107 protein-coding genes, 4 tRNA genes and 2 pseudogenes (2 of these 113 running past the window's edge) are annotated in these 111,238 nt (G+C 62.0%); 61 read left to right on the forward strand and 52 right to left on the reverse strand.

The genetic code is table 11. The annotated features are described in order from the left end of the window. On the forward strand, positions 1-646 hold the end of the coding sequence (gene recN / locus KUD11_RS09490) for a DNA repair protein RecN (protein WP_109384915.1). The gene continues 1,004 nt to the left of window position 1, outside the view; only the last 646 of its 1,650 coding nucleotides appear in the window; its start codon lies beyond the left edge, outside the window; it ends in the stop codon at positions 644-646. 194 nt (positions 647-840) lie between these two features. Here recN and KUD11_RS09495 read toward each other — a convergent pair whose 3' ends face one another. From KUD11_RS09495 to KUD11_RS15310, 3 genes and pseudogenes are all read right to left on the reverse strand, one after another. Further along, complete coding sequence (locus KUD11_RS09495; protein ID WP_109384914.1) at positions 841-2,484, reverse strand: CTP synthase; 1,644 nt, start codon at positions 2,482-2,484, stop codon at positions 841-843. A gap of 182 nt (positions 2,485-2,666) precedes the next feature. Continuing rightward, the gene (secG, locus tag KUD11_RS09500; RefSeq protein ID WP_109384913.1) at positions 2,667-3,023 is read right to left on the reverse strand and encodes a preprotein translocase subunit SecG; all 357 of its coding nucleotides are present in this window, start codon (positions 3,021-3,023) and stop codon (positions 2,667-2,669) included. A 100-nt stretch (positions 3,024-3,123) separates the two neighbouring features. Beyond that, a pseudogene (locus tag KUD11_RS15310) lies at positions 3,124-3,485 on the reverse strand (DUF6524 family protein). Between the two features lie 186 nt (positions 3,486-3,671). On the opposite strand from KUD11_RS15310, the gene KUD11_RS09510 reads away from it, so the two are divergent. After that, the gene (locus tag KUD11_RS09510) at positions 3,672-4,967 is read left to right on the forward strand and encodes an adenylosuccinate synthase (RefSeq protein ID WP_109384912.1); all 1,296 of its coding nucleotides are present in this window, start codon (positions 3,672-3,674) and stop codon (positions 4,965-4,967) included. Positions 4,968-4,988: 21 nt separating this feature from the next. Continuing rightward, on the forward strand, positions 4,989-5,237 hold the full coding sequence (locus tag KUD11_RS09515; RefSeq protein ID WP_109384911.1) for a DUF2842 domain-containing protein: 249 nt from the start codon (positions 4,989-4,991) through the stop codon (positions 5,235-5,237). Positions 5,238-5,333: 96 nt separating this feature from the next. On the opposite strand, the gene KUD11_RS09520 is transcribed toward KUD11_RS09515, so the two are convergent. Continuing rightward, positions 5,334-6,065, reverse strand: coding sequence for a FadR/GntR family transcriptional regulator (locus KUD11_RS09520; protein ID WP_109384910.1), 732 nt, complete (start codon positions 6,063-6,065; stop codon positions 5,334-5,336). A gap of 152 nt (positions 6,066-6,217) precedes the next feature. Between KUD11_RS09520 and KUD11_RS09525 the strand changes: the two genes are divergently transcribed. From KUD11_RS09525 to KUD11_RS09600, 16 genes are all read left to right on the forward strand, one after another. Beyond that, entirely contained in the window at positions 6,218-6,937 is a 720-nt protein-coding gene (locus tag KUD11_RS09525) for a DUF2182 domain-containing protein (RefSeq protein WP_109384909.1), read from the forward strand. A 3-nt stretch (positions 6,938-6,940) separates the two neighbouring features. After that, entirely contained in the window at positions 6,941-7,648 is a 708-nt protein-coding gene (locus KUD11_RS09530) for a DUF1326 domain-containing protein (RefSeq protein WP_109384908.1), read from the forward strand. 66 nt (positions 7,649-7,714) lie between these two features. Continuing rightward, positions 7,715-8,821 (forward strand): dimethylsulfoniopropionate demethylase, encoded by a 1,107-nt coding sequence (locus KUD11_RS09535; protein ID WP_109384907.1) that lies wholly within the window; start codon positions 7,715-7,717, stop codon positions 8,819-8,821. A gap of 53 nt (positions 8,822-8,874) precedes the next feature. Beyond that, positions 8,875-9,861, forward strand: coding sequence for an acryloyl-CoA reductase (gene acuI, locus KUD11_RS09540; RefSeq protein ID WP_109384906.1), 987 nt, complete (start codon positions 8,875-8,877; stop codon positions 9,859-9,861). A gap of 673 nt (positions 9,862-10,534) precedes the next feature. Continuing rightward, entirely contained in the window at positions 10,535-11,038 is a 504-nt protein-coding gene (gene mraZ, locus KUD11_RS09545; protein ID WP_109384905.1) for a division/cell wall cluster transcriptional repressor MraZ, read from the forward strand. Positions 11,039-11,041: 3 nt separating this feature from the next. Further along, complete coding sequence (gene rsmH, locus KUD11_RS09550; RefSeq protein WP_109384904.1) at positions 11,042-12,022, forward strand: 16S rRNA (cytosine(1402)-N(4))-methyltransferase RsmH; 981 nt, start codon at positions 11,042-11,044, stop codon at positions 12,020-12,022. Next, a complete protein-coding gene (gene ftsL / locus KUD11_RS09555; RefSeq protein ID WP_109384903.1) occupies positions 12,022-12,375 on the forward strand; it encodes a cell division protein FtsL in 354 nt (117 codons plus the stop codon). The genes rsmH and ftsL overlap by 1 nt, the downstream gene beginning before the upstream one ends. After that, positions 12,372-14,159: a peptidoglycan D,D-transpeptidase FtsI family protein gene (locus tag KUD11_RS09560; RefSeq protein ID WP_109384902.1), complete on the forward strand. Its 1,788-nt coding sequence runs from the start codon at positions 12,372-12,374 to the stop codon at positions 14,157-14,159. Before ftsL ends, KUD11_RS09560 begins: the two co-directional genes overlap by 4 nt. Before the next feature lie 21 nt (positions 14,160-14,180). Beyond that, positions 14,181-15,662 (forward strand): UDP-N-acetylmuramoyl-L-alanyl-D-glutamate--2,6-diaminopimelate ligase, encoded by a 1,482-nt coding sequence (locus tag KUD11_RS09565; protein WP_109384901.1) that lies wholly within the window; start codon positions 14,181-14,183, stop codon positions 15,660-15,662. Further along, positions 15,659-17,101, forward strand: a complete 1,443-nt coding sequence (locus KUD11_RS09570; protein ID WP_109384900.1) for a UDP-N-acetylmuramoyl-tripeptide--D-alanyl-D-alanine ligase — start codon at positions 15,659-15,661, stop codon at positions 17,099-17,101. The genes KUD11_RS09565 and KUD11_RS09570 overlap by 4 nt, the downstream gene beginning before the upstream one ends. After that, positions 17,102-18,223 (forward strand): phospho-N-acetylmuramoyl-pentapeptide-transferase, encoded by a 1,122-nt coding sequence (mraY, locus tag KUD11_RS09575; RefSeq protein ID WP_109384899.1) that lies wholly within the window; start codon positions 17,102-17,104, stop codon positions 18,221-18,223. A gap of 46 nt (positions 18,224-18,269) precedes the next feature. Next, positions 18,270-19,679: a UDP-N-acetylmuramoyl-L-alanine--D-glutamate ligase gene (murD, locus tag KUD11_RS09580; protein ID WP_109387993.1), complete on the forward strand. Its 1,410-nt coding sequence runs from the start codon at positions 18,270-18,272 to the stop codon at positions 19,677-19,679. Between the two features lie 41 nt (positions 19,680-19,720). Continuing rightward, entirely contained in the window at positions 19,721-20,854 is a 1,134-nt protein-coding gene (ribB, locus tag KUD11_RS09585) for a 3,4-dihydroxy-2-butanone-4-phosphate synthase (RefSeq protein ID WP_109384898.1), read from the forward strand. A 4-nt stretch (positions 20,855-20,858) separates the two neighbouring features. Continuing rightward, positions 20,859-21,401, forward strand: a complete 543-nt coding sequence (locus KUD11_RS09590; RefSeq protein ID WP_109384897.1) for a 6,7-dimethyl-8-ribityllumazine synthase — start codon at positions 20,859-20,861, stop codon at positions 21,399-21,401. After that, positions 21,398-21,883, forward strand: a complete 486-nt coding sequence (gene nusB, locus KUD11_RS09595; protein ID WP_109384896.1) for a transcription antitermination factor NusB — start codon at positions 21,398-21,400, stop codon at positions 21,881-21,883. The genes KUD11_RS09590 and nusB overlap by 4 nt, the downstream gene beginning before the upstream one ends. Positions 21,884-21,956: 73 nt before the next feature. Then, positions 21,957-22,292: a hypothetical protein gene (locus tag KUD11_RS09600; protein WP_109384895.1), complete on the forward strand. Its 336-nt coding sequence runs from the start codon at positions 21,957-21,959 to the stop codon at positions 22,290-22,292. Here the strand turns inward: KUD11_RS09600 and KUD11_RS09605 are convergent, their stop codons facing one another. Then, entirely contained in the window at positions 22,293-23,009 is a 717-nt protein-coding gene (locus KUD11_RS09605) for a DUF1194 domain-containing protein (protein WP_109384894.1), read from the reverse strand. A 369-nt stretch (positions 23,010-23,378) separates the two neighbouring features. Here KUD11_RS09605 and KUD11_RS09610 point away from each other — a divergent pair, with 369 nt between their 5' ends. After that, positions 23,379-23,843, forward strand: coding sequence for an MmcB family DNA repair protein (locus KUD11_RS09610; protein ID WP_109384893.1), 465 nt, complete (start codon positions 23,379-23,381; stop codon positions 23,841-23,843). Here KUD11_RS09610 and KUD11_RS09615 read toward each other — a convergent pair. Then, positions 23,840-24,019 (reverse strand): DUF6324 family protein, encoded by a 180-nt coding sequence (locus KUD11_RS09615; protein WP_109384892.1) that lies wholly within the window; start codon positions 24,017-24,019, stop codon positions 23,840-23,842. The two genes, KUD11_RS09610 and KUD11_RS09615, sit on opposite strands and share 4 nt — an antisense overlap. Positions 24,020-24,146: 127 nt before the next feature. Here KUD11_RS09615 and KUD11_RS09620 point away from each other — a divergent pair. After that, positions 24,147-24,223 (forward strand) — tRNA-His (locus KUD11_RS09620). A 30-nt stretch (positions 24,224-24,253) separates the two neighbouring features. Here the strand turns inward: KUD11_RS09620 and KUD11_RS09625 are convergent. Beyond that, positions 24,254-24,577 carry a DUF6476 family protein gene (locus tag KUD11_RS09625; RefSeq protein ID WP_109384891.1) on the reverse strand — a complete coding sequence of 108 codons (324 nt, stop codon included), beginning with the start codon at positions 24,575-24,577 and terminating at the stop codon, positions 24,254-24,256. On the opposite strand from KUD11_RS09625, the gene KUD11_RS09630 reads away from it, so the two are divergent. The 4 genes from KUD11_RS09630 (at position 24,576) to KUD11_RS09645 (ending at position 28,162) form a co-directional block, all read left to right on the forward strand. Then, positions 24,576-25,604 (forward strand): RluA family pseudouridine synthase, encoded by a 1,029-nt coding sequence (locus KUD11_RS09630; RefSeq protein WP_109384890.1) that lies wholly within the window; start codon positions 24,576-24,578, stop codon positions 25,602-25,604. The genes KUD11_RS09625 and KUD11_RS09630 overlap by 2 nt on opposite strands. 182 nt (positions 25,605-25,786) lie before the next feature. Next, entirely contained in the window at positions 25,787-26,683 is an 897-nt protein-coding gene (gene rpoH / locus KUD11_RS09635) for an RNA polymerase sigma factor RpoH (RefSeq protein ID WP_109384889.1), read from the forward strand. A gap of 117 nt (positions 26,684-26,800) precedes the next feature. After that, on the forward strand, positions 26,801-27,862 hold the full coding sequence (locus tag KUD11_RS09640; RefSeq protein WP_224380192.1) for an alpha/beta hydrolase: 1,062 nt from the start codon (positions 26,801-26,803) through the stop codon (positions 27,860-27,862). 30 nt (positions 27,863-27,892) lie between these two features. Beyond that, a complete protein-coding gene (locus tag KUD11_RS09645) occupies positions 27,893-28,162 on the forward strand; it encodes a DksA/TraR family C4-type zinc finger protein (protein WP_109384887.1) in 270 nt (89 codons plus the stop codon). Between the two features lie 172 nt (positions 28,163-28,334). On the opposite strand, the gene KUD11_RS09650 is transcribed toward KUD11_RS09645, so the two are convergent. From KUD11_RS09650 to KUD11_RS09660, 3 genes are all read right to left on the reverse strand, one after another. Then, entirely contained in the window at positions 28,335-30,155 is a 1,821-nt protein-coding gene (locus KUD11_RS09650; protein WP_109384886.1) for a M3 family oligoendopeptidase, read from the reverse strand. A 93-nt stretch (positions 30,156-30,248) separates the two neighbouring features. After that, positions 30,249-31,841: an ATP-dependent DNA ligase gene (locus tag KUD11_RS09655; protein WP_109384885.1), complete on the reverse strand. Its 1,593-nt coding sequence runs from the start codon at positions 31,839-31,841 to the stop codon at positions 30,249-30,251. Beyond that, positions 31,838-32,848: a ligase-associated DNA damage response exonuclease gene (locus KUD11_RS09660; protein ID WP_109384884.1), complete on the reverse strand. Its 1,011-nt coding sequence runs from the start codon at positions 32,846-32,848 to the stop codon at positions 31,838-31,840. The genes KUD11_RS09655 and KUD11_RS09660 overlap by 4 nt, the downstream gene beginning before the upstream one ends. A gap of 76 nt (positions 32,849-32,924) precedes the next feature. Here KUD11_RS09660 and KUD11_RS09665 point away from each other — a divergent pair, with 76 nt between their 5' ends. Continuing rightward, complete coding sequence (locus tag KUD11_RS09665) at positions 32,925-33,755, forward strand: fumarylacetoacetate hydrolase family protein (RefSeq protein WP_109384883.1); 831 nt, start codon at positions 32,925-32,927, stop codon at positions 33,753-33,755. On the opposite strand, the gene KUD11_RS09670 is transcribed toward KUD11_RS09665, so the two are convergent. Both KUD11_RS09670 and KUD11_RS09675 read right to left on the reverse strand, forming a co-directional pair. After that, complete coding sequence (locus KUD11_RS09670) at positions 33,709-34,695, reverse strand: alpha/beta hydrolase (protein WP_318010146.1); 987 nt, start codon at positions 34,693-34,695, stop codon at positions 33,709-33,711. The two genes, KUD11_RS09665 and KUD11_RS09670, sit on opposite strands and share 47 nt — an antisense overlap. After that, positions 34,695-34,985, reverse strand: a complete 291-nt coding sequence (locus KUD11_RS09675; RefSeq protein WP_109384882.1) for an SCP2 sterol-binding domain-containing protein — start codon at positions 34,983-34,985, stop codon at positions 34,695-34,697. The genes KUD11_RS09670 and KUD11_RS09675 overlap by 1 nt, the downstream gene beginning before the upstream one ends. A gap of 71 nt (positions 34,986-35,056) precedes the next feature. Between KUD11_RS09675 and KUD11_RS09680 the strand changes: the two genes are divergently transcribed. The 5 genes from KUD11_RS09680 to KUD11_RS09700 all read left to right on the forward strand — a co-directional run bounded on the left by KUD11_RS09680 (position 35,057) and on the right by KUD11_RS09700 (position 40,192). Beyond that, positions 35,057-35,617: a tetratricopeptide repeat protein gene (locus tag KUD11_RS09680; protein WP_224380193.1), complete on the forward strand. Its 561-nt coding sequence runs from the start codon at positions 35,057-35,059 to the stop codon at positions 35,615-35,617. Positions 35,618-35,657: 40 nt separating this feature from the next. Next, entirely contained in the window at positions 35,658-38,579 is a 2,922-nt protein-coding gene (locus KUD11_RS09685) for a helicase-related protein (RefSeq protein ID WP_109384881.1), read from the forward strand. Next, positions 38,576-39,007 carry an RNA-binding S4 domain-containing protein gene (locus tag KUD11_RS09690; protein ID WP_109384880.1) on the forward strand — a complete coding sequence of 144 codons (432 nt, stop codon included), beginning with the start codon at positions 38,576-38,578 and terminating at the stop codon, positions 39,005-39,007. The genes KUD11_RS09685 and KUD11_RS09690 overlap by 4 nt, the downstream gene beginning before the upstream one ends. Before the next feature lie 51 nt (positions 39,008-39,058). Beyond that, positions 39,059-39,397, forward strand: a complete 339-nt coding sequence (gene fdxA / locus KUD11_RS09695; protein WP_109384879.1) for a ferredoxin FdxA — start codon at positions 39,059-39,061, stop codon at positions 39,395-39,397. Positions 39,398-39,676: 279 nt separating this feature from the next. Then, entirely contained in the window at positions 39,677-40,192 is a 516-nt protein-coding gene (locus KUD11_RS09700) for a CarD family transcriptional regulator (RefSeq protein ID WP_109384877.1), read from the forward strand. Positions 40,193-40,245: 53 nt separating this feature from the next. Here the strand turns inward: KUD11_RS09700 and KUD11_RS09705 are convergent, their stop codons facing one another. Beyond that, the gene (locus KUD11_RS09705; RefSeq protein WP_109384876.1) at positions 40,246-40,998 is read right to left on the reverse strand and encodes an adenosylcobinamide-GDP ribazoletransferase; all 753 of its coding nucleotides are present in this window, start codon (positions 40,996-40,998) and stop codon (positions 40,246-40,248) included. Positions 40,999-41,076: 78 nt separating this feature from the next. Between KUD11_RS09705 and cobT the strand changes: the two genes are divergently transcribed. Continuing rightward, positions 41,077-42,087 carry a nicotinate-nucleotide--dimethylbenzimidazole phosphoribosyltransferase gene (gene cobT, locus KUD11_RS09710; protein WP_109384875.1) on the forward strand — a complete coding sequence of 337 codons (1,011 nt, stop codon included), beginning with the start codon at positions 41,077-41,079 and terminating at the stop codon, positions 42,085-42,087. 6 nt (positions 42,088-42,093) lie between these two features. Here the strand turns inward: cobT and KUD11_RS09715 are convergent, their stop codons facing one another. The 10 genes from KUD11_RS09715 to KUD11_RS09760 all read right to left on the reverse strand — a co-directional run bounded on the left by KUD11_RS09715 (position 42,094) and on the right by KUD11_RS09760 (position 54,377). Next, a complete protein-coding gene (locus tag KUD11_RS09715; protein ID WP_109384874.1) occupies positions 42,094-43,992 on the reverse strand; it encodes a cation:proton antiporter domain-containing protein in 1,899 nt (632 codons plus the stop codon). Between the two features lie 265 nt (positions 43,993-44,257). Next, positions 44,258-46,993: a hypothetical protein gene (locus KUD11_RS09720; RefSeq protein WP_109384873.1), complete on the reverse strand. Its 2,736-nt coding sequence runs from the start codon at positions 46,991-46,993 to the stop codon at positions 44,258-44,260. Positions 46,994-47,194: 201 nt separating this feature from the next. Beyond that, entirely contained in the window at positions 47,195-48,472 is a 1,278-nt protein-coding gene (locus tag KUD11_RS09725; RefSeq protein WP_109384872.1) for an O-acetylhomoserine aminocarboxypropyltransferase/cysteine synthase family protein, read from the reverse strand. Between the two features lie 75 nt (positions 48,473-48,547). Next, positions 48,548-48,913, reverse strand: coding sequence for a hypothetical protein (locus tag KUD11_RS09730; RefSeq protein WP_181375272.1), 366 nt, complete (start codon positions 48,911-48,913; stop codon positions 48,548-48,550). Then, positions 48,910-49,938, reverse strand: coding sequence for a hypothetical protein (locus tag KUD11_RS09735; protein ID WP_397545210.1), 1,029 nt, complete (start codon positions 49,936-49,938; stop codon positions 48,910-48,912). The genes KUD11_RS09730 and KUD11_RS09735 overlap by 4 nt, the downstream gene beginning before the upstream one ends. A 186-nt stretch (positions 49,939-50,124) precedes the next feature. After that, positions 50,125-51,093, reverse strand: coding sequence for a 5-oxoprolinase subunit C family protein (locus KUD11_RS09740; RefSeq protein ID WP_109384870.1), 969 nt, complete (start codon positions 51,091-51,093; stop codon positions 50,125-50,127). Beyond that, positions 51,083-51,958, reverse strand: a complete 876-nt coding sequence (locus tag KUD11_RS09745) for a 5-oxoprolinase subunit B family protein (protein ID WP_109384869.1) — start codon at positions 51,956-51,958, stop codon at positions 51,083-51,085. Before KUD11_RS09745 ends, KUD11_RS09740 begins: the two co-directional genes overlap by 11 nt. Next, positions 51,955-53,337, reverse strand: coding sequence for an acetyl-CoA carboxylase biotin carboxylase subunit (locus tag KUD11_RS09750; protein WP_109384868.1), 1,383 nt, complete (start codon positions 53,335-53,337; stop codon positions 51,955-51,957). Before KUD11_RS09750 ends, KUD11_RS09745 begins: the two co-directional genes overlap by 4 nt. Positions 53,338-53,341: 4 nt before the next feature. Continuing rightward, entirely contained in the window at positions 53,342-53,575 is a 234-nt protein-coding gene (locus KUD11_RS09755; RefSeq protein ID WP_109384867.1) for an acetyl-CoA carboxylase, read from the reverse strand. Between the two features lie 25 nt (positions 53,576-53,600). Next, a complete protein-coding gene (locus KUD11_RS09760; protein ID WP_109384866.1) occupies positions 53,601-54,377 on the reverse strand; it encodes a 5-oxoprolinase subunit PxpA in 777 nt (258 codons plus the stop codon). A 187-nt stretch (positions 54,378-54,564) separates the two neighbouring features. Here KUD11_RS09760 and KUD11_RS09765 point away from each other — a divergent pair, with 187 nt between their 5' ends. From KUD11_RS09765 to KUD11_RS09775, 3 genes are all read left to right on the forward strand, one after another. Next, the gene (locus KUD11_RS09765; RefSeq protein WP_224380195.1) at positions 54,565-55,479 is read left to right on the forward strand and encodes a LysR family transcriptional regulator; all 915 of its coding nucleotides are present in this window, start codon (positions 54,565-54,567) and stop codon (positions 55,477-55,479) included. A 90-nt stretch (positions 55,480-55,569) separates the two neighbouring features. Further along, positions 55,570-55,899 carry a DUF883 family protein gene (locus KUD11_RS09770; RefSeq protein ID WP_109384865.1) on the forward strand — a complete coding sequence of 110 codons (330 nt, stop codon included), beginning with the start codon at positions 55,570-55,572 and terminating at the stop codon, positions 55,897-55,899. A 1-nt stretch (position 55,900) separates the two neighbouring features. Beyond that, positions 55,901-56,248: a phage holin family protein gene (locus KUD11_RS09775; RefSeq protein WP_109384864.1), complete on the forward strand. Its 348-nt coding sequence runs from the start codon at positions 55,901-55,903 to the stop codon at positions 56,246-56,248. A 4-nt stretch (positions 56,249-56,252) separates the two neighbouring features. Here the strand turns inward: KUD11_RS09775 and KUD11_RS09780 are convergent, their stop codons facing one another. From KUD11_RS09780 to KUD11_RS09810, 7 genes are all read right to left on the reverse strand, one after another. Then, positions 56,253-57,134, reverse strand: coding sequence for a proline iminopeptidase-family hydrolase (locus tag KUD11_RS09780; RefSeq protein ID WP_109384863.1), 882 nt, complete (start codon positions 57,132-57,134; stop codon positions 56,253-56,255). Beyond that, the gene (locus tag KUD11_RS09785) at positions 57,131-58,204 is read right to left on the reverse strand and encodes a quaternary amine ABC transporter ATP-binding protein (RefSeq protein ID WP_109384862.1); all 1,074 of its coding nucleotides are present in this window, start codon (positions 58,202-58,204) and stop codon (positions 57,131-57,133) included. The genes KUD11_RS09780 and KUD11_RS09785 overlap by 4 nt, the downstream gene beginning before the upstream one ends. After that, positions 58,201-60,195 carry an ABC transporter permease gene (locus KUD11_RS09790; protein ID WP_109384861.1) on the reverse strand — a complete coding sequence of 665 codons (1,995 nt, stop codon included), beginning with the start codon at positions 60,193-60,195 and terminating at the stop codon, positions 58,201-58,203. Before KUD11_RS09790 ends, KUD11_RS09785 begins: the two co-directional genes overlap by 4 nt. A 113-nt stretch (positions 60,196-60,308) precedes the next feature. Further along, positions 60,309-61,265, reverse strand: coding sequence for an ABC transporter substrate-binding protein (locus tag KUD11_RS09795; RefSeq protein WP_109384860.1), 957 nt, complete (start codon positions 61,263-61,265; stop codon positions 60,309-60,311). Between the two features lie 67 nt (positions 61,266-61,332). Further along, entirely contained in the window at positions 61,333-62,142 is an 810-nt protein-coding gene (locus KUD11_RS09800; protein WP_109384859.1) for an SDR family NAD(P)-dependent oxidoreductase, read from the reverse strand. Between the two features lie 210 nt (positions 62,143-62,352). Beyond that, positions 62,353-63,378 carry a histone deacetylase family protein gene (locus KUD11_RS09805; RefSeq protein WP_109384858.1) on the reverse strand — a complete coding sequence of 342 codons (1,026 nt, stop codon included), beginning with the start codon at positions 63,376-63,378 and terminating at the stop codon, positions 62,353-62,355. A 21-nt stretch (positions 63,379-63,399) separates the two neighbouring features. Beyond that, the gene (locus tag KUD11_RS09810) at positions 63,400-64,206 is read right to left on the reverse strand and encodes an enoyl-CoA hydratase/isomerase family protein (RefSeq protein WP_109384857.1); all 807 of its coding nucleotides are present in this window, start codon (positions 64,204-64,206) and stop codon (positions 63,400-63,402) included. Positions 64,207-64,365: 159 nt separating this feature from the next. On the opposite strand from KUD11_RS09810, the gene KUD11_RS09815 reads away from it, so the two are divergent. Next, complete coding sequence (locus tag KUD11_RS09815) at positions 64,366-66,426, forward strand: acetate--CoA ligase family protein (RefSeq protein WP_109384856.1); 2,061 nt, start codon at positions 64,366-64,368, stop codon at positions 66,424-66,426. Positions 66,427-66,443: 17 nt separating this feature from the next. Here KUD11_RS09815 and KUD11_RS09820 read toward each other — a convergent pair whose 3' ends face one another. The 3 genes from KUD11_RS09820 to KUD11_RS09830 are packed head-to-tail and all read right to left on the reverse strand — an operon-like array spanning position 66,444 to position 68,658. Further along, positions 66,444-67,247: a substrate-binding domain-containing protein gene (locus KUD11_RS09820; protein ID WP_109384855.1), complete on the reverse strand. Its 804-nt coding sequence runs from the start codon at positions 67,245-67,247 to the stop codon at positions 66,444-66,446. Then, a complete protein-coding gene (locus KUD11_RS09825; protein ID WP_109384854.1) occupies positions 67,244-67,960 on the reverse strand; it encodes an ATP-binding cassette domain-containing protein in 717 nt (238 codons plus the stop codon). The genes KUD11_RS09820 and KUD11_RS09825 overlap by 4 nt, the downstream gene beginning before the upstream one ends. Then, on the reverse strand, positions 67,954-68,658 hold the full coding sequence (locus KUD11_RS09830; protein WP_109384853.1) for an ABC transporter permease: 705 nt from the start codon (positions 68,656-68,658) through the stop codon (positions 67,954-67,956). The genes KUD11_RS09825 and KUD11_RS09830 overlap by 7 nt, the downstream gene beginning before the upstream one ends. Positions 68,659-69,025: 367 nt before the next feature. On the opposite strand from KUD11_RS09830, the gene KUD11_RS09835 reads away from it, so the two are divergent. Continuing rightward, the gene (locus KUD11_RS09835; protein ID WP_109384852.1) at positions 69,026-70,585 is read left to right on the forward strand and encodes a proton-conducting transporter transmembrane domain-containing protein; all 1,560 of its coding nucleotides are present in this window, start codon (positions 69,026-69,028) and stop codon (positions 70,583-70,585) included. Positions 70,586-70,606: 21 nt separating this feature from the next. Further along, positions 70,607-73,006, forward strand: a complete 2,400-nt coding sequence (locus KUD11_RS09840; protein WP_109384851.1) for a YbcC family protein — start codon at positions 70,607-70,609, stop codon at positions 73,004-73,006. Between the two features lie 69 nt (positions 73,007-73,075). Here KUD11_RS09840 and KUD11_RS09845 read toward each other — a convergent pair whose 3' ends face one another. Beyond that, positions 73,076-73,858, reverse strand: a complete 783-nt coding sequence (locus tag KUD11_RS09845; RefSeq protein WP_109384850.1) for a maleate cis-trans isomerase family protein — start codon at positions 73,856-73,858, stop codon at positions 73,076-73,078. Positions 73,859-74,016: 158 nt separating this feature from the next. After that, positions 74,017-74,100, reverse strand: a tRNA-Tyr gene (locus tag KUD11_RS09850). A 166-nt stretch (positions 74,101-74,266) separates the two neighbouring features. Between KUD11_RS09850 and rlmB the strand changes: the two genes are divergently transcribed. The 3 genes from rlmB to KUD11_RS09865 all read left to right on the forward strand — a co-directional run bounded on the left by rlmB (position 74,267) and on the right by KUD11_RS09865 (position 76,098). Then, on the forward strand, positions 74,267-75,061 hold the full coding sequence (gene rlmB, locus KUD11_RS09855) for a 23S rRNA (guanosine(2251)-2'-O)-methyltransferase RlmB (protein ID WP_109384849.1): 795 nt from the start codon (positions 74,267-74,269) through the stop codon (positions 75,059-75,061). A gap of 9 nt (positions 75,062-75,070) precedes the next feature. Next, on the forward strand, positions 75,071-75,382 hold the full coding sequence (locus KUD11_RS09860; protein WP_109384848.1) for a hypothetical protein: 312 nt from the start codon (positions 75,071-75,073) through the stop codon (positions 75,380-75,382). 242 nt (positions 75,383-75,624) lie between these two features. After that, a complete protein-coding gene (locus tag KUD11_RS09865; protein WP_109384847.1) occupies positions 75,625-76,098 on the forward strand; it encodes a CoA-binding protein in 474 nt (157 codons plus the stop codon). Here KUD11_RS09865 and KUD11_RS09870 read toward each other — a convergent pair. Genes KUD11_RS09870 through hisF form a run of 3 tightly spaced genes read right to left on the reverse strand, consistent with a single transcriptional unit; the run spans position 76,095 to position 77,457 of the window. Beyond that, entirely contained in the window at positions 76,095-76,385 is a 291-nt protein-coding gene (locus KUD11_RS09870; protein WP_109384846.1) for a Dabb family protein, read from the reverse strand. The genes KUD11_RS09865 and KUD11_RS09870 overlap by 4 nt on opposite strands. Then, entirely contained in the window at positions 76,382-76,696 is a 315-nt protein-coding gene (locus tag KUD11_RS09875) for a phosphoribosyl-ATP diphosphatase (RefSeq protein WP_109384845.1), read from the reverse strand. Before KUD11_RS09875 ends, KUD11_RS09870 begins: the two co-directional genes overlap by 4 nt. Next, positions 76,693-77,457, reverse strand: coding sequence for an imidazole glycerol phosphate synthase subunit HisF (gene hisF / locus KUD11_RS09880; RefSeq protein WP_109384844.1), 765 nt, complete (start codon positions 77,455-77,457; stop codon positions 76,693-76,695). The genes KUD11_RS09875 and hisF overlap by 4 nt, the downstream gene beginning before the upstream one ends. A 99-nt stretch (positions 77,458-77,556) precedes the next feature. Between hisF and KUD11_RS09885 the strand changes: the two genes are divergently transcribed. After that, entirely contained in the window at positions 77,557-78,012 is a 456-nt protein-coding gene (locus KUD11_RS09885) for a DUF302 domain-containing protein (RefSeq protein WP_109387984.1), read from the forward strand. A gap of 46 nt (positions 78,013-78,058) precedes the next feature. Here KUD11_RS09885 and hisA read toward each other — a convergent pair whose 3' ends face one another. Next, complete coding sequence (gene hisA, locus KUD11_RS09890; RefSeq protein ID WP_109384843.1) at positions 78,059-78,778, reverse strand: 1-(5-phosphoribosyl)-5-[(5-phosphoribosylamino)methylideneamino]imidazole-4-carboxamide isomerase; 720 nt, start codon at positions 78,776-78,778, stop codon at positions 78,059-78,061. Between the two features lie 137 nt (positions 78,779-78,915). Between hisA and KUD11_RS09895 the strand changes: the two genes are divergently transcribed. Continuing rightward, the gene (locus KUD11_RS09895; protein WP_109384842.1) at positions 78,916-79,308 is read left to right on the forward strand and encodes a DUF2147 domain-containing protein; all 393 of its coding nucleotides are present in this window, start codon (positions 78,916-78,918) and stop codon (positions 79,306-79,308) included. Positions 79,309-79,518: 210 nt separating this feature from the next. After that, positions 79,519-79,857 carry a DUF2147 domain-containing protein gene (locus tag KUD11_RS09900; RefSeq protein WP_109384841.1) on the forward strand — a complete coding sequence of 113 codons (339 nt, stop codon included), beginning with the start codon at positions 79,519-79,521 and terminating at the stop codon, positions 79,855-79,857. A gap of 4 nt (positions 79,858-79,861) precedes the next feature. Here KUD11_RS09900 and KUD11_RS09905 read toward each other — a convergent pair. From KUD11_RS09905 to KUD11_RS09935, 7 genes and pseudogenes are all read right to left on the reverse strand, one after another. Continuing rightward, positions 79,862-80,784 (reverse strand): annotated as a pseudogene (locus KUD11_RS09905) (glutaminase). Between the two features lie 9 nt (positions 80,785-80,793). Continuing rightward, positions 80,794-81,429 carry an imidazole glycerol phosphate synthase subunit HisH gene (gene hisH, locus KUD11_RS09910; protein WP_109384840.1) on the reverse strand — a complete coding sequence of 212 codons (636 nt, stop codon included), beginning with the start codon at positions 81,427-81,429 and terminating at the stop codon, positions 80,794-80,796. A 3-nt stretch (positions 81,430-81,432) separates the two neighbouring features. Then, positions 81,433-82,020, reverse strand: a complete 588-nt coding sequence (gene hisB / locus KUD11_RS09915; RefSeq protein ID WP_109384839.1) for an imidazoleglycerol-phosphate dehydratase HisB — start codon at positions 82,018-82,020, stop codon at positions 81,433-81,435. A 113-nt stretch (positions 82,021-82,133) separates the two neighbouring features. Then, positions 82,134-82,208, reverse strand: a tRNA-Gly gene (locus tag KUD11_RS09920). A gap of 217 nt (positions 82,209-82,425) precedes the next feature. Then, positions 82,426-83,241, reverse strand: coding sequence for a metallophosphoesterase (locus KUD11_RS09925; protein ID WP_224380196.1), 816 nt, complete (start codon positions 83,239-83,241; stop codon positions 82,426-82,428). Position 83,242: 1 nt separating this feature from the next. After that, complete coding sequence (locus tag KUD11_RS09930; protein ID WP_109384838.1) at positions 83,243-86,689, reverse strand: pyruvate carboxylase; 3,447 nt, start codon at positions 86,687-86,689, stop codon at positions 83,243-83,245. A gap of 145 nt (positions 86,690-86,834) precedes the next feature. After that, on the reverse strand, positions 86,835-87,968 hold the full coding sequence (locus KUD11_RS09935) for an alpha-hydroxy acid oxidase (RefSeq protein WP_181375343.1): 1,134 nt from the start codon (positions 87,966-87,968) through the stop codon (positions 86,835-86,837). Between the two features lie 201 nt (positions 87,969-88,169). Between KUD11_RS09935 and KUD11_RS09940 the strand changes: the two genes are divergently transcribed. The 3 genes from KUD11_RS09940 to KUD11_RS09950 all read left to right on the forward strand — a co-directional run bounded on the left by KUD11_RS09940 (position 88,170) and on the right by KUD11_RS09950 (position 91,614). Beyond that, the gene (locus KUD11_RS09940) at positions 88,170-89,102 is read left to right on the forward strand and encodes a pirin family protein (protein WP_109387980.1); all 933 of its coding nucleotides are present in this window, start codon (positions 88,170-88,172) and stop codon (positions 89,100-89,102) included. A 98-nt stretch (positions 89,103-89,200) separates the two neighbouring features. Further along, positions 89,201-90,106, forward strand: a complete 906-nt coding sequence (locus KUD11_RS09945; RefSeq protein WP_109384836.1) for a DMT family transporter — start codon at positions 89,201-89,203, stop codon at positions 90,104-90,106. Positions 90,107-90,255: 149 nt separating this feature from the next. Further along, complete coding sequence (locus tag KUD11_RS09950; protein WP_109384835.1) at positions 90,256-91,614, forward strand: hypothetical protein; 1,359 nt, start codon at positions 90,256-90,258, stop codon at positions 91,612-91,614. Positions 91,615-91,703: 89 nt separating this feature from the next. Here the strand turns inward: KUD11_RS09950 and KUD11_RS09955 are convergent, their stop codons facing one another. Next, entirely contained in the window at positions 91,704-93,257 is a 1,554-nt protein-coding gene (locus KUD11_RS09955; protein ID WP_109384834.1) for an ABC transporter substrate-binding protein, read from the reverse strand. A 289-nt stretch (positions 93,258-93,546) separates the two neighbouring features. Between KUD11_RS09955 and betC the strand changes: the two genes are divergently transcribed. Together betC and KUD11_RS09965 are read left to right on the forward strand one after the other, a co-directional pair. After that, positions 93,547-95,055 (forward strand): choline-sulfatase, encoded by a 1,509-nt coding sequence (betC, locus tag KUD11_RS09960; protein ID WP_109384833.1) that lies wholly within the window; start codon positions 93,547-93,549, stop codon positions 95,053-95,055. 99 nt (positions 95,056-95,154) lie between these two features. Further along, a complete protein-coding gene (locus KUD11_RS09965) occupies positions 95,155-95,394 on the forward strand; it encodes a YdcH family protein (RefSeq protein WP_109384832.1) in 240 nt (79 codons plus the stop codon). Here the strand turns inward: KUD11_RS09965 and KUD11_RS09970 are convergent. From KUD11_RS09970 to KUD11_RS09980, 3 genes are all read right to left on the reverse strand, one after another. Beyond that, positions 95,384-96,217 (reverse strand): alpha/beta hydrolase, encoded by an 834-nt coding sequence (locus tag KUD11_RS09970; RefSeq protein ID WP_109384831.1) that lies wholly within the window; start codon positions 96,215-96,217, stop codon positions 95,384-95,386. The genes KUD11_RS09965 and KUD11_RS09970 overlap by 11 nt on opposite strands. Next, positions 96,204-97,601: a helix-turn-helix domain-containing protein gene (locus KUD11_RS09975; RefSeq protein ID WP_109384830.1), complete on the reverse strand. Its 1,398-nt coding sequence runs from the start codon at positions 97,599-97,601 to the stop codon at positions 96,204-96,206. Before KUD11_RS09975 ends, KUD11_RS09970 begins: the two co-directional genes overlap by 14 nt. 82 nt (positions 97,602-97,683) lie before the next feature. Continuing rightward, positions 97,684-98,895 (reverse strand): multidrug effflux MFS transporter, encoded by a 1,212-nt coding sequence (locus tag KUD11_RS09980; protein WP_109384829.1) that lies wholly within the window; start codon positions 98,893-98,895, stop codon positions 97,684-97,686. A 167-nt stretch (positions 98,896-99,062) separates the two neighbouring features. Here KUD11_RS09980 and KUD11_RS09985 point away from each other — a divergent pair, with 167 nt between their 5' ends. The 8 genes from KUD11_RS09985 to KUD11_RS10020 all read left to right on the forward strand — a co-directional run bounded on the left by KUD11_RS09985 (position 99,063) and on the right by KUD11_RS10020 (position 105,550). Next, positions 99,063-100,595: an acyl-CoA carboxylase subunit beta gene (locus tag KUD11_RS09985; RefSeq protein WP_109384828.1), complete on the forward strand. Its 1,533-nt coding sequence runs from the start codon at positions 99,063-99,065 to the stop codon at positions 100,593-100,595. A gap of 128 nt (positions 100,596-100,723) precedes the next feature. Continuing rightward, the gene (locus KUD11_RS09990) at positions 100,724-101,053 is read left to right on the forward strand and encodes a hypothetical protein (protein ID WP_109384827.1); all 330 of its coding nucleotides are present in this window, start codon (positions 100,724-100,726) and stop codon (positions 101,051-101,053) included. Next, on the forward strand, positions 101,050-101,454 hold the full coding sequence (locus tag KUD11_RS09995; RefSeq protein ID WP_109384826.1) for a DUF6497 family protein: 405 nt from the start codon (positions 101,050-101,052) through the stop codon (positions 101,452-101,454). The genes KUD11_RS09990 and KUD11_RS09995 overlap by 4 nt, the downstream gene beginning before the upstream one ends. A gap of 214 nt (positions 101,455-101,668) precedes the next feature. Continuing rightward, on the forward strand, positions 101,669-101,821 hold the full coding sequence (locus KUD11_RS10000; protein ID WP_181375271.1) for a hypothetical protein: 153 nt from the start codon (positions 101,669-101,671) through the stop codon (positions 101,819-101,821). Positions 101,822-101,929: 108 nt separating this feature from the next. After that, positions 101,930-102,283 (forward strand): hypothetical protein, encoded by a 354-nt coding sequence (locus KUD11_RS10005; protein WP_109384825.1) that lies wholly within the window; start codon positions 101,930-101,932, stop codon positions 102,281-102,283. 406 nt (positions 102,284-102,689) lie between these two features. Continuing rightward, positions 102,690-102,896 carry a hypothetical protein gene (locus KUD11_RS10010; protein WP_109384824.1) on the forward strand — a complete coding sequence of 69 codons (207 nt, stop codon included), beginning with the start codon at positions 102,690-102,692 and terminating at the stop codon, positions 102,894-102,896. A gap of 142 nt (positions 102,897-103,038) precedes the next feature. Continuing rightward, on the forward strand, positions 103,039-105,039 hold the full coding sequence (locus KUD11_RS10015) for an acetyl-CoA carboxylase biotin carboxylase subunit (protein WP_109384823.1): 2,001 nt from the start codon (positions 103,039-103,041) through the stop codon (positions 105,037-105,039). Between the two features lie 4 nt (positions 105,040-105,043). After that, positions 105,044-105,550 carry a hypothetical protein gene (locus KUD11_RS10020; RefSeq protein ID WP_109384822.1) on the forward strand — a complete coding sequence of 169 codons (507 nt, stop codon included), beginning with the start codon at positions 105,044-105,046 and terminating at the stop codon, positions 105,548-105,550. A 4-nt stretch (positions 105,551-105,554) separates the two neighbouring features. Here the strand turns inward: KUD11_RS10020 and KUD11_RS10025 are convergent, their stop codons facing one another. Further along, positions 105,555-106,001 (reverse strand): DUF4174 domain-containing protein, encoded by a 447-nt coding sequence (locus tag KUD11_RS10025; protein WP_109384821.1) that lies wholly within the window; start codon positions 105,999-106,001, stop codon positions 105,555-105,557. A 176-nt stretch (positions 106,002-106,177) separates the two neighbouring features. On the opposite strand from KUD11_RS10025, the gene KUD11_RS10030 reads away from it, so the two are divergent. Together KUD11_RS10030 and scpA are read left to right on the forward strand one after the other, a co-directional pair. Next, positions 106,178-107,119, forward strand: coding sequence for a hypothetical protein (locus KUD11_RS10030; protein ID WP_109387978.1), 942 nt, complete (start codon positions 106,178-106,180; stop codon positions 107,117-107,119). Next, positions 107,091-109,220: a methylmalonyl-CoA mutase gene (gene scpA, locus KUD11_RS10035; protein WP_109384820.1), complete on the forward strand. Its 2,130-nt coding sequence runs from the start codon at positions 107,091-107,093 to the stop codon at positions 109,218-109,220. The genes KUD11_RS10030 and scpA overlap by 29 nt, the downstream gene beginning before the upstream one ends. A 163-nt stretch (positions 109,221-109,383) precedes the next feature. Here the strand turns inward: scpA and KUD11_RS10040 are convergent. Continuing rightward, positions 109,384-109,460, reverse strand: a tRNA-Met gene (locus tag KUD11_RS10040). Positions 109,461-109,686: 226 nt separating this feature from the next. On the opposite strand from KUD11_RS10040, the gene KUD11_RS10045 reads away from it, so the two are divergent. Further along, entirely contained in the window at positions 109,687-110,370 is a 684-nt protein-coding gene (locus KUD11_RS10045) for a molecular chaperone DjiA (RefSeq protein WP_109384819.1), read from the forward strand. Next, positions 110,367-111,238: the 5' portion of an endonuclease/exonuclease/phosphatase family protein gene (locus tag KUD11_RS10050; protein ID WP_109384818.1), read on the forward strand. 139 nt of this gene lie beyond the right edge of the window; the window shows 872 of its 1,011 coding nt (coding positions 1-872); it begins with the start codon at positions 110,367-110,369; its stop codon lies beyond the right edge, outside the window. Before KUD11_RS10045 ends, KUD11_RS10050 begins: the two co-directional genes overlap by 4 nt.

Raw genomic sequence — 111,238 nt, forward strand, 5'->3', positions numbered from 1 at the left:
TCAGGGCGATGCGGATCTGGCAGATCTGCACGCAGAAGTGACCCGTGCGGAGCTGGCTTTTGACACCAGTGCCGCTGCGCTGACCGCCGCCCGCGCAAAAGCGGCCAAGGCGCTGGACATTGCCGTGATGGCCGAGTTGGCCCCTCTGAAAATGGAGCGCGCCGTATTCGAGACGCAGATCACGCCAGTGGCGCCGGGACCATCGGGGGCGGATGAGGTGGCGTTTCGGGTGGCGACCAATCCCGGTGCGCCCTCCGGCCCGCTGGCCAAGATCGCCTCGGGCGGGGAGCTGAGCCGGTTTCTTCTGGCACTAAAAGTGTGTCTGACGGGGGCGCAAAGCGGGCTCACGCTGATTTTTGACGAGATAGATCGCGGCGTGGGCGGTGCGACGGCTGATGCGGTGGGCCGCCGCCTTGCGAGCCTCGCGGCTGGCGGTCAGGTGCTTGTGGTGACGCATAGCCCACAGGTCGCGGCCCTCGCGGCGCATCATTGGCAGGTCGCGAAACACGTGGCGGATGGTCAGACCCTGTCGACGGTGACGCCGCTTGGGGCGCAGGCGCGTGTGGACGAGATTGCGCGGATGCTCTCGGGGGACACGATTACGCCAGAGGCGCGCGCAGCGGCTGAGGCTTTGATGAAAGGCTGAGGGCGGCTTTTGGAGCTGACCTTGGATGCCTCCGGCGGGGATATTTAGGGCAAGAAGATGATGGGCTGTGGGCTGTTTATGGCGCCCGTGCGGGTCGTTGGCCTCGTTCAAGTCGGGTCGACTTAAATCTGAGGCGCTCGCTTAAGGCGAGACGCGCGAAACACTCATACGTCGTGTGCGTTTCGCGAGAGGCTTTAGACAAGGCGGGAGGTTTCGGTTGCAGCGCGCACGAAATCGGCGAAAAGCGGGTGGGGCGCGAAGGGTTTGGATTTAAGCTCGGGGTGGAATTGTACACCGATGAACCACGGATGATCCGCCCATTCCACGATCTCTGGGAGGCTGCCATCGGGGGACATGCCTGAAAAGCGCAAGCCGCAGGCCTGAAGCTTGTCCATGTATTTCACGTCCACCTCATAGCGGTGGCGGTGGCGCTCCTCAATGGAGGTGCTGCCATAGATCTCGGCCACTTTGGAGCCTTTGGCGAGCGTGGCATCATAGGCGCCAAGGCGCATCGTGCCGCCTTTGGCGTCGGTCTGTTTGCGCGTGACGGTGGCGTTGCCCTGCACCCATTCCTTGAGGTGGTAGACCACAGGCTCGAACCGTTTTTTGCCGGCCTCATGGTCGAACTCTTCGGAGCCCGCGGAGCTTATCCCGGCCACGTTACGGGCGGCCTCGATCACGGCCATTTGCATACCCAGACAGATGCCGAGGTAGGGAATCTTGCGCTCACGGGCGAACTCAGCAGCCTTGATCTTGCCTTCGGTGCCGCGCTCGCCAAAGCCGCCGGGCACGAGGATTGCGTGGTAGCCCTCAAGATATGGGGCGGGGTCTTTGGTGTCGAACACCTCGGCATCGACCCATTCCACGTTGACCTTCACCCGGTTGGCCATGCCGCCATGGGTCAGGGCCTCCTTGATGGATTTATAGGCGTCTTCGAGCTGCACGTATTTGCCCACGATGGCGATGTTGACCTCGCCGTCGGTGTTGTAGATCCGGTCGGCCACGTCCTGCCAGATTGTGAGGTCGGGCTTGGGGGCGGGGGAGATTTGGAACGCGTCGAGCACAGCTTGGTCGAGCCCTTCGCGGTGATAGGCGAGTGGTGCCTCGTAGATCGATTTGAGATCATAGGCCGCGACGACTGCTTCTTTACGCACGTTGCAAAACAGCGCGATCTTCTCGCGTTCTTTTTCGGGGATTGGATGCTCTGACCGGCAGACAAGGATGTCGGGCGCGATGCCGATGCTTTGCAACTCTTTGACACTGTGTTGGGTTGGTTTTGTCTTGAGCTCGCCGGAGGCGGCCAGATAGGGCAGGAGCGTCAGGTGCATGAAGATACATTGCCCGCGCGGTTTGTCATGGCTGAACTGCCGGATCGCCTCGAAGAAGGGCAGGCCCTCGATATCGCCTACGGTGCCGCCAATCTCGCAGAGCATGAAATCGACCTCATCATCGCCGATATCGATGAATTCCTTAATCTTGTTGGTGACATGCGGGACGACCTGAATGGTCTTGCCAAGGTAATCCCCGCGCCGCTCCTTCTCCAGTACGTCCGAGTATATCCGGCCGGAGCTGACCGAATCCGTATTGCGCGCCGGCACGCCCGTGAACCGCTCGTAATGGCCCAGATCAAGGTCCGTCTCTGCGCCATCATCGGTGACGAAGACCTCGCCATGCTCAAACGGGCTCATCGTTCCGGGATCGACGTTGAGATAGGGGTCAAGCTTGCGCAGACGCACTGAAAAACCCCGCGCCTGCAAAAGAGCACCAAGCGCTGCTGAGGCCAGGCCTTTGCCGAGGGAGGAGACTACGCCGCCTGTAATGAAAATGTAACGTGCCATAAGGTGGCGTCTCCCCCCGTGAATATCATATTTCGCGCAAAACCCACGCGTGAGGAGGCGCGCATGTTGCGCGTATCCACGGGAGTTAAGTGTATCAGGATTCGCGGGCCTTATGCAACGGGGCCCGCAAGATGATGTTGCCGCCTTTGTATGATCCGCAAGCAGTGGTGGTTATTCTGTCTTCATTCTGCTGTTGGCAGGAGCGGCGCGTCATCACCCTCAGCAGGGGGCAGGAGGCTGCTACCGCTTGGTATTTCGCCATCGGGCACCGCTTGGATAGGGCTGTCTACGATCCGGTCAAGCACCGATCCGCTGCCTGCGTTTTGGGCCGCAATTATGGTGAGCGTGATTGAGGTGCAGATAAAGGCTGTCGCCAGGATCCATGTGACCTTGCCAAGTGCAGTGCCCGCCGAGCGGCCCGTAGCAGCCCCGCCGCCACCGCCCATACCAAGCCCGCCCCCTTCGGAGCGCTGCATCAGCACCACCCCGATCAGCGAGAGCGCGAGGAGCAGATGAATGATGAGAACGACGTTTTGCATGGGGGGCCTTGCCGGTAGCTGTGAGTTGACAGGTATCTATGGGGTTTTGTGCGCGCCCGCAACCCGGGGAGACGGGCAGGGGCGCGAAAGTTCGCACGGCTCATTTGCTGACGTCATCCATATCCGTTTGCTTCGAAAGGCGGCGGCGTACATGGCTCCAACTGAGCCCGAGACCAAGAACAAAGCTGAGCGCGGCAAGGCCGAGCCAGACCATATGTGACGTGTCTGGCACGATCAGAAGACATAAATCATAACGCACCATAAAACTACGCCGACGATGGCCATGACCATCACTATGTCAAACGCGCTGATTGAGCGCAGGCTGGCACGCAGATAGATGATATAGCCTGCCGCGAGCAGCAGCCTTCAGAGCATGATCAAGTGCATCTGATCGCTGAGATACATGGCAGAGCAGCGGATATAGCTGAAATTGGTCGGGTTGAACGTGATCGCGAGAAGCACGAAGGCGGCAAGCCAGTGTAGAACAAGTTCGATATCATGCCCTCTCGTTCGGCCCGATCATTTGGATATGCCCCCGCCTGCCCGCCGCTGTCCAGCGGCTTGCGTGATTTTGAGGTTTCGCGCATCGCCGCGCGTGGCTATTAGGGGCGCGGGTTTATCCGCAATCAACGGTGAGGGAGAGACAGCATGGCCAATGTGGTTGTCGTAGGTGCGCAATGGGGCGACGAGGGCAAGGGCAAGATCGTCGACTGGCTCTCCGAGCGGGCCGATGTCATCGCGCGCTTTCAGGGTGGGCATAATGCCGGACATACGCTTGTCATTGATGGCAAGGTCTACAAGCTGAATGCGCTGCCTTCGGGCGTGGTGCGCGGTGGCAAGCTCAGCGTAATTGGCAATGGTGTGGTGCTGGATCCCTGGCATTTGATGAATGAGATCGAGAGCATCCGGGGGCAGGGCGTCGAGATCAGCCCCGAGAGCCTGATGGTGGCCGAGAATACACCGCTTATCCTGCCCATCCACGGAGAACTAGACCGCGCGCGCGAAGAAGCTGCCTCGAAGGGCACCAAGATAGGTACGACCGGGCGCGGCATTGGGCCTGCCTATGAGGATAAGGTCGGACGCCGCTCGGTCCGTGTGGCGGATCTGGCCGATCACGCCACGCTTGAGGCGCGGGTGGACCGGGCGCTCCAACACCACGACCCGCTGCGCCGGGGCCTGGGGATTGAGCCTGTGGACCGCGACGCGCTGGTCCAGCAGCTCAAAGACATCGCACCGCAGCTTTTGCCCTATGCCAAGCCAGTGTGGAAAGTGCTCAATGAAAAGCGCAAAGCGGGCAAACGTATCTTGTTTGAAGGGGCGCAGGGTGCGCTTTTAGACATTGATTTCGGGACCTATCCGTTCGTCACATCCTCCAACGTTATCGCAGGGCAGGCGGCCACGGGCGTGGGCGTGGGCCCTGGTGCGATTGATTATGTGCTGGGCATCGTAAAGGCCTATACCACGCGGGTGGGCGAGGGGCCGTTTCCGACCGAACTGGATGATGCCGACGGGCAGCGCCTGGGCGAGCGGGGCCGCGAGTTTGGCACCGTGACGGGCCGTAAACGCCGCTGCGGCTGGTTCGATGCGGCTTTGGTGCGGCAAACCTGTGCCACCTCGGGCGTGACGGGTATTTCGCTGACCAAGCTCGATGTGCTCGACGGGTTCGAGACGCTGAAGATCTGCACGGGCTATGCGTTGGACGGGGAGGTCCTCGACTACCTGCCCACTGCCGTCGACCTTCAGGCGCGCTGCAAACCGATCTATGAGGAAATGCCCGGCTGGTCGGAGTCCACCGAGGGCGCGCGCAGCTGGGCCGACCTGCCTGCGGAAGCGATCAAATACGTGCGCCGGGTGGAAGAGTTGATCGCCTGCCCGGTCGCCCTACTCTCTACCTCTCCAGAACGCGAGGATACGATTCTTGTGACGGACCCTTTCGCCGACTGACGCAAACCCACGGAGACTAACATGGCCCTCAGCTACAAAGCCCGCCGCCGCTGGTCGCTCATCATCCTGCTGATTGGCCTGCCGGCCTATATCATCATCGCGGTGAACATCGTGGCGCTGATTGACCGGCCTTCCCTCTGGGTGGAGCTTTTGGTCTATATCGGACTTGGGTTTTTGTGGATGATCCCCCTGAAGAAAGTCTTCCTCGGGATTGGCCAGGCCGATCCGGGCGCGCCTGAGCGCGGCGATGGTGAGGGCGGCGCCCGCTGAATTTTGAGTATTTTGGCTAAGAAGAAAGCTGCGTTGCACATAGCTCCCAGCTTCTTCTTAGCTGAAATACTCCCGCGCCGGAGGCGCTCTGCCCCCTCAGCTTGAGCTTTGGCGTGCTTTCATGACACCGCGGCCAAGCTCAAGCGTGTAGCTTTCCAGCTCCAGCAGGGCGGTGTCTGCGGCTTTGGCGTCTTGCGCCTCCAGCGCGTCGGTGATGCGGGTGTGGAGCGCCACGATTGCCTCGCGGGAGCGGGCCGTGAAGGTAATCATGTTCATCAAGGGCTGCATCGCCTCGACCGCACCGGCGAGTTGGAAGCTCAGCACCGGGTTGCCTGCGCCATCGACCAATGCGCGGTGGAAGGTCACGTCCGAGGCGCAGAAGCTCTCGTCCGAGAGGCCCGGCTGGGACTGGCGGTGGATTTCCGCGCGCATGGTGGCGAGGCCGTCCGGCGTGCGGCGCTGGGCCGACAGCGGCGCGCAGGCGCGCTCCAGCGCATAGCGGGCTTCGCAGGCGACATCGAAGCTGACGGCGTTCATGCTCAGCAGCAGCGTGGCGGTGGTGATCTGCTGGCCGTAGGCTTCCTCAAAACTGAGCCGGTTCACGAAGGCACCGCCGAATGCGCCGCGCTGCGTGCGAATGAGCGATTGCGCCGCCAGCCGTTTGAGCGCTTCGCGCACGGTGGAGCGCGAGACCTCAAACTGTTCGGCAAGTTCGGCCTCGGAAGGCAAACGCTCGTCCACGATCATGCGGCCCTCGATGATGGCATCGCGGATGGCCTTGGCGATCTGGGCCGAAAGGTCGGCTTTTTGGTCAGGATCAATTTTCATTTGTCAGACTTTTAATTGTCTGACATTTTGCGCGCAAGCCCGGATGGGCCGCGACTCAGGAGATAGACGCTTTGCGCACCCTTCTTGCAACACCGACCCGAAGCCTTTTGTGGCTGGGATTCTTCGCGGCCATATTGGCCGCGTGGTGGGTGATGTATATGATGGCGATGGACATGGATCTGGACCTGTTGGGCCGTCCGGGGCCGCAAGGCACCATGATGGCTGAGATGGACCCGCGTATGCCGATGGACATGCCGATGGCGCGGTTTGGCCCCTTGTTTGCGATGTGGGCCATTATGATGGCGGCGATGATGTTGCCCACGCTTGTGCCTACGTTGCGCAGTTACGAAGACCTGATGACCTCGGCCAATGGCAGCCGGGCGGGGTGGCTTGGCGTGCTCTTGGGCTATTTCATTGTGTGGGTGGCGTTTGCCGCGCTGATCACGGGCGTGCAGCTGTCGCTTTTGTTTGGCGGATGGGTGGATATGCTGGGGATTGCGCGGTCCCCTTATGCGGCAGGGGCGCTTTTGCTCGTCGTCGGCGCGTTTCAATTCACCCGTGCCAAGGAAATCTGCCACGGGGTCTGCCACAGCCCGATGAGTTACTTTCTCAGCAAATGGCGCACTGGCCTTGCGGGCGGCCTACGGATGGGTCTTGGCTTGGGTGCGTTTTGTGTGGGGTGTTGTTGGGGTTTTATGGCGCTGGGATTCGTGGGCGGGGTGATGAACCTTGCTTGGATGGGTCTTGCCACGCTTTTCATGGTATTGGAGAAGCTGCCGCAGATTGGCCACCGGGTGACGCGCCCGATGGGGGTCTTGCTGTTGATTGCCGGGGCGTATGTTATCGCCGCACCGGTCTTGATGGGAGAATAGGATATGGCCGTTGCACGCAGAGAAGGGGCAGACAAACTGCCCGTGAGCCAGCGCATCGACAACCGAATGGCAAACCCGAAGCGGCGTAGCGCCTCGCCCACGGATTGGGCGATCAAGGGCGAGTTGTTTCTCAATTGCTCTTGCACCGTCTTTTGTCCCTGCGTGGTCAGCCTTGGCGCGCACCCGCCCACCGAAGGGCATTGCCACGCGTGGATGGCCATCGCGATTGACGAGGGCCATTATGAGGGCGAGAGCCTTGCCGGGCTGAACGTGGGCCTTCTGGTTGATATTCCGGGCCGTATGGGCGAGGGCAACTGGCGCGTGGCGGCCTATGTGGACGAGCGCGCGAGCGGCAAGGCCTATAACGGCATCTTGCAGATATTTTCTGGCCAGGCGGGCGGCACCACGGGCCTGTTCACCATGCTGGTCAGCGAGATCATCGGCGCCGAGCGCGCGCCCGTGGAGATTGTCCGCGAGGGCAAGAAACGCTCGATCAATATTGGGCGTAAGATCCAAGGCGAGATCGAGATGATTGAGGGCGCGCGCCCGGAGCATCCGGTCATGGTCAGCAATTCCAAATACTGGATGGGGCCGGACATTATCGCGGCCAAAGGCCTGAAAAGCCGGGTGCGTGATTATGGCCGCATCTGGGATTTTGGCGGAAAATCCGCCGAGATTTGCCCAATTGACTGGGGTGGCTCATCGACGTGATCCCCGCGCTGTGGCCCTGACCAAAATCTATCTAAAATTGAGTGTCATGTAAGAGGACGTTTGCCTGTGACAGCCCTTATCTCCCCCTCCCGCCGCCTGCGGCGCACCCCCTTCTCCGACGGCGTCGAGGCGCAAGGGGTCAAGGCCTATACGGTTTACAACCGGATGCTTTTGCCGACGATGTTCGAAAGCGTTGAGGCGGATTACCACCATCTGAAGAACCATGTGCAGGTCTGGGATGTGGCCGCCGAGCGGCAAGTCGAGTTGCGCGGCCCCGATGCGGGGCGGCTGATGCAGATGCTGACGCCGCGCGATTTGCGGGGCATGACGGCGGGGCAGTGCTATTACGTGCCCATCGTGGACGAGACGGGCGGCATGCTGAATGATCCGGTGGCGGTGAAGCTGGCTGAGGACCGCTGGTGGATTTCAATTGCGGACAGTGATCTCTTGCTTTGGGTCAAGGGGATCGCGAGTGGGTTTCGCTTGGATGTTCTGGTCGATGAGCCGGACGTGTCGCCGCTGGCCATTCAGGGGCCGAAATCGGATGACCTGATGGCGCGTGTCTTTGGCGAGGGGGTGCGCGACATTCGCTTCTTCCGCTACGGGATTTTTGATTTTCAGGGTCGCGACATGGTGATTGCGCGCTCGGGCTATTCCAAGCAGGGCGGATTTGAGATCTATGTCGAGGGCAGCGATATCGGCATGCCGGTCTGGGATGCACTCTTTGCTGCCGGAGAGGACCTGAGCGTGCGCGCAGGCTGTCCCAACGGGATTGAGCGTGTGGAGAGCGGTCTTCTGAGCTATGGCAACGACATGACCGACGATAACACGCCCCATGAATGTGGCTTGGGCCGGTTTTGCAACACGCATACGGCCATTGGCTGTATCGGGCGCGATGCGCTTTTGCGGGTGGCCAAGGAGGGCCCCGTAAAACAAGTGCGCGCGATTTCCATTGGGGGTGACAAGGTGCCGGGCTGTGATCGGCCTTGGCCGGTTTATTCCAAGGATAAACAGGTGGGGCAGATCACGTCTGCCGCCTGGTCGCCTGATTTCGAGACGAATGTGGCCATCGGCATGGTGCGGATGACCCACTGGGACGCGGGCACGGAGCTGCGCGTGGATGTGTTGGGTGAAGATCGCCCGGCGCTTGTTCGCGAGGAGTTCTGGGCCTGACGCTGCCCAATGATTTGAGTATTTGGACTAAGAAGAAAAGGGAGATTGGCGACATGTTCAACGCTTTGGTAGTTGAGAAGGACGCAGAGAGCGGCAAGACGCATGCGGAGGTGCGCGCGCTTGCGCTGGAGGATCTGCCCGAAGGGGAGGTGACGGTTGCGGTTGAGTATTCGACCGTAAACTACAAGGACGGTCTGTGCATCGGGCCGGGAGGCGGGCTGGTGCGGAATTACCCGCATGTGCCGGGCATTGATTTTGCGGGCACTGTCGAGGCATCGTCTGACGCGCGTTATAAGGCCGGGGACAAGGTTGTTCTGACGGGCTGGCGCGTGGGTGAGGCGCATTGGGGCGGGTATTCGCAGAAGGCCCGCGTGAAGGCTGATTGGCTTGTGCCGCTGCCCGGTGGGCTTGATACGCGCGCGGCGATGGCAGTGGGCACGGCAGGGTTTACCGCGATGCTGGCTGTGATGGCGTTGGAAGATCACGGGATCAAGGATGGCCCTGTTCTGGTCACCGGCGCTGCGGGGGGGGTCGGGTCGGTCGCGACGGCCATTCTGGCGCATCTGGGCCATGAGGTGGCGGCGGTCACCGGGCGGCCGGAGACGGGCGATTACCTCAAAAGCCTTGGGGCGACACAGATCGTGGCGCGCGATGAGTTGAACGAGACCGTGAAGCGGCCCTTGGAGGCGGAGATGTGGGGCGGCTGCGTGGATGCTGTCGGGGGTGAGATGCTGGCCCGGCTGTTGGGGCAGATGAAATACGGGGCCTCCGTGTCGGCGGTGGGTCTTGCCGGTGGGGCGGGTTTGCCTGCCACCGTGATCCCGTTTTTGTTGCGCGGTGTGAACCTTCTGGGGATCGACAGCGTGATGCAGCCCTATGACAACCGCGTGCGCGCGTGGGAGCGGATCGCACGCGATCTGCCGATGGATAAGCTGGAGGCGATGGTGCAGCCAGCCGTTCTGTCCGATCTGCCGGGTCTTGGGCGTGATATTCTCAAAGGTCAGGTCAAGGGCCGGGTCGTGGTGGATGTGAACGGCTGACACCAGCGATCAGAGCTTTTGGGTCTTTTAGCCCCCGGTCCGTCATGGGCCGGGGGTTTTTCGTATTTGCACGGGAAAGCATGGGACGGGGGCTTTCAAGGTGATTTGGGGCTGCGAATCACATGGAAAAAGAGGTTGGGCTTGGTTTGATAGGTGGTGTAATCGAACGTTGAGCAGCTTATTTTCAAGCTTTGAACGAATTAATCTGGGAATTCATGGGCTGATTTTTGAACGCCAGAAGAGACTATATATTGTGGTATAATTGGCAAAAATTAGCAGGTGATGTGGTTTCAGCGGAGGTTTGAGCGCAACATATTGTTTTTCCAGCGCTTGGAGAGCTAGATGCAGTGGTGCTGGGGGTCAGTTTTTTCTTGCGTGGCATGAATTCCCATGAAATACCTCTAACTGCGATGAGGACGGTCACAAGGGGCACCAAACGACCCCGAATAAAAATAACCCAAGTCAGGTTTCATACAGGCAGCCGACTTCATCCGAAACGAAGAGATCCGGCGCGCGGGCGAGCAGACATCCCCCCAGGTGGCGCGCGCAGTCGGACATACCCCGCCACGCGGGACGAGGGCGGCGGGTTGATCAGTGGCAGCAGATCAACCCGCCGTTTTCATTTGTAGGGCAGGCTTTTTGAAACCGGGGGCAGGACGAGGGCGCCAATTCCGTGGCACGCAGGTTCAGAGGTGAAGGCACCCACAAGGTGGATGCGAAGGGCAGGGTGTCTATCCCGGCCTCGTTTCGCCGTGTGCTGGAGGCGGGCGACCCGAACTGGCGTGAGGGCGACGCGCCCGAGCTTGTCATCGTTTATGGCGACCATCGCCGCAAATTCCTCGAATGTTACACGATCGAAGCCATCAACGAGGTGGACGACAAGATTGATGCCCTTCCGCGCGGCTCCAATGAGCGCAAGATGCTGGAGCGTTTGTTCCACGGGCACAGCCATCCGACCATTGTCGACGATACCGGGCGCATCGTGCTGCCCGCCAAGCTGCGCAAGAAGATTGAGCTTGAGGGTGAGGCGTTCTTCATGGCGTCGGGCGATACGTTCCAGATCTGGAAGCCCGAGACATTTGATACCGTTGAATTGGCCCGCACCGAGGCATGGCTGGACGGGTTGCCCGAGGGCACTGACCCGCTCATCTTTTTGGATGGTGTGAAAGGGGATTGAGTGATGTCTGCTGCTGCCGCTGCATCCCCATCGCCGCATATTCCAGTACTGATTGGGCCATTGATCAAGGCTGTGGCCCCGGTGCGGGGCCGTTGGCTTGACGGCACGTTGGGTGCGGGCGGCTATACGCGCGCCCTTTTGGACGCAGGTGCCGATCATGTGATCGGTCTCGACCGTGATCCTGCGGCGCTTGAGATGGCCAAGGCCTGGGCCGACGACCGGGTGAGCCTTGTGCGCGATGTCTTCTCCAATATGGACGCGCATGGTCAGGCCCTTGATGGGGTCGTGCTGGACCTCGGGGTCAGTTCCATGCAGCTTGACCAATCCGCGCGAGGATTTTCGTTCATGCGCGACGGGCCGCTTGATATGCGGATGAGTCAGGACGGCCAGAGTGCTGCTGATCTGGTCAATGGCGCGGAGGAGGCTGTTCTGGCCGATATCCTTTATTTATATGGCGAAGAGCGTGCGAGCCGCCGCATTGCTCGCGCGATTGTCCGCGCCCGCGAAGACGCCCCGATTGAGACCACGCTGCGCCTCGCCGGGATTGTCGAGAAATGCCTGCCGCGCTCCAAACCCGGTCAGGCCCATCCCGCCACGCGTAGCTTTCAGGCGATCCGCATCGCGGTTAACGACGAATACGGCGAGCTGATGCGTGGATTGGAAGCCGCTGAGCGGGCATTGGCCCCCGGCGGTGCGCTGGCCGTGGTTACGTTTCATTCCATCGAGGACCGTATGGTCAAACGCTTCCTATCGGCGCGTAGCGGCGGCGGCGGGGGTGGCAGCCGCCATGCCCCCGAGCGTGCCACGGCGCCCACGCAATTCACACTGGCCTCGCGCAAGGCGATCTCGGCGGACGCCGCGGAGCTGGCCATCAATCCGCGCGCGCGCTCGGCGCTTTTGCGCATAGGCCGCCGTACGGACGCGGCCCCCGGATCGAGCGATCCAAAGGCGCTTGGTATGCCGCAACTCAAGGGACAATTCTGATGCGTAGCCTGTTTTACATGGCGAGTTTTCTGGCTGTGATTGGTCTGGCCTATTGGGCCTATTACGAGAATTACCGCACGCAGGCCGCGATTGCACATGCGGAGACGCTGGAGCGGCAGATCGCGGATAATCGTCAGCGCTTGCGGGTTTTGAACGCGGAATGGGCCTATCAGAACCGCCCGGACCGTCTGCGCGAATTGGCCGAGATCAACTTTGACCGTTTGGGCCTCGTGCCACTCAAGGCAAGCCAGTTTGGTCGTGTTGATCAGGTACCTTACCCGCCATCCGAGCTGGAAGGGTTGATTGATCTGTCGAAATCGGTGGATGTGTCCTCCGAGGAGGAGCCACTATGATCCGCACCCCTCTGCGACCGCTCGCGCGCATCCTTGAGGCGCGCGGCAAGGGCGAGAACCCTGACGCGATCGAGCGTGAAAACATCCGCCTGCGTCATGAGGAAATGCGTGACCGTGACCGCCGCCGCGCCGAGGGGCGGCTTTTGGTGTTGGGTGTTATGTTCTTTGCGGCCTTTGCCCTGATCGGGGGCCGTATGGGCGTTTTGACCCAGTCCGAACCTGCCGAGCCGCGTGCCAGTGCGGCGGGGGCTGATATACTCGCGCAGCGCGCCGATATCGTGGACCGCAACGGGCGAATCCTCGCCACGAATTTCGACACGCACAGCCTTTATGCGCAGCCTCAGATGATGATCGAGCCTCTGCGCGCCGCAGAGGCGTTGGTGAAAATCTTCCCCGACCTGAACCAAGAGCGGCTGGCCAAAAATTTCACGGGAAAGCGTAAATTTCTATGGATAAAGAAGAAAATCAGCCCTGAGCAGAAGCAGGCCGTGCATGATATTGGCGAACCGGGGCTTCTGTTTGGTCCACGCGAGATGCGCCTTTATCCCAATGGTCGACTTGCCGCGCATGTGTTGGGAGGCGCAGGTTTTGGCCGCGAGGGGGTCCATGCGGCCGAAGTGGTTGGCGTCGCGGGTATTGAGAAATTCTACGACGTGCGCCTGCGCGATCCGGCCCATGGTCACAAACCGCTGGAATTGTCGTTGGATCTGACCATTCAGGCCGCGACCGAGCAGGTTTTGCTAGGGGGTATGAAAATCATGAACGCCAAGGGTGCCGCCGCCGTGTTGATGGATGTGCATACCGGCGAGGTGATTTCCATCGCGTCGCTACCGGATTTTGACCCCAATGACCGCCCCAGCCCTTTGGTCGAGGGCTATGCCGGAGACAGCCCACTTTTCAACCGGGCGGTGCAGGGGGTCTATGAGCTTGGCTCGGGCTTCAAGATTTTTGCGGTGGCTCAGGCAATTGAGCTGGGTATAGTGAATGAGAACACGATCATCGACACCACGCCGCCCATGCGCGTTGGCGGCTTTCTGATTGGGGAATTCAACCGCAAGAATTACGGCATGATCACCGCCTCTGACGTGATCGTGGAAAGCTCCAACCGCGGCACGGGGCGCATCGCCCTTGAGGTAGGAGCCACGCGGCAAAAAGATTTTCTCGAAAGTCTCGGTTTTTTTGAGCCGACGCCGTTGGAGATTATTGAGGCGCAAGGCGGGCAGCCCCTGTTGCCCCAGCGTTGGACCGATCTGAGCACGGTGACGATATCCTATGGCCACGGGCTAAGCTCAAGCCCGCTGCATTTGGCGGCGGGGTATGCGGCGCTGGCCAATGGTGGGCGATATGTGAAGCCCACGCTTTTGAAGCAAAGCACGTCCCAGTTGGGTCCGCGCGTGATGTCGCCCGAGACCGCGGCCGCCTCGGTGCGTATGTTGCGCCGCGTGGTCAGCTCGGGCACCGCGAGCCTTGGCGAGGTTCCGGGCTACAGCGTGGGCGGCAAGACTGGGACTGCGGACAAGCCACGCCCCGCGGGCGGCGGTTATTATGATGACAAGGTGATTGCCACATTTGCCGCTGTTTTCCCCAGCAATGATCCCAAATACGTGCTGGTCGTGACGCTGGACGAGCCGGTCGAGACCTCCGGGGACGAACCGCGCCGCACCGCAGGTTGGACCGCTGTGCCAATCGCCGCCGAGATCATTGCGCGCGTCGCACCGCTTTTGGGCTTGCGCCCTGAGATTGAACCCCAGAATTTGCCTGATATAACGCAAGTGTCACAATAATATCAGGCGGGTGGTGGGCAGATGCCAGGGCAGGGGAAAACACTGGATGAGTTGGGTCTGACCGCTCAAGGCGGCGCGCAAGCCCGCGTGATGGGGCTGGCTGTGGATAGCAGGCAGGTGCGCGACGGGTTTCTCTTTGCCGCCCTGCCCGGAAGCCGCGCCCATGGCGCAGAGTTTATTCAATATGCGCTGCGCCAAGGGGCGGGGGCGATCCTCACAGATGCTGAGGGTGCAGGGATTGCGCAAGCAGAGCTCGCCGCGAGTGACGCGGCTCTGATCATCGCGCAGGACCCGCGCGCGGCGCTCTCTTATGCTTCAGCACTCTGGTTTGGCGCGCAGCCCAAGACGATTGTAGCCGTCACCGGCACCAATGGAAAAACCTCTGTGGCAAGCTTCACCCGCCAGATTTGGGAGGCGCTGGGCCATCGCGCCGTCAACCTTGGCACCACGGGGGTTGAAGGCAGCTGGACCGCACCGCTGGCTCATACCACGCCCGAGCCGATTACTCTGCACCGCACGCTGGCCGAGGCCGCAAAGGCCGGCGTCACCCATGTGGCGATGGAGGCGTCGTCGCACGGGCTGGAGCAGCGCAGGCTCGATGCGGTGTCGCTGGTGGCCGCCGGGTTCACGAATTTCACGCAGGACCATCTGGATTATCACAAGACGTTCAAGGCCTATTTCGACGCCAAGGCGGGGCTGTTTGACCGGGTGTTGCCCGAGGACGGGATCGCCGTGATCAACATCGATGATGCGCGTGGGGCCGATATGGCGACTACCGCCGAGGCGCGCGGTCAGGTCGTGCTGGGCGTGGGGCGCGCAGTGGGGGCCGACTTGCAACTTGAAGCGCAGCGGTTTGAGCCGACGGGGCAGGTCCTGCGCTTTGACTGGGAAGGCGATGTGCATCAGGTGCATGTGCCGCTCATCGGCGGGTTTCAGGGGGAGAATCTCTTGCTTGCCGCAGCGCTCTGCATCGCGGGCGGGGATGAACCGGGGCGCGTGTTTGAGGTGCTGCCGCAGATGCAAACCGTGCGGGGCCGGATGCAATTGGCCGCGATGCGCGAGAATGGTGCTGCGGTGTTTGTGGATTATGCCCACACGCCCGATGCTGTGGCTACCGCAATTCAGGCGCTGCGCCCGCATGTGCTTGGTCGGCTGGTGGCGATTGTTGGCGCGGGCGGGGATCGTGACCCCGGCAAGCGGCCCTTGATGGGGCAGGCAGCGCTCCATGCAGATCAGGTGATCGTGACCGATGACAACCCGCGCAGCGAGGAGCCCGCTTTGATCCGTGCCGCCGTGATGGAAGGCTGCCCCGATGCGCAGGAGGTGGGCGACCGCGCCGAGGCGATCTTGCGCGGTGTGGACGCTTTGGGGCCAGGGGATGCGCTCTTGATCCTCGGCAAGGGGCACGAGACCGGGCAGGTCGTGGGCGATGATGTGCTCCCCTTTGATGATACAGAACAGGCCAGCGTGGCCGTGGCGGCCCTTGATGGGAAGCTCGCGTGAGCGCGCTCTGGACCGCCCAAGAGGCGGCGCGCGCCACGGGCGGGCAGGCGCAAGGCGATTGGTCCGCCAATGGCGTGTCTATTGACACGCGCACAATTGCTGAGGGCGATCTTTTTGTGGCGCTCAAGGCCGCGCGGGACGGGCATGAGTTCGTGGCCCAAGCGCTTGGGGCGGGGGCCGCTGCGGCCTTGGTGAGCCATATCCCTGAAGGTGTGGCGCCGGATGCGCCCTTGCTCATCGTGGGGGATGTGCTGGAGGCGTTGGAGGCGCTGGGCCGGGCCGCGCGGGCGCGCACGGATGCGCGGGTCGTGGGCGTCACCGGGTCTGTCGGCAAGACCTCCACCAAGGAAATGCTGCGCGACGTGCTGAGCCGTCAGGGCCGCACCCATGCGGCTGAGGCGAGCTATAACAACCATTGGGGTGTGCCGCTCACCCTCGCGCGGATGCCTGCGGACACGGAATTTGCCGTGATTGAGATCGGGATGAACGCGCCCGGTGAGATCGCCCCGCTGTCGCGCATGGCGCGCCCGCATGTGGCGATGATCACCACCGTGGCCGCCGCTCATCTTGAGGCTTTCGAGAGCATTGAAGGCATCGCGCATGAGAAGGCGGCGATCTTTGAGGGGTTGGAGCCGGGCGGGGAAGCTATTGTGAATATTGACTTACCCACCACGTCCATCTTGCTGGAGACCGCCCGCGCCAAGGCGGCGCATATCACCACCTTTGGCGCGGGCGTTTCGGATTACAGGCTGATTTCGGCCAAGATGTCGGACACATGCACTGCCGTGCGCGCCGAGCTGCGCGGCGAGGCGGCCATTTTCAAGATCATGAGCCCGGGGCGGCATTTTGCGATGAACGGTCTGGCCGTTCTGGCCGCCGTCGAGGCGCTGGGCGGGGATACCGGGATGGCCGCGCCGGACTTGGCGCTGTGGCAGCCGCCTGCGGGGCGCGGCACCCGCGAGATATTGCAGCTTGATAGCGGGCATGAGGACTGGACCCTCGATCTGATTGACGATGCGTTTAACGCCAATCCTACGTCGATGGAGGCCGCGCTGGAGGTTCTGGCCGCCGCGACGCCGCGCGACGGCATTGGCCGGATCACCAAGGGGCGACGGATTGCGATCCTGGGTGACATGCTTGAGCTTGGCCGCACGGAGGAGGCGCTGCACCGGAGCATCGCGGATTTGCCCAGCATCGCGGCGCTTACCGTGGTGCATTGTGTGGGGCCACGGATGCGCGCGCTGCACCGCGCGCTGCCCGAGGCACAGCGGGGCATGTGGTTCGAGGATGCAAACGCACTGGCAGCAGAGGTGTTTCGCATGATAGACGCAGGCGACGTGGTGCTGATCAAGGGCTCCAAGGGCAGCAAGGTCAGCCTTGCTGTGGAGGCACTGCGAAAAAAGGGGCGGGCAAACCGACCCGAAGCAAGGGACGAATGAATGTTTTATTGGCTGACTGCCCTCTCCGACGGCGGTGATTTCTTTAACCTTTTCAGGTATATCACCTTCCGTACCGGTGGCGCGTTCATGACGGCACTGATCTTTGGCTTCATGTTCGGCAAGCCGCTGATCAATGTGCTGCGCCGCCGTCAGGGCAAGGGCCAACCGATCCGCGAGGACGGGCCAGAGGGGCATTTCGCCAAGGCGGGCACGCCGACGATGGGCGGTTTGCTGATCGTGGGCGCACTTTTGACCTCAACGCTGCTTTGGGCACGGCTCGACAATCCGTTCGTGTGGATGATCCTCTTTGTCACCGTCTCTTTTGCGGCGATCGGCCTTGCGGATGATTATGCCAAGGTTTCCAAGGGCAATCACAAGGGCGTGCCGGGTAAGATACGGCTTTTGCTTGGCTTTATCATCGCAGGCATCGCCACATACTGGGCGATGAGCGTGCATGCGGCGGCAGATCTGGAGCTTGCCGCGCGGGTGGCGGATTATGATCCGCTGGCGGGGCGACTGGCCTTTCCGGTGTTCAAGGATGTGCTTTTGAACATGGGTTTGCTCTTCATCCCCTTCGGGATGTTCGTGATCGTCGGTGCGGCCAATGCGGTGAACCTTACGGATGGCTTGGACGGGCTCGCGATCATGCCTGTGATGATCGCGGCGGGCACGCTCGGCGTGATTGCCTATGCGGTGGGCCGGGTCGATTTCACGCAATATCTCGATGTGCATTACGTGCCGGGTACGGGCGAGATCTTCGTCTTTGTCGCGGGGCTGATCGGTGGGGGCCTCGGGTTCTTGTGGTATAACGCGCCGCCTGCGGCTGTGTTCATGGGTGATACCGGGTCTTTGGCCCTTGGTGGGGCGCTTGGCGCGATTGCCGTGGCCACGAAGCACGAGATCGTGCTGGCCATTGTGGGTGGTTTGTTCGTGGTCGAGGCGCTGAGCGTGATCATCCAAGTGCTCTATTTCAAGCGTACGGGCAAGCGGGTGTTTCTGATGGCGCCCATCCACCATCACTATGAGAAAAAGGGCTGGGCCGAGCCGCAGATCGTGATCCGGTTCTGGATTATTTCCCTGATCTTGGCGATGATTGGCTTGGCGACGTTGAAGGTGCGCTAGGGCGCACTCCTACGCCCTTTCGGGCGTCCTCGTGGGGAGGGAAATGATGATACCAGTTGTTGGATTTGAAGGACGCCGCGTGGCCGTCCTTGGTCTTGGCCGCTCGGGGCTCAGCGCGGCACGGGCGCTGCGGGAGGGCGGTGCGGAGGCGCTGTGTTGGGACGATAGCCCTGTGGCGCGTGTGGCGGCAGAGGCCGAAGATTTCACCGTTCTGGACCTCGGCCGCGAGGGCGCGATGGACGGTCTCTCGGCCCTGATCGTCAGCCCCGGCATCCCGCATCTTTACCCTGAGCCCAACCGGATTGTGACCGCAGCCCTCAATGCAGGCGTGCCAGTGGACAACGATATCGGGCTTTTCTTTCGCTCCTTCGCCGCGTCCGGCTGGGAGGAGATGGATAGCGTGCCCCATGTCGTGGCTGTCACTGGATCAAACGGGAAATCCACGACTTCGGCCCTCATCGCGCATATCCTGTCGGAGGCGGGGCGCGATGTGCAATTGGCGGGCAATATTGGTCGGGGTGTTCTGGATCTTGATCCGCCTTTGGATGGCGGTGTGGTGGTGCTGGAGCTCAGTAGCTACCAGACGGAGCTGGCCCGTGCGCTCACACCTGACATTGCGGTTTTCACCAACCTGACGCCGGATCATTTGGACCGTCACGCAGGCTTTGGCGGGTATTTCGCGGCCAAGCGCCGCCTCTTTGCCGAAGGTGGCCCGGACCGCGCCGTGATCGGCGTTGATGAGCCGGAGGGGCGGTTCCTCGCGGGGCAGCTCAGCGAGGGGCCTGTGGACGACCGGGTGATCCGGATCTCGTCCGGCACGAAGCTTACCGGGCCGGGATGGCTGGTGTTTGCGCGCAAAGGGTTTCTCAGTGAATACCGCAAAGGACGGCAGGCGGGCAGCATTGATCTGCGCCCCATCAAAGGCCTGCCCGGCGCGCATAACCACCAAAACGCCTGCGCAGCCTATGCCGCCTGCCGGAGCCTCGGCCTTGCGCCAAAGGTGATCGAGGCGGCGATGCACAGCTATCCGGGCCTGCCGCACCGCAGCCAGATCATCGCCGAGGCGGGTGGCGTGACCTATGTGAACGACAGCAAGGCCACGAATGTGGATAGCGCACTCAAGGCGCTGATGGCGTTCGATAAAGTGCGCTGGATCTGTGGCGGGTTGGAGAAAGAGGGGGGGCTTTCGGCGCTTGCCCCGGCGCTGGGCCGTGTCGCCAAAGCCTATGTGATCGGGCGTGAGGCTGCGGGGTTTGCCGTGCAGTTGAGCGGCGCTGAAGCCGAGGTCTGCACCACAATGCAAGAGGCGGTCGCGCGGGCCCATGCCGAGGCCGAGCCCGGCGAGACGGTCCTTTTGGCCCCGGCGGCGGCGAGCTTTGATCAATATGACAATTTCGAGCAGCGCGGCGATGACTTCGCGGCCTGCGTGCAGGCGGCACTCGGCTCTGGTCAATAGCGGCTCGCTGCGCTATTTCATCCGCCAAACGCGGAGGGCCTATGCCAGACAGCACGCCATTTCAAAAGCCGGGGCCCGTGGAAAATGATCTGCGCGCCGCACTTGCCAGCACCGAAGAGATCATCGCCGAAGCCCGCGCGGGCCGGATGTACATTCTTGTGGACCATGAGGACCGTGAGAATGAGGGTGATTTCGTCATCCCGGCGGAGTTTGCGGATGCGACGGCGATCAACTTTATGGCCACCCATGGGCGCGGCCTGATCTGCTTGCCGATGACGTCTGCGCGGATCGAACGGCTTGGCCTGCCGATGATGGCCGTGAACAATTCCTCGCGCCACGAGACGGCCTTTACCGTCAGCATCGAGGCGCGTGAGGGCGTGAGCACAGGCATCTCTGCCGCCGACCGTGCGTTGACCGTGGCCACCGCGATCAATGATCAAAACACCTCTGCCGCGATTGCGACGCCGGGGCATGTCTTCCCGCTCAGGGCGCGCAATGGCGGTGTGATGGTGCGTGCGGGCCATACGGAGGCGGCGGTGGATATCAGCCGCCTTGCGGGGCTGCACCCCTCGGCGGTGATCTGCGAGATCATGCGCGCGGATGGCACAATGGCGCGCCTGCCCGATCTCATCGAGATTGCGGCGGAGCATGGACTGAAGATCGGCACGATCAGTGATCTCATCGCTTATCGCCACAAGCATGACAACCTCGTGCGCGAGACGCGCCGCGAGACGGTTCATGCCCATATCGGCGGCGCGTGGGAGATGCGCATCTTCACCGACCAGATCAGCGAGACCGAGCATGTCGTGCTGGTCAAAGGCGATATTGAGAGCGGCGGGCCGGTTCTGGCGCGCACCCATGCGCTCAACGCGCTGGAGGACACTCTGGGGATCGGCGGGATGCCGGGCGGCAAGCTGCCCCGCGCGATGCAGATCATTGCCGATGCGGGGCGGGGCGCGATTTTCCTCTTCCGCCAGCCGCGTCCGCGCCTTGCGGGCGAGATCGACGATGATGGCCCGCGCACGATCAAGCAGACCGGGCTTGGCGCGCAGATTATGTCGACCATGGGCCTGCGTGAGCTGATCTTGCTGACCGATAGCCCGGAGACCCGCTATCTGGGTCTTGACGCTTACGGCATCACGATCACCGGCACCCATCCTCTGAGCAAAGGTTGAGCCCATGGCTGGCACCGAATACACCCTCCCGCGCGCGACGTTCGAGGCCCCTGTGAAGCTTTTGATCGTGGTGGCGCCGTTTTACCGCGACATCGCGGATATGATGATCAAGGGCGCTGTGGCCGAGGCCGAAGCGGCGGGCGCCACATATGAGATCAGGGAAGTGCCCGGCGCGCTGGAACTGCCCACGGCCATCGGCATTGCCGAGCGGATGAGCAATTTCGACGGCTATGTCGCGCTTGGATGTGTCATCCGGGGTGCCACGACGCATTACGAGACGGTGTGTGGCGATTCCAGTAACGGGCTTATGCTTTTGGGGCTGCAAGGGCTCTGCATCGGGAACGGTATCCTGACCGTGGAGGACCGCGCACAGGCCGAGGAGCGTGCAGACCCCGCGCGCATGAACAAAGGGGCGGGCGCCGCCGCCGCAGCCCTCCACCTCATCGCGCTCAGCCGCAATTGGGGGGCGGAGCGCAAGGGCATTGGCTTCAAGCCCGCAGGCAGCTACCAGATCGCCGGCGACAGCAAGGACACCCCCACCGCATGAGTGATGCAGCAGCCCCCCTTTCCGGCAACAAGAAGCGTCAGATGCGCAGTGCGGCACGGCTTTACGCGGTGCAGGCGCTTTTTCAGATGGAGCATTCCGATCTTGATGTGGATGCGGTCTATGCGGAGTTTCTGGAGCACCGTTTTGGCGCGGAATGGGATGATGAGAGTGAGATGGTGGACGGGGACATGGATCTCTTCCGCGATCTTCTGAACGGAGCCGTGGACGGTCAGCGCCCGATTGACCAGATGACCGACCGTGCTTTGGTCGCCAAATGGCGCATCGACCGGATTGATCCGACGATTCGCGCGCTCTTTCGCGCGGCGGGGGCAGAGATACTTGGCGGAAAGACGCCGCCCCGCGTGGTGATCAGCGAATTCGTCGATATCGCCAAAAGCTTCTTTCCCGAGGGTAAAGAGGCGAGTTTCGTCAACGCAGTGCTGGATCACATGGCACGCGAGGCAAAACCAGAGGCGTTTTGAACACTATTTGACGCCAAGCCTTGAGACGCCCGGATAAAGGCATATACTTATAGCCAACCGGGGGAGTATCCCAATGCCTAAACTTATCCGCCTCTACATCATCCAATGCGCGATCGGCTTCGGCCTTGCGGCGGTTTTCGTGGGCATGCTCTTGTGGTTCAACATCGCAAATCTTGGTCATCTGGTGTTCAATTCCGACAAGGGATGGCTGGCGCTTTTGGTGCTGTGGATTTCCAACGGCGTGGTGTTCGGCGGGGTGCAGTTTGGCATCGCGATCATGCGCATGAAGGACGATGATGATGACGAGCCGCGTGGCGGGCATCGCCGCCGGGTCCAGCGCCCTCAGGGCAAGATGATCCCCGTGCGGGTTGCCGCTGGCGGGCGTCCGCAGGAAATGCGCCGCCGGTGATCAGCGGCGGTGCCTCGCGCGTAGCACTGGCTTTTTATCAGCAGCCTCCAGACGGCCCCGCGTCCCTCTTTGCACAAAGGCAGGTGCCGTTTCGCGCAGGATTTTGCGCCGTATCGCATCCTCATAATTGTTGAACCCACGGATGGTTTCGGTGAACGCGCCGGGCCCGGTTATGACGCTGTCCTGAAAATACAGGGTGAGGCCGCTTGGCCCCGCAGCCTCCGGCTCAATCACCAGCGCGTTGACGGTGATGCCCTCGGCCCCAAGCGCTTGGCGGATCTCGGCAGGGCGGGGGCCATTGTTATTCGCTCCATCGCCTGAGATATCCACCGTCAGGGCCGCGCAATCGACGCGGCGCAGCTGATCGCGGGCAAAGAGCATCGCCGCCCCCAGCCCCGTGCGCCCCGAGCGGATGCCTTGCGGCGCATCCCGCAGCCGGATTGACATATCGGCCAGCGTCTCCGGCCCCTGCACCTGCGTCCAATCCAGCAAAAGCGTTTGGTTGAACTGCCCGCTCCATTCAAACACCGCCAGTTTTACATGTCCGCCAGGTGAGGTTAGCGCCTGCACGACCTCCGGGTCCTCCAGCGCGCGCGCCAGCCCACCCCGTTGCAAGGCGAAGTCGAACACATCCACAGAGAGCGACACATCCAACCCGAGGATCAAAGCCTGCCGACAGGTCTCCGCCGCAGCACCCACTGGGGTGAGGGCGATCATCACTGCAATTTTGCAAAGCCAGCGCAGAGTGATCTCCCCTTATCATGCATTAAAGCCTTAGCCCTGCACTACGTTACCGTGCGCGCCGCAGCATTCAAATCACAACATGGGGCGGGAGGAAGTGGCGGGCCCGCAGCAACCGTTTGGTTATCTCATTCCCGAGGACCTGTATGTACAGGTGGGCGCCGGGTAACTGGACCAGGGTCCAGACAGAGCCAGCTCCCTCGGAATTGCTTAAGGCCACCGGAATGCAACCGTGGACGTGAGGAGCAGAACCCGCCACCCATCTAGGTAATGCGCGCAAGGGGCCGGGGCAAGGGGATCGAGCAAGGGGTTGCGCACGTTCCTTCTTTGTTCATATTGCCTGTCATGGACAGCACGCCCCTTCATACGCAGCTGCATACCCAACCCGGGCAAATCCTCGCGCGTGGGGTGTGTCGGCATTTGCTCAGCCATGATTTTGCCTGTCTGGAGGAATATGTGCCTGCGCGGGGCCTTCGCGTGGATGTGATGGCGCTGGGACCCAAGGGCGAGCTTTGGGTGATCGAGTGCAAATCCAGCCGCGCCGATTTTCTCTCGGACGGGAAATGGCAGGGCTATTTGGGTTGGGCCGACAGGTTTTTCTGGGCTGTGGACGCGACGTTTCCACAAGAGATCTTGCCCGAAGGCACGGGGCTGATGGTCGCCGATGGCTATGATGCGGAGATTCTGCGCATGGCCCCCGAGACGAGGCTTGCGCCCGCGCGGCGCAGTGCGATCACGCGCAAATTTGCCCGCACCGCCGCGCTGCGCCTGCAAAGCTTGCGCGATCCACTCAGATTTCCCGAAGTTTAGCGGCCCAGAGACTTGGCGGCAGCGATGATTTCGGCGGCAATCTCCTCGGCCTCTTCGGGCGAGAAATCCATCGGGATCTCGATCCCTTGCGATTCGACAAAAATCCGCACCATGCCCTGATCGGTTGGGCCGATCTGCATATTTGCCTCGATGTCGCGTTCGGTGTTCAGGCCCATGATCGGCTCCTCTCAGACCCAAGCGTTCTAGGCCGGGGGCGGGGCAATGGCAAGCGGCGGCCAATCGTGATTTCGCGTGCCAAGAGGCTTGCAATCGCGGCGCGGCACGGGTAAATCGCCGGGCAGGGCCGCCTTAGCTCAGTTGGTTAGAGCGCTTGATTGTGGATCAAGAGGTCCCCCGTTCAAGCCGGGGAGGCGGTACCATTTTAACCAAACGGTTATGATGCAGGGCTACTAGTCTGCTTTGATCTCGATAGACTGGCGCAGTTTGCCCGAGAGCCTGTCATAGATCAAAATCTCGTTTGCCGCCGTCACCACCGCGATCCAGTCGGAGCCTTGGGTGAAGGCCGTGGCCTCTGCCCCCTCTGGCAGGGTGAGTGTGGCAGGCAGGTCTGGCCTCGCGCCGCCCGAGAAGCGGGTGACAAACAGCGCTACGATCACTATGAACCCGATAATCATCGTCGCCGTCAGCACAGTCACCAATCGGCGCAGATGTTTTACCAGCCCCGGATCGAGCTCTGGCACGGTCTCAGATACATCATTGGAGCGTTCGGTCATGGCGCAGGCCCCCCTCAGCGTGCGGATATCTCATGCCCCGCCGCCCCGTCTGGATAAGGCATTGGCGCGCGATGTGCCAGAGGAGGCGGCGTTGTCGCGCACCCGTCTGGCGCGGCTCATTGGCGACGGTCAGGTGCGCCTTAACGGGACCGTGACACTTGACCCCAAGGCGCGGGTGGCCGAGGGCGATATCGTGGAGATCACAGTGCCCGAAGCGGTCGAGAGCCATATCGAAGCCGAGGAGATCCCGCTTGAGATCGCCTATGAGGATGATGATCTGATCGTGGTCAACAAACCTGCGGGCATGGTCGTACATCCGGCCCCCGGCACGCCGTCCGGCACGCTTGTGAACGCGCTTTTGCATCATTTTGGCGGAAAGCTTTCTGGGGTGGGCGGTGTCAGCCGTCCCGGCATCGTGCACCGGATCGACAAGGACACAAGCGGGCTTCTGGTTGTGGCCAAATCCGATGCGGCGCATCACGGGCTGGCCGCGCAATTTGCCGCCCACACGGCCGAGCGGCATTACATCGCGCTCTGCCACGGCGTACCAGAGGCCGCTGATCCACGCCTGCGCGGCCTGCGCGGGGTGAGTTTTGAGCCCGGCAATATCCTGCGGATCGAGACCGAGCTTGCCCGCCATAAGACCGACCGGCAGCGACAGGCCGTGATCTGGGGCGGGGGGCGTCATGCCGTGACCCGCGCACGCCTCATTGAGCGGTTTGGCACGCCTGCCTGCATCGCGTTGCTGGAATGTTGGCTGGAGACAGGGCGCACCCACCAGATCCGCGTGCATATGGCCCATGCCGGGCACGGACTAATCGGCGATCCGGTCTATGGTGGGCGCCGCAAGTTGCCGCAAAAGGCGTTGCCCGAGGGCGGTCTTGAGGCGGCGCAGTCCTTCCCGCGTCAGGCGCTTCATGCGGCCTCGCTGGGGTTCGAGCACCCTCTGAGCGGTGATGAGATGCGCTTTGAGGCGGATTTACCAAGCGATATCGAGACGCTCTGCACCGTGTTGCGCGGGGGCTGACGCGCGGTCTCTGTTACGTCCGAGCACAGCTGCGTGAGGCCATGGTCACATGGGTTCCAAACACCTTTTTGCAGGATCATATATCCTTAACCGGTTCCCTGCTAAGGCCCTTGAAAGGGCCGAGCACCGATCCTAAATTGATGTTAAGGTCCTAAACATAGGGCGATCTGGAGGGTTTTGAGATGGCCAATTACGCAAATCTGCCGGCGCCGACGCCAGAAGGCGGTCTGAACCGCTATATGCAGGAAATCCGTAAATTCCCGCTCCTTGAGCCGGAAGAGGAATATATGCTGGCCAAAGCCTGGGTCGAGCAGGAGGATACCGAGGCGGCTCACCGCATGGTCACATCGCACCTGCGTCTCGCGGCCAAGATTGCCATGGGGTATCGCGGCTACGGCTTGCCGCAGGCCGAGGTGATCTCGGAGGCGAATGTGGGCCTCATGCAGGCCGTGAAACGGTTCGACCCTGAGAAGGGTTTCCGCCTCGCGACCTATGCGATGTGGTGGATTCGCGCGAGTATTCAGGAGTATATCCTGCGCTCGTGGTCCTTGGTGAAGCTTGGCACGACATCGGCGCAAAAGAAGCTCTTTTTCAACCTACGCAAAGCGAAGAACAAGATTGGCGCGCTGGAAGAAGGCGATCTTCGCCCGGAAAACGTCAAGACAATCGCGACCCAGCTGGGTGTGACAGAGGCTGAGGTGATCTCCATGAACCGGCGCATGTCGGGTGGGGATGCGTCTCTCAATGCCACGGTCGGATCTGAGGGCGAGGGGACGATGCAATGGCAGGACTGGTTGGAAGACACCGATGCCGATCAGGCTGGTGATTACGAGGCGCGCGACGAGCTTGAGGCACGCCGCGAGATGCTGAGTGCGGCGATGGATGTTCTCAATGACCGCGAAAAGGATATCCTGACCCAACGGCGCCTGTCTGACACAGTCGTGACGCTGGAAGAGCTGAGCGGGCAATATGACGTGAGCCGCGAACGCATCCGCCAGATTGAGGTGCGCGCGTTCGAGAAGCTGCAAAAGCGGATGCGCGCGCTGGCGCAGGACAAAGGCATGATGTTGGACGCCTGACATATAGGAGGCCTGAAATGTAGGGGGCCTGCGGTGATTGCAGAGGCCTGACCGCTTGCCCCTTGGCGCGCCGCGCACGCCGGAGTAGTTTACGTTGCAACCTCGAAGGGGCGCGCAATGATCCAGGCGACACGGCGAATATGGGCGATGGGGGCTGCTGCGGCGGCGTTTAGCCTGCTTGCGGCTTGCGCCGAACGTGGGGTGGTCATGTATGCTGATCCCAGGCCTGATGCGTCGATAGAAGTGATGTATGTCGCGACACAGCGCGCCTTGGGCAAGGCGAATGACACGTTTGGCGAAAAGCGAAACGCCACCCTCAACCATTTCCGCGCCGAAATCTCGGTCCCGCCTAACCATGAGGTGGGCCAGATTGAGTGGCCGCGCGGTACCCCCGACGCGTCACGGCATTTCGTGATCACGCAAAGCAGCCTTTTACCGGATTCGGCCCAGATGGCCCGGCAAATCGCCGCTGAGCGCAGGACGGGCGATACGATGATATTTGTGCATGGCTATAATAACACCCTCTCTGAGGCGATGTACCGTTTTGCCCAGATCAAAACGGATTATGGCGTCACCGGGCCGGGCGTTTTGTTTTCATGGCAATCGGCAGGCAATCCGCGCGGCTATATCTATGATCGCGATTCGGTACTTTTTGCGCGCGATGATCTGGTGGAGACGATCCGGCAAGTGGCGCGCCACTCGGATGAGCGTGTCTTTTTGCTGGCCCATTCTATGGGGGCGCAACTGATGATGGAGGCGCTGCGCCAGATTGCTTTGACGGGGGATCTTGCGCTGTTGGACCGGGTGGCCACGGTTGCGTTGATCAGCCCGGATATTGATCCCGATCTTTTCCGCGATCAGGTGACAACTGTGGGAACATTGCGCGCGCCGATCTTGGTGTTTGTGTCGCGCGAGGATTGGGCGTTGGGGCTTGCGAGCCTCATTACCGGATCAAAAGAGCGGCTTGGGGTGATCTCCTCTGGCGCGCAGGTCGAAGGGCTTGATGTGCGGGTTATCGATGTCTCGGGGCTGGAGGATGGCAAGGATATGAACCATGCGACGGCCTTTACTTCGGCGGCGGCGGTGGGGGTGCTGCGCGGATTGATTGATGAGGCGCGTGGGGGCCGGCAGCCGTTTCCGGGTTATATCGCGCTTACGGGTGATAACTTGAAGCGCTGATGCGGTTGCGACAATTGAGAGGGGAATGGCATGGCTGGAGGCTGGGCCCGCGATGGGGCCGTATCAGAGCAGATTGAGGCGTCGATCAACGATGAGTTGGCACGCCTTAAGGCACGTCGCAGCCCTGAGGGCGAAAGCCTGACCCATTGCGCGGAATGTGAGGAGCCTATCCCGGAGGCACGGCGTGCGGCGCTGCCGGGTGTGAAGCTGTGCATTGAGTGCGTGGCCGAACGCGATGGGGCGAAGGCTGCGCGGGGGGGCATCAACCGGCGCGGGTCGAAAGATTCTCAATTGAAGTGATCCGGCGGTGCGCCCTTCGCAGGGCGCGCAGGGTTGGATTTGCGTTCGGGCCACGCAGGCCATGTGTAATTGCGTTCAGGCCACGCAGGCCGGGGCTCCGCCCCCGCCGTTGAATTTCCCGAGGGAAATTCAACGTCTCCCCCAGGATACTTTTGGCAAGAAGAAGTTGGGGTCAGCCTTCCATCGCTTCCAATTCATCGATGAAGCCTTCGATCATGCTGAGGCCTTTGTCCCAGAATTTGGGGTCGGACGCATCGAGGCCGAAGGGGGCCAGAAGGGCTTTGTGGTGTTTGGAGCCGCCCGCCTTGAGCATCTCGAAATATTTATCCTCAAAGCCTTCGGGTGCATCCTCGTAGACCGCGTAGAGCGCGTTTACGAGCCCGTCGCCGAACGCGTAGGCATAGACGTAGAAGGGCGAGTGGACGAAATGGGGGATATAGGCCCAGAATGTCTCGTAGCCCTCCATGAAATCAAACGCTGGCCCGAGCGATTGGGCTTGGACGGACATCCAGAGCGCGTTGATATCCTCGGGCGTCAGCTCGCCCTCGCGGCGGGCGGCGTGGAGTTTGCATTCAAAGTCGTAGAAGGCGATTTGGCGCACCACGGTATTGATCATGTCCTCGACCTTGCCCGCCAGCATCACCTTTCGTTCTGCGTCCGAGGCGGCACCGTCCAGCATTTTGCGGAAGGTGAGCATCTCGCCGAAGACGGAGGCCGTCTCAGCCAGCGTAAGGGGGGTGGAGCTGAGAAGCTCGCCTTGATCGGCGGCGAGGACCTGATGCACGCCGTGGCCCAGCTCATGCGCCAGGGTCATGACATCGCGGGGTTTTCCCAAGTAGTTGAGCATCACGTAAGGATGCACGTCGGTTACTGTGGGGTGGGCAAACGCGCCCGGTGCTTTGCCGGGTTTGACGCCTGCGTCAATCCAGCCGCGATCGAAGAAGGGCTCGGCCAGAGCGCCCATGCGCGGATCAAACGCGGTGTAGGCGTCCATCACTGTTTTGCGCGCAGCGTCCCATGAGACGGTTTTGGTGTCTTCCATCGGCAAGGGCGCGTTGCGGTCCCAGACCTGCATCCGCTCAAGGCCCAGCCATTTGCGTTTCAGCTCATAATAGCGGTGGCTGAGGCGGGGGTAGGCGGCGACCACGGCATCACGCAGGGCCTCCACGACCTCGGGCTCCACATCATTGCTGAGGTGGCGGCCGGTTTGGGCGGTGGGCATGCCGCGCCAACGGTCGATAACCTCTTTTTCCTTGGCGGATGTGTTGTGCACGCGGGCAAAGGTGCGGATGTTTTCGCCAAACACCCGCGCCAGCTCGCGGCTGGCGGCCTCGCGTTTGGCTCGGTCTTGCTCGGTCAGAAGGTTCAGCGTGCCTTCGATGTTCAGCTCCTCGCCATCCACCTCGAAGCTGAGGCCCGCGATGGTTTCATCAAAGAGCCGTTCCCACGCATCGCCGACCACGCCCATATCGTGCAGAAACTTCTCCATCTCGTCGGAGAGCTGATGCGGCTTCATCGCGCGGATTCGGTCCAGCACGGGTTTGTAGCGTGCGAGCGCGTCGTTTTGCGCCAGAAGCCCGGCGAGGTGGTCATCCTCCAGCCGGTTGAGCTCAAGCGTGAAAAACACAAGAGGTGTCGTGTAAGTCGTTACTTTCTCTTGGCAATCGCTGAGGAATTTGGTGCGCGCGCCATCGGTGGTAAGCTGGTAATAGCGCAGCCCGGCGAAGGACATGATGCGTCCTGCGACACCGCTGATCGCTTCGTCGCGCTCGATACATTTGAGCAGCTCGCCGGCGTCCAGCGTGCTCAGCTTGCCCTCGTAATCGGCGGCGAAGGCTGCGCAAGCTTCCTTCAGCCAATCCATGTCGCGCTGAAGCTCAGGCGCGTCCTCAGACGTATAGAGATCGCTCAGGTCCCATTCGGGCAGATTGCCGAGCCCTTCGCTGCCTGAGCTTGGATTGGCGTCGAAGGTGGGGCGTGGCAGGTGGGTCATGAAGCTCTCCTTGAGTGATCTGTCAGACATAGGCGCGGGGCGGGTAAGGCTCAAGGCCCGGCTTTCGTGCGGGGGTCTTTGAGGGCATGCGGCTCAGCCGTATTGCGCCAGCATCGCGTTCAAATCGTCGAGCGTGTTGGCCTCCTCCAGCGGCTTGTCGTGGCGCCAGCGCTTCATGCGCGGAAACCGCAGAGCGACGCCGGATTTGTGACGCGGTGAGGTGTGGATGCCCTCAAAGGCGATCTCGAACACATGCTCTGCGCGCACCTGCCGGACGGGACCGAAGCGCTGGAGTGTATTTTTGCGCACCCAAGCGGTGATCTGGCGAAATTCGGCATCGGTGAGGCCGGAATAGGCCTTGGTGAAGGGCACGAGATCGTTGCCGTGGCGCACGGCAAAGGTGAAGTCGGTGAAGAGGTTGGCGCGCCGCCCGTGGCCTTGCTGGGCATAGATCATCACCGCGTCGATGGTCAGCGGATCGAGCTTCCATTTCCACCAATCGCCCTTCTTGCGGCCCGCGTGATAGGGGCCAGCGGCGGACTTGATCATCAGGCCCTCGGCGCGATTGTCGCGCGCTTTGGCGCGGATATCGGCGAGATCCTCCCATGTTGTGAAGGGGATGAGCGGTGAGGCGCGCAGGGGGGCCGTGTCTGGCAGCGCGCCGAGGAGGGTGTCGAGACGCGCGCGGCGGGTGGTGAACGCAAGCGCGCGCAGGTCTTCGCCGCTTTCCTCCAGGAGATCATAGGCGAGTAGGATCACCGGCGCGTCCTTGAGCAGCTTTTTCGGCACAGACTTGCGCCCGATACGCTTTTGCAGGTCATTGAAGGGCAGGGGGGCTGTGCCGTTCCATGCGACGATCTCTGCGTCGATCACGGTGCCGTCGGGAAGGAAATCGCGGGCGCGGGCCAACTCGGGGAAGCGGTCGGTCATCAGGTCTTCGCCGCGCGACCAGACGAAATGTTCTCCCCCGCGCAGAATGAGTTGCCCGCGGATGCCGTCCCATTTCCACTCGGCGCGCCACTCTGCCGGGTCCCCAAGGGCCTCTGGCGCGCCCTCAAGCCCGTAGGCAAGACAGAACGGGTAGGGCCGCGAGAGGGATGCGGCGGCATCCTGTGCCTCGATCAGAGCGTGGTATGTCGTCGTCTCCGGCGTCCAGTCGCCCATGAGGCGATGCGCCAAAGCGGCCTCGTCCTGCCCTGTGGCCTGAGCGAGGGCGCGGGTCATCAGCTTGCGTGAGATACCCACGCGAAAACCCCCGGTCAGCAGCTTGTTAAAGACCAGCCGCTCCGCCGCGCCCATTTGGTCCCATGCGTCCAGAACGGCGGCTTTGCGCGCGTCCTCATCGGCATGATCCAGCGCGCGAAGTGTCTCGATCCATTCGGTCAGGCTGGTGTCATGGGTGCGCGTATTGGGCGGCAGGGTGAGGGCGATGGTTTCGGCCAGATCACCAACGATGGGGTAGCTTTCTTCAAAGAGCCACAGGGGGATGCCCGCCCGCTCGGCGGCCCAGATGCGCAGCTTTGTGGTGGTGATGGCCCGCTTGGGGCGGCGACCGGAAAAGAGCGCGATGGTCCAGAGTTTATCGGTGTCGGGGGCGGTGTTGAAATAGGCCGCGAGGGCCTTGATCTTGGCCGTTGTCTTGGTGGTCTGATCCACGGCTGTATAGAGATCGGTGAAGGCTTTCATGCGCCGTCTTCCTCAAGCATCTCGCCAGTGAACTCGGTTGGAACGGGCTGTGCATTATAGCCCTGATCGCTCAGCCATCGCGCGAAGATATCGGTGTAACCATGCGTAGGGTATATGTTTTCAGCGCCTGTAGATTTAATCGCTTCGTTCAGCCCGGCCCAGTCGGCGTGGTCGGACATCACAAACCCACGGTCCACGCTGCGCCGCCGCCGGACCCCGCGCAGGCGCATCCATCCGCTGGCAAATCCGGTCGAGGCCGGGCGGAAACGGCGCGCCCAATTGCCCGCCAATACGCCGGGTGGGGCGAGGATCAGCGCGCCGGGATGGGTCTTGGGGTCAAGCTCGGGGGTGACATGGGTCGTGTCCGGCAGGTGCAGGCCCTGACCGCGCAGGATGGCGTTCGTGGCCTCAACCGCGCCGTGGGTGAGGATGGGCGCGATGGCTGGATCGAGGAGCGACAAGAGCCGCTGCGCCTTGCCCAGCGAATAGGCCCCGAGGAGCGAATATGTGCCCGTCGCCGCATTGGCCGCCCACCATGCGTTGATCTCGGCGGCTGTCTCCTCCTCGGAGGGCCAAGTGAAGACCGGCAAACCAAACGTGCATTCGGTGATGAAGCTATGGCAGCGCACAGGCTCAAACGGGGTGCTGAGCCGGTCTGGCGTGGTCTTATAGTCGCCCGACACGACCCAGACCTCGCCACCTACTTCAACGCGGATCTGGGCGGAGCCGGGAATGTGGCCCGCCGGATGGAACGAGACGCGCGCGCCGCCAATTTCGCGCACCTCGCCGTAAGGCATGGTATCAAGGGTGATATCCCCGAGGCGGTGGCGCATCACCGGGGCCGCGATATCCGTGGCGAGATAGCGGTTGTGCCCTTCGCGGGCGTGGTCTGCATGGCCGTGTGTGATCAAGGCGCGGTCCACCGGGGACCACGGATCAATGAAAAAATCGCCAGCGGGGCAGTAGATGCCTTGGGGTTTGAATTCCAGAACCATGGGTCGGAACATAAGCCACGCGCCGCGATGCGCCAGCCTTGCGGTGTTGTGTGCAGTGGCTAAGGTAAAATCAAAGAGGGAGGGGTCGATGCGGTTTGTGAGATTTGGCGAGGTGGGGGCGGAGCGTCCCGGAGTTTTGGACAGCGCGGGGGGACTGCGGGATCTGTCGGGCGTGGTGGATGATCTGGCGGGCGATGTTCTGGCCGCGCTGCCGGATGTGGACCCGCAGGGCCTGCCGGGTGTTGAGGGCAACCCGCGCTTGGGGCCGCCCGTGGGGCAGGTGGGTAAGCTGGTTGGGATTGGGCTCAATTATTCGGATCATGCGGCGGAGGCGGGGATGGATCCGCCGAAGGAGCCGATCCTTTTCATGAAGGCCACATCCTCGATCGTTGGCCCCTATGATGATGTGCTGTTGCCGCGCGGGTCGGAGAAGGGCGATTGGGAGGTGGAGCTTGGTGTGGTGATCGGAAAGCGCGCAAAATATGTGAGCGAGGCTAAGGCCTTGGATCATGTGGCGGGCTATATGATCATCAACGATGTGTCCGAGCGCGCATTTCAGATCGAGCGCGGTGGGCAGTGGACCAAGGGCAAATGCGCCGACACGTTCGGGCCGATGGGTCCGTGGCTTGTGACCCCTGATGAGGTGGGTGATCCTCAGGATCTGGACCTCACACTTGATCTGAATGGCGCGGCAGTGCAGCGGGGCCATACGTCCAGGATGATCTTTGGCGTGGCCCATATCATCAGCTATGTGAGCCATTTCATGAGCCTCAACCCGGGCGATGTGATCGCCACGGGCACGCCTGCGGGGGTCGGGATGGGGATGCGCCCTCAGCAGTTCCTGCGCGAGGGTGATGTGATGGAGCTTGGGATCAGCCGGCTTGGGCGGCAGCGGCAGGTGGTTGGCCGCGACGGCTAGGCGCGCGCTGGTTGTTGTAGAGATCGGCAATCATATCAAAGAGATATGTCCGCATGGTGGGCGTATCCATCAACGGCTCATGCAGCCCCCCGCCAACCATTTCCAGATGGCTGCCTGGCCAGCGGTCCATCCGATCGAGTATCCGTGGCACATCGACGATATCTTCGCCGCTGCCCGCCACGGTCACGCAGGGAATATCGGGTGAGGGCAGACGGGCCAGTGCCCTGCACTCGTAAAGCGCCTCATGCAGCCACCTGATGCTCGGCCCGCCAAGTGCCAGCTCGGGGTAGCGCGCGGTCTGGTCGATCATCGCCTGATACATCGGCGGATCATTGGTCAACCTGTTGGTCTCGAACGGCTCAGTCTGGACGTAATTCACACCCTTCTGGCCGGGCGCATACAGTGCCCCGAGGCCGATGCGGCGGCTGCTCCAGCCCAGCGACCATGCGACGGGGCGCAGGATATCCTTCATCTGGATGCCCCACATCGGGCCAGAGAAGGCGCAAGTGGCGACATCCATCCCCGTCATCACGGCGCGCAGGCCGATGCAACCCCCCATGGAATGAGCCAGAAGATGCCATGGGCGGGGCAGGTCAAGCGCCTCAGCAGCGGCGAGCGCAGCCGTTACATCGCGTTGATAATCCGAGAAGAAACTCACATGGCCCAGCATTGGGTCGGGCGCGAGCCGATCCGACAGCCCCTGTCCGCGCCAGTCGATGATGATCGATGCAAAGCCCCGCGCGGCCAGGGCCTTGGCGGCAAAGGCGTATTTCTCGATATATTCCGTGCGGCCCGGAAATATGAACACTGTGCCCTGCGCGCCTTCTTTGGGAAACGCGCCCAGGCGCAGGCGCACGCCATCACCCGCACGCACCCAATAGGCGGCCCCGCCGGGCGGCGGGTCGGCCACATCCGCGTAGAAGGGCGCAGGCTCCAGCATCAGCCCAGAACGCTGCCCAGCTTCATCGCCATGCCCATATCGCCATCCACGGCCAGCTTACCGGACATGAAGGCGGCGGTCGGGTCCAGATCGCCTTCCATGATGGATTGGAACGTGTCGGCATCGGCGGTGAGGGTCACGTCCGTGTCCTCTTCGCTGGCGCGCGCGCCGGAGTTGTCGATCACAACAGAGCCTTCGCCGGTGATGTGGAACTTGGCTGTGCCGTCAAAATCCTTGCCCGCCATCTTGCCGTTCAGGGCCGCGACGGCCTGATCCAGTGTCTCGCTCATATCTGCCTCCTTGAGAATTGAAGCGCCGGGGGGTTTGCTTTCCGGCGCTCTACGCTAAACTGATTGGTGTTATGAGCATATATAGGCCCTTTTTCCAGAACATCGTTGCGGCAACTCTGCTGCTTGCCCTCTTTTCTGCGCCCGGCGGGGCCGAGGAGGCGCGGCTTGATCTGTTATACGGTCAACTTAAGGGCGCAGAGGCGCAGGATGCGCGCCGCATCGGCGAGGAAATCCGCCATGAATTGCGCAAGACAGGCTCGCCCTCGATGGATTTGCTGGTCAAACGTGGACGTGATGCGATGGAGGCGGGCGATATGCGCGGCGCCATCGGGCATTTCACCGCTCTGACGGATCATGCGCCGGATTTCGCCGAAGGCTGGCATATGCGCTCGGTCGTCTTTGCCCGCGCCGGGATGCCGGGCCTCGCCTTGGCCGATCTTGAGCGGTCTCTTGGTCTTGATCCACGCAATTTTGCTGCGATCTATTCGCTCGGGGCGGTGCTGGAGCAGGTGGAGCAGCCCGAGCTTGCGCGCGAGGCCTATCAGCGCGTTGCGGCTATACATCCGCATTTCGACGACATATCAGAGACGCTGAGCCGTCTGGACGAGGATCTTCGCGGCTCTGATCTCTGATCGGCACATCCACCACCCCAACCTAAAAAAGGCCCACGCCATGGCACAGCCGTCAAGAACCCTCGCGGTTCTGGGCCCCACCAACACCGGCAAGACGCATTATGCGATTGAACGGATGCTGGGCTATCCCACCGGGGTGATCGGCCTGCCGCTGCGCCTTTTGGCGCGCGAGGTCTACGACAAGATCGTCGCGATTCGCGGGCCGTCCGTCGTGGCTTTGGTCACGGGCGAGGAGAGGATCGTGCCGCCACGGGCCAAATACTGGGTCTGCACGGTAGAGGCGATGCCCGAGGGGATGGGCGCGGATTTTGTGGCCATCGACGAGATTCAGCTCTGTGCCGACCCTGAGCGCGGCCATGTCTTTACCGACCGGCTTTTGCGGATGCGCGGCCTGCGCGAGACGCAGTTTCTGGGGGCTGCCGCCATGCGCAGCGTGATCGCAGAGCTTGTGCCAGAGGTGGAATTCATCCCGCGCTCCCGAATGAGCCAGTTGACCTATTCAGGTCCGAAAAAGATAAGTAAGCTGCCGCCACGCACGGCAATCGTCGGATTTTCGGTTGAGAATGTATATGCGATTGCCGAGCTATTACGTCGCCAGAAGGGCGGTGCGGCGGTTGTGATGGGCGCTCTCAGCCCGCGCACACGCAATGCGCAGGTCGATCTCTATCAAAACGGTGAGGTGGATTACCTCGTGGCCACGGATGCCATCGGGATGGGTCTCAATCTCGACATTAACCATGTGGCCTTCTCGGCGCTGGCCAAATTCGACGGACGCCGTATGCGGGCGCTCATGCCCAATGAGCTGGGCCAGATCGCCGGGCGCGCCGGACGGGGCATGTCGAACGGCACGTTTGGCGTGACAGGCGAGGCGCCGGACCTGCCCGAGGATATGGCCCGCGCCATCATGGACCACCGCTTTGCGCCCATCCGCAAACTTGAATGGCGCAGTGCTGCGCTTCAGATGGGCTCGGTCGCGGCCCTCATAAAGTCGCTGGAGGCCAAGCCGGAGCACGAGCTTTTGGCACGCGCCCGAGAGGCGGATGACCTCAATGCGCTACGCAGCCTCTCTGAGGCCCCGGATGTGCGGGACCGCGCCACGAATGGCGCGTCGGTCAAGCTTCTTTGGGACGTGTGCCGCATCCCTGATTTTCGCGGCATCAGCCAGGCCGAACATGCGGGGCTTTTGGAGACGATTTTTCTGGATATGCACGAACGTGGCACGATCCCGGATGAGTGGCTCGCGCGGCAAATTCGTCGGATTGACCGCACCGATGGGGATATCGACACGCTTTCCAAAAGGTTGGCGTATATCCGCACATGGACCTATGTGGCGCAGCGCAAGGGCTGGGTCGAGGATGAAAGCCATTGGCGAGACGCCACGCGCGCTGTAGAAGACCGATTGTCAGACGCATTGCATGGAGCGCTGACCCAAAGATTTGTGGATCGGCGCACCTCCGTGCTCTTGCGCCGGCTCAAGCAGAAGGAAGCCATCGTGGCAGATGTGAATGAGACAGGTGATGTGACGGTCGAGGGCGAATTCGTCGGCCGTTTGGACGGGTTCCGCTTTGCGCAGGATAAATCCGCCAGCGGGCCAGAGGCCAAGGCGCTCAGCCAGGCGAGCCTGCAAGCACTGGCCCCTCATTTCCATCTGCGCGCCGACAGGTTCTACAACGCGCCCGACACGGAGATTGATTTCACCGAGCAGGGGGGCCTCATGTGGGGCACCGATGCGGTGGGCCGTCTGGTCAAGGGCGCAGACCCTTTGAAGCCGCAAATCAAGGCGTTTGTCGATGAGGCAGCGGGCGCGGACGTGCTGCAAAAGGTCGAGCGGCGCTTGCAACATTTCATCGATCGCAAGATCGCGACACTTTTTGAGCCGCTTCTCGCGATCAGCCGGGACGAGGCGCTGACGGGTCTCGCGCGCGGCTTTGGGTTTCGCATGGTTGAGGCGCTCGGGCTTATCCCGCGCGGCGAGATTGCCGATGATGTGAAGGCGCTTGATCAGGACGCGCGGGGTGCTTTGCGCAAGCATGGCATCCGGTTCGGGCAGTTCACGATCTTCATGCCGCTCTTGTTGAAGCCCGCACCGACGCGGCTGCGGCTGGTGCTTTGGTCGCTCTATAATGACCTCGACGAGTTCCCCGAATCTCCTCCCCCCGGTCTGGTGACCGTGCCTGCGGTGCAGGTGCCACAGGGCTATTATACCATGGCGGGCTACCGGGCTGCGGGTGCCCGCGCGATCCGCATTGATATGCTGGAGCGTTTGGCAGACATGCTGCGCGCCAAGGACAGCCGTGGCGGGTTTGAGGCCGATCCTGACATGCTGTCGATCACGGGCATGACGCTTGTGCAGTTTGCCGATCTGATGGGCGGGCTGGGCTACAAGGCCGAGCCTGGCGAACGGCCCAAGGTGAAGGCCGCGACGGCTGCGCCGGAGGCTGTGCCTGTGGACGCGGCGATTGCGGAGGCGGGTGCCGAAGTGGTGGCTGATAATGCACCTGAGGGTGCAATTCCTGATGAAGGCGTGGCCCCTGTGGCCTCTGTGGCCACCGAGCCGCAAGCGGCAGAGGACGCGCCAGCGGTGCCTGAGACAGCGGATGGTGATCTTCTGCCGGGCACGACCCCGGACGAGGCTGTGGAGCGCGTCGAGGCCAAGCCAGAGCCTGAGATTGAGACATTCTATACATTCACATGGGCCGGGCGGGGCAATCAGCAGCGCCGCCGCGACGCAGGCGCGCCGCAGGCGCGGGGCGACGCAAAGCCCGGCGAAGGCCGGGGCAAGCCGCGTGGCGAGGGCCGCGATGGTGACCGCAAGGGCGGGCGCAAGCCGCAAAAGGGCAAGGGCAAGCCACAGCGTGACCAAGGCCCCAAAACCTATGCCGCAGCTCCTGCTAAATCGGGCAAGATCGACCCTGACAATCCCTTCGCCGCCGCGCTGATGGGGCTTAAGGGCAAGGAGTGAACGGAGATACCACGAGGGATGCGACCCGCGACACCACCGAGGGCGGTGCGGAAAAGCTCCGCATTGACAAGTGGTTATGGCAGGCGCGCTTCTTCAAGACCCGCGCATTGGCCGCCAAAGTGGTGTCAGGCGGGCATGTGCGGGTGAACTCTACGCGCATTTCCAAACCGGCCAGCACCGTGCGCGCAGGCGATGTCCTGACATTTGCTCAGGCGCGCATCATCCGCGTGATCCGTGTGGAGGCCATTGGCACACGGCGTGGCCCCGCCCCCGAGGCACAGACCCTCTATACTGATCTCTCGCCCCCGCCTGATCCCGCCACACCGCGCGACCCTGTTCCACATACCCCCAAATTTGAGGGAAAAGGACGCCCCACAGGTCGCGACAGGCGCAAACTTGACCTCAATCATCGAGCTTCTCTTGATTGATGGTATGGCTTGATTTACCACGCCCCCAAACGCCGCATCTGAGAGACGCCCATGACCTATATCGTCACTGACAACTGCATCGCCTGCAAATACACCGATTGTGTCGAGGTGTGCCCGGTCGATTGTTTCTATGAGGGCGAGAATATGTTGGTCATCCACCCGGATGAGTGCATTGATTGCGGTGTCTGCGAACCGGAATGCCCCGCCGATGCGATCCGCCCGGATACAGAGCCGGACATGGAGAAATGGGTCGAGTTCAACCGCAAATATTCCGAGATGTGGCCGGTGATCATCACCAAGAAGGACGAGCTTCCTGAGGCCGCCGACCGTGATGGCGAAGACGGCAAGATGGAGAAGTATTTCTCTGAAACCCCCGGCGAGGGCGGATGATCTGAACCGTTCAGTCTGATTCGCGGGGGGTGGGGTGGCTCGCCCCTTGGTTCGGAGCTTTGATTTAAAGGCGAAACGCTACGTCTGATGAGCGCTCTCTTTCGGGGGGCGCTTTTTTGTGCTATGGTGTTCATCAAATGTAATGTGCTGCTTGATATCCATTTACCCACGCTGCCGCTTGGGGGATGGATTTCTTTGCGCCGATGCAATCTGTCCACCGCACCCTTTCGGGGGTGGGAGGACATGCAGAAGCGGGGCGGCCAAGTAAGGATGACATGAATGAGCAAGTCCAAGAAGTCCGAGTTTCGTCCCAATGATTTCGTGGTCTACCCTGCGCATGGCGTGGGCAAGATCGTTTCCGTCGAGACGCAGGAGATTGCGGGGATCGAGCTGGAGCTTTTTGTGATTTCGTTTGAGAAGGACAAGATGACCCTGCGCGTGCCGACGCATAAGGCCACCGAGATCGGGATGCGCACATTGTCGAGCCCTGACACCGTGTCGCGCGCCATGACCACGCTCAAGGGCAAGGCAAAGGCCAAGAAGGCCATGTGGTCGCGCCGGGCGCAGGAATATGAGCAGAAGATCAACTCGGGTGATCTGATCTCAATCGCGGAGGTGGTTCGCGACCTGCACCGCACCGATGATCAGCGCGAGCAAAGCTACTCCGAGCGGCAGCTTTATGAGGCCGCACTTGAGCGGTTGACCCGTGAAGTGGCGGCTGTGAGCGGCGATGACGAAGTGCAGGCTGCCAAGCAGGTGGGCGATGTTTTGATCTCGCGGGTTGCTGCCGCCTGAAGGTAAGGTGACGGATTAAGAATTGGCCGTATCCCTTTGGGATGCGGCCTTTTTCATGTGATTAAGATCAGGAGCGCTGTGACCTCCGCCACCTGTTGTGCGGCCCCCAGGACATCTCCGGTTTGCCCTGAGATCTTGGCGCGCGCGATAAGCGAGAGCCCGAGCGCCGCAAGACCCGCCCCGATCAAAACGCCCAGAGCGCTTGGCCCCAATAGCGCCAGCGCCCCAAGGGTCGCGAGGCCCGCCGCCGCGATCACGGCCCCTTTCGGCGCGGCTCCGACCGAGGCCGAAAGGCCGCTTGCCCGCGCATGGGGCAGCGCCCACATCAGTGCGGGCATCACGCTGCGCGACACCATGCCAACCGCCACCATCGCGGCCATGGCTGTGCCCGGTCCGGCCTCAAAAAGCAGCCATAACGCACCGCCGCGCGCCGCCAGCGACAGCACCAGAGCAATGACACCGTAGCTGCCGATCTGGCTGTCTTTCATAATTTCCAGCCGCCGCTCCCGCGTCCAGCCGCCCCAGAACCCGTCGGCGCAATCGGCCAGCCCGTCCTCATGCAGCGCGCCGGTCACGATCACCTGCGCCGCCAGCGCGATCAGCGCCGCCAGCGCCGCAGGCAGCCCAAGCCAGAGCGCCAGCACCCCGGCGACGCCCCCAAGCGCACCGACCACGGCCCCAGCGAGCGGATAGGCCCAGGCCGCCGCCGCACCGCGCATATGCGCGCCGGGAATCGGCAAGCGCGTGAGCAATTGCAGCGCCGCCAGCACATCGGCGGGATCGAAGCTCGTGTCGTTTTTCGCCATATTGGGCCCTTTTTCTGCTGCACGCGGCAGGTCCCTTTGCGATACATCACGGCAGGGGTTGGGTGCAACGGGGGTGACATGCGAATGGTTTGGCAAAATCTGACAGAGGTGGAGGCGGCACTGGACGCGCAAACTGGCCCGGATGCGGTGGCGTGGGCGGGTGCACAGGCGCGCACGCAAAGCCTGACCAAGCCACCCGGTTCCTTGGGGCAATTGGAGGTGCTGGCCGTGTGGTATTGCGGCTGGCGTGGCGATGCGCGCGCTAAGATGCACGCGCCGCAAATCATTGTTTTTGCAGGAAACCACGGGATTACCGCGCAAGGTGTGTCTGCATTCCCGCCCGAGGTGACCGCACAGATGGTCGCTAATTTCAACGCGGGCGGTGCGGCGATCAATCAACTGGCCAAGCTTCAAGGCGCGCGGCTGGACGTGCAGGCGCTTGATCTTGACCGGCCCACGCAGGATTTCACCACCGGCCCTGCGATGGACGATGCGGAGCTTCTGACGGCGCTGAACGAAGGGGCGAAGGCGGTCTCGGGCGAGGCTGATCTGCTGGTCGTGGGCGAGATGGGGATTGGTAACACGACGAGTGCCGCCGCGATTGCGCATCTGCTTTACGGCGGTGCGGCGAGCGATTGGGTTGGCCGTGGCACGGGCGTGGATGATGTGGGCCTTGCGCTCAAGGCGGCTGTGGTGCGCGCAGGTGCGGCACGTCACGTGGGGGCGCAGGGCCTGCGCATTCTGGGCGCTGTCGGCGGGCGGGAGCTTGCCGCGATGGCCGGGGCAATTTTGCAGGCGCGGCGCTTGAGAATTCCGGTGCTTCTGGACGGGTTCATCTGCACCGCTGCCGCGGCCTGTCTGGAGGCGGCTAAACCGGGCGCGCTCGATCACTGCATGGCGGCGCATGTAAGCGCCGAAGGCGGGCACGCATGTCTGCTGGAGCGGATTGGAAAAACGCCTCTTATGGCGCTCGATATGCGGCTTGGTGAGGCATCGGGGGGGGCGGTCGCCATAGGCCTTTTGCGCGCGGCACTCGCGTGTCACAACGGTATGGCCACATTTGAAGAAGCCGCAGTCAGCGGCGGCTAACCGTGTCTACCCGTTGGATTTCTTACTCTCCGCCGTGGTCACTTCAAGCTGTGACAAAAGCATGGTCTCCAATTCCTGCTCCAACTCCTTGGCGCGGGCAATATAGGCCGCATTCTCCACGGTGGGTTTCTCGGGGTCCCAAAGAGCCGCCAGCTCGCGCACCGAATGGCGGTCATGGCGATAGAACGTGTCTTCCAGCTCGGACGCCTCAAACTCTGTCAGCCCAACATTCTCAAGCACATAGCGTCCGGCGCGCAAGGATGCGTCAAACATCTCGCGCACGATGTCATTCGCTCCTGCCTGATAAAGGCGGAACACATGGGTGCGATCGCGCGCGCGCGCCACGATATGCAGGTCCGGCCGCTCGCGCCGCGCGAACTTGATCAGGCGGACCGAGGCATCCGGATCGTCGATGGCGACGACAAGCACGCGCGCGGCTGCAAGCCCTGCGGCGTTGAGCATATCGGGGCGGGTGGGGTCGCCGAAGAAGCCTTTGACACCAAAGCGGCGCATCCGCTGGATCGCCTCCAAATCATGGTCGAGCACCACGGTCTTGAACCCCGCAGAGCGCACCAAGCGGTTCACGATCTGCCCGAAGCGGCCAATGCCGACGACGATCACCGGGCCTTGGTCGTCCACCTCGTCAAACGCGTGATCGGGTGTTGCCTCCTCCATCCTGCGCGACAGGACGTCATAGGAGATGAACAAAAGCGGTGTGATCAGCATCGAGAGTGCCACGATCAGAAGTAGGATTTCGGAAAGTTCGCGCGGGATCGCGTTTTGCGACAACGAAAAGGAGATCAACACGAAGCCGAACTCCCCCGCCTGCGCGAGGCTGAGCGTGAAGAGCCATTGCGCGCGCCCCTTGAGGCCAAAGATGCGCCCGAGCACGTAGAGGATACCGCCCTTGAGCAGCATCATCGACAGGGTCAACGCAAGGATCATCATGGGCGCCGTGAAGAGGATATCGAAATTGATCCCTGCGCCTACGGTGATGAAGAAAAGGCCCAAGAGCAGGCCTTTGAAAGGGGCAATGTCGGATTCAAGCTCGTGGCGAAATTCGCTGTTGGCCAGCACCACACCCGCAAGGAAGGCGCCGAGCGCCGGAGACTGGCTTACCAGATACATCACGAAGGAGATGGCCACGACAATGAGCAGCGCCAGCGCCGTATACATCTCGCGCAGGCGGGCGGCGTGGATATAGCGAAAGACGGGCCGTGTGAGGTAGATGCCTGTGAGGATAATGGCCGCCACAGCGCCCAGAGTGACCAGGGTGACCGCCCAGCCGGGAAGGCCCGCGACAAGCGAATAGTTCGCCGCGTGATGCGCGCCGCCATGGCCTGCACCCGCCGCCTGTTCAAGCACACCGGAGAGCACATCCTCGGGCGTCTTTTGCAGCGCCAGAAGCGGCAGCAGGGCGAGCATGGGGATCACGGCAATATCTTGGGTCAGCAGCACCGAGAAGGACGAGCGCCCGCCTTTGGTCTGCATCAGCCCCTTTTCCGACAGGGTTTGCAGCACGATGGCGGTGGATGACAACGCCATGATGAGGCCGATGGCAAGCGCCACGCTCCAGACCTGTCCCAGCGCCATGGCAGCCCCCATCACCGCCAGCGTGGTCAGCACGATCTGAAGCCCGCCAAGGCCCAACAGCCTGTGGCGCATGTCCCAAAGCGCGCGTGGCTCAAGCTCCAGCCCGATGATGAAGAGCATCATCACCACGCCAAATTCGGCGAAATGTTGCAGCTCGGCCGTCTCATTTCCCACAAGGCCAATCACCGGCCCGATCAGGATGCCTGCCGCGAGATAGCCCAGCACGGAGCCAAGCCCGAGACGTGCGGCAATGGGCACGGCAATCACCGCCGCCGCGAGATAGATGGACGCCTGATAGAGGAAGCCTTCCATGCCCCGCCTTTCGCCAATGTGCGCAACCGCTACCGCAAAAGCGCTGTAGGGCCAGCCGCACCACCTTACCGAGCGTGTCGGGCTGTGCAATGCGCTATAGCGGCAATTGAGGCAATGGGCCCTGAACGCGGCTCGCAAGCCCTCTGGGGAACTTAAAGCGTTTCGCGAAAAACCTGAACCACTGGTTTTCGTGAAACGCGCACATCATTTGAGCGTTCCGCGCGTTTCGCCTCGATTGAGTGTCTCAAGTTTAAGGTGAAACGCTTTAGCTTTGTGGCATTTGCAGGGTCAGGTTGCGCCCGCGTTTGACATAGCGCAGTTCGCTGTCGCCGATAGCGGCCACCTGACCCCCATCGAGCCTGTCGCCGACCTGCACCTTTTTATACCGCCCATTGCCCAATCGGACGAGGGCGCGGCGGCTGTTGGGGGAGCCGTAGACGCCGATGAGGTTAATCTTGCGCAGGTTGATCGCGTTTTTCTGCGTGGCTTCCCGTGCGACGGAGGCGCGCGATGGGAGCGATGGTGTGAGAACCTGCGCCACGGGCACGGGGGTCGCTGCGGTTTGCTCCTGAATGCGCTCGACCGTGCTGGCGAAATCCGAGGGGCGGGTGTTTGGCGTGAGGGAGGCGCTGACCGCCTGTGCCGTTGGATTTTCAAAGAGAGACGGATCAACGGGGGCCGCTTGCGCCGCATCGGTCAGCGCACGGTTGAGGGCGTCTTGATCAATCAGCGGCGTCGCAGGGCTGTCATCGCTGCGCAAGGTGGCGGCGCTGGCATTTTGCTCAGGTGCGGCTTCTACCGCACTTGCGGCGGCTGCGATCTCTGCGGGACGCGCACGCGGGCGCAGCGCGGCAAGGACCGCATCGGTCTCTGACAGGGCCGCTGTCTCGGTTTGGGTCTCGATCTCGGCGGCGGCCCCATCTTCGGGCGCGAGGCCTTCGGGGCGAGCACGCGGGCGCAACCCGGCAAGAGCAGGGTCTGCGGTAACATCTGCGGTGACATCTGCGGCGGGATCGACTTCGGGCGCCTCGGCCTGCGCTGTCTCAGGTGCCGTTGCGTCGGGCTCTGCCTCGTCTGCGGGCGTCAGGGCGGCTTCTGTAACCGTCGCCTCGGGCTCTGGCGCAGCGGGCAAGCGGTCGAAGAACCCTTCGGGCGGCAGAAGGGCTGGTCTGCCGGCCACAAGGCGAATGCCTTCGGGGCTGACGATGCCGTCTTGTACGGCGCGGATAAATCCACGCGAATCGAATTCGAAAAGCACCCCTGCGGGTGGCGGATCAAACTGGGCGGCCACAGGCATTTCGCGCACTGGTGGGCTGATGAGGCGAGACGCCTCAGGCAGGCGCAACCCGGGGTCTGTTGCGGCCTCATAGACATCCGTGGTGCCGATTGCCGGCCCATCGCCGCTGGGTGGATTGGGGGCCATCTGCCAGATGCCCGTTGCGGCGTAGCGCGCGAGCGCCTCGCTGGGTGAGAGGGCTTCGGGCAGGTCAGGCAGGGGCGTGATCTCGGGCAATGGGGCGATGTCTTCTGATCCGGGGGGCTCGGGCTCCAAGGCGGCCAGATCTTCGCCCGTGCTGGAAGGCAGCGGGATGATCTCGGGCGTTTCATCCCCAGCTGAGACCTCGGAGACCTTGATATCTTTCGGCCCACCAAACAGGCGCGCAAGCCCATCATCAAGGAAGACCGAGGCCCACGCAGCGACCCCGACTAAAAAGAGCAGGAGAACCGCCGTGAGGATCAGGCCCAGAAACCGCGGTTTGCCGCCCACTTCGTGTCCGCGTGCGCCAAAGATGGTCATGCGCTCTTTCTCGCGGGCGCGGCGCTTGCGCAGCGCGTCTTTTTCCTCCGGAGTCGCGTCGGCCTCGGCTTTGGGCGCATCTTTGGGCCGGCGGCGCGAGAAGAACGAACCGGTTTTGAGAGGGGGCGGGGCGAGGTCCGCCTCAGGTATCACCAGCCGCGTTTCCGGATCGGGGATCAGCGAGGCTGCGGCAGCGGCGATAGCGGGCGTGTCGAGCGCGGGGTCCGCATGCGGTGCGGGGCTGGGCACGGAGGGAGCCGGGATGTCGAGGCCCTCATCGGTGACCTGCGCGCCTGATTTGGTGCCTGCTTCGGCGGATGGCTTGGCGTCAACCTTGGGCGGCGTGACAGAGGGGGCCGCCTTTGGGATTTCTGTGCCGTCGAGCGTGGTCAGGCGGGACGCGCCGCTGAGTTTGGGCGCGGGGCCCTCTGGCGTCTCGGTCCGGGCGGCGCGGATGGTGGCAAAGCCGCTTGCTGGCGCGCTGGGTTTGTCCTTGGGCGCGTCTTTTGGCTTTGTGGCATCCGGTTGCGGCTCAGGCGCAGGCGTTGAATCAAACTCAGGCTCAGGTTTCAGATCGAGGTCTGGATTTGCCGTGGTCGCGGCCTCATCCGTGGCTGACGCATCTTCATCGAGGGCGGTCTTTGGCAGCGGTGCGGGGACAGGTTTGGGCGTTGCTGGTGCGCTGATTATTCTGATGGGCGCGCTGTCACGCTGGATGCTCTCACCCGGTGCGAGGCGGCTGCGCGCATGGGCGGTGGGGCCGAAAAAAGGCTCGCCCGTGAAGGTGCCATCTTCGGGCATGGCCACAAAACACAGCGGGGTAAAGCCGTACTCCGCAGCAAAGGCCTCGGCCTCGGCCAGTGTTTCGCGCGCCACGGCGGCGATATGCATCTGCCCGTCCGAGACCGCAAAATCATAGGACAGATCGTCCACCTCGTAAGGTGTGGCCCCTGTCAGCGCAGTTCGGGCGGCCTCTTCTGGATCGCCGTCTGGCGCGGGCAGTGTGATGAATTTGATCTGGTCATTGGGCAGGACCAGTTTCACGGTTGCACCGCCTGGCGCCTTGGCGCGCAAGCGGGCCAGATCGCCCATGAGATCCGCGCTCGCCAGAGACACCTCGCCCAGATTGGTCCAGCCAGGGAAAGCCCGTTGGAGCAGGCTGATGCCCTCGAACGAAAGGGTGAGCGCGAAATTTGGTTTCATCTCAAACGATCTAGCAGTGTCTGGCCGGGTTTTGGACCCTTCGCCCATCATTGCGTAAGGTTACAGCAGGTTATTGCCGAGGGAAAGCCCGCGCGGGCCGTGCGGGCGGAAACGTGTCGCGTGATTGGACTGGGGCATTTGGCGCGTTCAGCGCGCCAAAGAGGCCGGGGCGGTGGGTGACCTGCCCCGGCTCCATGTGGTTTAGCCCGCTTTGGTCAGGGCCTGATCGAGATCGGCGATGAGATCGTCTGCATCCTCGGTCCCGATGGAGATGCGCACAACGCCCGGCCCGGCACCTGCGGCCACTTGTTGCTCCGCCGTGAGCTGCCGGTGAGTGGTGGAGGCCGAGTGGATCACGAGGCTGCGCGTGTCGCCCAGATTGGCCACATGCGAGAACAGCTCCAGCGCGTCCACGAATTTCACACAAGAGTCGTAGCCGCCCTTAAGCTCAATCGTGAAGAGGCCGCTGGCCCCGCGTGGGCAGACCGTTTTGACCCGATCATGATAGGGCGAGCTTTTGAGACCCGCATAGGTGACAGCCGCCACGCGGTCGTGTTTTTCGAGCCATTCGGAGATCACCGTGGCGTTTTCCACATGGCGCTGCATCCGCAGGCTCAGCGTCTCAATTCCCATCAGCGTGTAATGCGCCGCTTGGGGGTTCAGCGTCATCCCCAGATCGCGCAAACCGATGGCGATGCCATGGAACGTGAAGGCGAGCGGGCCGAAGGTCTCGTGGAATTTGAGGCCGTGATAGGCAGGCTCGGGCGCGCTGAGCGACGGAAACTTGTTGGATGCTGACCAATCGAACGTGCCGCTATCGACCACGACCCCGCCCGTGACGGTGCCATTGCCGGTGAGGTATTTGGTCATGGAATGCACCACGAGGGTCGCGCCATGCTCGATCGGACGGCAGAGATAGGGCGTGGCCGTGGTGTTATCCACGATCAGCGGAATGCCCGCCGCATCGGCCACATCGGCCACGGCGCGCAGATCGGCGATATGGCCGCCCGGATTGGCGATGGATTCGCAGAAAACTGCGCGGGTGTCGTCGTCAATGGCCGCTTTGATCGCGTCCATATCGTCGATATCGACGAATTTCGCGGACCAGCCGAAGCGCTTGATCGTCTGGCTGAACTGCGTGACTGACCCGCCATAAAGGCGCGTGGAGACCACGACATTGCGGCCCGGCTCCATGATCGGGAAAAGCGCCATGATCTGCGCCGCGTGCCCCGACGAACAGCAAACCGCGCCCGAACCGCCTTCAAGGGTCGCGACACGTTCTTGCAGGGCCGCCACGGTTGGGTTGGTCAGGCGCGAGTAGATGTAGCCCACCTCTTGAAGGTTGAAGAGGGCCGCTGCGTGCTCTGCGTCGCGGAAGACATAGGCCGTGGTCTGATAGATCGGCACCTGACGCGCGCCGGTTGCCGGATCGGGTCGTGCGCCCGCGTGAATTTGCAATGTGTCGAAACCGTAGGCCATGAGATGCCTCTCTCCCGTGATGAATGTTGTCGCTGTAATTACGCCATTGCTGCGGCGGCGTCCAGCGGCGGGCGCTCAAGCGTCGGGGTCTTTCGGCGGCTTTTGCAGGGGGGCGCTGTGGTTATGCGGCGCGCGGCCCGTGAGCAGATAGGCCACGCTTAAAAGCGCGCGTTTGAGCCAGCCAGCGGGGCCGGGGCGGACCGTGGGCACGGCGCTTGTGTGGCTGGGCAAAGCGCGCAGGAAGGCCAGCGCCTCGGGCGCTTCATGGGCCGGCACACGGATTGGGATGCCGCCCAACGCAGTGCTGAGATAGGGCAGTGTGTGGACTGTGTGAAACCCCGGCGCGGAGGGCGAAAAGCCCGCACCCTCAAGGGCCGCGATGGTTAGGCTCGCCTCTAGCGATGATCCCGCGCGCGCAATCTGCACAAGACCGCCGCTCACCGCATCCAAAACCCGTTGCGCTTGATCTGATTGCGGATCGCCTGCTCTCTGCGGGGCAGGTTATCCTGATCGAACATATCGCGGACTTTCATGCCGCGTCTCTGGTAGACCATCCGTTTGATCGGGTCGTATTCCTTGACCACGCGCTTGATGCGATTTGGCCCGCAGACATGGTGCAGCACCTCCACAACATGATCGCTTTCGCGGGCATAAAGCAGCGGAAGCAGGCGGTAATGGCAAGTGGTCGCCCCATCCAGCCAGCCCTCGGGCAGGGTATCGCGCCCGCCGCCAAGCGCATGGATCACCAAGGGAAGTGCCACTTGATCGAGCCACGGATCAAGCTCTTGGCAGACCAGCGTATCGGGCGGATCATCACGGATCGCATTGGCGTATTCTAGAAAGAGCGCGCCGAACGCGTGGGGGCATTTGTAATAGAAGAACCCTGCGTTGAAATAGAGATAGCGACGCCAGAATTCATCGGGTTCAGAAAGGTCGAGCGAGCTTTTAAAATCCAGCCCGAATTTGTCATAGAGCGATTTCCAAATGCCCGCATAGCCGGGGCCATAAAGCTCGGGCTTGGGCCATGTGCCCTCGCGGCGCAGCGAGGCGGAGGGGCGGTCGAAATCAAACGGCACATCCGAAAGCTCGCCGGTGATCAGCGTGTCGGTGTCGAAGAAGACGAAAGGCTCTCCCTCGGGCAGGGCGTTCAGCATCTCGATCTTGTTGCCATAGGGATATTTCTGGCCGAAATGGCGGTTCTCGAAGGGCAGGATCTCGGCTCCAAGCTCTGCCAGAAGCGCGCGTGTGTCCTCGCCCCGGATACGCGGATCGCCATCCCATTTTGGGCCGGGCTGAGGCTCTGCGATAAAAAGGCGGCCTTGCCAAAGCGGGCTCATCTCGCGCAGCGAGGCGCAAAAAAGGATCGCCTCATATTGCAGCCGCCCGCCTTGGGCGACGATGGCAATATTGAAATCCGCGCTTCGTGTCATGCCTGTCCGGTCCTGCTCTGCCGTCTTGTTTTGCATCAGCATAGAGGGCTTGGCACCACCGCGCGAGGTAAAAAAACCTGTCGATTTTCCGCCATGGTTTGGCTGTATCAAGGGGTGAGGTTGGATCTGTTTGAGCAGATCTGGTGCAGTGGGGGAGCGCCACAAAAAATAAGGGCGCTTCGGGAATACCCAAAGCGCCCTTTTTCGTATCTGGAGCCGCGCTTAGCTAAGGGCCGCGCGCACCTCGGCCAGCATGTCCTTGCGCGCTTTGCGGGCGGCGGCGGCACCGTCCATGTCCACCCGCATGAACTTTACCGGCGTGTGTGGCTGAAGCTGTCCGATCAGGTCCATATCGGCGGAGATGATCGCACCGAGGGTGAAGTAACCGCCGCCCGAGACCGCATCGCGGTGCAGCACGATAGGCTCGGTCCCGCCGGGCACCTGGATGGAGCCGTAGGAATAACAGCCATCCACGATGTTGGACGGGTCCGCGCCCGCGCCAAAGGGCTGTTCGCGCTCCACGAATTCCAGCTTGCGGCCCCCGCGGAAGCGGTAGCCCATGCGGTCCGCTTCGGGCGCGACCTTCCAGTCATCGTCGAAGAACGCGTTTTGCGCTTTCTCGGTCAGCCGGTCCCAATAGAGACCGGGCAGCACGCGCAGGGCGGCAGGCGTTGCGGGGCCACGGCGCAGCGTCTCGGGCACGCTGCGCCCGGCTTTGCCCTTGCCCGCACCGATGGGCAGATCGTCACCCGCCGCAATCGCGCGGCCCTCAACGCCGCCAAGCGCGCCGATGGGATAGGTCGAGCGGCTGCCAAGCGCGGGGGGTGTGTCGATGCCGCCCGATACGGCGATATAGGCCCGCGCACCCGCCTTGAGGAACTCAAAGCTCAGAGTTTGGCCCTTCTTGACTTCGAAACTTGTCCAGCAGTCGCGCGGTTCTGCGTCCACTTTGGGCGGCAGATGCGCGCCCGTGACGGCGACCACAGCATCCTGAGTAAACTCGATCTCAGGGCCCATGAACACGGCCTCAAGACAGGCCGCATCTTCGGGGTTGCCAACCAGCATGTTGGCGCAGCGCAGCGCGAAGCGGTCCATAGCACCCCCCATCGGGATGCCAAGGTGGAAATATCCGGGGCGGCCCAGATCCTGAATGGAGGTGGCAAGGCCGGGGTTTTTGATCTTAAGCGTCATTGAGGGCCTCCATCAGCTTGGCGTTGGTCCCGGCCATATCGGCGTTGAACGCCTCAAGGTCGAAATCGACCTCGGCGATGCGGGGCACATAGGTGTTCTCCTCAACCTGTTTGAGGATGGCGTCATACTCGGCCCGGTCGATGGGCTTCCATTTCACGATGTCGCCGGGCTTGAAGAAGACCATGAAATCCTTGAGGTAATTCAGCTTTTCTTCGGGGTCATAGATGGGCATCGGCGTGATGCCGAACATCTGATAACCGCCTGCGCCACGCACAGAATAGACGCAAGAGAAGCACCCGCCATAGCCCACGGTCTGTTTGGGTGTATCGGTGCGGGGGCTGAGATATTTGGGTACCTCAAGCTGCTTTTCACGCTCGACCAGTTGGTAGAGGAAGGGCAGGCCCGCGACGAAGCCCACCATGGAGACAAACCAAGGCTGCGAATGATGCGCCTCGATAAACGCCTCGGCGCTGTCGTATCCGTTGATGCGCGCGGCATAATCGAGATCGGTGCCGCTTGGGTCTTGATGCCGCTCGCGAAAGCGCATCACGCAGTCATGGGTCCATGGGTCTTGGTAGAAGACCGGGATCTCGATGATCCGCGTGGTCATGCGTTTCTCGGCCGTCTCGGCCTTGCTTTCCAGCTCCTTCACGCGGGCCAGCATATCGGCGGGCGCGATCACATCGGGATCAAACCGCACTTGGAACGAGGCATTGGCCGGGCAAATCTCGGTCACGCCGTCGATATTGGCCGCGCGCACCGCGTTGCTCATCGACAGGGATTTGAAGAAGGCGTCGAGCGACATTTCGTCATCCATTTCGACATAGATATGTTCGTCGCCGCCATAGGTGTATCTGGTCTTCATGTCTGGCCTCCGTTTGCCGAAGTGGTCAGGTTACCGGCATCGAGCCAAGGCTCAAGCCATTGCGTGTGGAAATCATCGGCCTGCACAGAGGGGGCGCGCGCCAGCGCCTTGTGCAGGGGGGCTGTGGTCTTGATCCCGCCGATCTCAAGCTCTTCAAGCGCCGCCGCCATCCGGGCAATCGCATCGGTGCGGGTTGCGCCATGCACGATCAGCTTGCCCAGCAGAGAATCGTAGAAAGGCGGGATCGTATAGCCCTCATAGAGGAAGTGATCAAAGCGGATGCCGTCACCTTCAGGAATTTTCAGCGCGCCAACCACACCGGGCCATGGCATGAACTGCATAAGGGGGTCTTCGGCGTTCAGGCGCACCTCAATGGCGTGGCCGGTGCGGGTAATCTCGTCTTGCTGCATGCTCAGCTTCGCGCCGCCGCAAACGCGGATCATTTCCTGCACAAGGTCCACCCCGGTGATCATTTCCGTCACGGGGTGTTCGACCTGAATGCGGGTGTTCATCTCTATGAAGAAAAACTCCTTGGTCGCAGGGTCATAGAGATATTCCAGCGTGCCCGCGCCGCAGTAAGTCACGGCCTTGGCCAGCGCCACGGCGGTGTCGCACAGATGCGCGCGGGTGCCTTCGTCAAGACAGTCAGCACCTGCTTCTTCCCAAACCTTCTGACGGCGGCGTTGGAGCGAGCATTCACGCTCGAAAAAATGCACAGCGTCGGTGCCATCGCCCATAATCTGCACCTCGATATGGCGCGGGGATTGCACGGCGCGCTCAAGGTAGAGGCCACCATCGCCAAACGCCGCTGCCGCCTCGGCTTGGGCTTGGGGGGCCATTTTGCGCAGGTCTGCCTCATTCGTGGCAATGCGGATGCCCTTGCCACCGCCGCCTGCTGCGGCCTTGATCATAACGGGGTATCCGACCTCTGCGGCCACAGCGGCGGCTGCATCCACGCCATCCACACGGCCCTTGGAGCCGGGGACGACAGGCACGCCTGCGGCCTCGGCGGCTTGGCGCGCGGCGACCTTATCGCCCATCCGTTCAATCGTGTCGGCGGTGGGACCGACAAAGGCCATGCCTGCCTCGGCCACGGCGCGGGCAAAGGCCGGGCTTTCGGCGAGAAAGCCGTAGCCGGGATGCACGCCGTCGGCACCTGTATCTTTGGCGGCTTTCACCATCGCACCTACGTTCAGATAGGAGTCCGACGCCTTGGCCGGACCGACGCAGACGCTTTCGTCTGCCATCCGCACGGCAAGCATATCGGCGTCTGCTTCGGAATAGGCTTGGATCGTGGTGATCCCGAGGCCCTTGGCAGCGCGGATGATCCGCACGGCGATCTCGCCGCGATTGGCGATGAAAAGGCGCGTAATGGGCATCAGATCAAGCCAGCTCGGCCAACGTGGCACCCGCTGTCACGGGGGCCGCATCCTCAACCGCGTAGGCGGTGAACGTGCCCGCCACTTCGGATTTGATCTCGATGAAGGTTTTCATCACCTCGACGAGGCCGATCACGTCGCCCACCACCACGGCATCGCCGGCGGCCTTGAAGGGCGGCTCTTCGGGGGAGGGTTTGTGATAGAACGTGCCGGGCAGGGGGGATTGGATATGTGCCATGATAATGGTCCTTTTCAGATGTGTCTCAGAGGCCAAGAACGGTCGCGGCGGGGGCGATTGTCACGCCCGCCTCGGTAAGGCCCTTGCGGATCGCGCGGCCGATATCAAGTGCGCCGGGCGTGTCGGAATGAAAGCAGATCGATTCAAACGGGATGTCGATATCCACGCCCTCAACGGTCATCACCTTGCCCTCCATGCAGGCGCGCACGCATTTGGCGGCGATCTCTTCGGGGTTGGGGCGGGCAACTTGGCGGGCGAAGACGATGGAACCTGTCGTGTCATAGTCGCGGTCGGCGTAGAATTCGCGCACGACGGGGTGACCGTTGCGGCTGGCGATCTCATATGTTTTCGACATGCCCATGCAGAACAGAATGGTATTGCGGCTGGTTTTTTCCAGCGTATCGATCAGAAGCTCGGAAAGCTCTTCGTTCGCGGCGGCCTCCATATAGAGCGCGCCGTGGGGCTTTATATGTTGCAGGCCGATCCCGTGGCGGCGGCCAAACTCGCGCAGCGCGCCCACCTGATAGACAATATCATTGACCAACTCGTCGGCGTTCATCTGAATGGCGCGGCGGCCAAAGCCCTGAAGGTCGCGGTATCCGGGGTGTGCGCCAAGGGCCACACCATGCGCCTTGGCCAGCTGCACGACGCGGTCCATCGTGTTGGGGTCGCCCGCGTGAAAACCTGTGGCAACATTGGCCGAGCTGATCAGGGCCATGATCTCTTCATCGGGGGCCTCGCCCAGAATCCACTGGCCAAAGCCTTCGCCCATATCGCAATTCAGATCGACGATTGTCTTCATGGCAGCATCCTTCTGAGCAGTCAGGCGCAGGGTGAGGGAGTTTGTGCGCGATTGGAATTACTAATTTCTATAGGGGCTGTATCGGAAAAATAGATAATCGGCACCCCAAAGCACAGTTTTGCCTGTGGCTGCCCGGTTTTTCCGATATAGCTGCCCGGAGAAACCCAAAGAGCACGGTGATGATCCAATGATGAACCTGCGGCATCTGAAGTATTTCGTGGCCACCGCAGAGACGGGGCAGGTGAGTCGGGCCGCGGCAGAGCTGTCTATCTCGCAAAGTTCTGTCACGGGTGCGATCAAGGATCTGGAGATCACGCTGGGCACGCCGCTTTTTCACCGCTCGTCGCGGGGGATGGACCTGACGGGGCCGGGGCGGGAATTTCTGGCCTCGGCCCGAGAAATCCTTGAAAAGCTGGAGCAGGCCACACGCGCTGCGCGACAACATTCCGAGCTTTCGGGCTCCATTTCCATCGCCGCCACCTATACCGTGATGGGCTATTTTCTGCCCTATCATCTGGACCGGATCGCGGCGCTTCACCCCGGTCTCGATATTACCCTGCACGAGCTGAACCGCGAAAGCATCGAGGAGGGACTTTTGTCCAACCGCTTTGATCTGGGCGTGCTTTTGACCTCCAACATCACCAATCCCGAGATCGAGACGGAGACCCTCCTGCGCTCGGCCCGGCGGCTCTGGGTGCCGCATGGGCACCGGTTCTCACTGGCGGGCAAGGCCAGTTTTGAGCAGGTCGCCGAGGAAGATTACATCATGCTGACTGTGGATGAGGCGGCGCACACGGCCATGAAATACTGGGGCCGCACGAATTTCCGCCCCAAGACCAAGCTGCGCACATCTTCGGTGGAGGCCGTGCGCTCCATGGTGGCCAATGGGCAGGGCGTGTCGATCCTGTCCGACATGGTTTACCGCCCGTGGTCTTTGGAGGGCAAGCGGATCGAGACAGTGCCCACGGATATGGAGACGCCGTCGATGGATGTGGGCCTCGCGTGGCGGCGCGACACTGTGCAAACCCCCGCTTTTCAGCTTTTGCACGGGTATTTCAAGCAGAGCTTTTTGTCGCCACAAGTGCCGCAATATCCCTCCTGAGGGCGGGGCCTTTTGGCGGAGGTTGGGAACCAAAGCGCGGGGGTACGGGTTGGTCTGGCATGTAGCGAGACCAACTGAAGGAGACCTGACATGGCACGCGCCCAGACCAACTCAAGCAAGAATGACACCACCCCGGCAGACCTCACCGATCAGATCGAGACGTTGCGGAACGATCTCAGCATGCTGACCGAGACGATCGCGGATATGGGCAAAGCCAAGGGCGAGGCCCTGTCTGACGCGGCGGCACGCAAGGCCGCCCGCGCGCAGGAAAAGGGGGCAGACGCGGTTGAATATGCCACCGAGCGCGCGCAGGCCGCCCAATCGCAGGCCAACGCGTTCGTGCACAATCAGCCCGCCGCAGCACTTGGCATTGCCGCTGGCCTTGGCTTTCTCATCGGCATGATCAGCACGCGGCGCTGAGATGCTGGACCGCGCAAAACACAGTGCAGCACAGCTTGCGCGCAAGACAGGCCTCCTGACGGGGGGCCTCTTGTGCATCGCGGTGGGGGCGGGGTTTTTGACCGTGGCAGCATGGATCGCTCTGGCATCAGCGTATGACGCTTTGATGGCTGCGGGGATTACCGGCGCGGTCTATGTAGGCGTCGGGTTTGTTATTATCGGTCTGGCGGGGTCCGGCCCTCGGGGGCAGATGCCGCAGCCCGAGCCAAAGCCAAAGTCTGCCCCTAGGCCATCATCCGCCCCGCCATTGATGCAGGCGTTCTTGCACGGGATGCAGGCGGGCGCGGAGGCCGATCTGGGTCGGCGGTGAGGCCTTAGGCCTGCCGCGCGTTCAAGAAGGTGCTGAGCCGGGCAATATACGCGGCGCGCGTCTCGATGAAGGCCATGTGCGAGGCGTTGGGGAACATCTCAAATTCCGCACTTGGGATCATGGCGGCGAAGCGCGCGGTGCTGGCCGGCGTGGCCTCATCATACTCGCCGCAAGTCACCAGCGTTGTGGCCGCGATCCGCGCCAGACCCGCGCGCCCGTCATAGCCGCGCAGAACGCCTGAGCAGGTGAATTCATTAGGCCCCCACATCGCGGCGTAGCAATCGGGGTTCATGACTTCAAATGTGCGCAGGACTTCCTCGGGCCATGGCTGCGCGCGGCACAGGTGCCGGGCGTAGAAGACATCGACAGCGGTGAGGTAGTCTGGCGCATCCGTGCGCTCCTCGGCCTCAAGGCGGTCCATCGTGGCGAGGGTCTCGGCAGGCAGGGCGGCGCGGTACGCACCATTGTCGGCGAGCCATGTGTCGGTATGGATAAGCGGGCTGGACAGGATCAGGCTTTGCAAGCCTTCGGGCCGGGCGCTTGCATAGGCGGCGGCGATGGTGCCGCCCCATGAATTGCCAAAAAGATGCAGGCGGGTGAGGCCGAGAGCATCGCGGAGCGCATCCACCTCTGCCACGAAACGCGGCAGCGCCCAATTCGCTGGATCATTCGGGCGGTCGGAGCGGCCTGCGTCAAGCTGATCGTAGAAAATCACAGGGCGCTCGGGGGCTAAATCCGCCAGCGGGGCGAGGTAGTCATGGCTCATCCCCGGCCCGCCATGCACGGCGAGAAGGGGTGTTGCACCGGTGCTCAGATCGCCGCAGACGCCGTACCAAACGCGCCCGCCGGGAACCTTTGCGCGCCCCTCAACGTCAAACTTGATCACAGCGTCGCACCCGCCAGAACCTGAATGAAGGTCTCGCGGTCGATGATGCCTTTGATCATGCCTGCGCTGTCTTTGACCGCGATCACGCCGTCTGATTTTGTCAAGATATCAGCCACATCCGCGATCCGGTCATCGGGGTGGACTGACAAAGCATCGGTGAGGTTCGTACCCTCCACCGGGTGCATGATGGTGGCTGCACGGACCACTTTGGCGCGCGGCACACCATTGGTGAAGCGCGCGACATACTCATTTGCCGGGCGCAGGATCAGATCCTCTGGCGTGCCGATCTGCACGATGCGGCCCTGATCCATGATGGCGATGCGGTCGGCGATTTTGATCGCCTCGTCAAGGTCGTGGGTGATGAACACCACCGTCTTGCTGAGCTGGCTTTGCAGGCGCAAAAGCTCGTCTTGTAAATCGGCGCGGATGAGCGGATCAAGCGCCGAGAAAGGCTCGTCCAGAAACCAGATGGCAGGGTCGGAGGCGAGGCTCCGCGCGATCCCTACGCGCTGTTGCTGCCCGCCCGAAAGCTCATCGGGGAAGTGATCTTCGCGCCCTTCAAGGCCCACAAGGCTGATCATTTCACGCGCGCGTTTCTCGCGCTCGGCACGCGGGATGCCTTGGACCTGCAACGGAAAGCCCACATTGCCCACCACATCGCGGTTTGGCAGCAGCGCGAAGTGCTGAAAGACCATGCCCATCTTGCGGCGGCGTATCTGGATCAGCTCTGCGTCGGAGGCGGCGAGAAGATCCTCGCCCTCAATCAGGACTGAGCCTTGGGTAGGCTCAATCAGCCGCGACATGCAGCGCACCATGGTGGATTTGCCCGAGCCCGACAGGCCCATCACGACGAAGACCTCGCCCCGCGCGATGGAGAAGCTCGCGTCGCGCACCGCAGCGGTCCAGCCACGAGCGGCCAGCGCATCTGCGTCCATGTCCGGCCCGCCCGCGCGCGTGAATTCGGCCGCCGTGGCGCCAAAGACCTTCCAGATACCATCGCATTCAAACACAAGATCGGCGGCGGGTGCGGCCCCGGTCTCGGGGGGTGTGTCACGCAGAGCTTCGGTCATTCCGCTGTCCTTTTCTTGTCGCTGGAGGCGCGCGCGGCGGCGGCTTTCAAAAGCCCGTCCGCGATGAGGGCGAGACAGGCCACGCAAAGCCCCGCGATGATCCCTTCGCCCACAAGGCTGCGGTTGAGCGCGATCAGCACCTCTTGGCCCAGATCCTTGGTGCCGACGAGGGCCGCGATGATCAGCATGGAAAACGCCATCATGATGGTTTGGTTGATCCCGATCAGGAGGGTGGGCAGGGCGGCGGGCAGGCGCACCCAGATAAGGGTCTGCCAGCGGGTGCAGCCCGCAATCTCGGCGGCCTCAAGCCGGGCATGGGGCACTTGGGCCATGCCGATCATCGCATAGCGCACGGCAGGGGCGATGGCATAGAGGATAACTGCGATCACTGCCGACACGTCCCCTATCCGAAAGAGCATGACGGCAGGCAGCAGATACACCAGCGTCGGGAGGGTCTGCATTGTGTCGAGCACGAAATTCGCAGGTTCCTGAGCGCGCGGGCGCGACGAGAGCCAAAAGCCGATTGGATAGCCGATCAGCACTGCGATTATGACCGAAATCGTAATAAGATAGACCGACGACATGGCTGGACCCCAGTATCCGGTGAGCACGATGAAAAGCGCGAGGCCGGTGGTATAGAGCGCCAGCCGTGCCCCGGCCAAAGCGTAGCCCAGAGCGGCCACAGCACCGATGATCAGCGTCCAGGGCGCGCCGCCCAGAAAATCATTGAACGGGCGCATGACCTGCAAGAGCGCGAAGTTGCGGATGCCTTCAAGCACGTCGAACATCTCGCGGTTGATCCATGTGACGGCGGCGTTCCAGAACGCGGCTGTGGAGACGACCCATGCGTCGGGCCATGCCTGCAACGGGGCCAGCAGAAGCGCCAGCCCGGTGGAGAAGATCAGCCACGCGGTGAGCAATTGCCACAAGGGCCGCTGCCCCGCCTTGAGGTGTACGCCATGCGCCGCGCGGTGGGCGGCGGCTTGGCTGAGCCGGTCAAGGATAATCGCAAGGGCCACGATGCCCATCCCGGCCTCAAGCCCCGATCCGATGTCAAGTTTGCGCAGCGCGCTCAGCACGTCAAAGCCAAGCCCGCCCGCGCCAATCATCGACGCGATGATCACCATGTTCAGCGTCATCATGATGGATTGGTTCATCCCCACGGCGAGCTTTCCAAGCGCCGCGGGAAGCTGCACCTGCCACAAAAGCTGGCGCGGCTTGCAGCCGATCATACGGCCACATTCCGTGATCTCGGTCGGAACGGATTTCAGCGCCAGAACCGTATTATGCACCATGGGCGGCAAGGCGTAGATCACCGTGGCCACAAGGGCCGCGCTGGGGCCGTAGCCAAAGAGCAGCAGCGTCGGCACTAGATAGGAGAAGATCGGCACCGTCTGCATCACGTTCATAATGCCGCGCGTCACGTTCTCGATCCGCGCGCTGCGATAGGACCAAATGCCAAGCGCGAGGCCCAGAAGAATGGCGATGATGACGCTGACCAGAACGCTGGCCAAAGTGACCATCGCGTTTTCCCACAGGCCGAAAAAGACCAGGAATCCGGCGGATACCGCGCAGATCACTGCAAGATTACGCCCGCCGAACCGGTAGCCCATGATCACCAGAGCGCCGCCAATGGCGAGCCAGCTGAGAGGTGGCACGGATTGAGTGACGTTGAGGCCGCGCCCAGTGAAGAGCCCTTCGGCCAGAACCACGACCGTGGCGTCGATCACATAATCGAAGAGGGTGGCAAGGCCGCGCGTCATCTCCTGAAACGCGACGCCGCCGATCTTGGCATCGCGCGCGAACCAGTTGATCGCATCGCCGACAACCTGCGCCACCGGGAAGGTGATCGCCTCGGGGATGACGCGCATCCATTCGGGGCCAAGCAGGGCTGCCCACGCCAGAAAGGTGAGCCCCAGTAGCGCAATGGCCGGGGGCGAGGTCCATGGCTTGGATTTCTTTGGGCGCGGGGCGGTGTCGATGCTGGCCATGCGGGCGTGTGCCTTTTTGGGTGCGGGGCTTGGGAATGGTCATCAGCCCTGAGAGGGGGACTGGAAAGGGCCGGCACACATGGCGCCGGCCCTCTTGGTGTCAGGCGTACCCCTTACATCGCGCAGGAGGCCCATTCCTTCCACGTGGCGTCGTTTTCCATCAGCCACTCGGTTGCGACCTCGGTGGAGGAGCGCCCGTTCAGATCAACCTCGACCAGAAGGGCTGCCATCGTATCGTTGTCCATCTGGTAGTTGCGGACAATGTCATACGCGCAGGGCCATTTCTCTTCGCCACCGGCCCATGCCATTTTCTTGATCCAGCCATAGGGCTTGCCGCAATCATAGGTCGCGTCGGGGTTTGGACCCCATGCTGGATCCTCAAAGCAGGCCAGTTCGAATTGCGGGAACTGCACATATTCACCTTCATAAACCGAGGTGACCCAGTGCGGCTGCCAGACCCAAAGCACGATGGGCGCTTCGCGGTCGTAGGCCGATTTCAGCTCGGCGAACATGGCGGCATCGGTGCCGGGGTGGACGATATCAAACGGCAGATCGAGGGCTGCGACCATACGCTCGTCATGATCGCCCCAGCTGACTGGGCCGCCCACGTAGCGGCCATTGGGCGTGGTGTCGGCAGTGGCGAACACCTCAGCACATTCCTTCAGAGCTTCCCACGCTGGAAGGCCGGGGCAGCGCTCTTTCATATAGAGCGGGTACCACCAGTCCTCGACGCCGCGCAGACCGGTCTCGCCCATGTCGAGCACTTTGCCCGTCGCCACGGATTTCTCAAGGTTCTGAAGCTGCGTGGTCTGCCATGTCTCCATGGAGATGTGCAGATCACCATTCTCGAACCCCGGATAGCGCCCGGAATCGTCGGCTACCACAAGCTCGGTGTTATAGCCCACGGTTTGCAGGATCAGCGACATCATCTCGCCCTGAAGGCCGATGGAGGTCCAGTCGCCGGTCATGATCTTGATCGTGTCATCGGACTCGGGCACCGCTTGCGATAGGGCCGGTCCCGCGAGCATGGCCGCGACGGCGGCACTGGTTGCAATTGTTTTTATTTTCATGAGTTTACACTCCCCTTGGTTGGTTATTTTTTTAGTTGGTTAATTTTTGTATAGTTCCGGTGCGCGTTTACCCTTTCACGAACCATCCGTTATCGACGTAAAGTGCCGCGCCATTCACGAAGCTTGCCTCATCTGAGGCAAGGAACAGTGCGGCGGCAGCGACATCTTCAGGCTCGCAGATCCGCACCTGTGTGGCGGCCAGATCGGCGTCCTGCCATTCCTGACCCAGCCCATCCAGTTCATCAATTTCGCGCAAGCCGTGGGCGGTTTTCACAAAGCCGGGGCAAACCGCGTTACAGCGAATGCCATGCTCGCGGTATTCCACGGCGATGCAGTTGGACAGCATCAGCACGGCGGATTTGGTCATGCAGTAGAGCGATTCGTAGACAAATGCCTTGCCACTGCCGATGGAGGCCGTGATCACGATGGAGCCGCCGCCATTATCCTTCATATGGCGCACCACCGCTTGGGTCACCATGAAGGCGGAGCGGACATTGATATCCATCAGCCGGTCATATTCATCCTCGGACATCTCGTGAAACGGTTTCACGATGATGCTGCCCGCGTGGTTGAAGAGCACGTCGATCGTCCCGCGTTTGGCAAGTACCGCGTCGACGGCAGCGGTGACATTCGCGCCCTTCGACAGGTCCACCGCTTGAAAAAAGCAATCATGCCCGGCGGCTGACATCTCGGCCATCAGATCCGCGCCCGCCTCGGCGTTAAGGTCGAGGACGGACACGATTGCACCCTCGGCCGCGAACATGCGCGACGCGGCCAGCCCCATGCCGCCCGCGCCACCGGTGATGAGGACTGATTTGCCCTCGAACCTGCGCCGCGCGCCGCCTGACTGTGGAGTGATGGATGCGCCGTTTGTCATGCTGCCCCCCAATGAGCATCTGATCCCAGAGCGATAGTAGGGCGGGGATGCGGACGAGCTGTCAAGAATTAACTAAAGAAAAGAGCCTCTTGGGGCGATTGAAGGGTCAAAGGCTACGCATCGGGTGCCCGGCGTGTCGCATGACGCACGGCGGGGTGTGGTTCCGGGCGGGTTGATATGCGGACGCCCTCTGGATGCGGGCGGGCTTGCTCAGGCCGCGTCCTGAAACCCGGTGAGGGCGGCGGTGAGATTGTCTCCGAGGCTCTCCGAGAGGTATCCACCCTCCTGCACCAAAAGCGTGGGCAGACCCATGCCCGCGATGGCCGCGCCGATCCGGGAAAATCCTGCGCGTGTCACCTTGAGGGCCTGAAACGGGTCATCTTGGGAGGCATCAAGGCCGAGGGCGATCACCAGCACATCGGCGCCAAAATTGCTGATCGCAGTCCGGGCATGGGTGAGAGCGTCCAGAAATTCGGCGTCCCCCAGCCCCTGCGTCAGCGGCAGGTTGAGGTTGTAGCCCAGCCCCGCACCCGCGCCACGCTCATTCGCATAGCCCCAGAAATGCGGGTAGAAGCTTGAGGGGTCTGCATGGACCGAAACGGTGAGCACATCGGCGCGCGTATAGAAGATGCCTTGGGTGCCGTTGCCATGATGCACGTCCACATCGAGGATCGCGGGGCGGTGGCCTGCGGTGCGCAACCGTTCGGCGGCGATGGCGGAGTTGTTGAGAAAGCAAAAGCCACTTGCCATGTCAGCGTAAGCATGATGGCCGGGCGGGCGGGCAAGCACGTAAGCGCTGCGCGCGCCGCCCGCGACTATATCCGCGCCCGCGATGGCCGATTGCGCCGCACCGTAAGCCGAGGCCCACGTATGTGGGCCGATGGGGCAGCCTGTGTCGCCCTGATGATAGCCCGCCTGACCCACGGGGCCGCTGGGATAGCTGTCGGTGCGCGCGTGCGGGTGGATGTTCGGGACCACTTCGGGTCCTGCGCCGGGCATCGCGCTCCAGCGCGCATGGATGGTTTGCAAAAACGTCAGATACTCGGGCGTATGGATGGCCGCGATTGGGGCAAGCCCGTGATCGGGCGGCGCGGTGAAGGTGCAGCCCGCGGCCTCGGCCCCTGCGCGCAACACCTCTGCGCGGCGGGGCTGTTCGGGGCTGGGGTGAAGGGCTCCGAGGGCCATGTACTTTAGTGGGTCATGGAGCATCTGAACGGGATCAAAGATGGCTTGCATGGGGCAACTCCTAAATTTACGTCAGACCTGTTTTTCGCGCCAGTCTAGCGCGGCTTTGAGGCCATCATCCTTGCGGATGCGATTGAACTCGGCCCGCTCGGGCGAGAGATCGGATTCGATGCCGATCGCGGTTTCCAGCGCCTCGGCCAGCGCCTCGCGCATCTGGGCAAGCGCGTAGCTGCGGTTGATCGCCGCCTTGGTCTTTTGCACCGACGGGGCCGATGCGCTCGCGACTTGTTGGGCCAGGGCCATAGCCGCGTCAAGCCCGGTGCCGTCAGGGACCACGCGGTTGACCAGACCCATCTCAAGGCAACGTGTGGCACTGATCCGGTCATCGCCTGTCAGCAAAAGCTCCTTGGCGAATTTCGCATGAGTCGCATAGGGCGCCAGAAGTGCCACGATCCCTGAGCCGAACCGCACCTCAGGCTCGCCAAAGCGAGTGCTGTCCTCGGCCACGGCCAGATCGCAGGCCATGAGAATTTCCATAGCACCCGCGATGCAAAACCCATGTGCGGCGGCGATGGTGGGTTTGGGGCTGTTCCAAAACTGCATGATGAAATCAAAATCAGTGGTAAGGGCTTTGCGCCACGCTGCCTCCCCGCTGATGCCCTTGGCGGCACTTTCCTTCATGTCGAACCCGGCGGAGAAGCAGCGCCCGGTGCCGTGCACTACAATCACCAGCACCTGTGGGTCGGCCTGAAACGCGTCCATTGCGGCATGCGTGGCCGCGATCAGATCGGTGTTGAAGGCGTTCATCACATGGGGGCGGTTGAAGGTCAGAACGCCGATGCGCCCCTCAATGCGGGTGGTGACGGGGGCGTCGGTCATGGATGGTCCTTCCAAGGCATTTGTATTGGCGCAGTGTAGCGCCCTTTGGGACGCGAGCACCTCAAAAATCGGGCGCGGGCCGGGGCATGTCTTTGTGCTGGACGGGGCAGGGCGGCTGGGGCCAGAGTGGGCAGCGGAAATAGGGGGGTGTTTGGGATCATGACGCATAGGTTGGATGAGCTTTTGCGCCCGCGTTCGGTCGGCATCGTGGGCGCGTCGGACAAGCCCGGCAGTAATGGGGCGGCGATGCTGGCGATGTGCGCGCTTGATGGGTTTGACGGTGCTGTCTATCCGGTGAACCCCCGGCTGAGCGAGATTGATGGCGCGCAATGTTATCCTGATATCGCGGCCCTCCCGGAGGTGCCTGATCATGTGGTGATCGGTGTGGCGAGCCGCTTTGTTGAGGGCATATTGGAGCAGGCGATTGCGCTGGGCGTGCGGTCGGCGTCGATATTTGCCTCGCTTTATGTGGAGGGTGATCCGGAACTGCCCGCGCGCGTGGCCGCCAAGGCGCGCGGCGCGGGCATGGCGCTTTGCGGGGCCAATTGCATGGGGTTTTATGTGCCCTCCATTGGGCTGCGCGTGGCCAGCATGCCCTCGCCCGTGGGCATCGCGCCGGGCGGGATCGCTTGGATCGCGCAATCAGGCTCCACTTTTGGGGCGCTGGCGCATAATGATCGGCGGCTTGGCTTCACGCTCTGCGTCTCCACGGGGATGGAGCTTGTCACGGGCGTGGCCGATTACATGGACTGGGCGCTGAGCCAGCCGGAGACGCGGGTGATTGGCCTCTTTTTGGAGAGCGTGCGGGACCCGGCGGCGTTTGTCGCGGCGCTCAAACGGGCGCAGATCCTTGATGTGCCGGTTGTGGCGCTGAAGGTCGGACGGACCGAGAAGGCGGCGCAGATGGCGGTGTCGCATACCGGTGCTATTGCGGGCAATGACGCGGCCTATGAGGCGGTTTTCGCGCGCTACGGCGTTGCCCGCGTGCAGGATATGGACGAGATGGCCGCGGCACTCGCGCTTTTCGACAGCCCGCGTGCGCCCGCCGCCGGGGGGCTGGGCGTGGTCAGCGATTCGGGCGGGGAGTGTGAGATGATCATTGATCTGGCCGAGGCAACTGGCGTTGATTTCCCTGAGCTGTCGCCCGAGACGGCGGCGCTCATCGAGGCCCAGCTTGAGCCGGGGCTGCATGCGCAAAACCCTCTGGATGCGTTCGGCACTATGACGGATCTGGTGTCGAGATACGCGGCGATGAATGCTGCTTTGGTGGAGGATGCGGGCGTCGCCATGGGCTTTTTCATGTCCGACCCGCGCGATGGCTATGGCTATGCCGAGCAATACACCGACGCTTTGATAGCAGCTGCCGGGCGTACGGAAAAACCGCTGGCGATGGTCACGAATTACTCAATGACGGATGAGCGGCATCTGGCGTTGAGGCTGAAGGCGGCGGGGGTTCCCTTGCTGCGCGGCACACGCAACGCGCTTCTGGCGGCGCGCCATGTGATGGCCTATCGAGATTTTCAGGCGCTGGGGCCGGACGCGGCGCGGGCCGCAGACCCCGGACCATGGGCCGAGCGGCTGCGCATGGTGGGGCGGCTGGCCGAGGGCGAAGGGCTTGAGATGTTGCGTGATTTCGGTATCGCCTCGCCGAAGGTGGTGCACGTGTCCGAGGCCTCCGGCGTGACCGGGGCGCTGGCTGAGATGCGGTTCCCCGTGGTGCTGAAAACAGCGGAGGATCATGCGCATAAAAGCGATGTGGGCGGGGTTATTCTGGGCGTTGCGGACGTGGCGCAGGCTGAGGCGGCCTATGCGGAAATGGCCGCACGGCTGGGCCCACGCGCGCTCTTCATGGAGATGGCACCGAAGGGGACGGAGCTGTCGCTTGGCGCGCTCTGGGATGAGAATTTCGGCCCCCTCGTGATCATTTCCGCCGGTGGTATTCTGATCGAACTTTTGCAGGACCGCGTTGCGGCCCTTGCGCCTTTCGGCCCGGACGAGGCGCTCAGGCTGCTCCGTCGCCTGAAGGTGCATGCGCTTTTGCGCGGGGTGCGGGGGATGCCACCTGCGGATGAGGCGGCGATCGCCGAGCAGATCGCGCGGTTTTCACAGATGATCGCCGGGCTGGGCGAGGCCTGCGCCGAGATGGACATCAATCCGATGATCTGCGGCCCCGAGGGCGCGTTGGCCGTGGATTGTCTGGCGGTGGGGCGCGGCAGCTAAGACCGCGCCCGCATGGCTTACTCAGCCGGTTTAGCGTTGAAGGTGAACAGTGGCTCGCCCGCAATCGTGTAGGTCGTGATCAGCTCTGCCGCGCGGCCCGAGGTCAGCCACTCTTCAAGCGCGGCGGCGGCATCGGTGTTCACATGGGGGTGCCGCTCGGGGTTGACCGGCAGATAGGCGTATTGATTGAACAGCGCCGGATCACCGGAAAAGAGCACGGCAAGATCCGCCTTGTTGCCAAAGTTGAGCCAGCTCGCCCGATCGGACATGATATAGGCATTGAGGCCAGCGGCTGTGTTCAGTGACGCGCCCATGCCTGCGCCGACTTCGTTATACCATGCGTCGAAGCTGGCCGGATCAAGGCTGGCTGTGGACCACAGCGACAACTCCATTTTATGCGTGCCGCTATCGTCCCCACGGCTGACGAAGGCGGACTTTGCCTCTGCGATGAGGGTGAGCGCTGTGGCGGCGCTGTCGGCATTTGCGATGCCTGCGGGGTCCGTGGCAGGCCCGATCAGGACGAAATCATTATACATGATCTCGCGCCGGTGGGTGCCGAAGCCCGCCTCGACAAACGCCTCCTCGGCGGCGCGTGAATGCACCAAAATAGCGTCCACATCCCCCGCCTCACCAAGGCGCAGCGCCTGGCCGGTGCCGACGACAAGCAACTGCACGTCAAGTCCCGTATCCTCCTTGATGGCGGGCAAGAGCACTTCCGAGAGGCCGGAATTGTGGAAGCTGGTCGTGACGGCCATCTTCATTTCTTCCGCGTGGGCGGCAGCGCCCCACAGAAGAGCGATCAGAGCAAACATACGGGTCATTCTACGATATCTCCTTGCAGAAATGCCTTGGTTTCGGGAGTTTTGGGTTGTGCGTAGAAGGCAGGCGCGGGGCCTGAGTCGTGCACCTGCCCATTGAGCAAGAAGATCAGGTCGGTTGCAAGCCGCTTTGCCTGTCCGAGGTTGTGCGTGGTCATGATGATGCGCGTGCCGTTGGTATGGGCTGCGTGCAAAAGCGCCTCAATTTCGCGGGTGGAGCGGCCATCGAGATTGGCACACGGCTCGTCCAGAAAGAGCACGCGGGGGCGGCGGATGAGCGCGCGGGCGATGGCCAGCTTTTGTTTCTCGCCGCCAGACAGGCGCGGGGCAGGGCGGTCGAGCGCATCGCCCAGACCGATCCGCGCGGCCCATTCGGCGACGCGTGCGTCTCTTTCGGCGCGGGGCGTGCGGACCAGCTCCAGCGGATAGGCGAGGTTTTGTGCCACAGAACGGCGCAGCATGATCGGCGTTTGAAAGACGTAAGCCTGTGCCGCCTGCGCCTCCGGGCTGGGCAAAGACCATGTGGCACTGCCTTCGCTCAACCGCTCAACCCCGTGCAGCACCTTGAGAAGCGTGGTCTTGCCCGCCCCGTTGGGGCCAAGCACGAGGGTGACCCCCTCTTTGGGTAAGCTAAGGTTTATGGGGCCGAGAATGGCACGCCCGCGCCGCCGCACCACCGCGTCCTTCAGCGTGGCTGTCATGAGCGCGCTCACCACGTGCCCTCCTGCTCGGTGCGCGAGAGGGCGTGGATGGCGAAATTCACCACCAGCGCCAGCGCGATTAACACAAAACCCAGCCCCAGCGCCAAGGCAAAATCGCCCTTGCCTGTCTCCAGCGCAATCGCCGTGGTCAAAACGCGGGTGGCGTGGTCGATATTGCCGCCCACAACCATAATCGCGCCAACCTCACCAATGGCGCGGCCAAAGCCCGCAAGTGCGGCGGTCAGTAATGTGCGCCGCCCATCCCACAAAAGCGTCTTGATCCTCTGGCGTTTGGGCGTGTTGAGCGAGATGAGAAGGTCGTGATATTCTGCCCAAAGCTCACGCATGGCTTGGTGGGTGATCGACGCGATCAGCGGCGTGATGATGATCACCTGTGCGATGATCATCGCCGTTGGGGTAAAGAGAAGCCCCAGCACGCCGAAGGGGCCGGAGCGGCTGAGCAAGAGGTACACGATGAGGCCCACGACCACTGGCGGCAGGCCCATAAACGCGTTGAGCACCGCGATTGTGGCCCGGCGATAGCGAAAGCGGCGCACCGCCAGCGATGTGCCCAAGGGCAGCGCGATGCAGCAGGCGATGACCAGCGCCGTGAGGCTGACCTGGAGCGAGCGCAGCGTGATCTCCACCAGATCGGGGTCGAGCGTGACGATCAGCCAGAATGCGGAGGTGAGCCCTGCCCAGATATCAGTCATTCGGCCCGGCCCTCTTTGGCGCAGTACAGGTGCGGTTTGTCTCACACAAGTCCAACGCGCGCCGGGAGGTGAAGCGGTAGGGCGTGGCTTGCATATAGAGGTCCTCTTGGGAATGTTCGAGTTTGCGGATGCGGGACTCAAAGGAGGGCCGCTGCGTCATGCGGCCTTTTCTTCTGAGCATATGCATTGAGCGCCTTCAAGGGTGCGCTGCGCGGAATAAGCAACCGCTGTCTGGCGGCAAGGGGAACCTCTCTTACCAATTATTCTATTAATTAGAACGAACACAAATAAACAATGTATTTTTATGACCCCAAGGCCGCTGTTATCGCTACCCACGGCCCATCGCCCGAGAAAAGGATATATCGCCATGTTGACTGCTCTATTGCCGTTTTTCGCGCCCCTCGCGCTTAGCCTTGCTGCCCTTATCGTCTTTCGCGGCCCGCAGTTTCGCCCTGCATCTGAATTGCGCCGTGTGGAGCTCTTGTCGCTTGTCGGTCTTGCCGCAGCGGCGATTTCGGGCCTTGCGCTGATTTTCAACGGTCCGGCCACAAGCCCTCTTTTCGGCATTGATGGGCTGGGGATTGCCGCGCGTCTGGATGCGGTGAGCGCGGTGATGCTGACGCTGGTTACATTCGTCGGTTGGGTCGTGGTGCGCTACGCGGCCACGTATATGGATGGCGAGGACCGGCAGGGCGCGTTCACGGGATGGCTCTGCGCCACTCTGGCGGCGGTGATGATGCTGGTGATTGCGGGCAATATCCTGCAACTGCTGCTTGCCTGGATCGCGACGAGCGTCTTTCTGCAAAAGCTGTTGCTGCATTACGCAGATCGCGTGGCAGCACAACGCGCGGCGCGCAAGAAATGGGTGACGGCGCGTTTGGGGGATGCGGCCTTGCTGCTGGCCGTGTTGCTGATTTACGGGCGCTACGGCACTGGTGACATCGCCGATATCATGGTTGCGGCGGGTGTCGATGCGGGCGGCGCGGGATCGGCCTGGATCGCGGCGAGCCTTGCGGTGGCGGCGATCTTGAAATCGGCGCAATTTCCGATGCATGGCTGGCTGACGGAGGTGATGGAAACACCCACACCCGTCTCGGCCCTGTTGCATGCGGGCGTGATCAACGCGGGCGGCTTTTTGCTCATCCGGTTCTCGGACGTGATGATCCTGTCGCCCAGCGTTCTGGCGGTTCTGGTGATGATCGGCGGGTTCACGGCGCTCTTTGGCGGCTTGGTGATGCTCACGCAATCGGCGGTCAAGACGTCTCTCGCATGGTCCACCGTGGCGCAAATGGGGTTCATGATCCTGCAATGCGGTCTGGCCCTTTTCCCGCTGGCCTTGCTGCATATCGTGGCACACTCGCTTTACAAGGCGCACGCGTTCCTTGCCTCGGGCATGGCGGTGGACGGTGTGGCCGCAATCCGGCGGCCCGGCCCCGTGGCCATCCCGAGCGGCATCGCCGTGGGGCAGGCCTTTGTCATCGCGCTGGCGATCTACGCGGTGGTTGCCTTTATCTTCGGCATCTCCGGCAAGTCGCCGCAGGCCATCGCATTGGGCGCGATCTTGATCTTCGGGGTGGCGTATCTTCTGGCGCAGGGTCTGGCCGATGCCGCACCACGGGTGCTGACACAGCGCACAGCCGCCTATTCCGTGGCCGCCGCCTTTGGCTATTTCGCCCTGCAAACCGGGTCCGAATGGCTGATGGCGGGCACGCTGCCTGCGACACCGTCCCCCGGTCCACTGGAATGGGCGCTGCTGGTTCTGGCGCTTCTGAGCTTCGGCCTTGTGGCGGTGGCGCAGGCGATGTTCCCGCTCTGGGCGTATCACCCGGCAGCGGCGGGCATGCGGGTGCATCTCTCCAACGGGCTTTATGCCAATGCCATCTTCGACAAGCTGCTGCGCGGCTGGTCGACCAAGACCCCCTCCTGATCCGAGCAAAGGAATAGAACAATGGCTAACACCAAGCTTTCGCTCAAGAAAATCAACGCGGCCAGCGATACCGCGGCCCGCGCAATCCCGCCGCTCTGGCCTCTGGCCTCTTCGGTCGCGGTGAACCCCTATCTGGGTCAGACCGCGGAGACACTGGCCCAAGCCGGGGCGCGTCTGGGCCGTGTGGGCGGGGTGGCGGTCACGATGCCGCGCGCGTGGTATCATGCGCGGATCACCCAAGGGGTCATTACGGATGCCGATATCGAGGCGGCGCTGGCGGCTGATGGTGGCAAAGCCCTGCCTGATCTCGCAAAGCTCAAGCATATCGCCAGCACCGAGGCGCCGGCACCCACGCCGCAGCCTACGATTGTCGATCTGGCAAGTGAGGCGTCTGGCATCGACTGGGCGGGCATCATGGCGGACCGCTTTGGCCAATGGGCGGCGGGCTTCTTTGATCAAGGCCAAGCGCTTTGGGCGGCACCACGCCGCCGGGGGGCTTATGACGCATGGCGTCAGAACGCGACCCATGACCTGACGCCGGAGATCGCGGGCCTCACAGGCTTTGCCGATTTCATCAGCAAGACGCCCGACACCGCCGTTGAGGCGCTGGCACGGGCGGTGGCCAGCCTTGGCCTGAGCGAGGCGGCGCTGGAGACGTATCTTCACCAGCTTCTCTTCACGCTTGGCGGGTGGGGGCAGGTTTCGCGCTACCGTCTCTGGCAGGCCGAGCTTGCCCAAGGGAGCGACACGACCGCGACCGATCTTTTGACGATCCGCATTCTGTGGGAAGAGGCGCTGCTTGCGCATTACGCGGATGAGATTGGCGCGAAATGGGAGGAGGTCGCGGCGGCCCATGCCACCCCTTTGGACGTGAATGCGGATTTTCAGGCCAATGCGCTCTTGCAAAACGCATGGGAGCGGTCGGTGCAACGCGGCTTGGCCGAAACCTTTGCCGCACCGGCCCCAGCGGCCTATGAGGAACGCCCCGCACTTCAGGCTGCGTTCTGCATTGATGTGCGCTCTGAAGTCTTCCGGCGCGCGTTGGAATCGGTCAATCCGGGTATCCAGACTCTGGGCTTTGCTGGGTTTTTCGGCCTGACACCTGCGCATAAGGGCTTTGCCTCGGATGTTGAAGAACTACGCCTGCCGGTGCTTTTGAACCCCGGTGTGACTTCCACCTCGCAAGGCACGGATGCGGGCGCGGACCAGACGGCCCGCTTTACCGCGCGCGCAAGCCGGGCGTGGGGGCGGTTCAAGCTCGCGGCGGTGTCGTCTTTTGCCTTTGTCGAGGCGACGGGTCCGATCTATGCGGGAAAGCTTCTGCGTGATGCGCTCAACCTTGCGCCCAACGACGTGCCCGGCGGCCCTGCGCCGCGCCTTGATCCGGCGCTGGATCTTGCGGCACAGACCGATGCAGGCGAGACGATCCTGCGGGCCATGTCGTTCACCAAGAATTTTGCGCGGCTGGTCGTTCTGGCCGGGCATGGTGCGAATGTGGTAAACAACCCCTTCGCGAGCGGCCTGCATTGTGGCGCTTGCGGCGGATATTCCGGCGAGGTGAACGCGCGGCTTCTGGCGGGGCTGCTCAACAGCGTCGATGTGCGCAAGGGGCTTGCCGAGCGGGGGATCGAAATCCCCTCCGACACGCTTTTCGTGGGCGCGCTGCATGACACAACCACGGATGCGGTCACGCTTTATGATGCGGATCATTCCGCAGCGGCCCATGTGGAGGATTACAAGCAGGCCCGTGCGTGGTTTGCCTCAGCCGGGACCGTCACACGGATGGAGCGTGCGTTGCGCCTGCCGCGTGCGACCGCGGACGGCAACATCTCGCTGCGCAGCAGGGATTGGGCCGAGACCCGGCCCGAATGGGCGCTCGCGGGCTGCAAGGCCTTCATCGCCGCCCCGCGCAAACGGACTGCGGGCCGCAGCCTTGAGGGCAGGGCCTTCTTGCATGATTACGACTGGTCCCAGGACAAGGGGTTTGGCGTACTGGAGCTGATCATGACCGCACCCGTGGTTGTGGCGAGCTGGATCAGCCTGCAATATTATGGCTCTACCGTTTCGCCGCACGTCTTTGGGTCGGGCAACAAGCTATTGCATAACGTGACCGGTGGCATCGGTGTGGTGGAGGGCAATGGGGGCGCGTTGCGCGCGGGCCTGCCATGGCAATCGGTGCATGAGGGGGCGGAGTATGCCCATGATCCGCTGCGGCTGTCGGTTTGTATCGAGGCCCCGCGCGAGGCGATGACGAATGTCCTGCGCGCCCATGACGGCGTGCGCGATCTCTTCGACAATGGCTGGTTGCACCTCTTTGCGCTGAATGAGGCGGGGCAGATGGCATGGCGCTATGAGGGCGGTCTGGAATGGTCGGCCATGGAGACCGTGTCTGGTGCACCCGCGCTCAAGGCGGTCAGCTAAGGCAGACGGGTCCGCTGCGCGGCTTAGAGCATATCGCGTTCAATTGAATGCAGTTAAACGCGTTACGCTTTAATGCTCGCGCAGCAGGCGGCCCAGACCGGGCAGCTTATCGTCAATCCCGGCGAGGCGCAGGCAATCCCAGAGCATGGCCTGATTGGAGCAGATGGCGTGTTTGCCCAGCTTTTGCTCAATCCGGTCGATCACATCAATGCTGCGCAATGCGCCGCAGCTGAGAAGGACGGCATCCGCCTCGGGGTGATCAATCGCTTGGGCGTAGTCCACAAGATAGTCAGGTGAGACGCGGATCATCTGCGTGTCATATTTCAGCCCCATCCCATGTGCGTGCAGCACCGAAACATCGGCCTCTTCCAGATAGCGCACCACATTGTCGTTCAGCTCAGGAATATAGGGCGAACCGAGCGCGATCTTGCGGGCGCCGATGGCGGCCAGAGCCTTGCGCACCGACCCGGCCAGCGTGCAGGTTTTTGCCCCGGGCGCGCCCTTGGCAAGCTCGGCCTGCGATGCCGCCTCTCCCACGGCAACAGTGCCCGAGGTGCAGGCGAAGACGATCACGTCCAGCCCGTCATCCGGCAAAATGCCCGCCGCCGCCTCGGCCAGTGAGCCGCGCAATTGCGCAAGGCTCTCGGTGGAGATTTCGCGCGGCATTGACGCGCGGTTGAAATAGGCCCCGACGCCCGGCGGCATATGGGCGATCATATCCTCTTCGATGGTCTGCTCATTCGGGATCAGCACAAAACCGATCTTGGCACGCGCGTTGCGGCCTGTGTCAAATCCGGCGTTGCCCAGAACCGGATGCGTGCTGGGATCGGGCAGGGGGGATATGTGGGTCATGGGGCCGCTCTCTCTCAAGGGGGAATGCATGGGGCAGTCTACACCGGAAAGGGGCGCTCAGGGCCAAGAAAAGGCCGGGTTGCGTTTGGCCTTTGCCGCAGCGCTTAGGTTACTAGGGCTTCGCAGGTAACGTGCGCATATATGCTTGTATAGATTTATGGTGGGCGACCCTGGAATCGAACCAGGCGTGCGTCTCCGCGAGGGAGTTACAGTCCCCTGCCACACCTTGCGGCCTGTCGCCCACTGCCCTTGGCAGAGCCAAAAGCGTGAGGCGGTGTTTACGAAGCCGCCCTTGAGGCGTCAACCGGAAAATGCCTTGCGCCGGGGCTGAGGGAGGGCCATTCTGAGTGGCCTATGGCGCGTGAGGCGGCGCCGAAGCCAAATCTATGAGAAATCAATGAAAGTTCTATGAAAAACCCAACGAAAAAACCCAAATGGGTGGTGGAAAAAGAGCAGGGCAAAAAGGCCGAAGCGGCACAGACCTTGTGGCTCTTTGGGCTTCATGCGGTGCGCGATGCGCTGCTGAACCCCAAGCGTGAGAAACTGCGCCTGATCACCACGCTCAATGCGCGTGCCAAGCTGGAAGATGCGATTGTGGCCTCTGGCATGGAGCCGGAGATGGCAGACCCGCGCAAATTCCCCGCCGTGATTGATCCCGGATCGGTGCACCAAGGGGCCGTGCTTGAGGTGCGGTCGCTCGATTGGGGGGATCTGGAGAGCCTCGCGATGGGGGACGGTGTGCATGCGCCCCGGCTGATCCTGCTCGATCGGGTGACAGACCCGCATAATGTGGGCGCGATCCTGCGCTCGGCCGAGGTTTTTGGCGCGCGTGCGGTCATCGCGCCGCGTCACCATTCCGCGCCGGAGACAGGCGCGCTGGCCAAGACCGCGTCAGGCGCGTTGGAGCGGCAGCCTTACGTGCAGGTGCGCAACCTGTCGGATGCGATCGTGCAGCTTCAGGGGATGGGGTATCTCGTGCTGGGCCTTGATGGAGAGGCAGAGCAGACGATTGAGGCCGCGATGGAGGGTCGTCGCGACCGGGCAGTGGCGCTGGTTCTGGGCGCTGAGGGGCCGGGATTGCGCGCGAAAACCCGCGAGACCTGCGACGCTTTGGTCAAAATTCGGTATTTCAGCGGGTTTGGCTCGCTCAACGTCTCAAATGCGGCGGCGGTCGCCCTATATGCCTCTCAGGCCGAGGGATAAGGAGACGCCATGCAAAAGATCGCAACCTGCTGTTATTGCGGCACGCGCGCCGCTTTGGTGATGCGCGGGGATGGGCGGCATGAGCTTTCATGCTCGGCCTGCGGTGCGCCTTTGCATGAGATGAAGATGATGCCTCAGCGGGCAAAACCTGCCGCGGCCGCGGCCCCGCGGCGGGCCAAGCCTTTGCCGAAATACGAGCCTGAGCCGCATTACGCGCGGCACCAGCCAGCCCAGCCACGCAAGCGGGGAAAGCGGCGCAAGGGCCTTATGCGCAAGGTGTTCGAGGAGGTTTGGGACATTGCCGAGGACATCTTTGATTGAGGCTCTTGTCCGCCCCGCACGCAATTGTTTCAAAACTGGCGCGTGCGTTCACACTTCTTTGAACAGCCCTTCTTTTTCGCATGGTGCGGCCCAACTACAATAGCAGGCAGGTCAGATCGGAACACTGGCCAAGCCCCTTGACTGTCCCTCGTTCCGTGACTGGCGCCCAAGGTCCTCCTTGGGCGCTTTTTTGTGGGCTGTCCTCTCTTGCGCACCTGCGTCACGGCGTTACTCTTCGCGTTATGGATGAGACTTATTCAGATGCGCATCTGCGCGATATTCTGGCCCGCACGCGCCGCATTGCAGTGGTCGGCATGTCGATGAACCCGGTGCGGCCCAGCTATTATGTGGCGCGCTATCTCAAGCTCAAAGGGTATGAGGTGATCCCGGTCAATCCGGGCCATGCGGGCGAGGTTGCGTTTGGTGCGAGGGTCGTGGCGGGCCTGGAGGATGTGCCGGGCGAGGTGGATATGGTCGATATCTTCCGGCGGTCCGAACATGTGGCCCCCATCGTCAAGGAGGCGCTGGCGCTCTTTCCCACACTCGGGACGATCTGGATGCAGATCGGGGTGAGCGATCCGGCGGCGGCGGCACAGGCGCGCGCGCGCGGGGTGGACGTTATCATGAACCGCTGCCCCAAGATCGAGTATCAACGCCTGCACGGTGAATTGCGCATGGGCGGGTTCAACACCGGGGTGATTTCCTCGAAGCTTTAGGCGGCAGTGAAGTCCGCCGCGATCCGCATTTCGCGCATGGGCCGGACCAGTTGGATGCATTTCTCGTAGATCGGATCAGCCTTGTAGGCTGCCAGCGCGGCCTCATCCTCGAACTCCGCATAGACCACCAGATCAGGGGCCTCCGCGTTGATCTGATCGGCGTGCAAATTGCGGCCCACCTCGAAATGGCGCGCATGTGGGATCTGGGCCAGCATCATCAGCCCATCGCGGATCACATCGGGACATTCGCCCGGTTTGGCAGAGAAAAAGACCACATGGCGGATCATTTCGTGTTCCTTTCGGCTTTCTCAGTCAGGCCGGATTTGCCCTGCCGGGCCTCCAGCACGTCCATCACGCGCGCCAGTGCTACGCCTCGGGACCGCAGCATCACCAGCAGGTGAAAGAGCACGTCCGCCGCCTCGCGTGCCAGCGCGTCGGGGTCGTTCTTCACCGCTTCAATGATTGCCTCAACGGCTTCCTCGCCGAACTTCTCGGCGCATTTCTCGGGGCCACTGGCCAGCAGCTTGGCAGTCCAGCTTGTCTCCGGGTCTGCCTCCGCGCGCTCTGCGATGATGTCGGCCAATTCTTCCAGCGTCATGCCGCCACCCGCATTGGTATGCCTGCGGCGGCCATATGCGCCTTGGCCTCGCCAATCGTGAAGTCGCCAAAGTGGAAGATCGACGCAGCCAGCACTGCACTTGCCCCGCCCTCAATGACGCCGTCCACCAGATGGTCAAGCGTGCCGACTCCGCCCGACGCAATCACCGGCACGTTCACTGCGTCCGATATGGCCCGTGTGAGCGGCAGGTTGAAGCCCGCGCGCGTGCCGTCGCGGTCCATTGAGGTCAAAAGGATTTCGCCCGCGCCTTTGGCCACGACAAGACGGGCGAACTCCACCGCGTCGATGCCGGTGGGTTTGCGGCCCCCATGGGTGAAAATCTCCCACTTGCCCGGTGAGACGGTTTTGGCGTCGATGGCCACGACGATGCACTGGCTGCCAAATTGCGCGGAGGCGGCCGCAACCACATCGGGGTCGGCCACGGCGGCGGAATTGAAGCTTACCTTGTCGGCCCCGGCCAGAAGCAGCGCGCGCACATCCGAAGGCGTACGGACCCCGCCCCCCACGGTCAGCGGGATATAGCACTGCTCGGCGGTGCGGCGCACCACGTCGAACATGGTGCCGCGATTCTCATGCGTGGCGTGGATATCGAGAAAACAAAGCTCATCCGCGCCCGCCGCGTCATAGGCACGCGCGGCGTCCACCGGATCGCCCGCATCGCGCAGATCAACGAAATTCACACCCTTCACCACGCGCCCATCGGCCACGTCGAGACAGGGAATAATCCGGGTTTTGAGCATAGTTTCGCGCGCCTTCCGACTTTCACCGATTTGTTTATGGGCATTCTTGGATGGATGCCAGAAGATAGGGCGGAATTTGCGATGGAAAGGACACAAGCAATGAAGATGTGGATAGCAGCGGGCGCGATGGCCCTTTTGGGGAGTATGGGCATGGCCGGCGAGAGCGGGATCACCAAGATAAAGGCGGCAGGCGACGTGGCCACGACGATGGATGCGCTTGAGGCGGCTGTGACCGGGGCAGGGGCCACGGTCTTTGCGCGCGTGGATCATGGGGCCGGGGCCACAAGCGTGGGATTGGAGCTTGCACCCTCGCAGCTTTTGATCTTCGGAAACCCCAAAATGGGCGCTCTGGCCATGCAGGATGATCCGCTTGCGGGGCTGTTCCTGCCGCTCAAGGTTCTGGTCTACCGCGATGGGGCCGGGCAGGTCTGGCTGAGCTATGAAGAGCCGTCCAAAACGCTTGAATACATGGGCGGCGTGCCGAAAGATGCAGGCTACCTTGAGATGATGCAGGGCGCGCTCGCCAAACTGACGAGCAAAGCGGCGGGAATGTAACGAGAGCGCCCGCCTGACCAAGGCACCGGGGGCGCAGGAGCGCGCGCTATTTCAGCGCGCGCAACGCCTCGCCCAAGTCCAAGGCCCCATCATAAAGCGCACGGCCCGAGATGGCTCCGTTGAGCCCTGCGCCGCAATCCCTGAGCGCCAAAAGATCGTCCAGTGAGCTTACACCGCCCGAGGCAATCACCGGGATCGACACGGCCCGCGCCAGCGCCGCTGTCGCCTCCACATTCGGGCCCTGCATCGCGCCGTCGCGGTTGATATCGGTGTAGATGATGGCCGCAACCCCGGCATCTTCAAACGAGCGCGCAAGGTCTGTCACCTCCACATCCGTCTCCTCCGCCCAGCCCTTGGTCGCCACCCGGCCGCCCCGCGCGTCGATCCCCACGGCGACTTGCCCCGGAAAGGCGCGCGCCGCCTCCCGCACAAGGGTGGGGTTCTCCACCGCCACGGTCCCAAGGATCACCCGCGCAAGCCCTTTGGAAAGCCAGCCCTCAATGGTTGCCATGTCGCGGATGCCGCCGCCCAGCTGCGCAGGCACTGGGCAGCGCTTCAGGATTTCTTCGACCGGGGCTGCATTCACCGGCACGCCCGCAAATGCCCCGTTGAGGTCTACCAGATGCAGCCACTCGCAGCCTGCGGCCACAAACGCTTCGGCCTGCGCCGCCGGGTCATCGTTGAACACGGTGGCCGCGTCCATTTCGCCGCGCAAAAGGCGCACGGCCTGTCCGTCTTTGAGGTCAATCGCGGGGTAGAGGATCATGGGGCACCTGCTGATAAAGGACTGGCGGCTCTTAACCATGACGCAGCGGCATTTGCAACGCGGTGCGCCACGTCATGCTTGATTGCACGCGCGGGCCTGCGCAGGCTGACACATAGGTCAAATGGGAGGATCAACCGATGAACCGAATTCTTATGAGCGCCGCTGCCGTGGTGCTGAGCGCGACTGCCGCGCTGGCCGCAGACCCTTTGGAGGGGACATGGCGCACGGCACCTGACGATAACGGGCATACCGGCCTGATCAACGTGGCACCCTGTGGGGCCGCACTTTGTGGCACGCTGATGAAGGCGTTTGACGGCACAGGCGCGGAGGTGGCGAGCGAGAATATTGGCCGCCAGATCATCTCGGAAACGATGGCCAAAGGCGATGGCGCCTATAAGGGCAAGGTCTACGCACCGGACCGCGACAAGACCTATAACTCCAAACTTCAGCTGAGCGGGAACACGCTTGCCGTCAGTGGCTGTGTGCTGGGGATTTGCCGCAATGGTGGAACATGGACTAAAGTCGAGTGATCCAAGCGAAATAGGTCGCGATTCCTGTCGTATTTCGACCATGCGGTCGCAATTCCTTTAGCGACGACGCGCGGTAGGCCCTAACTATCGTGCGTTCCGGCGAATTGAGCCGGGGCACGCGCCCTCCGGCCGAGGGTTCGCTGGTGAAAGGATTTACCGGTGAAACACGTTCTATCAGCTTTATTTGTTGTCGCTGTGGCGTTGCCCGCCATGGCGAACGACCCTGCGATTGGTATCTGGGCCGCGCCGCCCGATGGCAAAGGGCAGGTGGGCCATATCAAGGTCGCCCCCTGTGGCACTGCGCTGTGCGGGACGATCATCCGGGCCTACAGTCCCGAGGGCAAACAGATCACCACGTCCAATGTTGGCAAACGCCTGTTCTGGGACATGCGCCCAAACGGGAAGGGTGATTATGACGGGGGCCGCGTTTACGTGCCTGCGCACGCCAAGGAATATGACGCCAAGATGCAAATCAAGGGCGGTCGTCTGTCGGTGAAGGGCTGCGTGGGTCCCATCTGTCAGGGGCAGACGTGGAGCCGCGTGCAGTAGCGCGTCAGCCTTTGCTTGCCCCGAAGACTGACCAGCCGGTCCGCTCGCTCAATTGGCTCATCGCCTCAGTGCCCAGCTTGGAATTGCCGTATCGGTTCAGCCCTGGTCCCACACGGCCACTGAGGCCACCCCGGGCACGATGCTGAGGATGCCGCCACCGACGCCGCTCTTGCCGGGCAGGCCAACGCGGTAGGCATAATCGCCAGATCCGTCATAATGCCCGCAGGTCATCATCAGCGCGTTGATCCGGCGCGTGCGCGCTGGCGAGACCATACGGGGCGCGCCGCGGCCCCCGGTGAGGAACAGACCCGACTGCGCCAGTTGTATGGTGTTCATTTCAATGGCGCAGTGATGGAAATACGTGCCCAGCGTCAGGGCTGGGTCATGGCGCAGATTACCGTAGGTGCGCAGGTAATGGGCCAGTGCGACATTGCGGTGCCCAGTGGCAATCTCCGACTATGCCACCGCCTCGTTGATGTGGATATCGCCATTCTCGGCGGCATCGCGCACGAAACGCAGGATCGCCCCCAGCGCCTCTTTCGGCTCGGCCCCTTCCAGCACCGCATCGGTGGTCACAATGGCGCCCGCATTGATAAAGGGATTGCGCGGTCGCCCGTTCTCGCGGTCCAGCATCCGCAGCGCATTGAACGCAAGCCCCGATGGCTCGCGGTCCACCCGGTTCCACAAACGGTCCCCGTGCTGTCCAAGCGCCAGAGCGAGGGTGAAGATTTTCGAGATCGACTGAATTGAAAACCGCGTCTGCGCATCCCCGGACCAAAGTGTCGGCCTGCCGGGGCGGGCAACGGCGATGGCAAATTGTTCGGGATCGACGCGGGCTAACTCGGGGATGTAATCGGCCACGTGGCCCTTGTCGGGGATCTCCTTGGCGTCCCGCGTGATGCGGTCCAATATGGCCTGAAGATCCATGGCCCTGCCTCAGGGCGTCCAGCGCAGAAAGTTGGCGATCATCCGCAAGCCGGTGGATTGGCTTTTCTCGGGATGAAACTGCGTGCCGATCATCGTATCGCGGCCCACAATCGCGGTCACGGGTGCGCCATACTCGACATGCGCCAGAAGATGCTCCGGCGCGTCCACGGCAAATTGATAGGAATGGACGAAATAGGCGTGATGCCCTGTCTCGATCCCTTTCAGCACAGGATGGGGGCCGTGCAGCACCAGATCGTTCCAGCCCATATGCGGCACCTTGCGGCCTTCAGCGGCCTCGATCGGCCCCACCGTGCCAGAGATCCAGTCAAACCCGGCTGTCTCGGTATATTCAAGCCCGCGAGAGGCCATCATCTGCATCCCGATGCAAATCCCCATGAAAGGGCGCGCACCATGCACGACACGCTCCTCAATGGCCTCAAAAAGCCCGCGATGATCGAACAACGCCTGACGACAGGCCGGAAACGCCCCATCCCCCGGCAGCACGATCCGCTCGGCCTGCGCCACCACATCGGGCGCGGCGCTCACGATCACATCGCCCGCACCCACCTCAGCCGCCATCCGTTGAAACGCCTTCTCGGCGGAATGCAGATTGCCGCTCTCGTAATCCACGATGACCGTGGTCATGGGCTAAAGCGCTCCTTTGGTCGATGGAATCGCATCGGCCTTACGCGGATCAACCTCAAGCGCATCCCTGAGCGCGCGCGCCACAGCCTTGAACGTGGCCTCGGCCATGTGGTGGCTGTTGATCCCGTCCAGCGCCTCGATATGCAAGGTGATGCCAGCATGGGTGCTCAACGCCTGAAAGAACTCGCGCACCAGCTCCGTGTCGAACGTGCCGATCTTGGCGGTGGGCAAATCCATCTTCCACACCAAAAACGACCGCCCGCTCAGATCGAGTGCTGCGCGCACCAGCGCATCATCCATCGGCAAAAGACACGACCCATAGCGCCGGATACCGCGCTTGTCGCCCACGGCTTCTGACAGTGCCTGCCCAATCGCGATCCCCACATCCTCGACCGTGTGGTGATCATCAATATGCAGATCGCCCGCACAGCGCACGCGCATATCGATCAGCGAATGGCGCGCCAACTGATCCAGCATATGGTCGAAAAACCCGACCCCGGTCTGATTGTCGTAGACGCCCGTCCCATCCAGATCGAGGCTCACCTCAATCTTGGTCTCGGCGGTCTTGCGGCTGATTTCGGCGCGGCGCATCGGCATATTCCTCGGCTGTTGTGCCGCCCTTATAGGCGCGCCACGCCCCCACGCCAAGGGCTTGGTGCCACTGCACTGCTGCATTGGTCGTCCATGACTGGGGGAGAGAAATTTGGAGCGGGTGAAGAGATTCGAACTCTCGACATTTACCTTGGCAAGGTAACGCTCTACCCCTGAGCTACACCCGCTTCCTTGGGTAAGACGCGGGATATAAAACTCGCGCCGCGCTGGCAAGGACAAACTGCACAGGCCCGCGAAGTTTTTCTGCCCTGCATCTTCTTGCCGAAAATATCCTGGGGAGGGTTAAAAATTCCTTGGAATTTTTGATCCGGGGCAAAGCCCCTCTTCTGCACCCAAGCCGCGCGCCGCAAGGCGCTCCTTGGGGGTATAGCGGGATCACAGCGCTCAGGTGTAGCTCAACATGCACCGGCCGGGCACATCCACATCCTCAGAGTGCACGATGACGCCGCCCTCATGCAGATAGACAATCCCGTAGGCCCCTGGCTCATCGACTGAGGCATGCACATCCATTCCCGCCACCATGATCGGCGATTGGTGGCAGGGGCTTTTCAACAGGCACACAGGCACGCCCCCCGCACTGCCGCAGATGCTGCGATGCACATGGCCCGCGATGATCTGACAGGCTGTGCCGTGGCGCGACAGGATCTCCAGAAACGCATCCCGGTCCAGAAGCCCGATGGCGTCCATCGCGTCAAAGCCCACATCCATGGGCGGGTGGTGCATGAAGACCACCGCGCGCCGCCCAGCGGCTCCTGCCAAAGCGGCGTCGAGAAAGGCAAGCCTCTCAGGCCCGAGCAAGCCTGAATGCTCTCTCTCGGCGCCCTCGGCCAGAGTGTCGAGCATGATCAGCCGCGTGTCGCCGCTGTCGATCACCTCTTGGGCAAAGCCATCTCCATCGCGCGCGGCCTCGGGGAACGCGCCGAAAAACGCCTCCCGTCGGTCGTGATTGCCGAGCGTCATATGCACCGGCAGGGGACAATCCTCCAAGGCCGCCCGCAGCTCGGCGTATTCCTCGGGCGCTCCGTTGTGGGTCAGATCGCCGGTCAGCACGATACGCTCGGCATCCGCATGATGCTCCAGCGCATGCGCCAGAGCGGCGCGAAACCGTGCATCGGGATCAAGATGGCCGATCCGCCCGCCGGCGGGCAGAAAATGCAGGTCGGTCAGAACGAGTATCTTGCGCAGCCCGTTCAGCCCCATCTCAGCTCTCTTCGAACTCGATCAGCAGGTCTTTGGCGTCGATCTGTCCGGCCATTTGTACATGCACGGCTTTGATGACCGCATCGCGCTCGGCATAAATCCCCGTCTCCATCTTCATCGCCTCGATGGTGAGCAACAGATCATCCGCCTTCACCTTCTGGCCCGGCGTCACAGCGACGCTTGCGACCACTCCGGGCATCGGCGCGCCGATATGGTTGGCGTTGCCCAACTCGGCCTTGGGCCGTGTCGCGGTTTGCGATTTTACGAGACGGTTGGGCACGCGGATCACGCGGGGCTGACCATTCAGCTCAAAAAACACCCGCGCCTCGCCGTCTTCGGTGGTCTCACCCACCGCTTGCAGGCGAATCTCAAGCGTCTTGCCCGGATCAATCTCGGCTGTGATCTCCTCGCCCGGCTCCATCCCATAGAAGAACGTCTTGGTGGGCAGGGCGCGGACGGGGCCATAGGTGCGGTGACGCCCCATGTAATCGAGGAAGACTTTGGGATACATGAGGTATCCACTGAGATCCTCATCATCGACGGATTTCCCTTCCAGAAGCCCGCTCACTTCGGCGCGGGTCGCCTCCAGATCGACAGGTTTGAGATGCTTGCCGGGCCGCTCGGTGTCAGGCGCGTCGCCTTTGAGCACCTTGGACACGATCCCTTTGGGAAAGCCGCCCGGAGGCTGGCCGAGATTGCCGCGCATCATGTCGATCACCGAATCCGGGAAGGCTACATCGCGGGCCGGATCCTCGACATCCGCGCGGCTGAGGCCTTGGCTCACCATCATCAGCGCCATATCGCCCACAACCTTGGACGAGGGCGTGACCTTCACGATATCGCCAAACATCTGGTTCACATCGGCATAGGTCTGCGCCACTTCCGGCCAGCGGTCCTCAAGGCCAAGGCTGCGCGCCTGCGCCTTGAGATTGGTGAACTGCCCGCCGGGCATCTCGTGCAGGTAAACCTCCGATGAAGGCGCCTGCATCCCTGTCTCGAAGGCCGCGTAATGCTCGCGCACCGCCCCCCAGTAATCGGAGATTTCGCGCACCGCGCCAATGTCGAGCCCCGTCTCGCGGTCGGTATGTGCCAGCGCCTCGACAATGCTGCCCAGCGTCGCTTGCGACGTGTTGCCCGACAGCGCGTCCATCGCGCAATCCACTGCATCCACGCCCGCATCGGCAGCGGCGAGGATCGTGGCACAGGCCGTGCCTGCGGTGTCATGGGTGTGGAAATGGATCGGCAGGCCGACTTCGGATTTCAGCGCCTTGATCAGCACCTTGGCCGCCGCAGGCTTCAAAAGCCCCGCCATATCCTTGAGGCCCAGCACATGCGCGCCCGCCGCTTCCAGCTCGCGCGCCATCCCGACATAGTATTTCAGGTCATATTTCGCCCGGTCCGGGTTCAGGATGTCGCCAGTGTAGCAGATCGTGCCTTCGCAGAGCTTGTCATTGGCGATCACGGCATCCATCGCCACGCGCATGTTTTCGGTCCAGTTGAGGCTGTCGAAGACGCGGAACACATCAACGCCGGAGGTCGCCGCGACGCGCACGAATTCCTGCACCACATTGTCGGGATAGTTGGTGTAGCCCACCCCGTTGGAGCCGCGCAACAGCATCTGTGTCATCAGATTTGGCATGGCCGCGCGCAGATCGCGCAGGCGCTTCCACGGGCATTCCTGCAAGAAGCGGTAGGCCACGTCAAAGATCGCACCGCCCCAGCATTCCATCGAGAAAAGCTGCGGCAGGTTGGCGGCATATGCCGGTGCCGCCTTGACCATATCATGGCTGCGCATCCGTGTGGCCAGAAGCGATTGGTGCCCGTCGCGCATGGTCGTGTCGGTGATCAGCAGCTTGGATTGCTTTTTCATCCAGTCGGCCACGGCCTGCGGTCCTTTTTGCTCCAGCATGTTGCGCGTGCCCATCATCGGCTCTGCGCGTAGCGCGGGCGCACGCGGGGGCTTGAGGTCGGCGCGGGGCAGGGGACGGTCCTTGACCTCCGGGTGACCGTTCACCGTGATGTCGGCAATATACGTAAGCACCTTCGTGCCACGGTCCCGGCGCTTGTTGAACTGGAAGAGATCCGGCGTGTTGTCGATGAATTTGGTAGTGTACTCATTGTTGAGAAACGTGGGGTGTTTCAGCAGGTTCTCGACGAAGGCGATATTGGTGCTGACGCCGCGAATACGGAACTCGCGCAGGGCGCGGTCCATCCTCGCGATCGCGGCCTCGGGGGTTTGCGCGTGGGCGGTGACTTTGACCAGAAGGCTGTCGTAGAAACGCGTGATCACGCCGCCAGAATAGGCCGTGCCACCATCGAGGCGGATGCCCATGCCCGTGGCTTCGCGGAAGGCGGTGATGCGGCCATAATCGGGGATGAAGTTGTTCTGTGGGTCCTCGGTGGTGATCCGGGTTTGCAGTGCATGGCCATTGAGGCGCACATCCTCTTGGGTCGCCTTGCCGGTGGCTTCCTGAATGGTTTTGCCCTCGGCGATCTTGATCTGGGCCTGCACAATGTCGATGCCGGTGACCTCTTCGGTCACGGTGTGCTCAACCTGCACGCGGGGGTTCACTTCGATGAAGTAGAACTGCTCGGTGTCCATATCCATCAAGAATTCGACCGTGCCCGCACACTCATAGTTTACGTGCTTGCAGATCTTGTAACCAAGCGCGCAAATCTCCTCGCGCTGGGCTTCGCTGAGATAGGGTGCGGGCGCGCGCTCCACGACCTTTTGGTTGCGGCGCTGGACCGAGCAATCGCGCTCAAAAAGGTGATACATCTGCCCGTGCTTGTCGCCGAGGATCTGCACCTCCACATGGCGCGCGCGCAGGATCATCTTCTCAAGATAGCCCTCGCCATTACCAAAGGCCGCTTCCGCCTCGCGCCGCCCTTCGAGGATTTTCTCCTCAAGCTCACTCTCGTCCATGATGGGCCGCATGCCGCGCCCGCCGCCACCCCAGCTTGCCTTGAGCATGAAGGGATAGCCGACCTTGGCGGCCTCTTTGCGGATGGCGTCCATATCATCGCCCAACACCTCGGTCGCTGGGATCACCGGCACGCCCGCCTCCACGGCCACGCGCCGGGCGCTGGCCTTGTCGCCAAGGGCGCGCATCGTGTCTGCCTGCGGTCCGATGAAGGTAATGCCGTTATTGGCGCAAGCATCCACGAAATCGGGATTTTCCGACAAAAGGCCGTAGCCGGGATGGATCGCATCCGCCCCACATTCAAGGGCGACGCGGATGATCTCGTCAATGCTCAAGTATGCGGCCACGGGGCCCATCCCCTCGCCGATGCGGTAAGCCTCATCAGCCTTGAACCGGTGCAGGCTCAGCTTGTCCTCTTCGGCAAAGACGGCGACCGTCTTTTTGCCCAACTCATTGGCGGCGCGCATGATGCGGATGGCGATCTCGCCGCGATTGGCGATCAGGATTTTGCGGAATTCACTCACTGGGCTTGTCCCCCTTATGTGACCTGAGGCTCCAGCCATTCGGTCGGGCATGTTGTGCCGCGCATGGGCGCTGAGCGATGTTGTAGAAACTGTGCGGCCTGTGCGCAAGCGATCCGGCGCGTGGCCTACCCGTTTGCAAAAATACCTACCCGCGTGAGGGCGCGATGTCGCGGAGACGCTTTAAGCCCATCTGGCCCATATTTGAGGCCAGATCGAGGCGCAGAATATCAACGAAATGATCCAGGCCCTTGGGGCCGAGGGCGGCCAGCGCATAATGCCAGGGCCGCGCCATCATCACGAAGCTCGCGCCCAGAGACAGCGCGCGCAGGATGTCCAGCCCGCCTTGTGCGCCGCTATCCATCACAAGCGGCAGGGCGGTGGCGGCGCGGATCTCGGGCAGCACCTCAATCGTGGGGCGCACGCCGTCAAACTGCCGCCCGCCATGGTTGGAAATCCACAATGCGTCTACGCCTGCGGCCTCCAGTCGGGGCACAAAGGAGGCTTCCATCACACCTTTGACGACGAACGGGCCGTCCCATGCATCGCGCAGCCATCTGAGATAATCCCAATCAGGCGAGGTGCGCAGCAGGTAGCCTGCATGGGCGTGGCTTGGCTGCCCCTTGTGGGCGGCGCCTGCGTAATCGTCGATCATCCGCATCCGGGGCATCCCCATCTGCGCCATGCCCGCCGCCCACGCGGGACGCATCACCACCTGTGCCAGAAGGCGCGGGGTGAGGCGGGGCGGCTGTGTGAGGCCCGAGCGCACCTGCCGCTCGCGCCGCGACGCGACAGGCACATCCACGGTCAGCACGAGGGTCTTGAAGCCCGCCGCCTTGGCCCGGCGTAGCATGTCGGCCCGTATCTCCGGGTCGCGCGGGGGATAGAGCTGAAACCACGCATCGCCGCCTGCCAGCGGCCCAATGGTTTCGGGCGTCTGCGCAGCCACGGTCGACAGCGTATAGGGCAGGCCATGGCGCGCCGCGGTGCGGGCCAGATGCCGCTCCGCATCGGGCCAGATCAGGCCGGACATGCCCACGGGGCCAATGCCAAAGGGCAAAGGCATATCGCGGCCCAAAAGAGGGAGAGAGAGGTCGGGCTCAAATTCACCATGCAGGATGGAGGGCGGCAGGGGGATGGCGGCGAAAGCGGCCTCATTTGCGTGACGCGCATGCTCGGCCCCGGTGCCGCTGTCGAGATATTCCCACACAAAGCGCGGCAGGCGCCGCTTTGCGCGGGCACGCAGATAGCTGAGGGCGGGGTATTTTGCGTGCAGATCCATGCGCGCGTTCATGCCCTGTGGCGCGCGGTCTTGTCCAGACGCGCTGCACCACGGATTTATGGGTGTGCACAGAGGCTTCACAGAGGTTGCACAGTTGCTGTGCGGGTTTGGGGATTTGATAGGCCCGGTTTGGCGGCTATTTTCAGCCAAACCTCCGCCCGTATTCAGGGGCGTAATTAAAACGCAATGAAAGGACGCAGCATGAGTTGGAACCCAACGCTGGAGCCACACTGCCCCGAGGCAGGTCGCCTTGATGATATCGAGACGCTGATCGTGCCACGTGCGCGCGATCTGGGCGGGTTCGAGGTGCGCCGTGCGCTGCCCGCGCCCCAGCGGCAGATGGTCGGGCCTTTCGTGTTTTTCGATCAGATGGGGCCTGCGGAGTTCTTGACCGGCAAGGGGATCGATGTGCGCCCGCATCCACATATCGGCCTTGGCACGGTGACCTATCTCTATGACGGAGAGTTTCAGCACCGCGACAGCCTCGGCACCGATCAGATGATTTATCCCGGTGAGGTCAACTGGATGGTCGCAGGCCAAGGCGTGACGCATTCCGAGCGCACCAGCGAGGCGACCCGCCAAGGGCGCTCCAAGCTCTTTGGCATTCAGACCTGGGTCGCCCTGCCCGAGGATGCAGAGGACAATCCGGCAAGTTTTGAGCATCACGCCGAGGCCGCGCTGCCGTTTCTGGAGGGCGAGGGCAAGGAGCTGCGCCTGATCATGGGGCGCGGCTGGGGCGAGACGGCGCCTGTGGGGACGTTCTCGGATATGTTCTATGCCGATGTGGTGCTGCAGGCGGGGGCAATGTTGCCGCTGCCGGAGGATCATGAGGATCGGGGTGTTTACGTCACGCAAGGCGCGGTTGAGGTGGCGGGCCAGAGCTTTGAGGCGGGTCGTATGATGGTTTTTCGCCCCGGCGATGCGATCACGCTCAAGGCCGGGCCGCAGGGTGCGCGGCTGATGGCGCTGGGCGGTGAGACGCTGAACGGGCCGCGCTATCTTTGGTGGAATTTCGTCGCCTCCAGCGAGGAAAAGATCGAGGCGGCAAAAGAGGCATGGGCCAAGGGCGATTGGGCACATGGGCGGTTCCAACTGCCACCCGGCGACGCCGCCGAGTTCATCCCGCTGCCCTGAGCCGCCGCTCTGGCCTGAGCCGCCCTTGCGCCACGCTGTCACCTGCTATGCGCGCAAGGCCTCTCGACATTCGGTGCGGATTGTCTTTTGCATGATCCATGGATGCAGAGCAAACCGCGCGCCCCGGCTGGGGTATTTTCTGGATGATCGTCACGGGGCTGTGCTTTGTGGCGGTCACGGCGCTGGTGAAAATCCTCGGCACGCGCATCCCTGCGCCCGAGGCGGCCTTCCTGCGCTATCTGCTCGGCCTCGTGTTCCTGATCCCGATGGCGGGGCCGATGCTGCGCGCGCCGCTCACCCGGCGGCTCTGGGGGCTTTTTGCGGCGCGCGGGGCGGTTCACACCATCGGTGTCGCACTTTGGTTTTACGCCATGGCGCGCATCCCAATCGCGGATGTGACGGCGATGAATTACCTCTCACCCATCTATGTCACGCTGGGTGCGGTGTTTTTCTTGGGCGAAAAGCTTGCCTTTCGCAGGGTGCTGGCGGTGGTTTTTGCCCTTATCGGGGCGCTTATCATCCTGCGGCCCGGATTTCGCGAAGTGGGCTCAGGCCATCTGGCGATGATCTTCACGGCGATCTTTTTCGGCGCGTCCTATCTTCTGGCCAAAATGGCCAGTGGCAAGGTCAGCCCGGCTGTGGTCGTGGGGATGCTGTCGATTTTCGTGACCATCGGGCTGGCCCCTCTGGCGCTGATGAACTGGGTCACGCCGACCCTGTGGGAACTTGCCATCCTCTTTGCCGTCGCGTGTTTCGCGACGCTGGGCCACTACACCATGACGCTGGCCTTCCGGGCAGCACCGCTGGCTGTGACGCAACCTGCGACCTTTCTTCAGCTGGTCTGGGCGGTGTCACTTGGCGCGCTTTTCTTCGGCGAAGGGGTGGACCCGTTCGTCGTGTTGGGCGGTCTGGTGATCGTGGGCTCGGTCAGCTTCATCTCGTGGCGCGAGGCGGTGCTGAAGCGGCGCGCAGTAACCCCGTCGATGCATCAGACCAAGGGGTGATTTGAAACGCTATTAGCGTGTCGGTATTATGTCCGTATCACGACGGCGTTTGCGTGGCGCCAATGCGGCTTTTCAACCCTTGATTGAATCAATGCGTTGCCAGATCATGCAAGCTTGGCTAGCATTTCTCCAATTGTGGGAGATGTGACATGCAAGACAAGCCCGACTTCATAATCAGCGGAGATCATGCCCGCCTCTTTCCCGTGCTGGCAGAGACCAGCAAGGAACGGCGCGTAGCGTCGATATTTTTGGCCGTGATGAGCCAGATACCGGCGCTGTCTGAGGATTTGTTGGGATCTGTTGGCGTCAGGAGCGGCAAACGAACCAAAGTGCGCACCTTTACGGAGGTCGTCCTCAAGGTGGAAACCGCGAGCGGCTGTCGCCCCGATGGCTTGATCGTTGTGGATACTGGTCGCACGCAATGGACGGCCCTAGTGGAAGCAAAGATTGGCAAGAACGACCTTGGAGACGAGCAGGTTCAAAAATATGTCGAGCTTGCCAAGGCAAACGGACTCAATGCCGTCATCACAATTTCAAATCAGTTTGTCGCGCGGGCCGATCATTCGCCGGTGAATGTGCCAAAAACACTGCTCAGGAAGGTTGATCTGTTTCATTGGTCATGGGCCCGGCTTGCGACATTGTGCGAGATTCTTGCGTATCAAGAGGCGGTTGATGATCAGGAACAGCTCTATCTTCTGGAACAGTTCAATGATTTCCTTGCGCATCCGGCGACGGGGGTTGAGCGGTTCACGCAAATGGCGGCACCTTGGAAAGACGTTTGCCAAGCTGTGACCAATGACGAGACGCTGAAGAAGAGTGCCCCCGAAGTGGAGGCCGTGGCGGGAAGCTGGCTGGCGGAGGAGCGTGATTTGTGCCTGCATATGTCCAGCTATGTCGGGCAGCAGGTGGAGGCCCGGATACCGCGAAAACACATTGATGACCCCGCAGTCAGGCTGAAATCCGAGATCGACAAGCTTGTTTCAAAGCATCTTTTGGATTCGACCTTCCGGATCCCAAATTGCGCATCTGATATTGATGTATGCGCCGATCTGGCGCGTCGAACAGTGTCCGTTTCGATGACGGTAAAAGCGCGTGCTGACCGCGTTTCGACCAAAGCGCGGGTGAATTGGCTTTTGGGGATGCTGCCAGATGATGATGACCGACTGCTGGTGCGGGCTCATTGGCCGGGCAGCGGCTCTCCTACGATGAAAGAGGTGGTTGCGCTGCGAAAGGATCCGGCCTCGATCCAGTCCACCAACCCTGAGAGCGCGCCGCATAGCTTTGAGGTTTTGTTAGTGGAGCGGTTGGGCGCGCGTTTTTCAGGGCGCAAGACATTCATTGAGGATCTGGAGCGTATTGTGACCACCTTCTACGATCTTGTCGGATCGCGTCTGAAAGCGTGGCAAGCGCCGCCGCCACAGGCTATCAAATCACGGTCGGACCCTTCTCCGGGAGAGTTGGAGATGGACGATCTGCAAGAGGGGGGTGCTTTGCCCGAGGCCCGCTGAGCAAAGCTCGTTCAACCCTTTCGCATAAAAAAAACCCGAGCCGTTTGGCCCGGGGTTTTTTAAATTCATAGCCTCAGGCGCATAGGGCCTTAGGCAAACCACCAACGCTCGGCCCAGCGTTCGCCGTCCATATCCCAGTTGGAGGCCATCGCATCTGGCGTGCCGATATCTGCGGTGGTCGCGAAGACGTAGTTGGCGAACATCGGGATGATGATCGAGCCTTGGGTGCTGACGATCTCCTGCATCTCGAAATACTGTGCCTGCCGTTTGACCGGGTCCAGCTCGGCGCGCGCTTGCACCAGCAGCTCGTCGAAGCGGTCGTTGCACCAGAACCCGTCATTCCATTCGACGCCGCACGCATAGGCTGTCGAGAACATCTGGTCCTGCACGGGACGTCCGCCCCAATAGACCGCCGAGAAGGGCTTTTTCATCCAGACATCGGACCAATAGCCATCGTTGGGTTCGCGCACGACGGTGAGGTCAATGCCCGCTTCCTTGGCGGAGTTCTGGAACAGCACGCCTGCATCCACCGCGCCGGGGAAGGCCGCATCGGCCACCGAGAGCGAGACTTCGAGGCTGTCGAGGCCTGCTTCCTTGAGGTGGAACTTGGCCTTGTCCGGGTCGAATGTCTTTTGCTCCAACTCGGTGTTGAAATAGAGCTGGCCCTGACCAATCGGAACATCGTTGCCGACGGACCCGTAACCGAAGAGGATTTTTTCGACCATTTCCTCGCGGTTGATCGCGTGTTTCAGGGCGAGGCGCACATTGTTGTCGTCGAAGGGCGCCTGATTGGCGGACATCGCGAAGGTAAAGTGCTGTGTGCCAGCGACGGAGGCGATTTTGATATTCTGATTACGCTCCAGAAGGCTGACGGTTTTCAGGTCAACCCGGTCAATCGCGTGCACATCGCCGGACACAAGCGCCGTCGTGCGGGCGTTTTGGTCCACAAGCGCCAGCATTTCGATGCTGTCGAACCATGCCACATCATCGCGCCAGTGGTTGGGGTTACGGCTCATCGTGACCGACACACCGGGGTTGAAATCATCCAGAACGTAGCTGCCGCAGCCATCGCCGGATTCCCAGTCAATGCCGCCGCCTTCTTTGGCGGGGTGAATTGTCAGGTGATAATCGCTGAGGATGAACGGGAAGTCTGCATTGCCGCCATCAAGATCGAATACGACAGTGTCGCCATCGATGCTGATATTCTGAACCGGGGCCACGATGGGACCCGCCGCCGAGGTGCTGTCCGCGCCGCGGTGAAAGCTGATCGAGGCGGCCACATCGGCGGGGGTCACCGACTTGCCCGAGTGGAACGTCATGCCGGAGCGGATCTTGAAGCGCCATTGGGTCGCGTCATCGCTGGCTTCCCAGCTTTCTGCAACTTCGCCCGCGACGGAGCCATCGGGCATCACTTCTGTCAGGCGGCCATGAATGGCGTGGGCCATGCCGTTGGTGAAGCCGTTTTCCCACGTGCCCGGGTTGAGGTTATCCGTGGTTTGGCCGTGGCCTTTGCCGACGCGCAGGTGACCGCCACGCTTGGGGGTGGCCTTCGCGCTGATCGGCAGAGTTGCCAGAGCGGCCCCTGCCGCAGTGGTCTTCAGAAATCCGCGACGATCGAGCCGGGCGCTGTGCAAAAGTGACATGATGTGGTCTTCTCCCAGTGTTGTTTTCTGACCCGGCTGAGCACCTTCATACAAAGATACAAGCCGGTATTTTTATGTGTCCCTCATCCGGCTGGCGCCGATTTAGGTTCTGATGCCGCTTTCAATGGCGGGCTTGGCGCAAATGTACGCGCGCTCTACGATGTTATTATGACATAAGGCGCTTGTCCAATGACATGTAAACGGACGTAGTGAGGCTCTGACAGGCGTTGGCGGTGCCTTTGGGAAATCCGGCCCGTATTTTGCGGGGCTCGGGAATGAAAGCAAGACAATGAGCAAGCCTAACATTCTGATTTTCATGGTGGATCAGCTGAACGGGACGCTGTTCCCCGATGGCCCGGCTGAGTGGCTGCATGCGCCCAATCTCAAGCGCCTCGCGGCCCGCTCCACCCGGTTTGCCAATGCCTATACGGCCAGCCCGCTTTGTGCGCCGGGGCGGGCAAGCTTTATGTCGGGGCTTTTGCCGTCGCGCAGCCGGGTCTATGACAATGCCGCCGAATTTGCCGCCGACATCCCGACTTACGCGCATCATTTGCGCCGTGCGGGGTATCACACATGTCTGTCGGGCAAGATGCATTTTGTCGGCCCCGATCAGATGCACGGGTTTGAGGAGCGGCTGACCACGGATATCTACCCCGCTGATTTCGGATGGACGCCGGATTACCGCAAACCCGGTGAGCGGATCGAGTGGTGGTATCACAATATGGGCAGCGTGACGGGCGCAGGCGTGGCCGAGATTTCCAACCAGATGGAATATGATGATGAGGTCGCCTATGAGGCCACCCGCAAGGTCTATGATCTGGCGCGTGGTCACGATACGCGGCCATGGTGCCTGACAGTCAGCTTCACCCACCCGCATGATCCTTATGTGGCGCGGCGCAAATACTGGGACTTGTATGAGGATTGCGAGCATCTGCTGCCTGAGGTTCCTGCGATGGATTACGACGATCACGATCCCCATTCACAGCGCATTTTCGATGCCAATGATTGGCGCAGTTTTGACATCACCGAAGATCATATTCGCCGGGCGCGGCGGGCTTACTTTGCCAATATCTCCTACTTGGATGACAAAATCGGTGAGGTGTTGGAGGCGCTTGAGGCGACCCGGCAAGAGGCGATTATCCTCTTTGTCTCGGATCATGGCGATATGCTGGGCGAGCGGGGGTTGTGGTTCAAGATGAGCTTTCTTGAGGGCTCCGCCCGCGTGCCGATGATGATTGCGGCCCCCGGTATGGCGCCGGGGCTGGTGCATGATCCGGTGAGCAACATTGATGTGTGCCCGACACTTTGCGATCTGGCTGGTGTGGATATATCTGAGGTGGCCCCGTGGGTGGCGGGCGAGAGCCTTGTGCCCTTGGGGCAGGGAGGCGAGCGCGACAGCCCTGTGGCGATGGAATACGCGGCTGAGGCGTCTTATGCGCCGATGGTTTCGCTGCGCTACAAGCGGTGGAAATACAATCGTTGCGCGCTGGACCCCGATCAGCTTTTCGATCTGGAGGCGGATCCGCATGAGTTGGTGAATTTGGCTGGCGACCCGGCTCATGCGGGCACTTTGGCGCAGCTTCAGGCCAAGGCCGAGGCGCGTTGGGATCTGGGCGCGTTTGACGCCGCCGTACGTGAGAGCCAGGCCCGCCGTTGGGTGGTCTATGAGGCGCTGCGGGAGGGGGGATATTATCCGTGGGAGTATCAACCCCTCAAGAAAGCGTCGGAGCGGTACATGCGCAATCATATGGACCTCAACGAGGTGGAGGAGCGGCAGCGCTTTCCGCGAGGGGAATAGGGGTGCGGCGTGGTTGGCTCTCGAACATTGATCCGGATCAAAGCGACGCGTCCCGCGGAGCTCTAGCGTGAGATGTTATTATGAAAAGGGAGCCACCAGATGTCATCCAACACCCCCCATGAGCTGCACGAGGAATTCCCCGAGCATTCCGCGAAAATCAGTGAGCTGAAGCAATCGGACGCGCATTTTGCGCGGCTGGCGGAGGAGTATCACACGATCAACCGCGCCGTGCACCGCGCCGAGACGAATGTGGAGCCGATGGATAGCTTTGCCGAGGGCGAGATGCGCAAAAAACGCGGCGCGCTCAAGGATGAGCTTTACCGGATGCTCAGCGCCTGATCGGCTGCGCGTCGATAAACGCCCAAATCTGGCGCAGCACATCGCTGCGCCACAGATCGTTATGACCGCCGGCTTGGACCTCGATCATCTGCTTGGCGGCTGAGCCTGCGGCGGCGTGAACGGCGCGCCCTTGCGCGACCGGGATCAGCGTGTCTTGCGTGCCGTGGATGATCATCAGCGGGGCGGTGAGGGATTGAGCGTGTTCCGCGCTGTTCCAGATATTTTGCATTTGCGGGATGAGCGATGTGAATTGCGGCGCGGAGACCCGCACCACATCGGGCAGGGAGGTGTAGGGCGCTTCCAGCACAACGCCCAAGGGCTGCTGTCGCGTGTCAGCGATCAGGCGGAGGGCCACGCCAGACCCAAGGCTTTCGCCAAAAAGGATCACGTCCGCCGGGGCGAGGCCAGGGATGAGATCACCCAAAGACCCGTAAAGGCGCGCCATATCGGCGGCGATGAGCGCCTCGGACGGGATTCCACCGCTGCCTGAGGAGCCGCGATAAGCGGGCGCGATGAGGCCGTATCCGCGCTCTAGAAACTGCTCGAACCGGCCTGCGCGATTGGCCAGATTGCCCGCGTTGCCGTGAAGATAAAGGATCACGGGCTTGCCCGACTCTGGTGGGGTCACCCAGAGAATATGGCGCACGCCGCCGTGGCTTTGCAGCACCTCTTGGGCGGGGATGCCTGCGGCGGTTGGGCTTATGCGGGTGGCGTCAAACGGGTAGACCGCACGCCGCTCCAGCCCTTCAAGGCTCAGCCATCCGCCCGCCCCCAAGATCGTTATGAGGGCGGTGAAGAGGCCTGCGCGCCTAAGCGACGTCATAGGGCAGCACGCCGCGCGTGTCTTCGGGGATCGAAAGCCGCCGCTCCAAGGGCGGGATGGCGCGCTGATGGCAATTCGTGCGCTCGCAGATGCGGCAGGAGATGCCGATGGGCTCAAACGCGGCGGGGGTGGAGAGGTCGAGATTGTCGGCATAGACCAGCGCGCTTGCGTGGCGCACCTCACAGCCCAGAGCGATGGCAAAGCGCCGCACGGGCGCTCCGAAATGACCGCCCGGTTTGCTCACATCGCGCGCGAGGTTGATGTAGCGCACACCGTCCGGCGTCTCGGCCAGTTGGCGCAGGAAGCGCCCGGGCGTCTCAAAAGCGCGGTGCACGTTCCACAAAGGGCAGGCACCGCCAAAGCGCGCAAATTGCAGCCGCGTGGCCGAGTGACGTTTGGTGATCGTGCCCGCCTGATCCACCCGCACGAAGAAGAACGGCACCCCCTTCGCGCCGGGCCGCTGAAGCGTGGCGAGGCGGTGCGCGACTTGTTCAATGGACGCGCCAAAGCGGTGGGACAGCACCTCCAGATCATGGCGATAGGTCTGGGCCGCCTCCAAGAAGGGCGCGTAGGGCATCATCGCTGCCCCGGCATAGTAATTCGCAAGGCCGATCTTGGCGATGGCGCGCGCCTCGCTGGATTGGAACCGGGCAAGGTCAAGCGTTGCCTCAAAAAGCTGTTCCTGCGTCAGGAGGGCCAGTTGCAAGAGCATCTGGAAGCTGCGCGTCTCGGGCGCGGTGCGCGACGAGAGGTACAGGACACCCTCTGCGCGGTCGAGACGGCGGAGCGTATCGCTCTCGATATGGGAAACGGATATGCCTAACTCCGACAGTCCGTGGCGAGCGCGGGCGTAAGGCGTCATTTGTGACGGGCCTTCCGTCCCGAACCGTTCGGCGGCGTGATCCACTGCGTCGATGTAGTTGTCGCAGTAATGGAAGAAATCACGCACCTCGTTCCATGGGCTTTGTTGCGCACCGGCATCGTCACGGCCAAGGGCTTCGTCCAGCGAGGCAAGACGCTCATGCGTCTGGCGATAGGCGCTGTGCAACTCCAGAAACGCGCGCGCGAGGGCGGGGGCGTTGGAGGCGGTGAGACGCAGATCAGCCAAGGGTGGCGGGTCGGCGAAGACCGGATCGGCCAGCGCCTCTCGCATGTCGCTCACCATCCGCTCGGCGTCACCTGTGCTCAGCTCGGTCACATCAAACCCGAATTCCTGTGCGAGGGCGAGAACGACTGTTGTGGAGAGCGGGCGGTTATTGTTCTCCATTTGGTTGAGATAGGGCAGGGAAATGCCCAAACGTGCCGCGAAATCCTTCTGGGTCAGGGCAAGGCGTTGGCGGGTCTCGCGCAACTTTGCCCCGGCATAGAGTTTTTTGGACGGCATGGCGGCTCTGATCTCGCGGATTGGCTTTGCAGTTTAGCAGTGCGGCAAGATTAGGTTTGCAAACCTAAGGGCGCAAGGGGTTTCAGGACCGCGCCAGCCGCGCCCCGCGCTGCATCACGAAAAGGATCGTGCCCACCGCCAAAATCGCCGTGATCAGCATGATCCACAAAAGCGGGAAGGCACCAGACCCTTCGGTCAGCATCAAGCCCGCCAGCGCCGAAAGCGCCGCGCCGCCGCCGATCATCAACGCGCCGGAAAGCCCGCTTGCCGTGCCCGCCAGATGTGGGCGCACCGACAAAGCCCCTGCCGTGGCGTTGGGAATGACCATGCCGTTGCCTAGCCCCATAAAGATCATCAGGCCAAAAAAGCTGAGCGCGCTGCCATGCCCCATGTAGAAAAGGGCGAGGTTGAGGGAAATGCCAACTGCGTTGATGATCGTGCCCCAAAGCACCATCGGGTTCACGCCCACCCGTACCGAAAACCGCCCCGACAGGAAGTTGCCCGCGAAATACCCAATCGCGGGCGCGCCGAAATAAAGCCCGACCTCGGCCGGCGCGAGCCCGAAGACGTGATCGCCCACGTAAGGCGCGCCGCCTAGATAGGCAAAGAACGACCCCGACGACAGGGCTGAGGCCATGGAATATCCCCAGAAGCGCGGGGAGCGGAAAAGTTGAGGATATTCGCGGAATTGCGCACCCATGGTGAGGGTGCTTTTCGCGGCGGTCTCTCCCAGGTCCTTCCAGACCAGTGCGAAGAGCATCGCGCCCATGATGGCAAGAAGCCAGAAATTGGACTGCCAGCCGAATTGCTCATCCAGAAGGCCGCCAAAGGCAGGGCCAATCATCGGTACCACGGCCATCCCCATCGTGACATAACCGATCATCGACGCCGCCTGATCCTGCGGGACCATGTCACGCACGATGGCGCGGCTGAGCACCATGGCCACCACGATCGTTGCCTGCACCATGCGAAACGCCAAGAACACCCATTCCGACGTGGCCAGTGCACAGCCCACCGAGGCCAGTACAAAAACCGCCGTGCCCGCAAGAATCACAGGGCGGCGGCCCAGCTTATCCGAGATGGGTCCGAGCAGGATCTGAAGCACAGCATTCACCGCAAGATAAAGCGCCACGGAGAGTTGCAGCAGGCGGTAATCAGCCTCGAAAAAATCGGCCATGCCGGGCAGGGACGGCAAGAACACATTCAGCGCCAGCGTCGAGATACCCGCCATCAGGATCAACGTGGCGATATGCGGGGGGGTGGTGCGATCTAGGAAGCGGGGTGGGACACTCATCGCCTATGTCTCGGGGATTTGGCGCAGGGGTGCAAGCAGACAGGTGGGGTTAGCAAGTTTGCGACTTAGCGACGTTTTCTTTGCAAGGCTTTGCAAATTTGCCGTATTTCGCTTCCCCTCGCGCGCCAGTCCCCCTAGTTTGCTGCAAAATCCGATGGGAGACGATCATGAAAGATATCCTGCAAACACTCGAAGACCGCCGTGAGATGGCGCGCGCAGGCGGCGGTGAACGCCGCGTTGCCGCACAGCATGCGAAAGGCAAGCTCACCGCGCGCGAGCGGGTGGAGCTTTTGCTCGACGAGGGCAGCTTTGAGGAGTTCGATATGTTCGTGGCCCATCGCTGCGTCGATTTCGGGATGCAGGACGAGCGCCCCTACGGCGATGGGGTGATCACGGGCTGGGGCACTATCAACGGTCGAATGGTCTATGTCTTCTCTCAGGATTTCACTGTTTTGGGTGGCTCGGTGTCGGAAACACACGCCAAGAAAATCTGCAAGATCATGGATATGGCCATGCAAAACGGCGCGCCCGTGATCGGCATAAACGATTCGGGCGGCGCGCGCATTCAGGAAGGCGTGGATAGTCTGGCGGGCTACGGTGATGTTTTTCAGCGCAACATCATGGCCTCTGGCGTGGTCCCGCAGATCTCGGTGATCATGGGGCCGTGCGCAGGCGGCGCGGTCTATTCGCCCGCCATGACCGACTTTATCTTCATGGTCAAAGACAGCTCTTACATGTTCGTCACCGGCCCCGATGTGGTCAAGACCGTTACCAACGAGCAGGTCACGGCAGAAGAACTGGGCGGCGCCTCCACCCATACGAAAAAATCCTCCGTCGCTGATGCGGCGTTTGAAAACGATGTGGAGGCGCTGGCCGAAGTCCGCCGTCTGGTCGATTTCCTGCCCTCGTCCAACCGCGAAAAGCCGCCCGTGCGCCCCTTCTTTGATGAGCCGGGCCGGATCGAGCCGTCGCTCGACACGCTGGTGCCTGACAATCCCAACACGCCCTACGATATGAAAGAGCTGATCACCAAGCTCGCCGATGAAGGTGATTTCTACGAGATCCAAGAGGATTTTGCCAAAAACATGATCACCGGCTTCATCCGCCTAGAAGGGCAGACCGTGGGTGTGGTCGCCAACCAACCCATGGTGCTGGCGGGATGCCTTGATATCGACAGCTCGCGCAAGGCCGCGCGCTTCGTGCGCTTTTGTGACTGCTTCGAGATCCCGCTGCTGACTCTGGTGGACGTCCCCGGCTTCCTGCCCGGCGTGACGCAGGAATATAACGGCGTGATCAAACACGGTGCCAAACTGCTCTTTGCCTATGGTGAAGCCACGGTGCCCAAGGTCACGGTCATCACCCGCAAGGCCTATGGTGGTGCTTACGTGGTCATGGCGTCCAAACACTTGGCGGCCGATTTCAACTACGCCTGGCCCACCTCCGAGATTGCCGTGATGGGGGCGAAGGGTGCCACCGAAATCATCCACCGCAAGGATCGCGACGACCCCGAAAAGCTCGCCGCCCACACCAAGGATTACGAGGATCGCTTTGCAAATCCTTTCGTGGCCGCCGAACGCGGCTTCGTGGACGAGGTCATCATGCCCCAATCCACCCGCAAACGTGTCAGCCGCGCCTTCGCCTCCCTGCGCGACAAGCAATCCGATATGCCATGGAAAAAGCACGATAATATCCCGCTTTAATCCGCTTCTTCTTGCCTCAAATATCCCCGCCGGAGGCGCACAGCTGCCACAGGCGGGCCGATTGGAAAGACGCATATGACCCTGATCTCTGCCTTTCAGCCAGCGTTGCCAACACTTGGCTCTGCGCTGTGAGCGATCGCTTCCATACCCATCGGGACGGCGCATGTCTGTTGCATGCGCGGTGCGTGCCCGTGCGCTGGGATGTGGAGGCGCGGGCGGTCTTTCCAGATGGCGCGCGGGGGCGGCTGGCGGTGCAGGTGCGGCAGGACATGTGGCGCGGTTTGCGCCGCTTGCGCGGCTTTGCGCCCGCGGTGGAGGTGGTGCGCCGGGACGGCGCTTTGCATCTGCGCGCGGGCGGGCAGGTGGCGGGTGCAGTCCCCCCCGGCACGGCGGAGCGGATCGCAGACCTGTTGGACAGCCGTCCGCATCGCACCCGCTGGCTGAGGGGCGCGCGATGAGCCGGTTTGCCACGATCACAGCGGCTTCGAGCATCGCCCTGCCTGCCGCGGCGCAGGAGGAGGTAGAGCCTTTGCGCGTCAAACTTCCCTCCGGGCTTGAGGCAGAGCTTTTGGAGGTGTTGAGCGGGCCGTCCGCTTCGGGTCTGGTTTACCGCTTCCGCTTTGTCGCCGAAGGCTTCACGCCAAGCGATGAGACAGTTGAATTGGTGCAGCTTGATTTGCAATATCTGTGCGATGCCTATGCCTTGGACCGGCTGCCCGAAATTGGGCCCAAGCCCTCGCAGATCATCATCTCTTTGGCAGATCGGCCCACTGAGTTCGGTATGGCGGATTCACGCGCACGGCAGGTTTTTGCAGCTTTCAGCCCCGTAGGCAGCGCCTGTATCTGGGAGATGTTTTAATGCACATACAACATCTTGAGGGCCAAAGCTCAGGCCAGTCCTCTTTTGAGGCTTTCGCGTCACAAAGCCTGTGGATAACTTTGCCTATATATCCATCTTCCCTTCTACCGTGTATTATGAACTCTGCTTGCACCCAAGCAATACAGACCTTCAGAATGGGGCAGGTTGGGGGCTTTGCCCTTGTTAAACCCCAGATAAACGACAGGAGAATTGAATGTCGAACAGTATCAAAAGCGTTATCGCGCTCGGCCTCATGGTCGTCGCGGCGGCCTGTGCCAAGGCACCAGAAGAAGATTTCGTTGTCATTGAGCCGGAGCCCATTTCGATGGAGCCCGTATCGACAGGCAAATACGGCAGCAAATACTAAGCCATCTGACCTTATGACGCTGGGGCAGGCTGCAAGGCCTGCCCTCCGCATCTTCCTGTCACGCGCGTCCGCGCCCCAACCTGAGGGGCGCGTTTGATGTTGCCACCGATGACCAAGCATCGCGGCTTTCCAGGCCGCCTTCCCAGCAGCGATTTTCAGTTCACCATCCGCCGCGCCAATCCCAAAGGCGCCACGGAACTTATCCGGCGCGAGCGTTATGCCGATCGCAGGCCTGCGGACCGGCGCGCTGATGCGGGTTTCGTGCGCGCGATCTGGGACTGCTTTGGCGACACTCCCTTTGAGCGGGGCAATCTCGATAGCGGTCGGCTGAGCTGGCTCTTTGGCCGCGAGGTGCTGCCTGCGGAAGATCCGTTCGATCCCCAAAGCTATGAGGCGCTGCTTGTGCTCGACCTGGCTGCGGCGCGGCGGGCCTTCCCGGATGTGTTCAAGGACCTAGGCTGATGGAATCATTGGCATATGCTCAGCTTGATGCGCGAGATTCGGCCCAAAAAATGGGCGGTGGCGGGAATTCGCGCAGAGCGTGCATTTCTGCGCAAAATGCAGCCGAAAATTTTGAGCCTGCGGCGGGGTGCTTGGCGCGCCCGGCCGGCGATGCCAATGTCGGTGTAGTAGTGGCGGGTCTTCCCCAAGGGCCCGGGACATATCGTCTTAACCGTTACCCTTCCCCTGATGGGCGGCGTGGCATCCCCAAGTGCGCGCCGCCCTTTTTTCTTTTTAGATCAGTGTTCTACTTCGATAAGCGGAGCTTTGCGCATATCGCCCGTCTGGCGCAAGCAGGCTTTGACGTCAGTCCGTCTATGGCCTCATGTGAGTGTTACGTCACCACTCACAACACGCGAGGCTTAACATGCGCAGACCCTTCCAATCGTTCTTCGTCCTTCTGGCGGCAGGCACTCTTGCGGCTTGCGGCGACACTTTGCCCGAACAGGCGATCATTGGCGCGGGCGCAGGGGCTGGCACGGCGGCAGTTCTCAGCGGCAGTGTTCTGGCAGGTGCCGCAGTGGGCGCGGCTGGAAATGTTGCGTATTGCCAGACCTTCCCGGATCGCTGCTGAAAGTCGCACGGCCCTAGCACGCCCTCAGGGGCCTCGTTTTTATCAGCAACCATCCGCGCTTTTTCGCGCGGGTGGTTTTTTGTATTCCAGCGCCTGCATCTTTGGACGCAGCGCCGCACTGACACCTTAAAGGGGACGATATATGTTCAAGAAAATCCTGATCGCCAATCGTGGTGAGATTGCCTGCCGGGTCATCAAGACCGCCCGCCAGATGGGCATCAAGACGGTTGCCATCTACTCGGACGCGGACCGCAATGCGCTGCATGTGCGCATGGCCGATGAGGCGATTCACATTGGCCCGCCCCCTGCCAATGAAAGCTATATCGTGATCGACAAGGTGATGGATGCCGTGCGCCAATCGGGCGCGGAGGCGGTGCATCCGGGTTACGGCTTTCTCAGCGAGAACTCCAAATTTGCCGAGGCGCTGGCCGCCGAAGGTGTGGCCTTTATCGGGCCGCCCGTTGGCGCGATTGAGAAGATGGGTGACAAGATCACCTCCAAGAAAATCGCGCAGGAGGCGGGTGTCAGCACTGTGCCGGGCTATATGGGTCTGATTGAGGACGCCGAGGACGCGGTGAAAATCTCCAACGAGGTTGGCTATCCTGTGATGATCAAAGCCTCTGCTGGCGGCGGCGGCAAGGGGATGCGTATCGCATGGAACGATACGGAGGCGCGTGAGGGGTTCCAAAGCTCAAAGAATGAGGCGGCCAACAGCTTTGGCGATGATCGCATCTTCATTGAGAAATTCGTAACCCAACCGCGCCATATTGAGATTCAGGTGCTGTGCGACAGCCATGGCAACGGGGTTTACCTGCATGAGCGGGAATGCTCGATCCAGCGACGTAACCAGAAGGTTGTGGAGGAGGCGCCGAGCCCCTTCCTTGACGAAAAAACCCGCGCCGCGATGGGTGCGCAATCGCTCGCGCTTGCCCATGCCGTTGGCTATGCCAGCGCGGGTACCGTGGAGTTTATCGTCGATGGGGAGCGGAATTTCTACTTCCTTGAGATGAATACGCGCCTTCAGGTGGAGCATCCGGTGACCGAGTTGATCACGGGCGTGGATCTCGTGGAGCAGATGATCCGCGTGGCGTATGGCGAGGTTTTGAGCCTCAAACAGGAGGATATGAAGATCAACGGCTGGGCCATCGAGAACCGTCTTTATGCGGAGGACCCGTATCGCGGCTTCCTGCCGTCGATTGGGCGTCTCACGCGCTATCGCCCGCCCGAAGAAGTAGCCGGTGCCACGGCTGTGGTGCGCAATGATACAGGCGTTTATGAGGGGGGCGAGATTTCGATGTATTATGATCCGATGATTGCCAAGCTCTGCACTTGGGCACCCACGCGGCTGGAAGCGATTGAGGAAATGCGCGTCGCGCTCGATAGTTTTGAGGTCGAAGGAATCGGGCATAACCTGCCCTTCCTGAGTGCGGTGATGGATCACCCGATCTTCGTGGCGGGCGACATGACCACCGCCTTTATCGAAGAGCAATACCCCGACGGGTTCGAGGGGGCGACGTTGGAAGAGGGCGCACTGCGCCGGATTGCGGCGTCTTGTGCTGCCATGCACCGTGTTGCCGAAATTCGCCGCACGCGGGTGTCGGGCCGGATGGACAATCACGAGCGCAAAGTGGGCGATGATTGGAACGTGGCCGTGCAGGGGATGAGCTTTGACGTGGTCGTCTCGGCCTATCCCGGAGGTGCTAACGTGAGTTTTGGCGATGGGACGGTCATGAAGGTGACCAGCGATTGGACACCGGGACAGAGCCTGGCGATGATCGACGTGGATGGCACGCCGCTGGTGCTGAAGGTTGGCAAGGTTTCGGGGGGCTTCCGTATCCGCAGCCGTGGCGCGGACCTCAAAGTGCATGTGCGCACGCCACGTCAGGCCGAGCTGGCCGCTTTGATGCCTGAGAAAGTGCCTGCCGATACGTCCAAAATGCTGCTTTGCCCAATGCCCGGCCTGATCGTGTCCGTCGCGGTCGCGGTTGGTGACGAGGTACAGGAGGGGCAGGCGCTTTGCACTGTAGAGGCGATGAAGATGGAGAATATTCTGCGCGCGGAGCGGAAATCCACCGTCACCAAGATCAATGCTGGCGCAGGCGACAGCCTTGCGGTGGATGATGTGATCATGGAGTTCGAATGAGGGCATGATCCCGCGCGTGATCTTCCTTGCTGCGTCTGCGGCCATGGTGCTGGGCGCGTGTCAGCGCGCCGAGGAGGGGGAGTTGCGCGCGCAGGTCGAAGGCTGGCTTTCGGTTGGGGAGACCGTTTCGTTTGCGTCCACGCGGGCCTGTGCGGCGGCGGCCTACCGGCTGGTGGATACGCAGCTGAAATCCGCGGTGCGGGTTGTGGGCGACGTGCCCAGTGCGGCACGTATGCTGGCAGAGGGGCGTGTCGTGGCGATAGATGCGCCTGGGCTCACCCCGGATGCAGCGCTTCTGGCGCTGATTGACGCCGATTTGGGGCTGGGGATGCGGCTGCGTATCTCGGGGCTTGAGGCGCGGGCCTGTATGGACGCAGGCGTCGAGGATGCGTTTTTCCGCGCCCTGAGCAAGCCGGGCGCGGTGGTCATTCTGGATCCGCGGGAGCGGATCGTCGCCTTGGTGGACCGCGAGGCGCGGCTCCTTATCGTGGCGATCGGGACGGATACATGAGCGCTCAGCTTGCTTCGCGCCGTTCACGGACCTCTTGCTGGCGCATCGGCAGCTTGTCGATGGTGCGTGTGATCTCGCGCACATCCCACGGGCTTGGCTTGCGCAGATATATCGTGCCGTCCTTGACGATCAGCGCGAGCATGAAGCCGCGTGGGCGCAGCTTGGTGCGCAGCGCGCTTTGCGTATCGGGGTCCGTGTCGGTGAGGATCACCACGTCGCGGGCTTCAAGTTCGTCCAGCCGCGCGTTCAGGAATTCCATCTGCTGGAGAAAGCGTGGGTCATCTGCACTGTCGGCAAAGACGATCAGTGGGCGCTTTTTCCATAGAAATTCGTTCAAATCGATATCAGTGCCGTCCACAAAAATATCAGTGCCGGGCAGTGTGACAGCCTCTTGGGCCATTGCGGGGGCGCTGAGAAACCCAGCAAAAACAAGAGTTAGTAGGTATTTCATCGTCTCTCCTCTGACCCACGATATAGGGGCGCGGGGGGCGATTGCGAAGGCAAAATGCAAAGCCTGGCCACAAAAACCTGAATTAAGCGCATGGTCAGCTTTGGTGGCTAGCCATGGATGACACCATTCATCACACCCCGCAAGGCGGGGAGTCGCGATATAAGGCACGCAGGACCATGGATATTTTATTGCATCTCGGGGCGCATAGAACGGCCTCAACCAGCTTTCAGCACTATCTCCGGCGCAATGTCGCGCGGCTGGAAGCGGGTGGCACGGCGGTCTGGGGGCCGCAGGTGACGCGCAACGGGTTGTTGACCGGCGCGCTTCCCATGCCGGGCATTATGAGTGCGGCAGAGCAGTTCACGCGCGCGAAGGGCCGTGTTTCGCTCGCTCTGGCCAAGGCTGAGGGGGCGGGTGCGCATCGAGTGGTCATGACCGATGAGAATCTCATTGGGGCCACGCGCCGTAACCTGCGTGATATGCGGCTTTATCCCGGAGCGGGTGAGCGGCTGGCACGATATTACGGTGTTCTGGGCGGTCGGTTGCGCCGGGTGGTGTTTTCAATCCGGTCTCAGGACGTGTATTGGAACTCCTGCCTTGCTTTTTCGGCGGCGCGCGGCGGATATGTGCCCGGTCCGGTGGAGCGTGCGCATATCGCTGGTGATACGCGGACTTGGCGCGATGTGATCACGGATATGGCCTGTGCGCTGCCGGGGGTGGAGATCATTGTCGCCCCCTATGAGACGTTTGGCGGATTACCGGAGCATAAACTGGCGCTGCTTCTGGGCGATGAGGCGCGCGCAATGCCGCGCTGCCATGCGCGCGAATTGCTCAACGCCTCGCCGGATTTGCCTGCGCTGCGGGCTGCTTTGCAGGCACGCGGTGCCGATTGGCGACAGTTGCCTGAGGGGGAGGGGTCTTGGCAGATCTTTTCCCAAGCGGAGCGCGTGGCGCTGCGTGAAGCCTACGCCGATGATCTTTTCTGGCTGCGCGCGGGCGCGGACGGGCTGGCCACACTGACAGAGAAAACCGACCTGGCAGGCGCGGGGATAACACCGCCCACCACGGTCCTGACAAGAGGACAAGAGGATGACACAGAACGAAGGCGCATGGCGTAAGCTGGCTGAAAAAGAGCTGCGGGGCCGCCCGGTCGAAGACCTCACGTGGAAGACGATTGAGGGCATCGACGTCAAGCCGCTCTACACGGCCGAGGATGTCGAGAGATTGCCGCATATGGGCGGTATCCCCGGCGAGGCGCCTTTTACCCGCGGTGTGAAGGCCACCATGTATGCGGGGCGCCCCTGGACGATCCGGCAGTATGCGGGTTTCTCTACGGCTGAGGAATCCAACGCCTTTTACCGCCGCAATCTGGATGCGGGTCAGCAGGGCGTCTCGGTCGCGTTTGATCTGGCCACGCACCGGGGCTATGACAGCGATCATGAGCGGGTTGAGGGCGATGTTGGCAAGGCCGGTGTCGCGATTGATTCCGTTGAGGATATGAAAATCCTCTTTGACGGTATCCCGCTCGATAAAGTCTCCGTGTCGATGACGATGAATGGGGCTGTGATCCCGATTTTGGCGAGTTTCATCGTCGCAGGCGAAGAGCAGGGGCATGACAAGAGCCTTTTGGCGGGCACCATTCAGAACGACATTCTCAAAGAATTCATGGTGCGTAACACCTATATTTACCCACCTGAGCCGTCGATGCGGATCGTGTCGGACATCATCGAATACACCTCTGCTCAGATGCCGAAATTCAACTCTATTTCGATCTCCGGCTACCACATGCAGGAGGCGGGCGCGAACCTTGTGCAGGAGCTTGCGTTCACCCTTGCGGATGGGAAGGAATATGTGCGCGCCGCCGTGGAGGCGGGGATGGACGTGGATGCCTTCGCCGGACGGCTCAGCTTTTTCTTCGCCATCGGGATGAATTTCTTCATGGAAGCGGCGAAGCTCAGGGCCGCGCGGATGCTGTGGCACCGGATCATGACCGAGGCGGGCGCGAAGTCTGATCGCTCCAAGATGTTGCGCACCCATTGTCAGACCTCTGGTGTGAGCCTTCAGGAGCAAGACCCCTATAACAACGTGATCCGCACCGCATATGAGGCGATGAGCGCGGTTCTGGGCGGCACGCAGTCGCTGCACACCAATGCGCTGGACGAGGCGATTGCCCTGCCCACGGATTTCAGCGCACGGATTGCCCGCAACACGCAGCTGATCCTGCAAGAGGAGACGGGCGTGACCAATGTGGTCGATCCTTTGGCGGGCTCTTACTATGTTGAGGCGCTCACCAATGAACTGGCCGAAGCGGCGTGGAAGATCATTGAAGAGGTGGACGAGATGGGGGGCATGACCAAAGCGGTAGCGTCTGGCATGCCCAAGCTGCGCATTGAGGAATCCGCAGCCACCCGGCAGGCGATGATCGACCGGGGCGACGAGGTTGTTGTTGGCGTGAACAAGTACCGCAAGGCCAACGAAGACCCGATTGATATTCTGGACGTGGATAATGTGGCTGTGCGCCTGAGCCAGATCAAGCGGCTTGAGGGCATCCGCGCGAGCCGCGATCAGGCGGCGTGCGATGCGGCACTGGCCGAGATGGAACGCCGCGCGGCAGAGGGTGGTAATTTGCTTGAAGCGGCGGTTGCGGCTGCGCGGGCGCGGGCAACCGTGGGAGAGATCAGCATGAGCATGGAAAAGGTATTTGGGCGGCACCGCGCCGAGGTAAAGACATTGGCGGGTGTTTATGGCGCGGCCTATGAGGGCGATGCGGGCTTTGCGGCCATTCAGGCCGATGTTGAGGCCTTTGCCGAAGAAGAGGGGCGGCGCCCGCGGATGCTGGTCGTGAAGATGGGTCAGGACGGGCATGACCGAGGCGCCAAGGTGATCGCCACGGCATTCGCCGATATCGGCTTTGATGTGGATGTGGGGCCTTTGTTCCAGACGCCTGCGGAGGCCGCACAGGATGCCGTTGATAACGACGTGCATGTGATCGGGATCAGCTCTCAGGCGGCCGGACACAAGACGCTTGCGCCCAAGCTGATTGATGCGCTGCGCGCGGCGGGCGCTGGTGATATTCTGGTGATCTGTGGTGGCGTCATTCCTCAGCAGGATTATGATTTCCTGATGAAGGCGGGCGTAAAGGCGATCTTTGGGCCGGGCACGAATATTCCCGAGGCGGCGCAGGATATCCTGAAGCTGATCCGGGCAGCGCGGAGTTAGGACTGCGCTGACAGTTCTGGCAACATTGGGCGCGCTTCACTTTGTGGGGCGCGCTTTTTTTGTATGCGCGATATAGACTCTCGGCATTTTGCTTTGCAAACCGCCTGCCGCTTCGGGGAGAGTGTTTGGATACTGAGAGTCACTTTGATTTGCAAAGTGTCTTTGGTGGCGTGGGGGAGACTCGAACTCCCGACCTAACGATTATGAGTCGTTCGCTCTAACCAACTGAGCTACCGCGCCTTCGGCGTGTGGGGTATGTCAGAGGCGCGGCCTCGTCAAGGCGGAAATTGGCGCAAGCTTATGGGGTTGAGCGTTTGCTGGACTGGCTCTGTCACGCGGTAAGGCATCAGGCGGGGTCGGGCATAGTTCAGGGGGAGGGGCGCCTCCATATCTGCGCCCTTGACGCGGCGGGGCAATTTGCGGCAAGCCGCTGACAATTCATTTCAAAGGCGGTAGATTGACGCGCATGTCATTATGGACACGCATCACCGAGGCGGTTTCTGCCCTTGCCAAAGGCGAGGGCCTGTCTGCCGTTTTCGACAAGCTGCGCGCCCCGCCGGAGCGCAGTGTCGCGTTTACGATTGCGGTGATTGCGCTGAGCGCGAAGATGGCGAAGGCGGATGGGCTTGTCACCCGCGATGAGGTGACAGCGTTTCGCGAGGTGTTTCAGATCGCGCAGGCCGATGAGGCGGGGGCTGCCAAGGTCTTTAACCTCGCGCGGCAGGACGTGGCGGGATTTGAGGAATACGCGACTCGGATCAAGGCGATGTTCGGCGATGAGACGGATGCGCTGAGTGATCTTCTGGAGGGGCTTTTCCATATCGCGATGGCGGATGGCGAATATCACCCGAAAGAGGACGTATTTCTGGGCCGTGTGTGCGAGATTTTCGGGCTGACCGAGCGGTGTTTTACCACCATGCGCAGCCGATTTGTGCCTGATGCCAAGCCTGACCCCTATACGGTTTTGGGGGTGGAACCAGACACACCTCTGGAGGAGATCCGCCGCGCCTATCGCCGGATGGTGCGCGAGACACACCCGGATGTGATGCAGGCGCGCGGCGTGCCCGCAGAGGCGGCGCGGCTGGCCGAAAAGCGGATGGTCGACATCAACCGCGCATGGGATGAGATCAAACAGGCCGCCCCGGCGTGAGGATCGCCACATACAACATCGAATGGTTCAACGCCCTCTTTGATGACGCGGGCGCGCCTTTGGCTGATGGGGAGTGGTCGGGTCGTTGGAACGTGACACGAGCGGCACAGTTGGAGGCGGTGGCCCATGTGCTACGCACGCTCGACGCCGATGCGGTGATGATCATCGAGGCCCCCGATACCAGCCACAAGCGCAGCGCCACCGCCGCGCTTGAACAGTTTGCTGCATGGGCGGGTCTCAGGGCGCGCAAGGCGGTTCTGGGGTTCGAGAATGACACTCAGCAGGAGATCGCGCTGATCTATGATCCTGATCGGCTGAGCGCAGAACATGACCCGCAGGAGACCACCGACGCGCCGCGATTTGATGGCGTGCTGCGGATTGATCTCGATGTGGATGCGCGCGAGGATCATGTGCGCTTTTCCAAGCCGCCTTTGGAGCTGGCTCTTCGGGAGGCTGATGGGGCCGTGCTGCGTCTCATCGGGGCGCATCTGAAGTCCAAAGCACCACATGGGGCAGGGGACGCACGTTCGGTGCTGAAGGCGTCCATCGCCAACCGGCGCAAGCAATTGGCGCAGGCGATCTGGCTCAGGCGGCGCACGGAGCAGCACCTGGCGGCGGGTGAGCCACTGATCGTTTTGGGTGATCTCAATGACGGGCCGGGGCTCGATGCGTATGAGCATCTTTTCGGGCGGTCCTCGGTGGAGATCGTTCTGGGCGAGGGGCAGGTGCCTCAGCTTTATGATCCCCATGCACGGCAGGCTTTGGCGCAGAAGATCGGTGCGGTGCACACCACGTCGCGCTTTTTCATGCGGCATGAGAAGCGGTATATGCAGGCGCTGCTCGATTATATCATGGTCTCGCCCGAAGT

It is taken from the genome of Roseovarius carneus, from assembly GCF_020141465.1.
GTDB lineage: Bacteria > Pseudomonadota > Alphaproteobacteria > Rhodobacterales > Rhodobacteraceae > Roseovarius > Roseovarius carneus.

Bases quoted from the DNA above. Each gene is read 5' to 3' on its own strand.
- KUD11_RS09625 (WP_109384891.1), bottom strand. From the start codon at position 24,577: ATGACCGAACGCTCCAATGATGTATCTGAGACCGTGCCAGAGCTCGAT.
- KUD11_RS10000 (WP_181375271.1), top strand. From the start codon at position 101,669: ATGTCGAACAGTATCAAAAGCGTTATCGCGCTCGGCCTCATGGTCGTC.
- KUD11_RS09800 (WP_109384859.1), bottom strand. From the start codon at position 62,142: ATGACAAACGGCGCATCCATCACTCCACAGTCAGGCGGCGCGCGGCGC.
- KUD11_RS09660 (WP_109384884.1), bottom strand. From the start codon at position 32,848: ATGTTCCGACCCATGGTTCTGGAATTCAAACCCCAAGGCATCTACTGC.
- KUD11_RS10045 (WP_109384819.1), top strand. From the start codon at position 109,687: ATGTCATTATGGACACGCATCACCGAGGCGGTTTCTGCCCTTGCCAAA.
- hisB (WP_109384839.1), bottom strand. From the start codon at position 82,020: ATGCGCCGCGCCGAAATCAGCCGCAAGACCGCCGAGACCAAGATTGAG.
- KUD11_RS09510 (WP_109384912.1), top strand. From the start codon at position 3,672: ATGGCCAATGTGGTTGTCGTAGGTGCGCAATGGGGCGACGAGGGCAAG.
- cobT (WP_109384875.1), top strand. From the start codon at position 41,077: ATGCGAATGGTTTGGCAAAATCTGACAGAGGTGGAGGCGGCACTGGAC.
- KUD11_RS09760 (WP_109384866.1), bottom strand. From the start codon at position 54,377: ATGAAGACAATCGTCGATCTGAATTGCGATATGGGCGAAGGCTTTGGC.
- KUD11_RS09610 (WP_109384893.1), top strand. From the start codon at position 23,379: ATGGACAGCACGCCCCTTCATACGCAGCTGCATACCCAACCCGGGCAA.
- KUD11_RS09755 (WP_109384867.1), bottom strand. From the start codon at position 53,575: ATGGCACATATCCAATCCCCCCTGCCCGGCACGTTCTATCACAAACCC.
- KUD11_RS09495 (WP_109384914.1), bottom strand. From the start codon at position 2,484: ATGGCACGTTACATTTTCATTACAGGCGGCGTAGTCTCCTCCCTCGGC.
- KUD11_RS09940 (WP_109387980.1), top strand. From the start codon at position 88,170: ATGAGTTGGAACCCAACGCTGGAGCCACACTGCCCCGAGGCAGGTCGC.
- KUD11_RS09735 (WP_397545210.1), bottom strand. From the start codon at position 49,938: ATGCAAAACAAGACGGCAGAGCAGGACCGGACAGGCATGACACGAAGC.
- KUD11_RS09980 (WP_109384829.1), bottom strand. From the start codon at position 98,895: ATGAGTGTCCCACCCCGCTTCCTAGATCGCACCACCCCCCCGCATATC.
- KUD11_RS09965 (WP_109384832.1), top strand. From the start codon at position 95,155: ATGTCATCCAACACCCCCCATGAGCTGCACGAGGAATTCCCCGAGCAT.
- rsmH (WP_109384904.1), top strand. From the start codon at position 11,042: ATGTCTGCTGCTGCCGCTGCATCCCCATCGCCGCATATTCCAGTACTG.
- KUD11_RS09810 (WP_109384857.1), bottom strand. From the start codon at position 64,206: ATGACCGACGCCCCCGTCACCACCCGCATTGAGGGGCGCATCGGCGTT.
- KUD11_RS09725 (WP_109384872.1), bottom strand. From the start codon at position 48,472: ATGGCCTACGGTTTCGACACATTGCAAATTCACGCGGGCGCACGACCC.
- KUD11_RS09955 (WP_109384834.1), bottom strand. From the start codon at position 93,257: ATGTCACTTTTGCACAGCGCCCGGCTCGATCGTCGCGGATTTCTGAAG.
- hisH (WP_109384840.1), bottom strand. From the start codon at position 81,429: ATGACCACGGTCATCGTGGATTACGAGAGCGGCAATCTGCATTCCGCC.
- ribB (WP_109384898.1), top strand. From the start codon at position 19,721: ATGCCAGACAGCACGCCATTTCAAAAGCCGGGGCCCGTGGAAAATGAT.
- KUD11_RS09895 (WP_109384842.1), top strand. From the start codon at position 78,916: ATGAACCGAATTCTTATGAGCGCCGCTGCCGTGGTGCTGAGCGCGACT.
- hisF (WP_109384844.1), bottom strand. From the start codon at position 77,457: ATGCTCAAAACCCGGATTATTCCCTGTCTCGACGTGGCCGATGGGCGC.
- KUD11_RS09740 (WP_109384870.1), bottom strand. From the start codon at position 51,093: ATGACGCTTAAGATCAAAAACCCCGGCCTTGCCACCTCCATTCAGGAT.
- KUD11_RS09790 (WP_109384861.1), bottom strand. From the start codon at position 60,195: ATGGCCAGCATCGACACCGCCCCGCGCCCAAAGAAATCCAAGCCATGG.
- KUD11_RS09815 (WP_109384856.1), top strand. From the start codon at position 64,366: ATGACGCATAGGTTGGATGAGCTTTTGCGCCCGCGTTCGGTCGGCATC.
- KUD11_RS09805 (WP_109384858.1), bottom strand. From the start codon at position 63,378: ATGCAAGCCATCTTTGATCCCGTTCAGATGCTCCATGACCCACTAAAG.
- KUD11_RS09835 (WP_109384852.1), top strand. From the start codon at position 69,026: ATGTTGACTGCTCTATTGCCGTTTTTCGCGCCCCTCGCGCTTAGCCTT.
- KUD11_RS09785 (WP_109384862.1), bottom strand. From the start codon at position 58,204: ATGACCGAAGCTCTGCGTGACACACCCCCCGAGACCGGGGCCGCACCC.
- KUD11_RS09590 (WP_109384897.1), top strand. From the start codon at position 20,859: ATGGCTGGCACCGAATACACCCTCCCGCGCGCGACGTTCGAGGCCCCT.
- KUD11_RS09775 (WP_109384864.1), top strand. From the start codon at position 55,901: ATGCTGGACCGCGCAAAACACAGTGCAGCACAGCTTGCGCGCAAGACA.
- KUD11_RS09925 (WP_224380196.1), bottom strand. From the start codon at position 83,241: ATGGGGCTGAACGGGCTGCGCAAGATACTCGTTCTGACCGACCTGCAT.
- KUD11_RS09520 (WP_109384910.1), bottom strand. From the start codon at position 6,065: ATGAAAATTGATCCTGACCAAAAAGCCGACCTTTCGGCCCAGATCGCC.
- KUD11_RS09935 (WP_181375343.1), bottom strand. From the start codon at position 87,968: ATGGATCTGCACGCAAAATACCCCGCCCTCAGCTATCTGCGTGCCCGC.
- KUD11_RS09845 (WP_109384850.1), bottom strand. From the start codon at position 73,858: ATGACCCACATATCCCCCCTGCCCGATCCCAGCACGCATCCGGTTCTG.
- KUD11_RS09515 (WP_109384911.1), top strand. From the start codon at position 4,989: ATGGCCCTCAGCTACAAAGCCCGCCGCCGCTGGTCGCTCATCATCCTG.
- KUD11_RS09945 (WP_109384836.1), top strand. From the start codon at position 89,201: ATGGATGCAGAGCAAACCGCGCGCCCCGGCTGGGGTATTTTCTGGATG.
- KUD11_RS09650 (WP_109384886.1), bottom strand. From the start codon at position 30,155: ATGACCCACCTGCCACGCCCCACCTTCGACGCCAATCCAAGCTCAGGC.
- KUD11_RS09995 (WP_109384826.1), top strand. From the start codon at position 101,050: ATGAGCCGGTTTGCCACGATCACAGCGGCTTCGAGCATCGCCCTGCCT.
- KUD11_RS09560 (WP_109384902.1), top strand. From the start codon at position 12,372: ATGATCCGCACCCCTCTGCGACCGCTCGCGCGCATCCTTGAGGCGCGC.
- fdxA (WP_109384879.1), top strand. From the start codon at position 39,059: ATGACCTATATCGTCACTGACAACTGCATCGCCTGCAAATACACCGAT.
- secG (WP_109384913.1), bottom strand. From the start codon at position 3,023: ATGCAAAACGTCGTTCTCATCATTCATCTGCTCCTCGCGCTCTCGCTG.
- KUD11_RS09970 (WP_109384831.1), bottom strand. From the start codon at position 96,217: ATGACGTCGCTTAGGCGCGCAGGCCTCTTCACCGCCCTCATAACGATC.
- KUD11_RS09705 (WP_109384876.1), bottom strand. From the start codon at position 40,998: ATGGCGAAAAACGACACGAGCTTCGATCCCGCCGATGTGCTGGCGGCG.
- murD (WP_109387993.1), top strand. From the start codon at position 18,270: ATGATACCAGTTGTTGGATTTGAAGGACGCCGCGTGGCCGTCCTTGGT.
- KUD11_RS09750 (WP_109384868.1), bottom strand. From the start codon at position 53,337: ATGCCCATTACGCGCCTTTTCATCGCCAATCGCGGCGAGATCGCCGTG.
- KUD11_RS09645 (WP_109384887.1), top strand. From the start codon at position 27,893: ATGGCTGGAGGCTGGGCCCGCGATGGGGCCGTATCAGAGCAGATTGAG.
- acuI (WP_109384906.1), top strand. From the start codon at position 8,875: ATGTTCAACGCTTTGGTAGTTGAGAAGGACGCAGAGAGCGGCAAGACG.
- KUD11_RS09985 (WP_109384828.1), top strand. From the start codon at position 99,063: ATGAAAGATATCCTGCAAACACTCGAAGACCGCCGTGAGATGGCGCGC.
- KUD11_RS09525 (WP_109384909.1), top strand. From the start codon at position 6,218: ATGTATATGATGGCGATGGACATGGATCTGGACCTGTTGGGCCGTCCG.
- KUD11_RS09865 (WP_109384847.1), top strand. From the start codon at position 75,625: ATGGATGAGACTTATTCAGATGCGCATCTGCGCGATATTCTGGCCCGC.
- KUD11_RS09530 (WP_109384908.1), top strand. From the start codon at position 6,941: ATGGCCGTTGCACGCAGAGAAGGGGCAGACAAACTGCCCGTGAGCCAG.
- KUD11_RS09765 (WP_224380195.1), top strand. From the start codon at position 54,565: ATGATGAACCTGCGGCATCTGAAGTATTTCGTGGCCACCGCAGAGACG.
- KUD11_RS09700 (WP_109384877.1), top strand. From the start codon at position 39,677: ATGAGCAAGTCCAAGAAGTCCGAGTTTCGTCCCAATGATTTCGTGGTC.
- scpA (WP_109384820.1), top strand. From the start codon at position 107,091: ATGACACAGAACGAAGGCGCATGGCGTAAGCTGGCTGAAAAAGAGCTG.
- KUD11_RS09630 (WP_109384890.1), top strand. From the start codon at position 24,576: ATGGCGCAGGCCCCCCTCAGCGTGCGGATATCTCATGCCCCGCCGCCC.
- rpoH (WP_109384889.1), top strand. From the start codon at position 25,787: ATGGCCAATTACGCAAATCTGCCGGCGCCGACGCCAGAAGGCGGTCTG.
- KUD11_RS09795 (WP_109384860.1), bottom strand. From the start codon at position 61,265: ATGAAAATAAAAACAATTGCAACCAGTGCCGCCGTCGCGGCCATGCTC.
- KUD11_RS09655 (WP_109384885.1), bottom strand. From the start codon at position 31,841: ATGAAAGCCTTCACCGATCTCTATACAGCCGTGGATCAGACCACCAAG.
- nusB (WP_109384896.1), top strand. From the start codon at position 21,398: ATGAGTGATGCAGCAGCCCCCCTTTCCGGCAACAAGAAGCGTCAGATG.
- KUD11_RS09680 (WP_224380193.1), top strand. From the start codon at position 35,057: ATGAGCATATATAGGCCCTTTTTCCAGAACATCGTTGCGGCAACTCTG.
- KUD11_RS10005 (WP_109384825.1), top strand. From the start codon at position 101,930: ATGACCAAGCATCGCGGCTTTCCAGGCCGCCTTCCCAGCAGCGATTTT.
- KUD11_RS09840 (WP_109384851.1), top strand. From the start codon at position 70,607: ATGGCTAACACCAAGCTTTCGCTCAAGAAAATCAACGCGGCCAGCGAT.
- KUD11_RS09975 (WP_109384830.1), bottom strand. From the start codon at position 97,601: ATGCCGTCCAAAAAACTCTATGCCGGGGCAAAGTTGCGCGAGACCCGC.
- KUD11_RS10010 (WP_109384824.1), top strand. From the start codon at position 102,690: ATGCGCAGACCCTTCCAATCGTTCTTCGTCCTTCTGGCGGCAGGCACT.
- KUD11_RS09640 (WP_224380192.1), top strand. From the start codon at position 26,801: ATGATCCAGGCGACACGGCGAATATGGGCGATGGGGGCTGCTGCGGCG.
- KUD11_RS09600 (WP_109384895.1), top strand. From the start codon at position 21,957: ATGCCTAAACTTATCCGCCTCTACATCATCCAATGCGCGATCGGCTTC.
- rlmB (WP_109384849.1), top strand. From the start codon at position 74,267: ATGAAAAACCCAACGAAAAAACCCAAATGGGTGGTGGAAAAAGAGCAG.
- KUD11_RS09830 (WP_109384853.1), bottom strand. From the start codon at position 68,658: ATGACTGATATCTGGGCAGGGCTCACCTCCGCATTCTGGCTGATCGTC.
- KUD11_RS09870 (WP_109384846.1), bottom strand. From the start codon at position 76,385: ATGATCCGCCATGTGGTCTTTTTCTCTGCCAAACCGGGCGAATGTCCC.
- KUD11_RS09670 (WP_318010146.1), bottom strand. From the start codon at position 34,695: ATGCTGGAGCCTGCGCCCTTCTACGCGGATGTGGCCGACCCGCCGCCC.
- mraY (WP_109384899.1), top strand. From the start codon at position 17,102: ATGTTTTATTGGCTGACTGCCCTCTCCGACGGCGGTGATTTCTTTAAC.
- KUD11_RS09715 (WP_109384874.1), bottom strand. From the start codon at position 43,992: ATGGAAGGCTTCCTCTATCAGGCGTCCATCTATCTCGCGGCGGCGGTG.
- KUD11_RS09875 (WP_109384845.1), bottom strand. From the start codon at position 76,696: ATGACGCTGGAAGAATTGGCCGACATCATCGCAGAGCGCGCGGAGGCA.
- betC (WP_109384833.1), top strand. From the start codon at position 93,547: ATGAGCAAGCCTAACATTCTGATTTTCATGGTGGATCAGCTGAACGGG.
- KUD11_RS09770 (WP_109384865.1), top strand. From the start codon at position 55,570: ATGGCACGCGCCCAGACCAACTCAAGCAAGAATGACACCACCCCGGCA.
- KUD11_RS09565 (WP_109384901.1), top strand. From the start codon at position 14,181: ATGCCAGGGCAGGGGAAAACACTGGATGAGTTGGGTCTGACCGCTCAA.
- hisA (WP_109384843.1), bottom strand. From the start codon at position 78,778: ATGATCCTCTACCCCGCGATTGACCTCAAAGACGGACAGGCCGTGCGC.
- KUD11_RS09605 (WP_109384894.1), bottom strand. From the start codon at position 23,009: ATGATCGCCCTCACCCCAGTGGGTGCTGCGGCGGAGACCTGTCGGCAG.
- KUD11_RS10020 (WP_109384822.1), top strand. From the start codon at position 105,044: ATGATCCCGCGCGTGATCTTCCTTGCTGCGTCTGCGGCCATGGTGCTG.
- KUD11_RS10025 (WP_109384821.1), bottom strand. From the start codon at position 106,001: ATGAAATACCTACTAACTCTTGTTTTTGCTGGGTTTCTCAGCGCCCCC.
- KUD11_RS10015 (WP_109384823.1), top strand. From the start codon at position 103,039: ATGTTCAAGAAAATCCTGATCGCCAATCGTGGTGAGATTGCCTGCCGG.
- KUD11_RS10030 (WP_109387978.1), top strand. From the start codon at position 106,178: ATGGATATTTTATTGCATCTCGGGGCGCATAGAACGGCCTCAACCAGC.
- KUD11_RS09720 (WP_109384873.1), bottom strand. From the start codon at position 46,993: ATGAAACCAAATTTCGCGCTCACCCTTTCGTTCGAGGGCATCAGCCTG.
- KUD11_RS09900 (WP_109384841.1), top strand. From the start codon at position 79,519: ATGGCGAACGACCCTGCGATTGGTATCTGGGCCGCGCCGCCCGATGGC.
- KUD11_RS09615 (WP_109384892.1), bottom strand. From the start codon at position 24,019: ATGGGCCTGAACACCGAACGCGACATCGAGGCAAATATGCAGATCGGC.
- KUD11_RS09950 (WP_109384835.1), top strand. From the start codon at position 90,256: ATGCAAGACAAGCCCGACTTCATAATCAGCGGAGATCATGCCCGCCTC.
- KUD11_RS09675 (WP_109384882.1), bottom strand. From the start codon at position 34,985: ATGAGCGAGACACTGGATCAGGCCGTCGCGGCCCTGAACGGCAAGATG.
- KUD11_RS09820 (WP_109384855.1), bottom strand. From the start codon at position 67,247: ATGACCCGTATGTTTGCTCTGATCGCTCTTCTGTGGGGCGCTGCCGCC.
- KUD11_RS09745 (WP_109384869.1), bottom strand. From the start codon at position 51,958: ATGAAGACCAGATACACCTATGGCGGCGACGAACATATCTATGTCGAA.
- KUD11_RS09860 (WP_109384848.1), top strand. From the start codon at position 75,071: ATGCAAAAGATCGCAACCTGCTGTTATTGCGGCACGCGCGCCGCTTTG.
- ftsL (WP_109384903.1), top strand. From the start codon at position 12,022: ATGCGTAGCCTGTTTTACATGGCGAGTTTTCTGGCTGTGATTGGTCTG.
- KUD11_RS09665 (WP_109384883.1), top strand. From the start codon at position 32,925: ATGCGGTTTGTGAGATTTGGCGAGGTGGGGGCGGAGCGTCCCGGAGTT.
- KUD11_RS09685 (WP_109384881.1), top strand. From the start codon at position 35,658: ATGGCACAGCCGTCAAGAACCCTCGCGGTTCTGGGCCCCACCAACACC.
- KUD11_RS09885 (WP_109387984.1), top strand. From the start codon at position 77,557: ATGAAGATGTGGATAGCAGCGGGCGCGATGGCCCTTTTGGGGAGTATG.